This window comes from Proteus vulgaris, from assembly GCF_023100685.1.
Lineage (GTDB): Bacteria > Pseudomonadota > Gammaproteobacteria > Enterobacterales > Enterobacteriaceae > Proteus.
The window spans coordinates 807,401-922,743 of sequence record NZ_CP090064.1 but is presented as its reverse complement, the minus strand read 5'-3'; the positions used below and the strand labels follow the sequence as shown (position 1 = coordinate 922,743).

The window sequence follows — 115,343 nt, the reverse complement described above, 5'->3', positions numbered from 1 at the left end:
ATCAGGATGAAGATAGCGGAAACAAAAATCTTCTAATTCCCATTTTAATTGACCAATACCCAATCGGTTGGCTAATGGTGCATAAATATTAAAACACTCTTTAGCAGCCAGTACGCGCTCATCTTCAGTGGCATCTTTCACTTCTCGTAAATGGGCAATACGCTCTGAAAGTTTGATGACCACACAACGGAAATCTTCCACCATGGATAACAACATACGACGCACGTTATCCACCTGAACTGAGCTTGTTTCATTGGTATGTGTCGCTTTTAATTGGCGTATGGCGTCCATCTCCATAACACCACGCACTAAGCTCCAAATAGCATCACCAAAGTGTTCAGTTACGATTTCCTGATCAATAAGATTTTCTTCAACAAGCGGGAAAAGAAGCGCTGCCCTCATGCTGTCTTTATCCATGCTTAGTGTCGAAAGAAGCTCAACCATTTCAACACCACGCCATAATAACAGTTCGGCATCTTCACGCCCTTGAACAGTACGATGGCAGTATTCCCAGGTTTGCATGATTTCACTACCTGCATTGACATGGGTTAAGTTCAAGCTGTTGACCCATTTATCAACAGCAAACTCTCCTGCAGGTGTTAAGTGAGCACTTCTTACTGCAACCATATTCTCTCCCTACACGGTATAAATCTTATTTGCGACTTATTTACTGGCTAACTGTTCATTTTCAAATAAATTTACTTTCGACTAAACAGTGCCATTGATTCCAGATGACCTGTTTGTGGAAACATATCCAACATTTTTAAACCGGTTAACTGATATCCAGAATCTAATAATATCTTACTATCTCTGGCTAACGTGGTCGGATTACAGGAGACATACACGATTTTTTCTGCGGATAACTTCACAATATGTGACATTACCTCCAAAGCCCCTGCTCTTGCAGGATCTAACAACACTTTGTTAAATCCTTCTTTCGACCACGACATCGCAGAAAAATCGGCCGATAAATCTGCATGCCAAAAATGAGCATTACCTAATTGGTTTAGTTCTGCATTCTTTTTCGCCATTTCAACCAGCGCAGGTACACCTTCAATACCCACCACTTCACTGACACGTTTTGCGATAGGTAAAGTGAAGTTTCCCATACCACAAAACAGATCTAACACGCGATCTTCTGGTGATAAATCAAGCCATTCAATAGCTTGAGCAACCATCTTAGGATTTATTTCATCGTTTACTTGAATAAAATCAGTAGGTGCAAAACGTAAATTTAGACCTTCTATTTGATAGAAGGGTTCCTTCTCAATTGAAGTTAATCGTGCTATCTCGCTATTATCACCTGCAAGATACATCGTAACTTGATGAGTTTGAGAGAAATCACGCAAACTCTGTTTATCACTCTCTGGCAATGGTGATAAATGACGTAAAATCACCAACGGCCCATTATCAGCCAGCACCATTTCAACATGTCCTAAATCACGTACTGATGCTAATTGTTTAAGACATGCCCAAAGAGGAGACAATAAATCATTTAACTGAGGTTTTAATACTGGGCATTTTTTTATCATAACCAAATCATTAGAGCGTTCTTGGCGAAAGCCCATTACCAAGCCCTTTTCAGGCTGATAACGCAAACCCAATCTTGCCCTACGACGATAACCATATTCAGCGCCCGCAATAACAGGCTCTGCTGAAATCACCACCCCCGTTTCACGTTTAATAAGATGCGATAACACACCTGCTTTTGTTGTACGTTGTAGCGCAATAGGTACATGTTGCTGCTGGCACCCACCACAACGCTCATAATATTCACAATGAGGCGTTATACGCTGTTCACTGGTAGTTAAACGCTTAATAACTTCGCCTTTAGCAAACTGGCGCTTTTCTTCTGTTAAACGAATACGAGCAGTTTCTTGTGGGAGTAATCCTTTTACAAAAATCGTTTTGCCCTCAGCATGAGCAATACCTTGACCATTTGCATCCAATGCACTGGCGGTCACTTCCAGAGTTGTCGCCTGTTTTTTCGCAGGACGTTTTTTAGGGGAATAAAACTGCACCATAGTATTAAATTAAGTATCAATGACGGATTAACAGTGAAATGACATCGTTTTAGAATACGCTGTATGTTTTTCAGCGTTACATGAATGACTATGCATTTCAGAAGAAAACATGGGAAGAGTATAACATCGAACAAGTTATTTACTTAACTGATATAAGCAATATTTTTGTTAAATTGAGAAAACTTTTAATGATAACAACCTAAGACACTCGTTTTATGGATTTTATATTGTTCTATAACTAACAAATATTATATATAACTTTTATATTGAATATATTTACAATTAATAACATTAATTTTCTGTTATTTTAATAAATCTTTATTATCTCTAAGAAAAGTCTAAAAATTATCACCAATCAATTAGATAGCATTTTTCTTAATGATTACAAATTAATCACAAACCATTAATTTTCTATATTCTTCATAAGCATAATGATCAGTCATTCCACTGATATAATCTTGAATTAATCTGGTACGATAATAAAACTCTAAAATTTTTCCTCTTTCAGTATTTATATCATTTAGCTTTTCTAACATTTCGTTATAAGCCAGTTTATGTTTAACAGAAAGCTTATGATATAAACGCGTCTCAATGACATATTTAGGATGTTCGTTATATTTATGCAATCTTAAAAAATCTTCAGTTGATAATAAAAGCAAGGGCTTATAGATATCGAGTAATCCACTGATCACGCGATATCCTTTCATTTCAAGCTCTTCAACTTCAGGATGGCTAAACACCCATTTTTTAGCAACACTTTTTAAGGTTGTTAATAAACGATGCTCAGCACTATTCCCTTCCAATAAAGCATGGTTAAAACTTCCTTCATAAACTTGAGGAAGATTTTTTATAAATCGATATGCCGTATAAGGGACTAATTTCCCTGTAATATAAACTCGTAAATACATAAAGAATTGATCTTGCATACTGCGTTTGGCTTCATTTTGATCGACTTTTTTATAAGCACGATTCACAGTAATATCGAATAAATCACCTTCAGTCACATCACCATTTTCACGCCATGCATCTCGTAAAAGTTGAACAAGACGGTTGATATCAAAAATCCCCTTTTCTACCGCATCATCTAAATCCGCAATGCAATACGAGATATCGTCGGCAGCTTCCATAATATATGTGAGAGGAAAGCGACAAAATTCCCCCATATCTAATTTTTCTTGTACTTCTTTTACGAATGCTAATTCGGACCAGTAATACCCCGGTTTCTTCATTAAATAGCTATATTCTTTAGGGACTTCACCTTGCCAATAAGCGGGACGGGTATATTTTAATACACAGCCAATTTGAGCATAAGTTAAATTCAATTTAAGAAGATGATGCGCCATTCGAATAGCTTGAGCATTACCCTCAAATTGACATAAATCTTGGCGTAAAGTTTGTCGCAATTCATTTAATTGCACTTTAGCTGAATACTGCATAGGGATAAACGGACAACTATCAAATTCGGCTGTCGCCTCTGGTGATAATACTTTTTGAAACCAATGCTTAATCGCAGCCTCACCAAAATGACCAAAAGGGGGATTACCAATATCGTGCATTAAGCACGCCATCTCAATTAAACTTTCAAGGCTATCGATGCGATCAATTAAGCCATACACTTCAAGCTTATTTTGTTTTTTTAATTCACCGATAATTTGTTTAGCGATATAACGACCAATTTGCTGAACTTCAAGAGAATGAGTAAGACGGCTACGTACTGCGGAATTTTGCTCTAAAGGAAAGACTTGTGTTTTCTGTTGTAAACGCCGAATAGCTGCTGAGTTAATAATACGGCCACGATCACTTTCAAATTGACGAGAAACCTGTATTTCATCGTTAATATCGATATCACTGCTGTTATATTTGCGTTGATAATTTAACTTCAGCTTAAAATCGATCATTTCTGTCCTCTTTCTGGTTTCGATGAAACGAATTCTCTATTCTTTGTGTTATATCGTGTTTTTCCGATAGATGCTAAACTCTATTTAAATTTCTATTTATTATTAACCTACAAGTGAGTATGACACAATGAGAGTTGGCGTAATAGGTGCAATGGAGCAAGAAGTCACACTTCTACGTGAGAAAATTGAAGATTGCCAAATCTTATCTCGTGGCGGTTGTGAAATTTATACAGGCACAATCAATGGTGTTGATGTTGCATTATTAAAATCAGGTATTGGTAAAGTTGCGGCTGCGATTGGTACAACCTTATTGCTTGAGCATTTTCGCCCTGATGTCGTTATCAATACTGGCTCTGCGGGTGGTTTAGACTCAAGATTAAATGTCGGTGATATCGTTGTTTCAACAGAAGTTCGCTATCACGATGCAGATGTGACTGCGTTTGGTTATGAACCAGGTCAAATGGCACAATGCCCTCCTGCTTTTATTGCAGATCCTAAACTTATTAGCATTGCAGAAGAGTGTATTGAATCGCTAAAATTAAATGCTGTTCGTGGTTTAATTTGTAGTGGTGATGCATTTATTAATGGTGCAGAGCCTTTAGCGCGCATTCGTCGTACATTCCCAGATGTTGCTGCCGTAGAAATGGAATCCACTGCGATTGGTCATGTTTGCCATCAATTCAGCACACCATTCGTTGTGGTTCGTGCTATTTCTGATGTAGCTGATAAAGAATCGCATTTAAGCTTTGATGAGTTTTTATCTGTTGCTGCAGAACAATCAAGCTTAATGGTGACAGCGATGTTGGATAAATTAAAAGACTAATTAAGTCGAGATAATCCTAATATCGTTTTATCAAAACCCCACCTTTATTTTTTGTTTATTCTAAGATAAAAAATAGGTGGGTATTTTTTATTATCGGAAAAGTAATGCGTTTATTTATCAATCTTGGATTATTACTCTGTTCATTATTTTGGCTAAACTTTGCTATTGCTACCACGCCTGCTGATCGTGTTATTACGTTATCGCCATCAGCCACTGAAATGGCTTACGCCGCAGGTATGGGTGATAATATTGTCGGAGTTAGTGCTTACTCTGATTATCCAGAGGCTGCTAAAAATATTGAACAAGTCGCTAATTGGCAGGGTATTAATATCGAACGCATTCTATTATTAAAACCTGATTTAGTGATTGCATGGCAAGGCGGTAATCCACAACGCCCATTAGATCAGTTAAAAGCTTTGGGTATTCCTATCATTTATTCTGATCCACAAAGTATTGAGGAAATCGCAGACGATCTCGTTACTCTTTCCAGCTATAGCCATCATCCTGATATTGCGATAAGAAATGCACAACAATTACGCCAGCAATATCAAATATTACAGCAACAATATGCATCAACTATATCGAATCAACCCAACAAAAAAGTGTTTATTCAATTTGGGATGCAGCCGTTATTTACTACATCAAACAGTACATTACAAAGCCATATTACCGAACTTTGTGGCGGTGAAAATATCTTCGCTAATAGCCCTGTGGCATGGCCTCAAGTAAGTCGTGAGCAAGTACTTACAAAGCAACCTGATTTAATTATATTCAGTGGTAAAGCAGATCAAATACCTACAGTACGAGCATTTTGGCAACCTCAGCTTACTGTACCGATTATTGCTATTGATGAAGACAGTTTTAGCCGACCTGCACCGCGTATTATTAATGCGGCACAGCAAATTTGTGAAGCAATAGCAACGAACCATTAGCAAAATAATTAATTACTCAATAGCCACTAATACACAACCCTTTAAACAACCGCATTGCACTTTATGCCCTTCTAATGCGACGGGGGTAGTGTTTATTTTCATCATGGAATCCCCCTCAATAATTTTGCCTTTTTGCTGACAAGCAGGGCAATAAACTTCGCCATCAAAAATATTCAAATAATCTTTATTTATTTAATAAACTTACTTTTTAAATATTTACTCATTCCTTTCTCTATTAATTTTAATGGTATTTCATAATGAATAATATATCCATCATCATTAAATTGGATCACTTTATTTTTATCAATTAAAATAAAGAAAACATTTCCATTAAAAAATGCTATATTTCTTCTTCAGCAATAAAGAATCTTTAATATAATATTTTTTATTTTATCACCTTTAATTAATTTAACCTTTCACTTTAAAGTATAAATTATTCTTTCTAAAAAAATACTCGATATGTTTAGTTAAATTAACTAAATCATTATAAGCGATTGGACCAAATTGAGGCATATTCTCAGCTATATATTGATCCACAGAGTAAGTTGTTTTATTTATTTTTTTCATTTTCTCTTTTTTATCTTGTACATACTTAGTTAAAATACAGTAGTTTATGCCTTTACAATATTCTCTTTTTTTTGAAATTAAAACCCAATCGACATCGCCTTGATAACTACTTATAGCTTGAGTTAACATTTCTATAATTTTTGGATTTTTATTTTTAAATCTAAAACTTGTAAACGGAGGATAAGATGAATGATCTATTATTTCGAGTTTATTACTTATTAATATATATGGATATCTGTGTTGATATTTCTTCCATTCAAGCTCATCCAGTTTAGATATAAATTTTAATAATATTGATCCATCATTGACACCCTTTATATTTTTGTTTTCCTTTAACAACATACTTAAATAAAAATATTAATATAGTTTATTTATATTACAATAATCCAACACTAATTTAAGCTCATCTTCAAGGAACTCTATTGCTTCCATATAGAATTCCTGAAGAATATTGTCCTTAATTATCTGTTTGCTTTTTGCCGTCAGTATCATTTTATAACAAAAGCCTTAGTTTAATTTTAATCAAGATTAAAATAATGTATGAATGACTTTTAGCTCTGGGTTTATTTTAATTAAATCATCTGTAATTTGATGATAAATTTCAGGCATAGTCTCTAACCAACCCACCATATCAGGACGATGATCGATAGCCATCGGTGTTTTTAATAATGGATGATCGATTATAGGGGTATTTAAGCCATGACGAGCACGAAAATTTTTCACGGCTTGATATTCAAAAGGCCAAGCAATGAGTATTTCCATATCAACTTCATAACCTGTTGCACTTTGCTCATTTTCATTATTTCGAAATAATGCTGACCACTGAATATGCTTGTCGCATAATTCTATTAACCATGGGATTAGAATTTCATCATTTTCACAATAGAGAGCCTCTTGGCAAAAGCGTTGATAAAAAGGATCAATCGGAATGCCCGCACTTTCCCAATCAATAGTTTCTTTCTTTTCACTGGCTAACATTTCAATCGCTAATACGCCTAATTTTTGAGGTCGCGTATACATAGGAAGTGAGTTTGCCATTTTACCTGATTGAATATTTTCTATTATTTTATCGTAACAAATTTCACTGGACTTAAAATAATTACAAGCAAAATTCATTAATAAGATTTCACCTTGTTCTGCAAGATTTAAAAAATTTCTCTTTCTATTAAAACAATTAAAATAATCCAAAATAAAATATATATTTTTATGATAAAAAAATCGCTCAAAAGAACATGGTACTTTATTTGTATTTTTATATATTTGATATATATATATAATAGAAATAGCACTGGATTCAATTTTTAAAATTGTCATATACCTTATATATTTATCCTTGTGAGAACTATTATCATTTTGCAGTTTCAAAACATTATCAATAATCTCTTCATTAATTAACTCTTCAATATCAGAGACATCTCTAATTGTTTTATTAACTACTTCTTTTTCAATGTATTTTAAAACTTTATTGACTCTAACCATTTTCAATCCCTTCTATATATTTATTATTTTTCTTTAGTCAAATGTGCTACGCATTTTTTACTTTCTTTTTATCAATTTCGGCTAAAATACAACTTATTTGTTGCTCAAAATCAGTAGGGAGTGGGTTTTTATTAAACCAAACAAGCGGTTTTCTTCGACTATAATTAGTCTGGCTAATTGCATCTCGACCTTCTTTCATAAACGTATTAATAAAAGTCACAAAATGCTTATTTTCAGCCGTTCTACTCACTAAAAGACCTGTTGAGTATGAAATATTGGGTTTAAAATAACCTTCTATTAATTTTCCTGTTTTTTTATCAAGACAATAAAGTTTTAAGAACATTAATGTACCTGCATAACCAAATTCAGCATTACAATAACGTGTCACTAATAACTGTCTGGAATTCCAGACATAAAGAATTTGCCGTTTTCTATCTACTTTTAATACCACCCAAGGCATATAAAAAATAATCAGCCCCATTAGTATCATTCCAATTAATGGCATAGAAAATAATGCAAGCTCTTGATAAATTGCATTTTTTGTTCCTTGATAAAAATTACCAGAATAATACGCTTTTAAGTAATCCCAATAAGTGACTTTTTGGTTAAAATATGGCTTGTATGCATCATATATTTCTTTCCAACTATTGCTAACTACAGAATATTCTTTATCATAATCTTTCTCATATATTTTCACACTTTCTTCAAATCTTATTGTTCCATAATAAATTCGTTCACATTTATCATGTAATAAATAAACAAAACTAAAAAAAAGCACAATAAAAATGGGAATAGCCATATTCTTGATAATATTTCTATTAGGAGAATCAATTTCACATTTATCTTCAGCTAACTCATTTAAAAAATCAAAGTCTTTTAACTTAACACTTGAGTTATAGTTATCATTATCTTCCTTAAAAAAATTCATTTCTATTTTATGAGGATGATTTGTACCACTAAATAAACTTGCCATTATCTTTCCATAAAAATGATTAATTACTCAATAGCTACTAATACACAACCCTTTAAACAGCCGCATTGCACTTTATGCCCCTCTAACGCGACAGGGATATTGTTTATTTTCATCATGGTATCCCCCTCAATAATTTTGCCTTTTTGCTGACAAGCAGGGCAATAGACTTCATCACCTAAACAGGCTATTTCATGTGTTTGTTTTGCTAATAAAGAACCGCTTAATACGGTTCCTTTAGTATTGGTGGTATCATTTTTTAAAATGATTTTTCGTCCTTGAATTGTGCTACGCATGTTTATATATCCTTTTATAAACTATTAACAGTAAACTTAGCTAAAAAATCTAAATAGAATGCTTAATTGCTTCCGATAATTTATCTTCGATTTCTTTACAAGGTGGCAGCTCTTTATCAACCAGAACAACTTGTTGTTCTATTTGTTTATCAAGATCTTTGGGAATAGGCGCTTCTCTAAAAATAGAATATTTTTTTCTTGTGTACTTACCTTCAATCAAAGGTGCTAATCCATAAAATAAATATTTGGTAATATATCCTAATCCCCATGCTTTATCATTACTACTTCCACCGCCTAAAAAACTAAACATCGTTAAGTTTGGATAATATTTATGTTCTATCAACTTATTATTTTCATCAACTCGATATAAAATAACTGCTAATGTTGGTTTCATATCTGAAAAATTGATTTGAGAATATTTAGCAACATAAACATTCATTTTCATATCCCAAGTATAAAATAATTGTTTTTCTCGGTCACATATTAGATAAGGTCGATTTCTTGCAATAAATCCAAAATAGATCATTGGTAATGAACATAATAGAGGGGCTAAAGATAAGAATAATTCAAGAGCAATACTTTTTTTGTATAGAAAGTCATTGTTATAGTAATTATAATGCCAAAAATCAAAAAAAGAGAGGTGGCCATTTTTTATATAAATATCTTCATAAGACTCTTTTATTTCTCTTTTTTTTGAAATAAAAAACTGCTCGCTTATTAAACTTCTTTTATATTCTAAACTATTTAGAAATCTTTTTTCAGTTTGCTTCCAAGGTTCAATATAAATTATTTTAACGCCATAGCTGAAAGCCCAAAGTAAACCGATAACAAAAGGGATCGCTAACATAGTCCTGCCATTAGAAAAAGCATGGCGTATGACTAATCGTAAATTATCTATTTTTTCCACAAAATCAAGCGCACCAGCTTGATATTGAGTCATTTTTGATGTTTCTGTTTGTAATAGTGATTCACAGTGATCACTGAGTTTGTGTTTTTGTTCCATCGTGGATATCAATCTATATTAATTATCAATAAAGAACCGCTTAATACGGTTCCTTTAGTATTGGTGGTGTCATTTTTTAAGATGATTTTTCGTCCTTGAATTGTGCTACGCATTTTAACCTATATTTTAAAATAGAAATAATTACTTAATTAATGAGAGTAATTTTTGGTAATTAGGATTAGATTCATTAGTTATTTCTTGTGTACCATCAGAGTAGTAAAATGTTCGTTGGATACCTTTTGTTTTACGTTCTGCAGGATATTCCGAGTAAACGACCGCATCGGTATGTATAATTGGATTCCAAGTAATCTCTTTAGCATCACGTGATTTATAGAAAAGATAGAGTTCCTTCCCATATAACCATAAAGTTTTCCCTTTATTATCTTTATATAAATGATTAACCCAAGGAAAATAATGTTCAGATATATTAAAATCACCATTCTTACTAATAACACTTCCAATTGTTCTTTGTGCTTTATTATTATCAAAAATAATAATTATTCCAGAGCCTATACTCTCAGATATATTTTCATCAAAGTGGTTATTGATTTTTAAATCTAAACCTAGTGTGATATTACTTAATTTCCAATCACATTTTCCGCCACCATTAATAGGTAATTCAATACTATAAAGAGAATCCACATTTTCTTTTTTTAAAGTATCTGTATAATAATTAGCTCCTAAAGTAGGGTATTTTTCTCTACTACCATTTATCTTAGTTGACAAACAAAGATTTGAACGATACATAATTTCAATTGGTGAAAGCTCAGCGACATCGGGTACATCGATGGTAATTTTTACTGTTCTACCATTTTCAGGAGGGGAGAATGTCCTGTCTATTTGGGGCGTTAATATATTGCATCCAGTTAAAAGTAAACCCATCACCGCGATAGATAAAAGAAATAGCTTATCGATAACGTATTTATTCATTATTCTATTGCCACTAATACACAGCCATTTAAACAACCGCATTGCACTTTATGCCCCTCTAACGCGACGGGAGTATTGTTTATTTTCATCATAGTATCCCCCTCGATTATTTTGCCTTTTTGCTGACAAGCAGGGCAATAGACTTCATCACCTAAACAGGCAATTTCATATGTTTGCTTTGCTAATAAAGAACCGTTTAACACGGTTCCTTTAGTATTAGTAGTATCATTTTTTAAAATGATTTTTCGTCCTTGAATTGTGCTACGCATGTTTATATATCCTTTTATAAACTATTAACAGTAAACTTAGCTAAAAAATCTAAATAGAATGCTTAATTGCTTCCGATAATTTATCTTCGATTTCTTTACAAGGTGGCAGCTCTTTATCAACCAAAACAACTTGTTGTTCTATTTGTTTATCAAGATCTTTGGGAATAGGCGCTTCTCTAAAAATAGAATATTTTTTTCTTGTGTACTTGCCTTCAATCAAAGGTGCTAATCCATAAAATAAATATTTGGTAATATATCCTAATCCCCATGCTTTATCATTACTACTTCCGCCTCCTAAAAAACTAAACACCGTTAAGTTTGGATAATATTTATGTTCTATCAACTTATTATTTTCATCAACTCGATATAAAATAAGTGCTAATGTTGGTTTCATATCTGCAAAATTAATTTGAGAATACTTAGCAACATAAACATTCATTTTCATGTCCCAAGTATAAAATAATTGTTTTTCTCGATCGCATATTAGATAAGGTCTATTTCTAGCAATAAAACCAAAATAGATCATTGGTAAAGAACATAATAATGGAGCTAATAGTAAAAACAAATCTAAAATAATGCTTTTCTCTCTTATAAATGAATTGCTATAGTAATAATAGTCCCAATAATTTATAAAAGAAAGTTTTCCATTCTGAATATATTTTTTTTCTAATTCATCATTATCCCTATGCTGGGGTAATATAAATATATTATTCTTATTATCTTTCTTATCTAATATTCTAAGGAAAAGAGATTCTGTATTTTTCCAAGGATCAATATAAATTGTTTTAACACCATAGCTAAAAGCCCAAAGTAAGCCGATAACAAAAGGGATCGCTAACATAGTCCTGCCATTAGAAAAAGCATGGCGTATTACCAAACGTAAATTGTCTATTTTTTCCACAAAATCAAGTGCACCTGCTTGATATTGAGTCATTTTTGGTGTTTCTGTTTGTAGTAGTGATTCACAATGATCACTGAGTTTGTGTTTTTGTTCCATCGTGGATATCAATCTATATTAATTATCAATAAAGAACCGCTTAATATGGTTCCTTTAGTATTGGTGGTATCATTTTTTAAAATGATTTTTCGTCCTTGGATTGTGCTACGCATTTTTAGTTTTCTTTTTATTATTAATTAATTCCCTGAGATTATTCCAAACTGCCAAGGAATTAGTTCTGGAAAATCTAATTTTCCATACCACTTTGGCCGTAATATATCTTGAAAACAACCTAATTCATCAATATATTGAGCTACTATACATAGATAAGTAATAGCACTTTTATTTATAGATAAAGGTTGAATATTTTTAATAGCATTATTAATAAATAATTTTTTTTCCTTTTGCAGTTCTTTAAATCGACAAAGAGGATCTTTAAAAATAAACTTATCAATCTCTTTTTCTAATGTTGATTGTCCGGTATTGATATAAAAGTAACTGTTTTTAACATCCTCAATAAAATAATCAGTATTTTCTTTTACTATTAAATCTTTTTTAAGTCTGATTTTTTCTTGTAACCAAGATTGACTTTCTTTATTTTTATAAGTGATAACGTTGTTCATGTTTATTTCTAATTCTTTATAAAAAAAAGACTTTTTATAAAACTGACCAAAATAAATCATTAATACAGTTTGAAAAACACATAAGTATTGGCTTGTACGATGTTGTTTATCAAAATAGTGATAATTTTTTTTCAAAATTTCTAATAGTACTTTTTGTTTAATATTATAATAATCCAACACTAATTTATGCTCATCTTCAAGGAATTCTATTGCTTCCATATAGAATTCCTGAAGAATATTGTCCTTAATTATCTGTTTGCTTTTTGCTGTCAATATCATTTTATAACAAAAGCCTTAGTTTAATTTTAATCAAGACTAAAATAATGTATGAATGACTTTTAGCTCTGGGTTTATTTTAATTAAATCATCTGTAATTTGATGATAAATTTCAGGCATAGTCTCTAACCAACCCACCATATCAGGACGATGATCGATAGCCATCGGTGTTTTTAATAATGGATGATCGATTATAGGGGTACTTAAGCCATGACGAGCACGAAAATTTTTCACGGCTTGATATTCAAAAGGCCAAGCAATGAGTATTTCCATATCAACTTCATAACCTGTTGCACTTTGCTCATTTTCATTATTTCGAAATAATGCTGACCACTGAATATGCTTGTCGCATAATTCTATTAACCATGGGATTAAAATTTCATCATTTTCACAATAGAGAGCCTCTTGGCAAAAGCGTTGATAAAAAGGATCAATCGGAATACCCACACTTTCCCAATCAATAGTTTCCTTTTTTTCACTGGCTAACATTTCAATCGCTAATACGCCTAATTTTTGAGGGCGCGTATACATAGGAAGTGAGTTTGCCATTTTACCTGATTGAATATTTTCTATTATTTTATCGTAACAAATTTCACTGGACTTAAAATAATTACAGGCAAAATTAATTAATAAGATTTCACCTTGTTCTGCAAGATCAAAAAAATTCTTATCTCTTTCAAATTGATCAAAATAATCTGATACAAAGCATAGATTTTTATGATATAGAAAACGTTCTAGAGAATAAGAAATCTCATTTTTCCTTCTATAAGTTTGAATGATGTAAATAAGGGCAATACCCGATGAATTAAAGTTAATAGTAGATATATAATCAATATACCTATCTTTATTATTTGAATCTAACTCACTAATAATTTCATAAAAGTCTTCATTAATAAGGTTGTTAATACCAATCACATCACGAATAGTTTCACTGACTATTTTTTCAACATATTTTATAGCTTTATTAGCTCTATTCATTTTAAATCCTTCTATATATTTATCATTTTTCTTTAGTCAAATGTGCTACGCATTTTTTACTTTCTTTTTATCGATCTCAGCTAAAATACGACTTATTTGTTGCTCAAAATCAGTAGGGAGTGGGTTTTTATTAAACCAAACAAGCGGTTTTCTTCGACTATAATTAGTCTGGCTAATTGCATCTCGACCTTCTTTCATAAACGTATTAATAAAAGTCACAAAATGCTTATTTTCAGCCGTTCTACTCACTAAAAGACCTGTTGAGTATGAAATATTGGGTTTAAAATAGCCTTCTATTAATTTTCCTGTTTTTTTATCAAGACAATAAAGTTTTAAGAACATTAATGTACCCGCATAACCAAATTCAGCATCACAATAACGTGTCACTAATAACTGTCTGGAATTCCAGACATAAATAATTTGCCGTTTTCCATCTACTTTTAATACTACCCAAGGCATATAAAAAATAATTAGCCCCATTAATATCATTCCAATTAATGGCATAGAAAATAATGCGAGCTCTTGATAAATAGCATTTTTTGTTCCTTGATAAAAATCACCAGAATAATAAGCTTTTAGGTAATCCCAATAAGTAACTTCTTGATTAAAATAAGGATAAATTTTATCATAAACTTTTTTCCATTCTTCACTGATATTTGAATATTCTTTTTTGTAATCCTTTTTAAAAACATCTACCATTTGCTGAAAATCTTCTTTTCCGTAGTAAATACTTTCAATTTTAATCAAGACTAAAATAATGTATGAATGACTTTTAGCTCTGGGTTTATTTTAATTAAATTATCTGTAATGTGATGATAAATTTCAGGCATAGTCTCTAACCAACCCACCATATCAGGACGATGGTCGATAGCCATCGGTGTTTTTAGTAATGGATGATCGATTATAGGGGTACTTAAGCCATGACGAGCACGAAAATTTTTCACGGCTTGATATTCAAAAGGCCAAGCAATCAATATTTCCATATCAACTTCATAACCTGTTGTACTTTTCTCATCAACATCATCACCAAATAATGCTGACCACTGAATATGCTTATCGCATAATTCCATTAACCACGGGATTAGAATTTCATCATTTTCACAATAGAGCGCTTCTTGGCAAAAGCGTTGATAGAAAGGATCAATCGGAATGCCCGCACTTTCCCAATCAATAGTTTCCTTTTTTTCACTGGCTAACATTTCAATCGCTAATACGCCTAATTTTTGAGGTCGCGTATACATAGGAAGTGAGTTTGCCATTTTACCTGATTGAATATTTTCTATTATTCTATCGTAACAAAGTTGGCTAGACTTAAAATAATTACAAGCAAAATTCATTAATAAGATTTCACCTTGTTCTGCAAGATTTAAAAAATTTCTCTTTCTATTAAAACAATTAAAATAATCCAAAATAAAATATATATTTTTATGATAAAAAAATCGCTCAAAAGAACATGGTACTTTATTTGTATTTTTATATATTTGATATATATATATAATAGAAATAGTACTGGATTCAATTTTTAAAATTGTCATATACCTTATATATTTATCCTTGTGAGAACTATTATCATTTTGCAGTTTCAAAACATTATCAATAATCTCTTCATTAATTAACTCTTCAATATCAGAGACATCTCTAATTGTTTTATTAACTACTTCTTTTTCAATGTATTTTAAAACTTTATTGACTCTAACCATTTTCAATCCCTTCTATATATTTATTATTTTTCTTTAGTCAAATGTGCTACGCATTTTTTACTTTCTCTTTATTATTAATTAATTCCCTGAGATTATTCCAAACTGCCAAGGAATTAGTTCTGGAAAATCTAATTTTCCATACCACTTTGGCCGTAATATATCTTGAAAACAACCTAACTCATCAATATATTGAGCTACTATACATAGATAAGTAATAGCACTTTGATTTATAGATAAAGGTTGAATATTTTTAATAGCATTATTAATAAATAGTTTTTTTTCCTTTTGCAGTTCTTTAAATCGACAAAGAGGATCTTTAAAAATAAATTTATCAATCTCTTTCTCTAATGTTGATTGTCCGGTACTGATATAAAAGTAACTGTTTTTAACATCCTCAATAAAATAATCAGTATTTTCTTTTGCTATGAAATCTTTTTTAAGGTTTATTTTTTCTTGTAACCAAGATTGACTTTCTTTATTTCTATGAAAAATAACGTTATTCATATTTATTTCTAATTCTTTATGAAAAAAAGTTTTTTTATAAAACTGACCAAAATAAATCATTAATATATTTTGAAAAACACATAAGTATTGGCTTGTACGATGTTGTTTATCAAAATAGTGATAATTTTTTTTCAAAATTTCTATTAGTGCTTTTTGTTTAATATTATAATAATCCAACACTAATTTATGCTCATCTTCAAGGAATTCTATTGCTTCCATATAGAATTCCTGAAGAATATTGTCCTTAATTATCTGTTTGCTTTTTGCTGTCAATATCATTTTATAACAAAAGCCTTCGTTTAATTTTAATTAAGACTAAAATAATGTATGAATGACTTTTAGCTCTGGGTTTATTTTAATTAAATCATCTGTAATGTGATGATAAATTTCCGGCATAGTCTCTAACCAACCCACCATATCAGGACGATGGTCGATAGCCATCGGTGTTTTTAGTAATGGATGATCGATTATAGGGGTACTCAAGCCATGGCGAGCACGAAAATTTTTCACGGCTTGATATTCAAAAGGCCAAGCAATGAGTATTTCCATATCAACTTCATAACCTGTTGCACTTTGTTCATTTTCATTATTTCGAAATAATGCTGACCACTGAATATGCTTATCGCATAATTCCATCAGCCATGGGATTAGAATTTCATCATTTTCACAATAGAGAGCCTCTTGGCAAAAGCGTTGATAAAAAGGATCAATCGGAATGCCCGCACTTTCCCAATCAATAGTTTCCTTTTTTTCACTGGCTAACATTTCAATCGCCAATACGCCTAATTTTTGAGGTCGCGTATACATAGGAAGTGAGTTTGCCATTTTACCTGATTGAATATTTTCTATTATTTTATCGTAACAAATTTCACTGGGCTTAAAATAATTACAGGCAAAATTCATTAATAAGATTTCACCTTGCGAAGCAGGATTTAAAAAACTTTTTTTCCTATTAAAACAATTAAAATAATCCAGAATAAAACATATATTCTTATGATAAAAAAATCTCTCAAAAGAATATGGTACTTTATTTATATTTTTATACAATTGATATATATATATATTGGATATAGTTTCAGAATCGAAGTTTAAAGCTGACATATAATCAATATATTTATCTTCATTATTTTTATTTGATTTTAATTTTTCAATATTTACATTAAGATCTTCATTAATTAACTCTTCAATATCAGAGACATCTCTAATTGTTTTACTAACAATCTTTTCAATATATTTTATAACTTTACTAGCTCTATTCACCGTTAAGCCTCTCTATTATATAGAATTGATTATACTTAGAAACATTAAATTTATTATCAATACCGACCGTCAATTTAAACCCAACTAAATTTACTTTATTAATATCTTTATATATATCAAGTAAAATATCTCTTTCTTTTTTTCCTAAATTATACTCATTATCACCGTGTTTAAAAGAGTTTTGAGCTAATAAAGAATGTTTACTTATATTACCTATATAGTCTTTTGGGAAATCACTAGCTTTTCCTCCTGTGGGCGTTGAATTAGCACCAAATTTCTCTTTCATCACTGTTTTGATTTCAAAAGTCACCCAATCTGGCGGAGGTGGAGTCGGTTCTATCTTACAAATCAGATCTATTCCTTGTCCTTTTTTATTTTGTAATGCTATCATTTTTTCAGGATCAAAGCTTTTACCATATAAAAGGTTTGATATATCTGTATTGCCATTTTTAATCCTAGATTCTTTGTTAGCAAGTGGTGCCTTCCCACTTCTGGTTTTTAAAAATAGCTTATCAAATAAGGTTCCCTTTTTAATCTCATTAATAACGTGGCTTTCACCTACATACCCAACAAAGTGAGCCAACTTTAATGATGCGACGCCATCATAAAAAAGATTGGACTGTAATATCTTATTAAGATCATGATGTGATTTTAAATTAATACTAAAATAATGTATGAATGACTTTTAGCTCTGGGTTTATTTTAATTAAATTATCTGTAATTTGATGATAAATTTCAGGCATAGTCTCTAACCAACCCACCATATCAGGACGATGGTCGATAGCCATCGGTGTTTTTAGTAATGGATGATCGATTATAGGGGTACTTAAGCCATGACGAGCACGAAAATTTTTCACGGCTTGATATTCAAAAGGCCAAGCAATCAATATTTCCATATCAACTTCATAACCTGTTGTACTTTTCTCATCAACATCATCACCAAATAATGCTGACCACTGAATATGCTTATCGCATAATTCCATTAACCACGGGATTAGAATTTCATCATTTTCACAATAGAGCGCTTCTTGGCAAAAGCGTTGATAGAAAGGATCAATCGGAATGCCCGCACTTTCCCAATCAATAGTTTCCTTTTTTTCACTGGCTAACATTTCAATCGCTAATACGCCTAATTTTTGAGGTCGCGTATACATAGGAAGTGAGTTTGCCATTTTACCTGATTGAATATTTTCTATTATTCTATCGTAACAAAGTTGGCTAGACTTAAAATAATTACAAGCAAAATTCATTAATAAGATTTCACCTTGTTCTGCAAGATTTAAAAAATTTCTCTTTCTATTAAAACAATTAAAATAATCCAAAATAAAATATATATTTTTATGATAAAAAAATCGCTCAAAAGAACATGGTACTTTATTTGTATTTTTATATATTTGATATATATATATAATAGAAATAGTACTGGATTCAATTTTTAAAATTGTCATATACCTTATATATTTATCCTTGTGAGAACTATTATCATTTTGCAGTTTCAAAACATTATCAATAATCTCTTCATTAATTAACTCTTCAATATCAGAGACATCTCTAATTGTTTTATTAACTACTTCTTTTTCAATGTATTTTAAAACTTTATTGACTCTAACCATTTTCAATCCCTTCTATATATTTATTATTTTTCTTTAGTCAAATGTGCTACGCATTTTTTACTTTCTTTTTATCGATCTCGGCTAAAATACAGCTTACTTGTTGCTCAAAATCAGCAGGGAGTGGGTTTTTATTAAACCAAACAAGCGGTTTTCTTCGACTATAATTAGTCTGGCTAATTGCATCTCGACCTTCTTTCATAAACGTATTAATAAAAGTCACAAAATGCTTATTTTCAGCCGTTCTACTCACTAAAAGACCTGTTGAGTATGAAATATTGGGTTTAAAATAACCTTCTATTAATTTTCCTGTTTTTTTATCAAGACAATAAAGTTTTAAGAACATTAATGTACCCGCATAACCAAATTCAGCATCACAATAACGTGTCACCAATAACTGTCTGGAATTCCAGACATAAATAATTTGCCGTTTTCTATCTACTTTTAATACCACCCAAGGCATATAGAAAATAATCAGCCCCATTAATATCATTCCAATTAATGGCATAGAAAATAATGCGATATCTTGATAGATGGCATTTTTAGTTCCTTGATAAAAATCACCAGAATAATACGCTTTTAGGTAATCCCAATAAGTAATTTTTTGGTTAAAATATGGCTTGTATTTATTAAATACAATTACCCAATCTTCACTTAATTCTAAGTTATTCTTATTATATTTATTCTCAACCAAAATAACATCATCAATAAACCCCCTCTTCCCATAATAAATTTTTTCATATTTATCATGTAATAAATAAATAAGAGTAAAAAAAAGCACAATAAAAATAGGAATAGCTATATTCTTGATAAGATTTCTATTAGGTGAATCAATTTCACATTTATCTTCAGTCAATTCGTTTAAAAACTCAAAGTCTTTTAATTTAATATTGGAATTATAATTATCATTATCTTCCTTAAAAAGATTCATTTCTATTTTATGAGGATGATTTGTACCACTAAATAAATTTGTCATTATATTCCCATAAAAATAATTAGTTATTCAATAGCCACCAATATACAACCCGTTAAACAGCCGCATTGCACTTTATGCCCTTCTAACGCGACTGGAATATTGCTTATTTTCATCATGGAATCCCCTTCAATTATCTTGCCTTTTTGCTGACAAGCAGGGCAATAGACTTCATCGCCTAAACAGGCAATTTCATGTGTTTGTTTTGCTAATAAAGAACCGCTTAATACGGTTCCTTTAGTATTGGTAGTATCATTTTTTAAAATGATTTTTCGTCCTTGAATTGTGCTACGCATGTTTTCAACATTTTAATTTATAGAATCATGATTGAATTAGAGATAATAACTTTTTATAATTTGGTTTTGACTCATTATTAACTTCTTTTGTACTATCAGAGTAATAAAATGTTCGTTGGATACCTTTTGTTTTACGCTCTGCAGGATATTCAGAATAAACGGTCACATCAGTATATATAATTGGTCTCCAAGTAATTTCTTTAGCACCACGTGATTTATAATAAAAATATAGTTTTTCTCCATATAGCCACAAAATATTTCCTTTATCATTTTCATATTGTTTATTGACCCAAGGAAAATAATGAGAAGAAATATAAAAATCACCTTCTTTATTAATAGGTTTTTCGCCTATTCTTTGAGGCTGATTATTATCAAATATAATAATAACTCCAGCACCTACTACATCAATGATACTATTAGAAAAATATTCATTGTTTTTTAAATTTAGATTTAAAGTAATGTTACTTAATTGCCAATCACATTTCCCACCTCCTCTATAAGGGATTACTGCACTATATAATGAACTATTACCTTCTTTTTCTAACAAAACCATTTCACTATTAAAACCAGAAACAGTATATGTAGGTACTTCATTATTATTATATGTTTTTCGGCAAAGGTTTGAACGATACATAACCTTCATTGGTGAAAGCTCAGCGACATCGGGTACGTCGACGGTAATTTTTACTGTTCTACCATTTTCAGGAGGGGAGAATGTCCTGTCTATTCGGGGTGTTAATATATTACAGCCAGTTAAAAGTAACCCCATCACCGCGATAGATAAAAGAAATAGCTTATCGATAACGTATTTATTCATTATTCTATTGCCACTAATACACAACCCTTTAAACAACCACATTGCACTTTATGCCCCTCTAATGCGACGGGAATAGTGTTTATTTTCATCATAGTATCCCCTTCTATTATTTTGCCTTTTTGCTGACAAGCAGGGCAATAGACTTCATCACCAAGGCAAGCTATTTCATAAAGTTGTTTCACTAATAAAGAACCGCTTAATACGGTTCCTTTTGTATTGTTGGTATCATTTTTTAATATAATTTTTCGTCCTTGAATTATGCTACGCATGTTTATATATCCTTTTATAAACTATTAACAGTAAACTTAGCTAAAAAATCTAAATAGAATGCTTAATTGCTTCCGATAATTTATCTTCTATTTCTTTACAAGGTGGCAGCTCTTTATCAACCAAAACAACTTGTTGTTCTATTTGTTTATCAAGATCTTTGGGAATAGGCGCTTCTCTAAAAATAGAATATTTTTTTCTTGTGTACTTGCCTTCAATCAAAGGAGCTAATCCATAAAATAAATATTTGGTAATATATCCTAATCCCCATGCTTTATCATTACTACTTCCTTCTCCTAAAAAACTAAACATCGTTAAGTTTGGATAATATTTATGTTCTATCAACTTATTATTTTCATCAACTCGATATAAAATAAATGCTAATGTTGGTTTCATATCTGAAAAATTAATTTGAGAATATTTAGCAACATAAACATTCATTTTCATATCCCAAGTATAAAATAATTGTTTTTCTCGATCACATATTAGATAAGGTCGATTTCTTGCAATAAATCCAAAATAGATCATTGGTAATGAACATAATAGAGGGGCTAAAGATAAGAATAATTCAAGAGCAATACTTTTTTTGTATAGAAAGTCATTGTTATAGTAATTATAATGCCAAAAATCAAAAAAAGAGAGGTGGCCATTTTTTATATAAATATCTTCATAAGACTCTTTTATTTCTCTTTTTTTTGAAATAAAAAACTGCTCGCTTATTAAACTTCTTTTATATTCTAAACTATTTAGAAATCTTTTTTCAGTTTGCTTCCAAGGTTCAATATAAATTGTTTTAACGCCATAGCTGAAAGCCCAAAGTAAACCGATAACAAAAGGGATCGCTAACATAGTCCTGCCATTAGAAAAAGCATGGCGTATGACTAATCGTAAATTATCTATTTTTTCCACAAAATCAAGCGCACCAGCTTGATATTGAGTCATTTTTGGTGTTTCTGTTTGTAATAGTGATTCACAATGATCACTGAGTTTATGTTTTTGTTCCATCGGGATATCAATCTATATTAATTATCAATAAAGAACCGCTTAATACGGTTCCTTTAGTATTGGTAGTATCATTTTTTAAAATGATTTTTCGTCCTTGAATTGTGCTACGCATGTTTTCAACATTTTAATTTATAGAATCATGATTGAATTAGAGATAATAACTTTTTATAATTTGGTTTTGACTCATTATTAACTTCTTTTGTACTATCAGAGTAATAAAATGTTCGTTGGATACCTTTTGTTTTACGCTCTGCAGGATATTCAGAATAAACGGTCACATCAGTATGTATAATTGGCCTCCAAGTAATTTCTTTAGCACCACGTGATTTATAATAAAAATATAGTTTTTCTCCATATAGCCACAAAATATTTCCTTTATCATTTTCATATTGTTTATTGACCCAAGGAAAATAATGAGAAGAAATATAAAAATCACCTTCTTTATTAATAGGTTTTTCGCCTATTCTTTGAGGCTGATTATTATCAAATATAATAATAACTCCAGCACCTACTACATCAATGATACTATTAGAAAAATATTCATTGTTTTTTAAATTTAGATTTAAAGTAATGTTACTTAATTGCCAATCACATTTCCCACCTCCTCTATAAGGGATTACTGCACTATATAATGAACTATTACCTTCTTTTTCTAACAAAACCATTTCACTATTAAAACCAGAAACAGTATATGTAGGCACTTCATTATTATTATATGTTTTTCGGCAAAGATTTGAACGGTACATAACCTTCATCGGTGAAAGTTCCGCAACATCGGGTACGTCGACGGTAATTTTTACTGTTCTACCATTTTCAGGAGGGGAGAATGTCCTGTCTATTTGGGGTGTTAATATATTACAGCCAGTTAAAAGTAACCCCATCACCGCGATAGATAAAAGAAATAGCTTATCGATAACGTATTTATTCATTATTCTATTGCCACTAATACACAACCCTTTAAACAGCCGCATTGCACTTTATACCCCTCTAACGCGACGGGAATAGTGTTTATTTTCATCATGGTATCCCCCTCAATAATTTTGCCTTTTTGCTGACAAGCAGGGCAATAGACTTCATCGCCTAAACAGGCAATTTCATGCGTTTGCTTTGCTAATAAAGAACCGCTTAATACGGTTCCTTTAGTATTGGTGGTATCATTTTTTAAAATGATTTTTCGTCCTTGGATTGTGCTACGCATTTTTTACTTTCTTTTTATCGATTTCGGCTAAAATACGACTTATTTGTTGTTCAAAATCAGCAGGGAGTGGGTTTTTATTAAACCAAAATAGCGGTTTTCTTCGACTATAATTAGTCTGGCTAATTGCATCTCGACCTTCTTTCATGAACGTATTAATAAAAGTCACAAAATGCTTATTTTCAGCCGTTCTACTCACTAAAAGACCTGTTGAGTATGAAATATTGGGTTTAAAATAGCCTTCTATTAATTTTCCTGTTTTTTTATCAAGACAATAAAGTTTTAAGAACATTAATGTACCCGCATAACCAAATTCCGCATCACAATAACGCGTTACTAATAACTGTTTGGAATTCCAGACATAAAGAATTTGCCGTTTTCTATCTACTTTTAATACCACCCAAGGCATATAGAAAATAATCAGCCCCATTAATATCATTCCAATTAATGGCATAGAAAATAATGCAAGATCTTGATAGATGGCATTTTTTGTTCCTTGATAAAAATCACCAGAATAATACGCTTTTAGGTAATCCCAATAAGTAACTTTTTGGTTAAAATATGGCTTGTATGCATCATATATTTCTTTCCAACTATTGCTAACTACTGAATATTCTTTATCATAATCTTTCTCATATATTTTCACACTTTCTTCAAATCTTATTGTTCCATAATAAATTCGTTCACATTTATCATGTAATAAGTAAATAAAACTAAAAAAAAGTACAATAAAAATGGGAATAGCCATATTCTTGATAATATTTCTATTAGGAGAATCAATTTCACATTCATCTTCATTCAATTCATTTAAAAAATCAAAGTCTTTTAACTTAACACTTGAGTTATAATTATCATTATCTTCCTTAAAAAGATTCATTTCTATCTTATGAGGATTATTTGTACCACTAAATAAACTTGCCATTATCTTTCCATAAAAATGATTAATTACTCAATAGCTACTAATACACAACCCTTTAAACAACCGCATTGCACTTTATGTCCTTCTAACGCGACAGGGATATTGTTTATTTTCATCATAGTATCCCCTTCTATTATTTTGCCTTTTTGCTGACAAGCAGGGCAATAGACTTCATCACCTAAACAGGCAATTTCATGTGTTTGCTTTGCTAATAAAGAACCGCTTAATACGGTTCCTTTTGTATTGTTGGTATCATTTTTTAATATAATTTTTCGTCCTTGAATTATGCTACATATTTTTTCTATTTTTAATTTTAAAAATTATTCTTTAATTAAGGAAAGTAATTTTTTATAATCTGGCTTTCCATCTCTATTTGATTTTTTTGTGCCATCTGGATAAGAATATATTGTACTTATGCCTTCAGTTCTACGCTCTGCTGGGTATTCAGAGTAAACGACTATATCGCTATGAATGATGGGTTTCCAGGTGATTTTCTGAGCATCGCGAGATTTATAATAAAGATAAAGCTCTTCGCCATATAACCATAAGCTAATGTTCTTATCATTTTTAAAAGGTGTATCAATCCAAGGAAAATAATCAGATATAATATCAAAATCACCTTTTTTATTAACAGGTTTCTTTCCTATTCGTTGAGGTTGATTATTATCAAAAATGATAATAACACCACTTCCTACTATCTTGTTAATATCTTTATAAAAATTATCATTATGTTTTAATGCCATTCTTAACGTGACATTACTTAATTGCCAATCACATTTCCCACCTCCTCTATAAGGGATTTCTGCACTATATAATGAGCTATTACCTTCTTTTCCTAACAAAACTATCTCACTATTAAAACCAGAAACAGTATATGTAGGCACTTCATTATTATTATATGTTTTTCGGCAAAGATTTGAACGGTACATAACCTTCATCGGTGAAAGTTCCGCAACATCGGGTACGTCGACGGTAATTTTTACTGTTCTACCATTTTCAGGAGGGGAGAATGTCCTGTCTATTTGGGGTGTTAATATATTACAACTAGTTAAAAATAGTACTGCAACGCCAAAGATAAAAATAGGATATTTATTGATTAAATATTTCATGTGTTTGTTCCTTAAATTGCATTAGCATATCCATTTCTTTAGGATTTGATTGCATTGGAATAAGAGAATTATTCATACTTTGTTGTAAATCTAAAAAATATAAATTACGCTGCCTATCTATTTCTAAAGTTCGCTTTTTATAAGGGTTAGGATTGATAATATCAACCTTTTTATCTAAAGCAATTTTAAATAATTCTCGTGATTGTAAACGTTGTGGTGTTTTAGCACTATCTACTAATTCTAAAAGTTGATCATGCAAGAAAGGTAAATAACCTCTTCCCATATAATGATCTGTTACACTGGTTCCACCATTACTTTCTGGATTTTTTTGTTCAGGGAAAAGATTATTTTTATCATTTTCATTTAAGTTACTCATAAATTCTTGTTGTAGATTCATTGAGTCATTCAGTGCCAATTTATCTATCTCAGGAACAATATAAAGCTTGGTACTATTATTTTTAGAATAACTGAATCGCCATGTATTTGTAGCAGTAGGTACCTTTTCTTCATAATTTTCAATTAAGTTATATGCTTCATAAAAAAGAATGGGATTACCATGATGTAAATAATATTCTCCATATTGAGTGATAGCTTTCTGTCCCAATAAATCAATAATTGATGTAATACCACCTATGATATTGCCCAAATACCCATAGATATTAAATAACCAATTATCTAGACTTGCCTCTGGTGGTACCCTAGGCACAATATCGTTATTATTAATATGGCGATAATGAGTAAACTTAGGTAACTGCTCAAGCGCAGAAATCGTAAATAATCTAGGAGCACCATAAGTATAAAGTAACGGTGTATTTTTATGTAATTCAGTGGCATGAGCTAAAGCTAATGCTCCCCCTAAACTGTGACCACAGATAAATAATCTTTTTCCTTTTGATTTTTTCTTCATTTCATCAAAATCACTAGGAAAGAAATTTTTCCCTAATTGATAAGCGTCTAAAAAACCTTTATGCATTTTGCCATTTAGATTAAATTCTGGAGCGTGGGTTTTAATATCTTTCGCTCGATAGGTAAAATCATCAACCCAATCAGTTCCCTCCTGAGATCCTCTCCAAGCAACAATGAATTGTTCTTTATTTTGAACATAAAACAGTTGGGTACTTCCTTCGGCTTTAGAACCATGCTTTATTTTATCTTCAGTATCTAAAAAAACCACTTTGTCATAACGTTCTTCAAAAGGCACATCGATAACAATAGCGGGGTATTGAGCATTAATTTCTTTCTCCCTGACGACAGGATAACGACTTAAATCCAAGCATTGTCGTTCAAAAAAACAACTTATTGAGTTAGCATTACCAATATTATTATCTTTATAGGAAAGTTGGCTTAAAATTCCTAAATTATAAGCATTAATCATAGAATATTGTTCAGTATGATGAAGAATCAAAGACCAAGCCCTAAATGGGCAAATTTCAATTACTGTTGTGGTATTAAACTTAGAAATCGGGATCCCTTGAAAAGCTTCATCTTTAGGAAAATGATAAAAAGGATATTCATCCTGATACCCTTTATTATCAATATCAATTTGATCTCTGCATAAAGCACCAATTGTTGTATAGCGGTAAGTATATTTTTTTGCCTCTGCTTCCGCTTTAATAATGGAATTATTTTCTCCTCTAAGTAGCCTTAATTTTCGTGTGCTCATTTCCTTTATTAAAGCTTGAGTATCTAACTTTAAGATAATAGGGAAACCAGCCAATTCCTCTTCCCTAATGATCCCATTCGCTTTTACTATTCCTTTTCTTGGTTTTTTCATCGGACCAAAAGCCTGATATAATTCATATTCGATATTCAATATGGGGTTATTAAGCTCATCCACAAGATGAATTTCAATCCATTTTTCCCCACAGGCAATACAATCCGTTTTATCCGTCATTTATAGTTCTTCCTTGTTAATTAATTTTATATTTAATAAATGATTTAATAAATTTTTATCAGTCAAATAAGCGATGTCTGTATTTTTTAACTTCTCATTAGAAACCCATTTGTAGATAATGTCCCTTATATTATTCTCTCTCGAAAAAAGTGAATAAGCGAGATCACCATTTTCCTCCCAAAAATCAAGAATAAGGTTCTCAACAACTAAATTAGTTGCATATAGTGAATTACGCCAAGCCTCTAGTAAATAGAAAGGAAGTATGTATTTTAATGGGAAATCGTGTTTTTTGCTTTTTAATATATCGTTAGGACATTCAAAAAATAAGCTCTCTTTATTAACTGGAATAAAGATATCATTAATGGGATACATTAATGATAGCCAATCTTCTTTTTTTAGGTTAGGTAAGAATATTTCAGCAATACGAGGATCAAAGATCCTTAAATGCACCAACTCATTATCTACTGTAACCATTTGATAATATTGCCAATGCTTAATTTGTTCTTTCCAATTTAAGTGACTGTGATATGCCCATCCCCAGTATTTATCTTCTAATGGGCATTCATCTAACTCTTTTGCTAAATGATAAAGGGATATTGATTTAATTTTAATTAACCAAGGACTTATTTCCGTTAAATGATCAAGTCCAGTACCTCGATATAAAGGAATAGCTTCATCTACCCAATTATGACTATAAAACCGTTTAATAGAATCAGATGTAGGTGATGTATTAATAAAGAAATATATATCTCCCTTTGAAATATTACTCACCCACTGTGTCCATGTTAAGGATGTCATTATTCTTCTTCCTTTGGTGGTTTTATGAATAAACTACCTGCTTCGTTCGCAGTTAAAGCACAATACTTCTTAATTGCATAAGGGGGTTGTTCAAAAGGTATAACGCCATCTGGAAGCTGAATAATTGGAGATTGTCCCGTACCTGGGCCACTAGAGCCGATATCTAAATTACCAGAAGTAAAAATTGCATTTGGTGTAAGACGAATAAAACTACTTCCTACTTTTAGGGTAATTTCTGTTCCGGCTTCAAGAATAATTTTTCCACCACTTTTAAAACTGGTTTCCATACCACTTTCGACAATTAATTCATCATCAATTTTGCTATGTTTTGCGCCTTTAATTTGTAATGAAACATCACCTTCAATTAAGGATTTTTGTGTTCCTTTCATAATAAGGTGATCGTCACCGGCAATTTCAGTAAAACGTTGGTTATCGATACGGTGCTTGAAATTATGCTGTGTATGCCAATGACTATCATGTTGCACATGAATATTTAAATCCCTCTGCGCATGTAAATACACTTCTTCGCGTCCGCCTGCATCCTCAAATCGCAGTTCATTAAATCCTGTGCCTTTATGCGTCTTGGTACGAAATGTAGTTCGGGTTTTTTCTTTGGGTAAATCAAGTGGGGGAGCATTACGACCGTTATAGGTGCAACCGGTGATAATTGGTCTATCAATATCGCCATTTAAATAAGACACAATCACCTCTTGTCCAATGCGAGGGATCGCCATAAATCCGAAGCCATCACCATTCCAACCCTGTGCCACTCGCAACCAACACGAGCCACTATGATCAGGCTTTCCGCGTCTATCCCAATGAAAATAAACTTTTACCGCACCTTGTTCATTGGTGTAAATCTCCTCACCTTCAGGGCCAACGACTGTCGCCAACTCATCACCATCCGCCAGCGGTTTATAATGAAAAGGCGGTCGCCATTCCTGCGTACCGGGAATAAAAGTGACATTATTTGAAAGTTGAGTTCCCTCACCGCCACCGTTATCCGCAGAGGGCTGTACGCCATGATGCGAAACGCTGATCACCTGCCAACGCGAATTCATACGCGCACTTGGGTGATGGGTTAAGGTAAACACTTTGCCCGGCATTAACGCAAAACAGTTAGTGCTTGCTGAGCCTGTTTGACGATAATTTTGAGATTGCTCATAGCGCAATTGATTTAGCGGCTGCGCTTCTGCCTCTTCTTGAAAACGGCCATAGCTTTCAAAAACAGGGTGTTGTTGATGGACGTCACCCGTTGTGTTTTGTGATAACGGGTAAGAAGGACGTATTGGGTTATAATCTTTGTCAATACGCACATCACTGCATAAACGTTCGGTATAGCGCCATGTGGTGGCAGTGGTATCCGTAATATCGGTTTCTGCTTGTGGGTTATACGTCAGCGTGATCCCCGCCGTCATACCTAAATGATTGTCGCTATAAAACAGTTTTGGCCCTTCTTCAAACCAAAAATTGATCCCTTCTTCAAACGCTAAACGACACCAGAAGGCATAAGCGGATTCGCGCTTTTGCGTGATATAGCGGCGAGTTTGATGCAGTTCAGGTTGATAAAATTGGTTGTCATATTTGATATGCGCTTCATCTAGCAATTGCTGAAGAATTTGAGGTACCGTTTTATGTTGGAAAATACGGCTATCTTGATTAAGCGTCATCACCCACATTTCAGGGCGAATAACAAATTGATACCACGTTTTAACGCCGTCGGTGTTGCCTTGTTCAGCACTCGCCAGTAAGCCTTGAACCGTGCGGATTGTTTTACCGTCACGACTGACAGTTAATGATGAAGCCACACCTAATTGGTTGGCAAAATCAATATCACGTTGCTCACTCACCGCGTGTATCGAAAGCGTGAAAAGCTCTGATAATCCTTCGTTTAAATCAAACTGAGTGACTTGAAAAGTGCTTTTAGGTAAATCGCCAATTTGGCAAGTAAACACTAACCCTGTATGAAGTAATCCCTTTCCTAGGGTGTCGAGTAATTCGCTGTATTTTTTAATGCGAGCTTGCTGTTCAGAGAATGTCATCCCTATTTCAAAAGGGCGAGATGATGCCGGATCATCTAATACCAAACGAGGTTTAGGGGTATTGTTAGCGTCATTCGTTGACATAAAAGCTCCCATTTAAATGTGACAAACACGCAATAAAAAAGACAAAAAATGCAGAGAACAATGGGCTCATGACAGAGCCCATAAATAAAGTGTGAAGAATTAACCTTCGAGTGGCGCACGCCAGTCGTCAGAGCCTGATGTCCCTGCAACGGTGTGTTCCCAATCAATTTTGCGATAAGAAAGAGACACTTCGATCAGTTGAGTGAAGTCAGACTTAGTCGGATCTTGGCAATGTGGCATTTGGCAATCGATATTCACGATGGTGGCATCAGTTAATGTGGTGGTGAAGAAATGCTCTTGCTTCCCTTCAACCGAGGTGCGATACCATTTTAATGTGATTTTTGGCAACATTTCGCCCGAGGCTAATGCGTTATACAGCAGAGGAACCGCTTTGTTTAACGCCACCGTAAAACGGAAAGGTTTATGCGCACGTTGACCTGAAGGCTGACCTGATTGTGGGTCAGTGGGCACAGTCACTACATGAGAGAATGCTTGCACCAGCATTTCATCTTCGTGGCCTTGAACATAAATATTTCCTACTGATTCAGCCGTAAATGCACCCGCAGTAATATTGCCTTGGGTTTTTCCTTCAATGGAGATATAGCAGGGAGTTGGCATGGCAAGTCCTTAATTAACTATCAGTTATTGTTTCTCAACAAAACTATTATTGTTGATGTCCTTTTCAAAAAATCAGCCAGTGCGCACCGCGATTTGATTAGAGTAGCTTAAGTAATTTTAAGGGGAAGTAAAGGGGGTGACGGAAAAGAAGGACGTTGTATCCTCGTAGGATAAGTGACTTAGCGTAAAATAATTGTTCACACGTTATTTACTGCTTTCGTTTCTTAAAATAAGTGTATTTACTTATACAATTACCTTTCGTAAATGTCCGAAATCTCGCTAAAGCCAGTCAGTTCTAATGTACATGGATTTTTAATATGTAACAAAGTGTGTATTTTGTTTCAATTTGTAACAATGTTGATTTATAAGGAAAAAATAACCCTATTTTCAAAATAATAAGCAAACTACGATTTTTATTCTCAAAGGACAAAAAATCCGCACCTAAAATTTAGCGTATCGCAGAAGATATATTTAAATAGAGGAAAAAATATCACCCATAGAGTGATTTTATGAAATAAGCTCAGAAAGAATAAATAACGAAAAGAAGAGAAGAGAAGAGAAGAGAAGAGAAGAGAAGATAAGAAAAGAGTAACCAATAAACTCTCACAAACAAAAGTCGTGAGCGAGCAAGCAGTGCAACAAGGCAGACAGCGCACAGTAAGCGGAGCATACATTAGTATGTGAGCATTACGAGCACTGCTCTAACGCCGTGGCACTACTGCACAGCCACGACGCCAAAGAAGGATCAGATACTGAAAGAGGAACCGCAACCACACGTACTCTTAGCATTAGGATTCGTCACAATAAAACGCGACCCCTCCAATCCCTCAGTATAATCCACACAGCCGCCCACTAAATACTGCAAACTCATCGGATCAACCACTAAGGCAACGCCTTGTTTTTCTATGGTCATATCACCTTCATTCATTGCATCATCAAAGGTAAAACCATACTGGAATCCGCTACAACCGCCGCCCGTGATATAAACACGTAAACGCAGATTTGGATTTTCTTCATCCGCAATCAAATCTTTTACTTTATTTGCAGCCGCGTCAGTAAATTGTAACGGCAGAGCCATATCATCACTCATTGTTCACTCCAGACTGGGTATTCCAGCAAAAAAACAGCCAGCAAAAATTTATATTTCTTGCTGATATAATGTGATGATTATCTAATACCTGCTCATAACCTTCAAGTTTGTTGTGGACAAAATACACTTTTTGCTACCTATCGCTTTTTACGATAAATCACGCACCCACAATAACAGTGATAAATCAAAATGTTGTTGTCGTGTATTTGGCTTCATCTGCGTGGTGCTTTAGAATACGCCTTAATCTTACGCTCACCCATCATTAGGAGTCTGACATGAGCAAGTCTGAAACGCTTTATAATCTCGCACAACAAGTGATCCCCGGCGGTGTCAACTCACCTGTTAGAGCATTTAACGGTGTAGGTGGAACCCCTCTTTTTATTGAACGTGCTAATGGTGCGTATATTTATGATGTTGATGGACGAGCTTACCTTGACTATGTCGGCTCATGGGGACCGATGGTTTTAGGTCACAACCACCCTTCCATTCGTCATGCTGTTACTGACGCGGTACAAAAAGGCCTAAGCTTTGGCGCACCAACGGCTGCTGAAGTTGAAATGGCAAACCTAGTCACTGAACTGGTACCTTCTATGGACATGGTTCGCATGGTGAACTCAGGTACAGAAGCGACAATGAGCGCTATTCGCCTTGCTCGTGGTTACACGGGTCGTGACAAAATCATTAAATTTGAAGGTTGCTACCACGGTCATGCAGATTGCCTATTAGTTAAAGCGGGCTCTGGCGCGCTAACGATGGGACAACCAAATTCACCAGGTGTACCCGCTGATTTTGTAAAACACACCTTAACCTGTACTTACAACGATTTAAATTCTGTACGCCAAGCATTTGAAAATTACCCTGAAGAAGTCGCTTGTATCATTGTTGAGCCTGTTGCGGGCAATATGAACTGCGTACCACCAAAAGCAGACTTCTTACCGGGCTTACGTGCATTATGTGATGAGTTTGGTGCATTGCTGATTATTGATGAAGTTATGACTGGCTTTCGCGTGGCATTAGGTGGCGCACAAGCTTATTACGATGTTGATCCTGATTTAACATGCTTAGGTAAAATCATTGGTGGCGGTATGCCAGTGGGTGCATTTGGTGGACATATGGAAGTGATGTCTAAACTCGCACCAATTGGTCCTGTTTATCAAGCAGGTACTTTATCAGGCAACCCAATTGCAATGGCAGCAGGTCTTGCGTGTTTACACGAAGTATCACAACCCGGTGTTCATCAAACATTAAATGAACTAACAACAATGCTGGCTGATGGTTTACTTGAAAAAGCACAACAAGCGGGCATTCCAATGGTTATAAACCATGTTGGCGGGATGTTTGGTCTGTTCTTTACGGATGCAAAAGAAGTCACTTGCTATCAAGATGTGATGAACTGCGATGTTGAACGCTTTAAACAATTCTTCCATTTAATGCTAGAAAAACGTGTCTACCTTGCACCTTCTGCATTTGAAGCAGGCTTTATGTCTATTGCTCACACTAAAGAAGATATTCAACGCACTATTGATGCAGCGGAATATGCTTTTGCTCAGATGAAGGGCTAATATTCGATTCGTTTTTTAATAAAAATAAGATGCGAATAAACAAAAAACGGCACTTATGTGCCGTTTTTATTTTAGCTAATCTATGTGATTACTTACTCAGAAAACAAATCTTGTAACCATTTCGGGGCGCCACTTTCATCAGTATCTTGCTGAACAGGTGTGCACAATCCATCTGGATTTGCTGTCCATACAGGTAGTGTACGAACACCACCACCATAACAAGCAAAGTTACCTTGAGCATCAACAGACATCTCTGCGATATCTTCTGGCACTGGTGGATTTAATTTCAGCGGTGCTTGATTCTCTAAATAATTACGATACAGCAACAATGCCCCTGTTGAACCCGTTAAGTTTGTTGGGCCATTATTATCACGCCCCATCCATGCGATGGTGACTTCTTTGCCATCAATTCCCGCAAACCAGCTATCACGCAAATCGTTAGTGGTACCGGTTTTACCTGCAAGGTTGTAATTACCAAATTTTGGTTTTAATACGCGCCATGCTGTCCCTGAATTAACCACTTGTTGCATACCAAATAACGTCATATAAGCCGCTTGAGGCGAAACCGTCGTTTCAGCTTGAGGATAACTTTGGTAAAGCACAGTACCATCTTGAGTAATAACCGAACGTAATGACGATATTTTTGCTCTGTTACCTAAACTACCAATTGTTTGGAAAGTTTGAGCGACTTCCATTGGTGTTAAGTTTAACGCCCCAAGAAGCATCGCTGGTACTTTTTCCAGATTCTCCGCAGGTGCTCCCAAGTTAATCCATGTTTTGATCACATGGTCTAATCCCACTTCTAAACCAAGATTTACTGTAGGTATATTACGTGAGGTTGCTAACGCATCCACCAGCATTAATTTGCCTTTATAACCACGATCGTAGTTACGAGGTTGCCAAGGTTTGCCTCCTGGAATAGGCACAGAAATAGGTTCATCCGCAAGCCATGTATTTAAGCGAAAACGTTCTGGCTCACTTAATGCCGTTAAGTAGGTAGCAGGTTTAGCTAAAGAACCAATTGAACGACGAGCTGATAATGCACGGTTAAAGCCTGCATATTGTGGTTGAGATCCCCCCACTAAAGCTCGAACTTCACCACTTAAGCGATCCACAACAACCATCGCCCCTTCAAGATCGTCAATTTTACGAACTTTACGGATATCCGCGACACCCACTTCAACCGCTTTTTCAGCCGCATCTTGTGAGACTGGATCTAATGTGGTGAAAATTTTTGTACCTGATAAATCTTTTACTTTATCGCCTAAAGTTGTTTGTAACTCTTGGCGAACCAGTTGCATAAATGCAGGTTGAGGTGTTAACGCTTCACTGCGAGGTTTTACACCTAAAGGACGTGCACTTAATACGTTATAAAGCTCTTGGTCGATTATTTCTTGGGTTTGCAGTAGTTTTAATACCACATTACGACGCTCTAATGCTGCCTTTGGATTACGCCATGGATTATAAGCAGATGCACCTTTTACCATACCCACTAAAAGTGCTTGCTGATCAAGGCTTAATTCATCAACGGGGCGACCAAAATAGTAGAGGCTAGCTAAAGGAAAACCTCTAATTTGTTCATCACCACTTTGTCCTAAAAAGACTTCATTAAGATACAGCTCAAGAATGCGATCTTTGCTATAACTCGCATCCATAATAATTGCCATATAGGCTTCATTTAGCTTTCTTTTTAACGTTCTTTCGTTAGTCAAAAACAGGTTTTTCACTAGCTGTTGCGTTAAAGTACTACCGCCTTGAACCGCTTTACCTGCCGTAAAGTTTGCTAATACCGCACGGCCAATAGAATAAAAGCTGATACCGTCATGCTCATAGAAACGACGATCTTCTGTTGCAATTAATGTATCCACTAATAATTGTGGGAATTTATCTCTTGCTAAGAATAAACGTTGTTCACCATTGGCAGATTGCATCATGGTAATTAATTTAGGATCGAGACGGAAAAAACCAAACTGACGCTGATTTCCCATATTTGTAATGCTAACGAGAGAATTTTGCTCAAAAGTCAACTTAGCCAAAATTTGCTCTTCACGGCCATCAGGGAAATCAAAAGGTCGGCGCAACATCTCAATCGTGTTGCCTCTTACTACAAATTCGCCGGGACGTGTGATTTTGTTGACATTACGATATTGCATGCCTTCAAGTAAGCTCACCATCTCTTTTTGGCTATAATTCATGCCCGGTTCTAAGTTAACGGTACGTCCGTAAACAGCCGCTGGCAATTCCCAAACATTGCCATCAAGGCGCTCTTTGATTTGAGAATGTAAATAAACACCATAAATGCCCATTAAAACCGCAACTACAACCGCAATTTTGACAAATAACCAAAACCAAAAACGACCTCTTTTGGCTTGTTTTGCTGGTCTTTTCTTTCTACTCATGAACTGTATCTCTCATTAAAACCCCTTTATCACGGGATAAAGAAGCCTAACATTGTCGCTATTTTTCTGTGTGATCACACAAGAAAGCTCTCAAATATAAATAACACTAGGGTAAAACTTACATTTATTTATTGGCTATATTTTTTTACTCGCCGTGTAGGTGCAGTATTCGCGGGTGAATCAGGCCACAAATGTTTTGGATAACGCCCTTTCATCTCTTTTTGCACCTCTTTATAACTTCCAACCCAAAACGTTGCTAAGTCTTGTGTTTTTTGAATAGGTCGATGAGCTGGCGATAATAACTCCATTACAACGGGTAACTGGCCATTCGCTACAATAGGGCTTTGTTTCTCACCATAAACTTCTTGAATGCGGATAGCGATCACCGGTGGTAACTCTAAATCATATTGGATCGCCACTTTTGTACCAGTTGGCGCTAAATAATGCGTTGGAAATAAACTTTGTAGCAACTGATTTTCATGCCACGTTAATTGGTTTTTAATAATTGTATTAATATCAATTTGTTGTAATGCTTTTAATGTCTGAATTTCACCCAACTCGGGCAATAGCCATGTATCTAAAGTTTCAAGTAATACAGATCCATCTAAATCAGGTAATAAGGCTTCTGGACACCATTTTTTCGCTAAAGAAAGCCGTATAAAAAGCTGTTGAGTCTCTTCATTAAGTGCCAAAGCATTTAAACCGTTATCTCTCAGCCAATTCAATAATGCTTGTTGCATTTGTTGTTTATTGGGTTTGTCTAATTGACGCTGGCTTAAGGTTAGTCGCCCTAATTGACGTTGTTGCCAAGTGATTAACGTACCGCGTTTTTCATCCCATTCAACCGTGGTATTCTCTTCAATAAGTTCAGAAAAGGTCGTTGATATTTCATCGATATCAATCGGTAGTGCTAATAAAATACGCACATCGGCATAATGCGCATTTTGTAGTAATAATGGTGCTAAGATCCACGGTGTATCACTCATTGAGTGCGAATGTTCCATCATGGCACCTTGCCCATTTGCTAAACGAAAACGACCTTTATTATCACGATTTTTAGCAATCCTATCAGGAAATCCAACCGCTAATAATAAACCTAACAATTCAGGGCAAAACGTCCCTTTCCGGTGTTGAGAAAGCTGTTTTTCACGTCGTGTCCAGAAGGTGTTTTTTTGTTGAGCAATCCACTCCAGATTAATTTCTTGTCCTCGGGGCGGCTCTTCTAAGATTGCACATAAGCGTGCTGCCGTCGCAAGATGATTGTCACTTTGCTCACTTGCATAATCTAAGATCGCAGCGAGTCGAGGCTCTATGCCCCATTGAGCCATGCGCAAACCACGCGGTGTTAATCCATCATACTTATCAATGGCGCCTAAACGATACAATAAATCTTTAGCTGCATTCAATGCTTGTGACGAAGGTGTATCTAGCCAGTTCAACTGGTTAATATCGCGACATCCCCATTGCAATACGGAAAGCCATAATGAGGATAAATCGCTACTTAAAATTTCGGGTACTTGATGAGAGGCAATTCGTTGTGATTGTTCTTGGCTCATTAAATGCCAGCAAATTCCAGTTTCAAGGCGACCCGCACGCCCTGCTCTTTGTGTTTGTGATGATTGACTAATTCGCTGGCGTAGCAAGCTGGTGACACCACTTTTTAAATCAAACTGAGCGCGTTTCTCAATCGTACTATCCAATACAAGGCGAATACCTTCAATTGTTAAGCTGGTTTCTGCGATATTGGTCGCAAGTACCACTTTTCGATAACCTCTTTCTGTAGGTTCAATCGCTTTTTGCTGCTCTGCTAATGACAACGCCCCATACAGTGGAAATAGCAGCACATGTTTATCCACTTTATCTTTTAGTATTTCAGTAACACGCATAATCTCTGCGCTACCCGGCAAGAATATCAACATGGAGCCAGTTTCTTGCGCCAATAACCGCAAAGCCATGGTGGCAATTTCTTGTTCAAAAGGTTGATGCGTATTGATAGGAGAATAAACTCTTTCGACTGGGTAACTGCGCCCTTGAGCGCTGATCATTGGTGCTTTAGGTAATAATGTCGTGAGTTTTTGATTATCTAAGGTTGCTGACATAATCAAAACACGCAAATCATCGCGTAATCCCATTTGAACATCGAGTAATAGAGCTAGAGCTAAATCAGCCTGTAAACTGCGTTCATGAAACTCATCTAATATCACAAGGCTTACGCCTGTCAGTTCTGGATCTTGCTGTAACATGCGGTTTAATACACCTTCTGTTACCACTTCAAGTCGAGTGTGCTGGCTCACCTTGCTTTCTGCTTTCATACGATAACCTATCGTATGACCCACATCTTCATTAAGCTGACTTGCTAAACGATAAGCAATGCTTTTAGCGGCAATTCGTCTTGGCTCTAATAAAATTATTTTGCCGTCAAAAAAATTTTGCTCAAGTAAATAGAGAGGAAGCGCTGTTGATTTACCTGCACCTGTTGGCGCATGAAGTAAGACTTGTGGGAATTGTTTTAACGCAGTAACGATATTTTCCGTTACCTCAAAGATTGGCAATAAATGCACACAGGCTCCATGACTCATTAACTTTCTCGGCTTGGCATTGTAGCATTAGCGCTTTATTAAAGATCGTATTTTCATCGGAGTTGTCATGAAATTTGAGCAACCGCTACAATCTGCCACTTTACTAAAACGGTATAAGCGTTTTTTAGCAGACGTTGTTACCCCAAATGGGGAAGAATTCACGCTTCATTGCGCCAACACAGGAGCAATGACAGGATGTGCGACTCCCGGTGATACGGTTTGGTATTCCACATCTTCAAATGCAAAAAGAAAATACCCCCACAGTTGGGAGCTTACACAGACTCAAACTGATGATTGGATTTGTGTAAATACATTAAGAGCGAACGGTATTGTTGCAGATGCCATTGAAGCGGGTGATATTCCAGAATTATCTGAATATGAAGAGATAAAACGAGAAGTCAAATATGGGAATGAGAATAGCCGTATTGACATTTTACTTAAATCAAATCATAAAGTTGACTGCTATATTGAAGTGAAGTCAGTCACATTGTTAGATAACGGAATGGGTTATTTTCCTGATGCAAAAACTCAACGCGGCCAGAAACATCTTCGAGAGTTGACGGCTATCGCAAAATTGGGTTTAAGGGCTGTCTTATTCTACGCAGTTCCCCATACTGGCATTACGGAAGTGACTGTTGCTAAAGAGATTGACCCTGACTATGCTTCATTGCTAAAAGAAGCGCATGACGCAGGGGTTGAAATCTTGTGTTATCGCATCAATATTAGTGAATACAATTTAACAATTGGACAGCAATTACCTTTTATTTCAAATGGTTAATTGATTTTCATGGCTTTAGTTAATCATTTTTTAACTAAAAAGGGACATTTACTTGCGTGCCTTCACACCATGAGAAAACTTATTAAAGGAATAATTGCTATCCTCGCGGGCATCTGCTATTTATAGCGCCCTATTTTTTCCCCTTCCTGTTTTGAAGGTGGGGATTATTCAGAAATGCGTATGTAGGAGAAGCATTATGCAAGAAGGGCAAAAGCGTAAAACATCGTCCATGAGCATTCTCGCTATTGCTGGCGTTGAGCCATATCAGGAAAAAGCGGGCGAAGAGTACATGAACGAAGCCCAATTAGCGCATTTTAAGCTAATACTTGAATCTTGGCGCAATCAGCTCAGGGATGAAGTCAACCGCACCGTTACTCATATGCAAGATGAGGCGGCAAACTTCCCCGATCCCGTTGACCGTGCTGCACAAGAAGAAGAATTCAGTCTTGAGCTGCGTAACCGTGATCGTGAACGTAAACTCATTAAGAAAATCGAGAAAACACTGAAAAAAGTTGAAGATGATGACTTCGGCTTCTGTGAATCTTGTGGCGTTGAAATCGGCATCCGCCGTTTAGAAGCTCGCCCTACCGCCGATTTATGTATCGACTGTAAAACATTAGCTGAAATCCGTGAAAAGCAGATGGCTGGCTAATTGATGAGCCAACGCCTCAACCTGATACGTTGAGGCGTTTATCTGAATCTTTCGATGCACGAGATTACAGACTATATTGGGCGTTTTGCGCCATCACCAACGGGTCAACTTCATTTTGGCTCATTGGTTACTGCACTTGGTAGTTATCTTCAAGCTCGCGCACACCACGGGCGTTGGCTCCTTCGCATCGATGATATTGACCCTCTTAGAGAACCCCCCGGCACGGCATCCTTAATTATTCGCACATTAGAGCGTTATGGATTGTTTTGGGATGGTGATATCCTTTATCAATCACAACGCCATGATGCTTATCATGAAATACTGTCTGCACTTTGGCGAGAAGGTGTCTGCTACCACTGCCAGTGTAGCCGCCATCGTTTACATGATTTGGGTGGTGTATATGATAATCATTGTCGTCACCACGCTCCATTAGCGAATAGCGATACACCTTTTGATAAAAACAGTGCATGGCGATTGATCCAGCAACACCCTGTTTATCATTTTGAAGATATGATCCAAGGTACTTATTATTCTAAAAGTACATCTATCGTACTAGAAGATATGATTATTCACAGAAAAAATAACTTATTTGCGTATAATCTAGTGACGGTGATTGATGATAGTTATCAAGGTGTGACCGAAGTGGTGAGAGGTGCTGATCTACTTGATCCCACATTGCGACAAATCAGTTTACATAAACAACTGAATTTACCTATTCCGCGTTATGCTCATTTGCCTTTAGCAATAAATCATGACGGTAATAAATTATCGAAGCAAAATCACGCGCATGCGTTGCCAGATTCGGATCCAAGGCCCGTCATTATCGATGCTTTACAATTTCTTAATCAGCCGATTATTGCTGGCTGGCAGGATTATTCGTTAGCATCATTGTTAGAGATTGCGACTGCACAGTGGTCACCTTCTGAGATTTTAAAACAAAATCATCAGCAACAAGGATACGAATAAACCACACAAAGCATTCTCAAAAAATGTTCAGTAGGCTATGATTAGCCGCTTAATTTTTTTAATTATTAGAATTTATTATTCGAGGTGTCATATTTTTAATCGAGTAGCACATTTCTGCCGTAATCTGCTAGGGCGACAAACAACGTCATCAGACACACAACCGGTAGCAAGTGAAAGGCCAGTCACAACTGCATCTGACCGACCAATACAAGAAACACAGAAACCTGTGCGTCGGCGTCCTGCTATATCCGCAGACCGTCCCCGTAAGAAAAAGAGTAATAAAGAAAAGGCGAACGGGAGTGATTTGCCAATGACAGTGATCCCAAGAGATCAACACCCAATTTCACGTAAAGACATCAGTGACAATGCATTAAAAGTGCTTTATCGCCTAAATAATTCTGGTTTTCAAGCTTATTTAGTCGGTGGTGGTGTCCGTGACTTATTACTGGGAAAAAAACCAAAAGATTTTGATATTGCCACAAATGCAACCCCTGAGGATGTACGTCGATTATTCCGCAACAGTCGTTTAGTCGGTCGTCGTTTCCGCCTTGCACATATCATGTTTGGCCCTGAAGTGATTGAAGTGGCTACTTTCCGTGGCTCTCATGAAGATCATGAAATTTCAGACAACAACCAATCACAGCAAGCACAAAGCGGCATGTTACTGCGCGACAATATTTTTGGCTCCATTGAAGAAGATGCCATTCGTCGTGACTTTACATTAAACAGCCTTTATTACGGTGTTGATGATTTTGCTGTACGTGATTACGTTGGCGGTTTAGCGGATCTTAAAGCAGGCATTATTCGTTTAATTGGCGATCCTGAAACGCGTTATCGCGAAGATCCCGTTAGAATGTTAAGAGCCATTCGCTTTGCCAGCAAATTGGATATGCAAATTGCACCTGAAACAGCAGAACCAATTAGCAGACTCGCCCCTTTATTACGTAATATTCCATCGGCTCGCCTTTTTGAAGAGTCACTAAAATTATTACAAACAGGGCAAGGCTATAAAACATACAAACTCATGTGTCGCCATCAGTTGCTTGAGCCGTTGTTCCCGTTAGTAGCATCAAAAATGACAGAACAACATGATACGCCGATGGAGAGAATGCTGGATCAAGTTCTCAAAAATACAGACTATCGTATTAATAAAGATATGCGTGTTAATCCGGCATTCTTATTTGCGGCAATGTTGTGGTATCCATTAATCGAACATGCAGAGAAATTAGTCCAAGAAAGTGGTCTTTCTTACTATGATTCTTTCGCTATGGCGATGAATGATATTTTAGATGAACAATGTCGTACGATTGCAATTCCAAAACGTATTACCACCATGATGCGTGATATCTGGCAATTACAGCAACGTTTACCTAAACGCCAAGGTCGTCGTGCCAATAAACTGCTTGAGCACCCTAAATTCCGTGCAGCGTTCGACTTACTGGAATTACGTGCCAATGTACAACGTAATCCAGAACTTGAAGCGTTAGCGAGTTGGTGGGCAGATTTCCAAGCCTCTAACAATACACAACAACGCTCAATGGTCTCAGAATTAGGTCAAGCACCGGTTCGTAGACGCCCTCGTCCACGTAAGCGTCCTCGCCACCCAAGTGCAAAGCCAGCATCAAGACAAGAGAACAATAATGAGTAAACAGACAAAACGTGTTTATATCATTTTAGGTAGCAATTTGAATTCACCTGAAGATCAGGTAAATTCAGCAATTAAAGCAATCAGTGAGATCCCACAAACCACACTGATTGCTCAATCTTCCTGGTATCGTACTCGCCCTATGGGGCCACAAGATCAACCAGATTTTCTTAATGTTGCCGTTGCTGTCGATACAACTTTGGCGCCAGAAACCTTGCTTGATAACACTCAATCGATTGAATTAGCACAAGGTCGAGTTAGAAAAGAAGGTAACCGCTGGGGCCCTAGAACGCTAGATCTCGATATCATGTTATTTGGTGATGACGTGATCCAAACTGAGCGTTTAACCGTGCCTCATTACGGGCTAAAAGTCCGTGAATTTATGCTCTACCCATTAGCTGAATTAGCACCAGACCTTCGCTTTCCTGATGGTGAGTTATTAGCAGATAGATTAGCTTTAGTGCCTGAAAATGGCATGGAAAAGTGGTGATACCACGTAAATCCTCTATTAAAGCTAAAGGTTGATACTGTAAAAAATAAACACGGTATCAGCCTCTATCTCACGGCTACACATTCACTGTATTATAACCCCATCTTTATGACCTCCTCGCTATTTGAGTGATTGTCGCTTTATCCCTACCAATAACCAATTGATATATATAACTTTATCTTATTAATTGTTCTTTTTTATTGCTCACTTAATTACTTTTTCTTCGTTTTTAGCCCTTAAATGCTACAATCGAAAGCGGCTTTATATTGATGATTTAAAAATCTTCTTAATAAACAAATAATTATGTGAAGCATTTTATTTTATCTGCACACAAAAAACCAACAATGATGGAGTTTGTTATAATGAAACCCACAACGCTTTCAACACTAAATCGCTATAAGCAAGAAAAGAAAAAATTCGCTACGATCACCGCTTATGATGCAAGTTTTGCTCGCCTTTTCGCACAAGAGGGTATTCAGGCCATGCTTATTGGTGATTCATTGGGAATGACGCTACAAGGCCATAGCAGTACATTACCGGTTACGGTTGAACAAATCGCTTATCACACACGTTGTGTTAGAGCTGGTGCGCCGAACGCTTTTTTAATTGCTGATATGCCATTTATGTCTTATTCAACCCCAGAACAAGCTTGCCTTACTGCTGGTATTTTGATGCAAGCAGGTGCGAATATGATAAAAATCGAAGGAGGAAGTTGGCTAATTCCTACTGTTAAAATGCTGACAGAACGTGCAGTTCCCGTCTGTGTTCATTTAGGATTAACACCTCAATCTGTTAACGTATTTGGTGGCTATAAAGTTCAGGGAAGAGAGAGCGATGCGGCAGAGCAATTAAAGCAAGATGCTATCGCCCTTGAAGAGGCTGGTGCGCAACTGACTGTATTAGAATGTGTTCCAGTGGCTCTCGCAAAAGCGATTACAGACGCGCTAACGATGCCAGTTATTGGTATCGGTGCTGGGAATGTTACTGATGGACAAATTCTTGTTATGCATGATTTATTAGGCCTGACACCTCAAGCACCTAAGTTCTCAAAAGATTTTTTACAAGAGGCCGGCTCACTAAAAGGAGCTGTTAGCCTTTATGTTCAGCAAGTAGAACAAGGCCTATTTCCACAAGAACAACATTCATTTAACTGATTTATCATTTCAATTTATAAACATCGTTTAAAGGAGTCACGCCGTGCTAATTATTGAAACTACGCTTATCTTACGCAGAGAAATCAAGCGATTAAAGCAAGAAGGTAAACGCATTGCATTGGTTCCAACAATGGGTAATCTTCATGAAGGCCACCTGAAATTAATTGAAGAAGCCCGTCTTCATGCAGATGTGGTTATCACATCTATTTTTGTTAACCCACTTCAATTTGATAGAGAAGCGGACTTAGCAAATTATCCTCGCACCTTACAAGAAGATTGCGAATTACTCCGCGATAAAAATGTCGATATTATTTTCGCTCCTTCAGCGAAAGAGATGTATCCACATGGCATGGAAAACCAAACAACGGTTGATGTGCCTGTACTTTCTACAGTATTGGAGGGTGCAAGCCGTCCTGGTCATTTCCGTGGTGTTACAACGGTTGTTAGTAAGCTCTTTAATCTTGTACAACCTGATATTGCGATGTTTGGTGAAAAAGATTTCCAACAACTGCAAATTATCAAGAAGATGGTAAGTGATTTATGTATGGATATCAGCATCGTTCCTGTTGCTATTGTACGTGACAAAAATGGGTTAGCGCTAAGTTCACGTAATCGCCTATTATCTGACAAAGAAAAACAGCAAGCCCCTGCACTTTATCAAGCAATGCAAGAAATTGCTGAACAATTAAAGTCAGGCAACCATGATGTTAATCAGCTACTTCAAAATGCAAAAAATACCTTAGAGCAACAAGGTTTTCGTGCTGATGAGTGTTTTATTTGTGATGCAGATACACTCACGCCATTAACGGAAGAAAGTCGCCACGCGGTTATTTTAATGGCTGTATGGCTAGGTAATACTCGCCTTATTGATAACCAGCAGGTTAATCTTATTTAATACTCATCATTAGAAAAATAGGAAACACAACAATGCTACGCACTATGTTACAAGGCAAACTTCATCGCGTAAAAGTGACACAAGCCGATCTTCATTATGAAGGCTCTTGCGCGATTGATCAGGATTTTATGGATGCCGCTGGTATTCTGGAAAATGAAGCGATTGATATTTATAACGTAGATAATGGTGAACGCTTTTCAACTTACGCAATTTGTGCGGAAAGAGGCTCACGAATTATTTCAGTCAATGGTGCAGCTGCGCGTAAAGCCGCCGTTGGCGATCGCTTAATTATTTGCTCTTATGTGCAAATTCCTGATAGTGATGCGCGTAGCCATAAACCCAATATTGCGTATTTTGAAGACAACAATGAAATGAAGCGCATAGCCAAAGCTGTACCGGTTCAAGTTGCTTAATTAATAAAATATTACCCATTTCCCATAGGCAGAGGTTCCCTGCTTATGGGAAACAAGAACAATAAACAACCTATTGTTATTATCTGCTTGTCACGATTCACCTTGTGAAAAACGAGATATAAGATTCAAAACCGGGTTTCTTCTCCGTTTTTCCTCGCTTATCTTCCTGTAGCTTGTTATAAATCAGATAAGTATTATCTGACTACTCTCTGACTAATAAAAAATTATGATAAAAGTTGCTTTAGTAGATGATCACATTGTTGTGCGCTCTGGTTTTGCACAACTCCTCATGCTAGAACCCGATATTCACATTGTGGGTGAGTATTCTAATGGGCAAGAAGCATGGCCTTATTTAGCGCATGATGATATTGATGTTGCCGTCATGGATCTCTCTATGCCGGGTGAAAGTGGTTTACAACTACAGAGCCGTTTAAAACAAAAACGTCCAGATTTTCGCACGATCATTTTAAGTATTTATGATACCCCAGCCTTTGTTCAAAGCGCACTTGATTCAGGTGCTCGTGGTTATTTAACAAAGCGTTGTGGCCCTGAAGAATTAGTGCAAGCAGTACGCGCTGTACATCAAGGTGGCTGTTATCTTTGCTCTGATGCTATGAAAGCATTACGACATACCCCTGAGAAAGAAGATGCTTTGCATACATTAACGCCCCGTGAAAGAGAAATTTTCAACCTTTTAGTCCAAGGCGTTAATGTCAAAACAATTGCTGTACAACTTAATCTTAGCCATAAAACTGTACACGTTCATCGTGCTAATGTACTGGGTAAATTAGACTGTGAAACAACCATCGATTTAGTCCACTTCGCCTTAAAAAATCAGTTGATCACAGGATCGCTGTAACATGAAAAGAGGACTGCGTTTTCTTCTTCAATCCCTCTTTTTATTACTCACCTACTCTTTACTTTGGCTATCACTTTGGGTGATTGGTTTCTATTTAAGTAAAAATGGGCAACAAGCTGCCCTTTTCTTACCTCAAGGTCTGCGATTAGCCTTGATTATTTTACTTTGGCGGCGCTTTTGGCTACCGATGTTATTCGCCGAATGGGGGCTTTATTACTGGCTAACGCAAGAGCAATTAATTACCCATGCTATTATTTATCTTTCTCCATTATTAAGCCTAATTATCGCCTTAGAAGTTCAACGTATTTGGTGGCGGTATCCACTCTACTGGCAACGCTTAACCTTGTTAATTGGCGCTGTTGGCTTTAATAGTCTGTTACAAGCCTTTATTCTTGGCTTTTTTATTAATACCACCAGCGGAATTTTTCTGACCTCAGTCACCGGTGGCATATTACTCGCACCTTTTGTTTTTTTACTTTATGAATATCTTCGTGAATTACAAAGTCGAGCGTTAATCTCTGATGGAACACCTGATCCTCCGTTAAGAACATCATTATTAATGTGGGGATTTCTATTTTGCCTTATTGGATTAAGCGCACAGTTTTTTTTAACACCAGAAATAGAGCGCTTATTAGTTATTCTCGTTTTTATTCCTAACGTCTTTATGGCCTACCGTTATGGTTGGCAAGGTGGCGTATTATCGGCATTACTCGGAAGTTTAATTATTACCTTTGCTCGCCAAGTAAACGGCGCATTTAATGACTTACGTGAATTAGAAATGTTCTTAACCACTCAAGCTATTATTGGTATTGGTTTAGGGATAGCAATAAGTCGCCAACAGCAATTAGCCCATAATTTACGTCATTATCGATTACGCCTAGAGCAAGAACTTCAAGCCAGACGTGAATTGATGGAGCAATTGGTTCATACCGAAGAAGATGTGAAAAAAGCGATTGCACGCGAGTTACATGATGAAATTGGACAAAATATTACCGCAATCCAAATTCAATCAATGCTAATGAAGAAAACAGCCAATAACGATAAAACGCGACAAACTGGTGAACAAATAGAACGTCTGGCATTACAAATTCATCAATCTACACGTCAACTACTCCGGCAATTGCGCCCCCCTGTTTTAGAAGAAATGTCTCTTGAAAAAGCCCTGCACCATTTAATCAACGAATTTGCCTTCAATGACAATGGCATCACCTGTAATTTTAATTATTCATTAGATAAAGAGCCTGAAAACGAAACTATAATTTTTACCCTTTATCGTTTGGTACAAGAGTTATTAAATAATATTAGTAAACATGCCAATGCAACCTATATTGAAGTTTCGTTAACCCAAAGCAAAAACCGTCTACGACTGATCATTAGCGATAATGGCATTGGTATGCTCCCCACATCATTATCAACACAACAAAGTAGCGGTTTTGGATTACGTGGCATTGAAGAACGCATTCGCGCTTTAGGCGGAGAATGGGAAGTGATAAATCATCATGGTACGAAAATAATTGTTAACTTACCCACAAATTCAAAAGAAAACAGTGAAAACTAAGAATAAGTCTTAGTCATCTACAACCTTATCTCATTCTTTTTCGCGACATTTTTTTTACATTTGCAACATCAAAGAGGATGTTATGTCAGGTAAAAATTCGGCATCAATAAATAAGACCTATAACTTTTGGCGCAAAAACTTAATGCTGTCGATGATTATCGGTTATGCCACTTTCTATCTCACACGTAAAAGCGTCAACTTTGTTATGCCCGTTATGCAGGTTGAATTGAATTTAGATAAAGGAGATATCGGTTGGATAGCCAGCCTTTTTTATCTCACTTACGGCTTATCTAAATTTGTTTCCGGTATTTTCCATGATAAATGGGGATACCGCTGGTTTATGGGTGTGGGATTAGTGATGACAGGCATTATGAATATTATTTTTGCCTATTGCCTTTCGTTTCCTGCACTGCTTTTGGTCTGGGCACTAAATGGTTTCTTTCAAGGATTTGGCTGGCCTCCTTGTGCAAGGTTATTAACACACTGGTATTCACGCAATGAACGTGGTTTCTGGTGGGGATTATGGAATATCTCAATCAACCTTGGCGGGATGAGTCTTCCTATTTTAACTGCGTGGCTAGCGACGCATTATAGTTGGCAAGTCGCACTGCTTGTTCCCGGTATTATCGGCATTATCATCGGATTGTGGCTGTGTGTGCGATTAAAAGGTACTCCTGCAGAAGAAGGGCTTCCTACAGTGGGCGTGTGGCGACGAGATGTTTTTGAATTACGTCAAGAGCAGGCTTCTCCCCCTAAACCCATGCTAACTATTTTGAAAGAGAGCATTTTATTTAACCGAATGATTTGGTTACTGGGTTTTTCCTATATTTTGGTTTATCTCATACGTATGGCGATAAACGATTGGGGAAATATCTGGTTATCAGAAACACATGGCGCCAACTTATTGAGTGCTAATGCCATCCTCTCTTTATTTGAAGTGGGGGGGTTATTAGGGGCGCTATGTTCAGGTTGGGGCTCGGATCTCTTATTCCGAGGCCAACGAGCACCAATGATATTGCTGTTTTCACTCGGACTTTTTACCGCAGTGGCAGCGCTTTGGTTAATTCCAATTCATCATTATGCACTACTCGCAGCCTGTTTTTTTAGTATCGGTTTCTTCGTGTTCGGACCACAGATGTTAATCGGGCTTGCTGCAACAGAATATTGCCATAAAAACGCAGCAGGCACGGTAACTGGCTACTTGGGATTGTATGCTTACTTAGGGGCTGCAATGGCAGGTTGGCCATTAAGTCAGGTCATGGCGCATTATGGTTGGACTGGGATGTTTGCATTATTAACCAGTGCTGCGGCCTTAATGGGACTACTGCTAATGCCATTGTTGATTGCTGATGTCAGCAAACAAGAGCATTTAGTAGGCCCTCTTTCATTTTCCGATGACGACACATTTAAAAGGTTCTGAACATGAAATTGAAAACCCTCTCTACACTTGTTGCTGCAGGTCTGGCACTTTCTGCTGTTAGCTTATCAACCCACGCTGCAGGTCGCTTAGTGGTTTACTGTAGTGCGACAAATGCAATGTGTGAAGCTGAAACAAAAGCCTTTGCCGAAAAATATGATGTTAAAACAACTTTCGTTCGTAATGGTTCGGGAAGTACTTTAGCTAAAATTGAAGCTGAAAAACGTAACCCACAAGCTGATGTTTGGTATGGTGGAACGATGGACCCTCACTCTCAAGCAGGTGAAATGGATCTGTTAGAACCTTATGTTTCACCAAATCTTGATCAGATAATGCCACAGTTTCGTGATCCAGCTAAACGCAAAGGTAACTACTCTTCTGCAGTTTATGTCGGTATCTTAGGCTTCGGCGTGAATAAAGATCGTTTAAAAGAAAAAGGGATTGCTATTCCAACTTGTTGGAAAGATTTAATCAAACCTGAGTATAAAGGTGAAATTCAAATCGCCGATCCACAAAGTTCAGGAACTGCTTATACCGCACTGGCAACCTTTGACCAGTTATGGGGCACTGAACAAGCCTTTGATTATCTGAAGAAAATCAATACTAATATCTCTCAATACACCAAATCAGGTATTGCCCCAGCGCGAAATGCAGCTCGTGGTGAAGCCGCCATTGGTATTGGTTTCTTACATGATTACTCATTAGAAGTTGAAAATGGTGCACCGCTTGAATTGATTTCACCTTGTGAAGGTACAGGCTATGAAATCGGAGGTGTCAGTATCATCAAAAATGCCCGTAATATGGATAATGCTAAATTATTCGTAGATTGGACACTCTCAAAAGAAGCGCAAGAAATTAGTTGGAAAGAAGGTAAATCTTACCAAATCCTAACCAATACCTCTGCAGAGTCTTCACCAATGGCACTGAAATTATCAGACTTAAAACTCATCAACTACGACATGGATAAATATGGCGATAGTGAAGTGCGTAAAGAGTTGATTAATAAGTGGGTAACCGAAGTAAAAATGGGTAAATAGCTCATTAACAGAGCGAGATAATCTCTCGCTCTCTTTTTCACATAATAATAAATACATTTACTCTCGGGGGATTTATGTCTCACACACTCGCTTTACCTGAAAAAAAGAGGCGGGATCCCATATTTTTATGGATCCTAATTGCTTGGATGGCTTTTGCGTTACTGCCGTCATGGAGCCTTGATTACGGTCTTTTAGATTCTACAGCAGATGAATTAATCACCTCTTACGGTTGGAGTAGTATCAATATCAGTTGGCTCTGGTTTGTATTACCAAGTTTACTGCTCTTTCGTTCATTAAACGAACCTAAGCGTGAGGTTCGTTCTCGCCACTATTTTGATGCAAGTTTTGCCTTACTTTGTGCTGTTATTACGATAGTTAGTGCAACGCTTGAAGGACGAGGTTTAGGTTACTCTGCGATCATCCTCTTTATTTCTCTGGGAATGATCATGAAAACCGCCTTAACACGCTTGGAATGGCTTGGTGGTGATAGCTTTGTTATTGGTTCTTTGATAGCCGTTGTTGCACTGATTGGCGCTTTTATTATCTTTCCTAGTATCGCTATTTTTATTCCGATGTTTAAAGATAGCGCAGGCAATTTCGCTCCATTTGAATTTATTGCTATCTTAAGCCAAGCTCATATTGTACAAGTGATGCTCAACTCCATAATGCTCTCTATTGCTGTGGGGATAGGTTGTACTTTCTTTGGTTTAATTCTAGCAATTTATACATCTCGTATTGCGGTGCGATCAGCCATTATTGGTCGAGTCTTTTCTATCTTACCTATCGTAACACCTCCTTTTGTTGTCGGTTTAGGGGTCACACTTATGATGGGGCGCTCTGGTTATGTGACAGAGTTTCTTGCCACTTATGCAGGGCTTGAAAATACCAACTGGTTATACGGCTTTACAGGGATTTGGTTGGCCCAAGTTCTCGCCTTTACCCCAATGTCGTTTATGATTTTAGACGGTGCCATTAAAACTATTCATCCTTCATTAGAAGAAGCGTCTTACACCTTAAGAGCCAACCGTTATCAAACCTTCTTTAACGTCTTTATGCCGTTACTTAAGCCCGCGTTAGCCAATGCATTTTTAATTGTGATTGTGCAATCTCTTGCTGACTTCAGTAACCCATTGGTTTTAGGGGGTAACTTTGACGTTATCGCCACACAGATTTATTTCTATATCACAGGTTCTCAATTAGATTATCAATCAGCCAGTACATTAGGTGCGTCACTGTTAGTTTTCTCACTATTAGTGTTCTGCGTACAGTATATGTGGATTGGTAAACGCTCTTACGTCACCGTATCAGGAAAATCCTATCGTGGTGATGTTCAACCTTTGCCATCGTCTTTGATTGCATTTGTAACAACTGTTCTTGGCATTTGGGTTGTGTTTAATATCTTCTTATATGGCAGTATTTTCTACGGTAGCTTTACCGTTAACTGGGGTGTTGATTACACCTTAACCCTTGATAACTTTATCAAGTTATTTGGTCAAGGAATGAGTGACGGTGCATGGCCTTCATTGTTGGATACCTTGTTATATGCAGGTATTGCTGCGCCTATTACAGCCATTCTTGGATTGTTAATCGCCTATATCGTCGTGCGCCAAGACTTTAAAGGTAAGAAAAGTATTGAGTTCACAACAATGCTTTGTTTCGCTGTACCAGGGACTGTTGCGGGTGTCTCTTATATTCTTGCGTTTAACGACTCACCGTTCTATTTAACAGGTACTGCGGCGATTGTGATTATCTCTATGACAATGCGTAATGTGCCAGTAGGGATACGTGCAGGTATTGCGGGATTAGGCCAAATTGATAAATCGCTGGATGAAGCCTCTTTAAGCTTAAGAGCAAATTCAATGAGAACGATTTTCTATGTGCTATTACCGTTATTGCGCCCAGCTATTTTGTCTGCGCTGATTTATAGCTTTGTGCGTGCAATTACCACAGTCAGTGCCATTGTTTTCCTTGTTACACCAGATACACGTGTTGCAACTGCTTATATTTTAAACCGTGTTGAAGATGGTGAATACGGTGTCGCAATTGCCTACGGCTCGATTTTAATCGTCGTCATGTTGGCAATTATTTTCTTATTTGACTATTTGATTGGCGAAGCCCGTGTTTCACGCTCTAAAGCCAAAAATGCACAGTAATACGGAGTATAAATCATGACACAACAACATTTCGTTGAACTGAAAAATGTTATTAAGCGTTTTGGCTCTAACACAGTTATTGAAGATCTCAGCTTGTCTATTCCACAAGGAAAAATGGTTTCATTATTAGGACCTTCTGGCTGTGGTAAAACAACCGTTTTACGTTTAGTTGCTGGGTTAGAAAAACCGACAGAAGGTAAGATCTTTATTGATGGTGAAGATGTCACTGAACGCTCAATTCAACAACGTGATATCTGTATGGTGTTTCAGTCTTATGCCCTTTTCCCTCATATGTCATTAGGGGAAAACATTGGTTATGGCTTAAAAATGCTTGGGCGCCCTAAAGCAGAAATAAAACAACGAGTGACTGAAGCCTTAGAGCTGGTGGATTTAGCCGGCTTTGAAGATCGTTTTGTTGACCAAATTTCAGGCGGCCAACAACAACGAGTTGCATTAGCTCGCGCCTTAATTTTAAAACCGAAAGTACTGCTTTTTGATGAACCTCTGAGTAACCTTGATGCTAATTTACGTCGTAGCATGAGAGAGAAAATTCGTGAATTACAACAACAGTTTAATATCACTTCTCTTTACGTAACCCATGATCAAAGTGAAGCATTTGCGGTTTCTGATATGGTATTGGTGATGAATAAAGGCAAGATAATGCAATTAGGCTCACCACAAACTCTTTATCGCCAACCGGCTTCTGAATTTATGGCCAGCTTTATGGGAGATGCAAACTTATTCCCAGCAACATTAGGCCCTGATTATGTTGATATCTTCCAATATCGTCTACCAAAGCCAGATACATTTAACACCACTAAAACAGACGTTAGAGTTGGAGTTAGACCAGAGGCTATCACCTTATCTCAACAAGGCGATGCCTGCCAGCAATGTAAAATCGTGCATGTGGCTTATATGGGGCCTCAGTATGAGGTAACCGTCGAATGGCAAAATCAGACTTTGCTATTACAAGTCAATGCCACACAGCTTCAACCAAATGTCGGTGATAGTTATTACCTCCAAATTCATCCTTATGGCATGTTTATTTTAGAATAAACATAATATTGAATAGCATAAAAATAAGCGAGGCACCCAATGGGTGCCTCTTTTTTTATGATTATAATACTACGACATTTTCCCCTGGTGTGACATCCTGGTGTGAATGTTTGATGTAACACTTGGTTTAATCCATTGTTACTATATTATTGTTTTATATAATAATTATTGGATACTCGCACTACTCCCTTTTATTTTATATGGAACGATAAAAAACAAACCTTATCGTCCCGGATCTACGCTCTATTTTCCTTGAGCGAGATATTTTTGCATTTCATCTGCAGGAACCATACCACCACCTGTAGCCCATACTAAATGCGTTGCATTTTGCATTTTTTGACTGTCTAGTGATAAACCTTGCAGATAATCTTTAGCTTGAGTGACATGTACAGCTCCTGCCATTCCAGCTAATGCCGAAGGTTCTAACTTAATTCCTTCTTCTTTATTTAACAGACTTAGCAAGTCATAAAGCTCTTGATCATCAATAGTGTAATAACCATCAATTAAGCGCTCCATTGCACGCCCCACGAAGCCTGATGCGCGACCAACAGCCAGACCATCAGCAGCAGTCACGTTGTCGATACCAATTTCTTGTACTGAAATACCTTCATGTAACTGGGTATAAACCCCCAATAACATACAAGGTGAATGTGTTGGCTCAGCAAATAAACAGTGCACAGCATCACCAAATGCCAGCTTTAGCCCAAACGCAACACCACCAGGACCACCACCAACACCACAAGGCAGATAAACAAACAGAGGATGTTCACTATCAACACGAACACCTTGTTCTTCAAATTGACGTTTCAAACGTAATCCGGCAACGGCATAACCCAAGAATAAGGTTTTTGAGTTTTCATCATCAATAAAGAAACAGTTAGGATCTTTTTCTGCTTGTTTACGACCTTCTTCTACAGCAATACTGTAATCTTGTTCATATTCAACAACATTAACGCCATGGGAACGTAATTTGTCTTTTTTCCACTGACGTGCATCAGCAGACATATGAACGCTTACACTAAAGCCTAATTTCGCACTCATGATCCCAATAGACATACCTAAGTTGCCTGTTGAACCAACTGCGATACTGTATTGGCTAAAGAATTTACGGAATTCATCAGAGAATAATTTTTCATAATTATCATCTGTACTCAGTAATCCTGCGTTTATTGCCAATTTCTCCGCGTGCGTTAATACTTCATAAATTCCACCTCGCGCTTTAATTGAACCTGAAATCGGTAAATGGCTATCCTTTTTCAAACGCAACTGACCGCTAATGGTTGTGTTATAACGCTTTTCAAGAGCAACTTTCATCTTAGGAATATCAACCACTTCTGATTCGATAATTCCTTGAGTAACCGCTGTTTCTGGAAATGCTTTAGCTAAATAAGGTGCAAAACGTTGTAACCGTGCTTGTGCATCAATTACGTCATCTTGCGTTAAACCAACATATGGAAGTCCCTGGTCAGTGGTGGTCACTTTTGGGTTAAACCAAACCACTTCTTTTAAGTCCACTAAGTCACGAACTAGTGGAAAATTACTTATTAGTTTATTTATATCTATATGGCTCATAGTCGTTCTCTTTTATATGACAAAAGAAAGCATAAATGTACCGCCTAATGCGACAAAGGAGGCAATAAAGGTCGCGACACTGTAAAAACGAAAAGTTTCACTTAAAGTTGCATTACAATACTGTTTCACTAACCAAAACAGTGAGTCTGTGACGATGGTACAACCAATAGCACCTGAACCAATCGCTAAGGTAATAATTTCAGGGCTAATGTCTGGGTATAAAGGCATTAATGGTGCAACAATTGCAGTAGCCCCCATCATTGCAACCGTTGCAGAACCAACAGCAGCATGAAGAATAATGGCGACCAACCAAGCCAATAAAATAGGATGCATGTCCAAGTTAGAAAGAATTAATGCTAAAGATTCACTTAAACCACTGCCTTTTAGGATGCCATTAAAAGCACCACCAGCACCAATGATTAATAAGATATTGGCAATAGAGCTAAAACTATCTTCTGTTTTCTTCAATAAGATATTCATGCCCATATTACGGCGAATACCTAAAACATAATAAGCGACAAAAGCAGCAATAAACATCGCAGTAATTGGGTTACCAATAAACTGTAATGCAGTATAAAGCGAAGTACCTTTTGTCATATTTAATTCTGCAGCTGTTTTTATCAGCATCAGAACAATTGGCAATAATACTGTAAAAAGAGTAGCGCCGAGTGAAGGTAAATCTTTTTCTTCACGAACTTCCATATCTGAAAATTCTTCAGGTACGGTTTTAAACGGCAAACGCTCACCTAATACTTTTAAGAATAACGGGCCACCGACTAATGAAGCAGCTAAACCAACAGCAAGACCTGCAACAATCACGGTTCCCATATCTGCGCCCAATTCATTAGTAACAAACAGTGCGGCTGGATGAGGAGGAACAATGCAATGAACAGCCATTAATGCTGTACATAAAGGGATGGCTAATTTTAATAATGATGTATTTGTTTTTTTCGCAATAGAGAAAGCAAGTGGAATAAGCAATACCACACCAACTTCAACAAAAAGTGTAATACCACAAATAAGACCAACTAATACCATAATAACGTCTGGAGATAACCAACGACACTTTTGCAATGTAATACCGATGCGTTCTGCGGCACCTGATATTTCCATCATTTTACCAAGAATAGTACCTAAACCGATAATTGCTGCTAAAAATCCGAGTGTACCGCCAATACCATTTTCAATCGCATTCACCATTTCTAAAGGGTTCATCTTCATTGCAGTACCGACAAAGAAGCTGGCCAACAGTAAGGCTAGAAACGGGTGAAACTTAAGTTTTATTATAGTAAAAACAATGAGCAAGATACTAATTATAAGAGTACCTAGTACCCATAATGTTGAATCCATATATCCATCCCAAATCTTTTATTTATTGTTAAACATATTGAATATTAATCATTCGGCACTTACAAATGATGAAAATTTACACTAAGATGAATTCAATTAACTCAAATAAGTGATCTCAAGCACAAATAATCACATTTTGATGAGTGATAGCATGGTATTTCATCTTAACATTACCTTGATTGTTAACTAACGTTACTATCAACAATAAAATGAGAATAAAAGAATGTTTGAATCTTCTAGCGTGATTTTAAGAAATAAACGATTATCCAGTTATCAATTAGCCAGACTTCACACTTTTGAAGCAACCGGTCGTCACCTTTCATTTGCTTTAGCAGCAGAGGAGCTGTCATTAACTCCCAGTGCTATTAGCCATCGTATTAATACACTAGAAGAAGAATTAGGTATTAAGCTATTTGACCGCTTTCATCGCCGAATTGAACTAACAGAAGAAGGTGAACGCATTTATTGGGCACTTAAAAAAACGTTAGAAGACATTAACCAAGAAATTTTAGATATCCATAACCAAGAAATATCTGGTGTGCTTACCGTTTATTCACGTCCTTCCATTGCTCAATGTTGGTTAGTTCCTCGTATTTCAGATTTTACTGAACGTTACCCATCCATTGAATTAAATCTGCTCACAGGAAATGATGATATTAATTTTCGAGGCTATGGTATTGATCTCGCAATCTATTTTGATGATAAACAACTACAAAATCTTTATTGCGAAGACTTAATTTCAGAATCGATTATTCCGGTATGCAGTCCTGAATACGCCAAAAAACATGAGCTTATAAACAATATTCATCATCTCTCTAATTGCACATTGCTACATGATAGACAAGCATGGAGTAACAACTCTGATTTTGATGAATGGCGAGCTTGGAGCGAATATATGGGGCTTTCACTTTTCCCTAATCGCAGTAATATCTGTTTTGACCGTTCTGATCTTGCTGTGATTGCTGCCGTTAATCACTCGGGTGTCGCAATGGGAAGAAAGCGTTTAGTGCAGAAACAGCTGGCCAATAAAGAATTAATTATCCCTTTTGATAATAGCGAACTTTTTTGTGCTCAGCGTTATTACCTTGTCACTCGAAATGAAAAGAATAATGCCAAAGTACAGCTTTTCATTCAGTGGTTGAAAAAACAGATCAAGGAAAGCATGTAATTTCTTAAGGAGAACCCAATGAAAGAGATGACATTTTCAACACAACAGATAGTCGCTATTGCAGAATATGCTGGTTTAACCATCTTAAATAAAGAACAACTCACTGAGAATAAACGTTATATCTTAGTTGACTTATTGGATGTGAAAACAGATGAAGGGCTTTATTACGGTGCTGCAGTACTAGATTTTAGTGACGTTTATCGCAAAGCACGTATTTTAGAATTTGGCAACGAAGGCTATCAACGAGCTCAAACTCGAGAAAAACAAATCCAAGACTATAAAAATAATCGAAAAGCCCAAGAGCCAGATACCTATCAGCCCCCTATTCATCGTTATAGTCACTACACCGATTTTCAAATAAACCTAACGGCTATCTATCGTCGTTATGGTTATGAAATCGAATTTGATACAGAAACCGAAAAAGTTTGGAGCTCTTTAGATCCCGATGGCGCACTATTTGATTTACTCAAAAATGCTGATGATACACTCTCTTTATTAGAAGATTGCGAAATGTCATGCACTTATCACAAAGAGAACAAAGTGTGGTCTGTCACTTCAGTAGAAAATGACACGGTTGAACACACATCACTCAATCGAGCTATTGCTGAGTGTTTTTTATTAATGACAGATCATTATGCTGATGATTGGCCTAACATCGAAAACATTCTTTATTAAAGAAATTACAAATAAAATCATTAGTTATCAATATATTATAGCTAATTATTTAATCTTTATTGCTAATAAGCAACATCTAACTCAAACACCGAAAAGCATCATACTCACGATAATAGTTAATTTCTTCAATGATCCACTGTAAGGTTTTTTGTTCAACTTGTTGAGTTTGATAAAATAATGCCAAATCACAAATCACCATCCAGCCACGTAAATTTTTATCTTCAACAGCTTTTGGCATTTCCATTTTTTCGTCATCAAGATAAATCTCATCATCCGGTAATTCTTGGATGTAATCCCAAGGAATATAATAAAAAACGGCCTGTTCTGGATGACTATTCCACATTGAAATCTCAGTATATATCCATTCATTTGACTCAAGTGTTGAAAGTGATGCCAATAACTCATCAAGGGTTAAGAATGTTTTCATCATTTTTATTATTCACCTCAACATCGACTGCTATTTAAAACAAACCCGCCAATAAGGCGGGCTATTATTAATACCAAGGTATTGTTGTCTTATTTTACTAAAAAGTGTTTATCTTCAATCACGATCAACGGTTCTATATCACTCTCTTTTTTAATTACCAGCGTAGGATCAGAACGTAAGCAACAACCGCCGTAATGACCACCAACAGTAAATGTGCAAACTTGAATATAACGATTTGCTACTTTTGGTAAACACCATAATTCCTGATAAATATTTTCTTGGTGATCAAATTGACCGTGGGTTTTATCTAACACATTTTCTTTATGATCAACTAGACCAATGTTACTGCCACAACGACCTGCTATCGGTTTAACTGCATAACCACTTTGTGCAAGATGAGGAGTCACTTTAAAATCCGTATCTAGTAAATAAGGATTATCAGGGAACAGTTGCCATAAAACTGGTAAAATTGCTTTATTACTAGGAATAAGTGTCCAAAGAGGCTCAAAAACCGTAATTTCAGGACGCAAAAGTACATCGACTAAACGTACTTCTCCTTCAGGATGTCCTGTACGTATAGGAATAAGTGCTTGTTGTTCACTCTCTTCTCTGAGTTGATCTAAAGCCGTTTCCCAAGCCCATGTTTTCCAGACACATTCAACAACACGTTTATCTGCATCAATTAATTGACCACGATTATTCCAATGAAGTTCATCTAATCCACGTAGAATTTTGCTCTCATAACCGGCTTGGGTCAGTGATTGTTGCATAAAGAGTGCATGGTAATCTTCTTCACTATCATCATCTTGAAGAATATGCACAAAAGGTTTCGCATCACTGTGTTTCCAAGCATCAGCTAATGCATCAAGTAAGCGCTCACCAGGATTAAAACCTTCTTTAATTCCACTTTGTTGCGCCCATTTTTCAATAATTAAGCCTGCTTCTGTGTGGCAAGAGGCGGAGTCCGCATTATATTCATATACTTTGACACCACGTTCATCCATACAAAAATCTAATCGTCCCGTGATCATTTGATGGCGCCTGTTTTGCCATGACAAACGAATACGAGGCCATAACACGTCAGGGATATCGAACAAACGTAATAAATTATCGTCTTTTAATACTTTTTCGGTCGCATGCAAATACATCAAATGCATCTCATTGCTTGCTCGAATAAGTTCTTGTTCGGCGCTTTCTGAAATGGTGAAGTATTCGTAGCTGTTTTGATTGATGATATGACCGTGTTGCGCTAGAACATAGGCTTTTTCTAGAGGTGAGTTTTCATCTAACCATTTCCCATCGAATTGACCTTTATTTTCAAGTTTTTCAGCATGAATATTTAACAGTTTAGGTGTGATTTTAGGCTGAGGAAGACTATAAGCATTAGGTTCCGTTTGGATCATCCAACCTAAAAGCGTTGTGTTATCAAAAGTATCTTGAACAAAGTAGCCGTTATCACTGATGAGAAGCGGTAATTCTCGTGTCCATTGCTGGCCTGCGGGTAATCTAGTATGGATAACGTTTTGTTCTGCAATACGGATTTTATCTTCAAGCACTTCGGTGATCACAGCAACATGACCGGTCACTTTAAACTCACCACCTTCTTGCCAAATCAGTAAGGCACCAACCGCTGGTGCCTGCTTACCACCATTAGCAAATGCTTGGAGAGGTAATATATCGTCATCAATGGTTTTACGTAAAAAACGCAATGAGAAAATCTCATAAGCCATTCCTACATCAGTAAATACAGCGCCGTAATGCAGATAAAGGAAACGACGAGCAAACTCAACACACTGCCACTTGTGCCCCATATATTCATTGCCAATATAGCTACGGAATGAATCATTAGCGGCATAGTCTTCTTTATCGATACTACTGTAATCTGAAGAGTAAATCGCGACACCGCCAGGCGCATAACCTAGCAATGTTCCAAATGGTTCATGACGAATGATATCTTTTACATTCATAATCTCGACCTTGACGATAAATAGATAATTACCAGTAATACTCATAATCTACCTAAGTATTATAGATAACAATCTTAACGCCATAGAGTATTGGAAGTGAATGTAATTTTATTAATTTCAATAAAGTAAAAAGAGGTACGTAGCTTTAGTGCTATTTAAAAAGGAAAATTTGGTTCAAATAAAAAAAAACTCAAAAATAACCCATCATAAAAAATATAAATGGTATTTTCGAGTATAAACACAGTCAAAGAGGGCTTTATCATTTTTGTTATAGCCTCATTATTTACTCTTTATTAATCATAAATGCGAGTGCAAATAATGGATAAAATGGTGTTTAGGCAATATATAGCACTGTTTATCAAATTTTTCTCGATTATCCTGCTAGAAAAAAGAAGGATATCAAAATAGTTTAATAAAAATTAATATCATCTTATAGCCTGACGGGTATAAATAATTCATCCCATTAACCGATAACACTATAGAATGGATTTTACTCATTCAAGCCGGAGTGCTTGTTTACTTTGAAGATCCATCTCAGAAACTTGATATTCGAATTATTGAATATTATTGGTGGTTGATAGGAAGAATGAGGTCACTAATGTCAAAGATTTATCCCATTTCTCAAATTATTGGGCATAAAATTCGTAAACAACGCCAGCAACTTCGCTTATCAGCAAAGATTGTCGCTGAACGAGTGGGTATTAGCCAACAACAATTTTCACGATATGAGAATGGGCTATGTAAAATTGATGTTGATATGCTCTTTCATATTGCTCAAGAGCTAAAAGTGACACCTGCATTTTTTTTACCCCCTAATGAAGAGCAAGTTTCTGCTATCGCGCTGACACAGTCCAAACAATTTTGGAGTGCTCAAAGCCAAATTTAATATTCTTGGTATGGAAATCTTCTGTTTATCTTCTTATTAAGATAAATAAGGTTTCCATTTATCACTCTTAATTTGATGTTCCTCATAGGCATTATCACTTAGAATTATCAATTCTATTTACCCTTTCTCTTTAAACCAACAAATTTTTTTCTTTTATAAAAGAAAATGTTAATACATTTTTCACTGTTTCTTTCGTAAACTTAAGCGATATTTTTCGTATAGATTATCTCCTATTTCTAATACAAATTGTGTTAACCTAATTAAGAATAATAACAATTATCATTTGAAATAAGGGTTAAACATGAAATATCGCTATGCACTCTCTCTTACTGCATTATCATTTCTCTCAACCTCGGCTTTTGCTCTAGAGTACCCTGTAGGCCATCCTATTATTAAAAATGGCATGGAAATTCAGGGGGTTTACCTTCAACCTATCACTATGGATACCGAAGAAGGTCATCATGCGATGAACCATCTTGCAGCTGATAAAGCCGATATCCATTTAGAAGCCGATATCCATGCTACAGAAGATAATCCTAATGGCTTCGCGGAAGGTGACTGGATCCCTTACCTCACTGTTGAATACACCGTGACAAAATCAGATGCGCCAGCGAAAAAACAACAAGGCATTTTTATGGCAATGGTGGCTAATGATGGCCCTCACTATGGCGAGAATCTGAAACTCGATGGTAATGGTCAATATAATGTCACTTATAAGATTTACCCACCTTCATACAATAAAGATATTACATTTGGTCGCCATATCGACAAAGAAACGGGTGTTGCGCCTTGGTTTGAACCCTTTGAAGTTTCATGGGATTTCACCTATAGCGGCACAGGTCGTAAAGGTAGTTATTAATTAGCTTGATAACGGATAAGCCCAACAATATTGGGTTTATCCTTTTTCTCTTTTTTAAGTGAAACGCTGATGATGAAACATCTCTATAAATACACGTTATTACTGCTATTAATGATAACAAGCTCTGTTTTTGCTGCAGAGAAATACACCGTTGAATTAGAAATGAAAGATGGTGAACTTATTCCTCAAGTGCTCGAAGTACCTGCCAAAACCCCCATTAGAATAAAAATCCGTAATACAGGCACCAGCCCTGTTGAATTTGAAAGTACACAGTTACGTAAAGAAAAAGTATTAGCACCTGGCGCTAATTCTGTCGTTGTGATAGCACCACTAAAACCGGGTCGTTACACCTTCTTTGATGATTTTCATCTTTCTCACCCTCAAGGTGAAATTGTTGCAACTGAAAAGGCAGAGTAAATATGGGACAAGTTCTGTTTGTTGTTTGGCGAGAAAGTTTTGAAGCATTACTGGTAATTGGCATTATTTATGCTTGGATAAAACGCTCTCCAGCGCCAAAACAAGGTATGAAATACTTGTGGAGTGGCGTTATATTTGGACTATTTCTTGCTGTTATCTTGGCTCTGAGCATTTATGGTGTATTTAGTTCACTCGAAGATATGTGGCAATCTCTATTTATGATCGCAATGGAGATCCTCGCCTGTATACTTATTGTTCAAATGGTTTATTGGATGAATGGGCAAGGAAAGTCATTAAAAACCAACATAGAAAATGAACTCACACAAAAAACACAACAACAAAGTGCATGGGGTATTTTACTAATTATTGCCATTGCAATTGCCAGAGAAGGTAGTGAAGTCGTTGTCTTCCTCTCTAGCCATATTATGGCTCTCAATGCACAAACAGCACTGCCTTTCTTTATCGAAGTCTTTATTGGCTTACTTGTCGCAGCATTCACTCTATGGTTATTTTTACTGACGTCAAAAGTTATTTCATGGCGTTATTTCTTTACTGTAACGGGATTTTTACTGCTATTCCTTGCCGTTTCTTTGCTCTTAAAAGCCGTAGAAGAAATTGCAAATCTACTCATTGAAATGGATTTTGAATTCCCTGATTTCTTGATATATCCGCTTTGGGATATCAGCCATATTCTGGATGACTCAAGTGTCTTTGGTAATTTCTTAGTCTCATTCTTCGCTTATCGCTCTCAACCCATTGGTTTAAGTGTGGTGACATTTATTATCTATTGGGTGATTGTTGCACTGTTATTTAAGCGAGGTACTCAGCATGCGAAATAACACAAAATTTAAAAGTAAAAATATTGCTATTTTTTTCTTTATTTTGCTGTTTTCTCTGCCTATTTATGCTGAAAAAATCATTCAAGGAATTATTCAGGATAGCGAGAATATCATCGTTGCAAAAGGGGATATTCCTACCCCTGAAAAATTTAAAACGGATATTTTAAAGTACCGAGAAAAGGCCGTTGAGCAATTAACCCAAGTTGAAAAAGCACTCAATAAATTAATCATTAATAGCGAAAAAATCAGCTTATTAATGCTCAAAATGCATATCAACAAGCACATTATCACTATGAAGTTATTCGCCCTATTATTGCACTTTTTGGATCAAGCGAACGTTTATTAAATAACCGAGCTGATTTCTTTCTTGAAAGAGAAAACTCACCTCGTTTTTCAGGGTTTCATTTAGTTGAATATCAACTCTTTAAATTAAAAGATACGCAAAAAGCGACAGAGTCCGCAAAAGTGCTATTAAGAGGCATTAGTGATCTAAAAAAACGTTTAGCTATTGAAGATATCCCCATTCCTAAATTAGTCCAATCTGCGGGTGATAGCTTGGAGTTTATTTTAACGGACAAATTAGCAGGGATTGAAAACCGATATTCAAATAGCGATCTAGGTGATAGTTATGCAAATTTATCTGGATCACGCTTAATTGTGGAGATCTTATCCGAGCATATTCCCCCTACTGAATATCAATCTCTGATCAAGCAATATAATGATATTGGTGCTCTGCTTTTAAAATATCAGCGTGATGAAGGTTTATTCCAACCTTTAAATGCGCTTCCTGAAACAGAAAAAAGCTGGCTTTTCTCTCAAGTAACACAATTAGCAGAGCAAGTGGCGAATTTACGTAGCACGCTCGATATTGATGTTTACTATCACTATAAAGAAGCACGTGATGAAAAATAAAACTCTCTTTAAACCGTTATTAAAAAGCCCTGTTAACCTTGATAAACGTACAACGTTAAAATGGTTAGGTGGGAGCTTATTACTCGCCAGTATAGGGGCTAATGCACAACCAAAACAAAGTGCTTCATCTGTGCCTCGTTATCAACGTGCAATTGCTTATTTAGGCAAACACCAAGCAGGTGTTATTACTCCAGAACAAAAACACGCCTCATTTATTGCTCTTAATCTAACTGTCACTACTGTTGATGAAGTGAAAAAAATATTCGCAACTCTGACACAACGAATTGCGTTTTTAACACAACCTCGTGAACTAGAGCAGAGAGCAAACCCACATCTTCCTCCTGCTGAATCTGGTATTCTGGGCACTCAATTACACCCAGATGAATTAACCGTCACTGTCGCATTAGGTGATAGCTTTTTTGATAATCGTTTTGGTTTCCAACCTAAAAAACCCAAACGCTTAGAACCTATGAAGCCCTTTCCTAATGACCGATTAGATCCAAAATGGTGTGGTGGCGATGTTCTACTCCAGTTTTGTGCTAATAGCCAAGAAAGCATCATTTATGCGTTAAGAGATATTTTAAAATATCTTTCTGGTCAAGTTTATGCTGTGTGGAAAATTGATGGTTTTCTTCCTGCTCGCGATATTGATAATCACCAAACACCGATTAACCTTTTTGGCTTTAAAGATGGTTCAGGCAACGCGCCTTCATCTGATAATAGCCTGATGGACTCGCTAGTCTGGATCACGCAAGAACAAAAAGAGCCACAATGGTGTTTAGGTGGAAGCTATCAAGCAGTGCGTCTAATTCGGTTTGCATTGGAATTTTGGGATAGAACACCTCTTGAAGATCAAGAGAATAACTTTGGTCGTCATCGATCAACAGGTGCCCCAATAGGTATGAAGCAAGAGATGGACGATCCACAGTTTGAAAAAGATCCTCATGGCGACCGAGTGCTGTTTGATTCTCATATGCGAAGAGCTGAACCAAGAAATCCAGAGCGTTACAGTGCAAAACTACGCCGACGCAGTTACAGCTATTCATTAGGTTTAACACCTTCTGGTCAACTAGATATGGGACTGATTTTTATCTCGTTTCAAAATAACCTTAAAAAAGGCTTTATTGATACCCAAAAACGCTTAGACGGTGAACCCTTAGAGCGCTATATCAAGCCTTTTGGCGGTGGATACTACTTTGTATTACCCGGAATTTCACACCAAGGTGATACCCTTGCAAAAGGGCTATTTGATTAATTCTTCTCTGCATATTAGGCACTTTGGCAGGCAAAGCAAAGTGCCTAATAGCATGATTTTATTTAACTAATGTGAAAAAGATGTCATTTTTGCTTTTAATGCATTACCAAGTTCTATTTGCCTCTCAGGCTCAATAAAACCCATTGTTAATACCGCAGCGACCATATTTCCTTTTTTACTAAACACTGGGCATGAAATGGATTGTGCACCAGGAATACCTTCAGCTGGTTCATGACGAATAGCAAAACCTTGTTGGCGAATAGTATTCTTCTGTTTTTCTGATAAACCTGCATCTATCTCTAAATCACTAAAAACAGCAAAAATAGAGCCAGCCGCACTAATTTTATAAGGCACTGGTGTATCAGGTAAAAAATCAATATCCACATGTTTAAAACTACGATTATACCGTGTTAGAAAAAGCTGGTTACCTTGTGCAATCACCAATCCTGTGGACATATTATGTTCATCTCTAAACTCACATAATAATTGATTAATTTCGTCTACAAAGGATTGTGGCTTTGGTGTCGCCTGCGCTAAAAAGAGAATTTTACTCCCCAAGCAATACTGACTTCCGCCACTCTCTTGGTACAACATTTCAGAGCGACAAAGTGAAACTAAATACTTATGTAAGCGACTTTTTGAAAGTGAACAGGCTTTTGCAATATCTGACGATCGGGCGATACCTCCATTCGATGCAATAAATTCGAGAATGGTAATAGCGATATCAACCGAGTTAACTCCTTGAGAATTCTGCATTTATTTTTCCTACACCTATTCGTTATTTACTTTATTTTATGACGATATCCCATTATTCTTTTTTTGTCATTTTTACTAGTTTATTTCACTAAAACCTTATTTTAAATGTGACTTTTTAGCCATTTTCTGTCGATTATTTTCTTTGTCTATTTTTAGATGATCTACCTCAAGGTTAACCATATATGAATTGAGTTTATATATAGTTAACTTTTCTTGTGCGTGAGAATGTCTATGTCTAAAAATCAAAAGTGGGAATTAAATAGAAGAACGTTGTTAAAAGGAATGGGTGCCATTGGCGTGGCAGCTCTTTCTCCTAACGCGTTCAGTCTAGTTAATGAAAATAAACCCATATTTAACCAGAAACCACGGATAAAATTATCCGAATATAAAACCTTTCGTTCAACCTGTGCGATGGAATGTTTGCACTGTAACCTAACAGCTTTTACACATAAGGGGCAACTTATCAAAGTTGAAGCCACTGAAGGCTTTAATGTGAAATGCTGTTTACGAGGTATGAGTCGAACTAAGTGGGTATACCATAAAGATCGTTTAACCACACCTTTATTGCGTGTGGGTGAAAAAGGAAAAGCGGAGTTCAAACCTATTAGTTGGAATGAAGCGCTCGATCTCATTGAAAAGAATATTAGAGAAACCATTGATAAGTTTGGTAATGAGGGATTATTTATCTCCACTCATGCAGGCAATATGGACTCAATTAAAAATGATATGGGTAAAGCCTTTTTCGATTACTTAGGCGGTTCAACAAAACAAGCTGGCTCTCTTTGTTGCTCAGCGGTAACCGCGGCAATGATCCCAATGGTGGGTCTACGCTATGCCGATACTCGAGATACAGTAAAGGATAGTCGCTATATTCTCTGTTGGGGAAATAACCCCGCAGTTACTATGCAAGCGTATTTTAAAAACTACAACCAAGCTCGCCGAAATGGCGCCAGAATGGTGGTTATTGATCCTCGCTTCAATGAAACTGCAGCTAAAGCCGATGAGTGGATCCCTATCGTTCCCGGTACTGATACGGCACTTGCGTTAGGTATGATCAAAATTATCATTGAAGAAAATCTCACTGATAAGCCTTTTTTGCGTGCGCATACAGGTGCCGTTTACCTTGTTAACTCACAACAAAAACTATTACGCCAATCTGATGATGATAAAGATAGTTATCTAGTTTTTGATACTTTAAGCCAGCAACTGGTTCACCATGAGACTCCGAATATTGTTCCTGCGTTAACTCATGATGAACTACCTGCTAATGCTGATTATGTGACTGTCTTTGAGCAAATTTATCAACAAGCACAACCTTGGACTGTCGAAAAAACCAGCCAAGAAACGGATATCCCGAAAGAAACTATTATTCGTTTAGCGCGTGATTATGCCACCACCAAACCTGCTATGATTGTGCAAAATATGTCCGGCGCTCAACGCACTGAATTTGGTGCTTATGTTGCTGCTAGCCAATTTTATCTTGCATTATTAACTGGCAATATCGGTAAAAAAGGCGCTGGAATTTGTGATGCTGGTGGTGCTCGACAAATGGCGAAATTTAGTCCAATTATTCCACCAGCACCTAATGCAAAACCCATCAAACCTATCCCTGTTGCAAAAGTAGGTGATTGGATTGTCAATGAAAGGCCACACCCAATTAATTTCTGGTGGATCATGACCATGGGTGTGATGACGCAACTTCCTAATACTAATATGGTGCGTAATGCACTGAAAAAAGTACCTTTTGTGGTTGTCGCTGATAACTTGATGTCATCCACTGCTCTTTATGCCGATCTTGTACTCCCTGTTACCACTATTTTTGAAGATACCAGTTTAATGGCAGGTGTTCGTAGTCAATATGTACAATTAATGGAAAAAGCGGTTGAGCCACCAGGAGAAGCAAAACCTGATTATTGGATCTTTGCTCGTCTCGCTGAACGTTTTGGCTTTGGTGACGTGTTTAACCAACCTATTGAACACTATATTGATGCTTGTCTTAAAGGCTCCGGCATTACGCGTGAAATGTTAGAAAAAGGCCCAGTGCGTCCAGTTGAAGGCGACTGGATCCCCTTTAAAGATGGCATTTTCCGTACTTCAACGAAAAAAGCACACTTTTTTATTGAAGAGTGGCAGGATAAAAACTTCTCTCCTGTTGTCACCTATTATCCCGTAAAAGAATCGACAAAAGGCTCACCTGAACTTGCTAAAAAATACCCACTAATGGCAGTGCAACGCAAACTCGCTCGTAGTGTTCACTCTAGCCATGGTATGAATGAGTGGATCTTAGAAGTACAGCGTAATCAACCTAATATTCTTATCCATCCTAATGATGCCTTAGCCAGAGGAATCAAAGACGGTGAATGGGCTATTGCATTTAATGATCGAGGAGAGCACCGTGCGATTGCCGTTGTGACCACGCATATTAAGCAAGGAGTTGTTTCATTAGATAATGGATGGTGGGAACAACAAGGCGGAAGCAGTAGCCATGTCACCAATGATCACGTTGAACCTTTAGGTAATGGTCATTGCTGTAATAGCACCTTAGTTAACGTAAGACGGGAGGCATGATCATGGCGAAGAAACAGTATGGTTTTCTAATAAATACCAAAGATTGTTATGGTTGCCGAACTTGCTCGATGGCCTGTAAGTCTGAAAACGCCACACCTCCAGGTGTATTGTGGCGCCGAGTTCGTGAATTCAACGAAGACCAACCCAATGCACAAGCTTTCATTACCATGTCTTGTAACCATTGTGACGATCCACAGTGTCTAAAAGTTTGCCCTGCTGACACTTATACTAAACGTGAAGACGGCATTGTTGTGCAAGATCATGACAAATGTATCGGTTGTCAAATGTGCATCATGGCGTGTCCTTATAACGCTCCGGTTTACGATCCAGTAGAAGGAAAAACCAGTAAATGCAATATGTGTGCGGATAGACTTGATGAAGGCCTAAAACCCCGTTGTGTTGAATCTTGCCCTACTGGCGCTATTGAGTTTGGTGAAATTGAAGATCTGCGTAAAAAACACACGACAAATTGGGCTTTATTAGAAAAACGCTATGGTGTACCAGATCACACCATTAGTAATCCTAATATTGTCATTATTGGTATGGAGGATTAATCATGCATGATTATCAACTGCCGTTAGTCCTGTTTACGGTTATGAGTCAATGGGGGATAGGTGCTGTTTTGGCACTTTCACTGTATCAATGGCAAAACCAAACCCAAAACGGTGCGATGTTAAGCACCAAAGCATTACGAACAACCATTGCACTAATTTGGCTGATTGAAGTTGTAGGTTCATCAATGTCGATGGGGCACTTAGGTGATCCGCTAGGTGCTTATCGTTCTGTATTAGGTATTGCGCATTCTTGGTTAAGTCGCGAAGCGATTGCCTTTGTGATGCTAAATGGCTTAATTTCATTATGGGCGCTAGCCAGTTGGCTACAACCTCATGCTATTCGCCGTAATAGTCTGTTTGGGTTGTTTTGTGGCGTTATTGGTTTACCTGTTATTTTGATTACAGCACAAATCTATTACCAAATGCAGGCTCATCCTCTTTGGCATACACCAGCAACACAAATTAGTTTTATTGGCACAGCGTTATTGCTTGGTTTTGGCTCGATGATCCCTTGGTTACGCTTACAAGGTAAAACCATTAGTAATTCATTAAAAATAGGAACGTTAATCGGTGCATTATTAGTTCTCGTCGGCTTGGTTATGAGAACACAAGTGCTCGGTGCTGATGTTGCAAGCCTATTATTATGGTGGCAAGTGATTGCTAGTCTGATTATGGGTATCTGCATTATTACGTTGTCTCACAGCACGTCATTTACCAAAACTTCACTCTCTCTCATCGCTATTTTGATGTTATTTAGTGGTGAAATCACAGGAAGAATGCTGTTTTACGGCAATGTAATGGCGCAAGCACCTTGGTTCTAAATGTTTTACTTCTGAGTTAAATAGTCTCGTTAACACAATTATTTAACTCAGATTCATCCCCTATGTTTCACTTGATATTTTTATTTACCCTAGCATTACCTTTAATTTTGCCCCGAATTTATTCGGGGTATTTTTTTATCTCAACCAATATCATTAATTTTACTTTATTCATGTTCTTTTTGTTTTTGATGAAATAATCATCTAGCTATATTTATCAATAATAGGCAAAATTAACATTAAAGATTTAACACAATTTCCTGTTTACAATTAGAAAAGAGAGCACTTCACCATGACTGGATTAATTATTACCATCGCGTTATTGGGCCTTATTTTTTATTATTACAACCGTATTATTTCTATGCGTGAAGCTGTTATCTCAAGTGAAACCGAAATTTCAGTACAATTAGATCGTCGTGGTAAAGTCTTTGATAGCTTATTAGCCACAGTAAAAAAATATCTCAGCCATGAATCTGACGTATTTACTAAAATTACTGAATTAAGAACACAGACTCAAAGTGCCAATGGCAAAGAAGCCAAAGCAGCTGAAGACGAATTATCAAAAATTGTTTCAAGTGGTGCAATTAATGTTGCGGTTGAAAATTACCCTGAATTAAAATCCGACACCATTATGGCAAATTTACAAGAAGAGATTGTTTCAACAGAAAATAAACTCTCTTTTGCAAAACGCGGTTATAACCGTACTTTAGAACAATATCGCGCTTTTATTGCTTCTATTCCTGCGGTGTTTATTGTCAAGATTTTCCCAAGCTTAGTGATTGATAAAGAATACTGGCGTCTTGATGAAGGAACCATTAAAGCAGAAGAAGCGCGTCGCATTAATTTCGATTAATCTTTAGAGTAATAAAAAGATACTTATTCCTTCTTGATTGATAAAAACAGCACTTAGCGGTGCTGTTTGGAGTCACTAATGGATTTCAGAAATGTTCTACGAAAAAATGCTATTCGAACGCGTTTTGTTATAGCAACTTATTTACTTTTAATGCTGCTGATTGGTTTGCTGGTGGATACCGCTATTGGCGCAAATCCCTATTTAGATCTCACTGATAATATGTTGGCATTTCTGACTTTCCAATCTATCCCCATTGCGTCACTCATTATTTTAGCCATCTCGATTTTATTGCTTCTTTTTATTCATTTTAAAGGGCACAAAATCATGCTGACAGGAATGAATGCCAAATTAATTAGCCCAGATGAAACATTAAATGCACAAGAACGCCAACTGCTCAATATTGTGGAAGAACTGAGTTTAAGTGCCACGCTGGGCTATATTCCTAAGCTCTATATTCTTGATACACCTGAAGCTAATGCCTTTGCAGCCGGCTGGTCTGAGAAAAATGCCTTTATTGGTGTAACCACTGGCTTATTAAACCGCCTTAATCGCCAAGAAGTGCAAGCAGTATTAGCCCATGAAACAGGTCATATTATTCATGGTGATTCACGACTAACGTTATATGTTGGCATCTTAGCCAACGTTATTCTGACAGTAACAAATATCTTTGGTAGTCGCTTGTATATTGCCTCTGGTAATCGAGGCGGTAAAAGTAATGATGCTGCTAGCAAAGCGCGATTAATTTTAATTGTGTTAAACATTGTTTTACCGATTATTACGCAAGTGCTCTATTTCTATTTATCCCGCACTCGTGAATATATGGCGGATGCGGCGGCGGTTGATTTAACTCAAGATAATCAAGCAATGATTAATGCATTAAAGAAAATTTCAGCACAGCATGATACTGAAAATTTTGAAGATGGTTCAACGGGACGTGCTTATCGTAAAGCAGCCTTTATTTTCAATAAAGGAGACTCATTTTTCTCAACACATCCATCCATTGAAAATAGAATTGCAGTACTTGAAGGTAAAAAGACTTTTTGATCTGTATGATACAATGCAGTAAAAAGAAAAAAGCGTTTATACCGGTTTATTAAAACGGTTAAAACGCTTTTTTAATGCTTATTTCTTAACAACAATCCGATTAACGATGTTTTTCACCGTGATGGAAAATAGCTGTGCGTAAACGCTCTTGTTGCTCATAACGTAGTGGAAATTCAATCGTTTTATCTTTACCTAATTCCACTAAAAGTTCATTCATGGTTTCAATACTGGTTGTCGCAATAGCATCATCAACCTGTTTAACCACCTCATCATAATGAGACATTTTTTATCCCCTTGCTTCATAAAATTCTTAATCGCTATCATATTACAAGTAAGGGGATTTCTGTATTTTTAGTCACATAAAGTATGATTAAATTGAGTTAAGCGGTTTATTCTTTGTCTCTTTCCCCAATAACATCACTGCCAATATCCCAATAACAATTGAAAAACTGAAAATAAGAAATATGGAGCTTATTTCAAATTGATATTGGACTAAATATCCCACCATTAAAGGTCCCAATATTCCACCAATACGCCCTATTGCTGTTGCTGTTCCTGCACCTGTTGCTCGTATTCCATCTGGGTATTGTTCTGGCGTATAAGCATATAAAGCGCCCCAAGCCCCTAAATTAAAGAATGACAGTAACATGCCAAAAATAAGTAGCGTTGTCGTGGTATCAGCCACACTAAAATAATAGGCACTAATGGCGGTTCCTGCTAAATAAGTAACTAACACAAATTTTCGCCCATAACGCTCAATTAACCACGCAGCGGTAAAATAACCAGGTAGTTGTGCTAATGTCATAATAAGCACATATTGAAAGCTTTTTATTAAACTAAAACCTTTTAACATCGCCACACTTGGTAGCCATAAAAAAATGCCGTAATAAGAGAAAACGACACAGAACCATAAGATCCACAACATTAGCGTTGAACGACGATATTGAGGTGACCAAATTAATGCCATTGATTGGCGAATAGATAAACGTGTTTTTTTCTGTGAAATATGAGATGGCGTTGGTTCAGGTAATTTTGAACGTAAATAAAGAGCATATACTGCAGGTAATGCACTTAATAACATAGCCATACGCCAGCCATAATCAGGAATAATAAAATAAGCAATCAAAGCTGCAATTAACCAACCGACAGCCCAAAAACTCTCTAATAAAACAACAATTCGGCCTCGCTCATGAGTTTCAACACTTTCACTGACAAGTGTTGAAGCAACAGGTAATTCGCCACCTAATCCCATTCCAATAAAGAAACGTAAAACAAGAACCACCATCAAAGAACTTGCTAATGCAGTTAATCCGCAGCCTAAACTAAACAGCAGCAAAGTAAAGATAAAGACGGGTTTACGTCCTTTTCTATCTGCAATAATGCCAAATACAAAAGCACCAACAGCCATTCCAATTGAGTTTACACTACCAATCCAGCCTAATTGTGATGCAGTTAATCCCCAATCTTCTTTTAATGCGGTGAGCAAAAAAGCAAGTAGCCCGACATCCATTGCATCAAAAGTCCAGCCCATACCAGCGATACATAAAAGCTTGTTACGAGAGATTGCCTCAGGCGCTTTGCCTGTTTGGCTTGCCGTTGTCATTACATTTCCTTTCTATCCCCTATCAAAGTGTTTAGTATACTAAACAAGAAAAATCATTTTGTTAATAGCAAAGCGTCAATTTAAAGAAAAATTAACATTCATGCTAAAAAAACAGTTAAAAAAAATCGGTATCTCTAAATAAGATACCGATTTCAACTTTTATAACTTTCTATTTTACTTTTTTGATTAGCTTCTTAAACCTCTGCCTTTTTCAATCAAGTACCATGCAATAACATAAAACACGGCGATGAAAAGACACAAGACACTAATCGTTACGGTTAAAGAGACATCCGTAATACCCAGAAAACCGTAGCGGAAGCCACTAATCATATAAACGATTGGGTTAAGCTTGGATACGCCTTGCCAAAATTCAGGTAAAAGTGAAAGTGAATAAAACACACCACCTAAATAGGTTAATGGCGTTAAAACAAACGTTGGAATAATGCTGATATCATCAAAAGTTTTCGCAAAAATTGCATTTAACAACCCTGCAAGTGAAAACACAATGGAAGTCATCAGTAATGTCACCACGACCATTGTCCAAGAATGCATTTCTAAAGGCACAAAGAACAGCGAAACTAAAGTCACTAAGATACCGACACAAACACCTCGAGCCACACCACCACCAACAAAACCGGCAATAACAACATGTGTTGGCACAGGTGAAACTAATAACTCTTCGATACTACGCTGAAACTTGGCACCAAAAAATGAAGAAGAAACATTAGCATAAGAGTTTGTTATTACTGCCATCATAATCAGGCCAGGAACAATAAACTGCATATAATCAACACCGCCCATATCGCCAATTCGTTTACCAATTAGGTTACCGAAAATAACGAAATAGAGAGACATAGTTATTACAGGTGGAATTAATGTTTGTACCCAAATACGACCAAAACGGGTAACTTCTTTAATCCAAATTGTTTTGAGGGCTACCCAATACAGCTGAATCATTCCCTCTCTCCTTCTACTGTATGCTCTTCATTAACTAAATGAACAAATAATTCTTCAAGGCGATTGGCTTTATTTCTCATACTTAACACTTGAATACCTTGTGTATTAAGCTGGGCAAAAACACTATTTAAACCTTGTTCTCTTTTAACATCGACTTCTAATGTTGAAGTATCCATTAAACGATATTGATAATTCTGTAATTCAGGTAATGGACTTTTTGGTGCTAAATCTAAAATAAAGGTTTCAGACTCTAGTTTACTTAATAAGCCTTTCATACTGGTATTTTCGACCAATTCGCCACGCTGAATAATACCAATATTCCTACACAACATTTCTGCTTCTTCTAAATAGTGTGTCGTTAAAATAATGGTGGTGCCTTCGGCGTTTAATTGCTTTAAAAACGTCCACATTGAGCGACGTAATTCAATATCAACACCAGCTGTTGGTTCATCAAGAATAAGTAATTTCGGCTGATGCATTAATGCACGAGCAATCATTAGACGGCGCTTCATTCCCCCAGATAAAAAACGGGCTCTATCATCACGTTTTTCCCATAAATCTAACTGAGTTAAATAAGTTTCAGCACGTTCTAAAGCTAACTTACGAGGAACACCATAATAACCAGCTTGATTGAGGACAATTTGTAATACGGTTTCAAAAGGGTTGAAATTGAATTCTTGTGGCACTAATCCTAGTTGGCGCTTGGCATTAACCATATCGGTATCTGTGTCATAGCCAAAGACTTTAACTTTGCCACTACTCTTATTAACTAAAGAGCTGATAATACCAATAGTGGTCGATTTTCCTGCACCATTAGGGCCTAATAAAGCATAAAAATCTCCCGCTTCCACGGTGAGATTAATTCCTTTTAGCGCTTTTACGCCATTGTGATAAGTTTTCGTTAACTCCGTTAACTCCAATGCATACGTCATAAGTGGGAATTACCTTTTATCAACTGCATTATTCAGCATTGACTGAGCTGAAATCAGAAAATAGCTATTCAACTAAGCCTTACTAACGCTACGTATTGCTCACACGCCTCGAATTAGAAAATAAGCTTAGTTCAATAGGATCAAAATGGAATAAGGATATTCTAGAGAAAATAAGGTTGTAAATAAACCGTTTTAGGTCTCATGACACAAATGAATAAATAAATTTATTTTAACTATTACAGATAATAAGAATAAAACTTGATGTAAGAAAAAATCAGAGATGAAGATGCGATATACTGTTATTTCTTGCTTATATTCCTAATGTATTAATCAATTCATCCCTTGATGCAATCATTTAGCCTAACTGATAGCAATAAAATTATTGCCCTTGTTCCTCAATCTTACTGATTGATATTATCTCGTCATTTATTATCTCAATCAATGCTGACTATTGATTTTTATCATCCCCGCATTGACTTGTATTAAAAAGCAAAAAAACACATACATAAGATTTATTTATAATATATTTTAATAAATCTATTTCTGAATAGTACAATGGTAGCCTTAACAATCAGTTATCTTTTTACACATTTGATTTACATCAAAGAATGTATTGATAAATTCATTAAACAAATGCTATAAAAAGATCTATCTTATTTGAAAGCGAAAAAATACAGACAATTATCTGTCACTTGGCTTTAAAAAGCCCTCTGATTAATTCAAAAGTAATGGTATAAAAATACCCTTTCTTAGTGGATCTCTCGCATCCAACAATAACACAGTGCTATTTCGTGTTGGCGTACTGTCAGCGCAAATGGTGAGAAACCGAATTTACAGGCAGTCACGTCATGATGAGAAAAATTGAAGAGCTGTTAGCCAATAACAAGCAATGGTCAGAATCTGTTACTGAAGAAAATCCTCAGTTTTTTAAAGATCTCTGTAAAGGCCAAAAACCCCATTTTTTATGGATTGGTTGCTCTGACAGCCGCGTTCCAGCAGAAAAATTGATCAATGCTGCACCTGGCGACCTATTTGTTCACCGTAATGTAGCGAACTTAGTGATCCACACCGACTTAAACTGTCTTTCTGTTATTCAGTATGCCGTTGATGTATTGCAAGTTGAACATATTATTGTGTGTGGCCACTATGGTTGTGGTGGTATTGAAGCGGCTATTGAAGGAACTGAATTAGGACTTATTAATAACTGGTTATTGCATATTCGCGATATTTGGTACAAACACAGTTCAATGTTAGGCGAACTTGCTCCTCATGATAGATTAAACCTACTTTGTGAGCTAAACGTTATTGAGCAAGTATATAACCTAGGCCACTCAACTATTATGCAAGCAGCATGGAAACGTGGGCAAAAAGTGATGATCCACGGTTGGGTTTACGGTTTAAATAATGGTGAATTACACGATCTCGATGTTACCTCAGATAGCCGTGAGAAACTTGAGCTTTCTTATCGCCAAGCGATGGCAAAATTGAGTCATCCACGTTAATTTATTCATCATAGAAAATCATTTTAAGCCCTAATATTTAAAATAATATTAGGGCTTTTTGGTATATAGAAAACCCGCCTAAAGCGGGTTTTTTACTTCTATATTAAGTAAATAAATTACTCATCTAATAACGTTACATGCCCAATATAAGGCAGATGGCGATAACGCTGTGCGTAATCAATACCGTAACCAATAACGAATTTATCTTCAATGGAATAGCCAATCCACTCAACGGGGACATCCACTTCACGGCGTGATGGCTTATCCAATAAAGTACAGATAGAAATAGAAGCTGGCTCACGTAAGCTTAAAATCTCTTTAACGCGATTTAAGGTATTACCTGAGTCAATGATATCTTCAACGATCAGAACATCTTTACCACGGATATCTTCATCGAGATCTTTAATGATTTTAACGTCACGTGTTGACGTCATACCATTACCGTAACTTGATACAGTCATAAAATCGACTTCATGGTTCACGTCAATTTCACGGCATAAATCTGCCATAAAAATAAAAGAACCTTTTAACAAGCCGATTAAGACAAGATCATGTTGACCTTGGCGTGGGCGGTAATGTTCTGTGATTTCACGACCTAGCTCAGCAATACGCTGTTTGATCTCTTCTTCAGAGATCATGACATCAACAATATGTTTCATGATTAATTTCGATTGGGTTAACGGGGAAAGCAAACGATTGTACCAGAACTTCCCTCATCATGCGATGATCTGATTTAATGAAAATAAAGGCACAAAATATTAATCCTGTGCCCTTTATCAATTTATCTTACTGATATTAATGATTTTTATAGTGATAGATTATTTACTAACGGTAAATCCCGCCATCATGCCTGTATCTTCATGCTCTAATAAATGGCAGTGTGCCATAAATGGGTGCTCTTTTGTCGCTAAATGGTCGAATTTCACAAGAATTTCACTAAACTGTCCTTCAACTTTCACGATATCCTTCCAACCTTGGCGATGTTTCTCTGGTACTCGACCGTTTTCAGATAGAATACGGAACTGTGTACCGTGTACATGGAATGGATGTAGCATCATATCGCCACGACCTGATACAACCCATTTTTCATAAACACCTTGCTTCACATCAAATGCAGGTTCTGTCATTGAAAATGGAATACCATTGATACTATTAGCATTATAGATATCTAAATCACCATTTCCATGACCGCAATTCATCCCACCCCCCATCATGCCATTACCGTTACCTTGGCGCATATGACTCATCCCATGATGAATACCCGCTAATGCTTTATCACCATAACGTTCTGTTAATAGCATCATACCTTGCATATCTAAACGCATATCCATACGTAAATGTAATGTTCGCGTTGAAAGATTGCTGAGTGTTGGTAATGCAGGAATAAGCGCTAATTGCTCAGGTAATAAGCCTTGTCCTTTTTCTGCTGATGGTAATAAACGTAACACAGGGAGCACATTATCAAATGGCGCTAAAACCATTCCCATTTGGCGTACGGGTAAAGTAACAATATCAAAATCACGCCCATCAGATGTATCCACTAAAACTTCAAAGCGCTCCCCCATTAAAATTGGCAATTCAGTCACTTTCACAGGTTCTGCTAACAACCCTCCATCGCTAGCAATAACATACATTGGTCTGCCATCACTGGTGGCAAGGTTTAAACTTCGTGCATTACAACCATTTAAGAAGCGTAATCTGATCCAGCCTTTTGGCACAATATGTTGTGGTTGAATAGCACCGTTAGTTAACATCATGTCACCAAACCAACCTATTGCGGCACTCATTACATCAAGTTGATAATCTATCTGTCCATTACTGTCTAAACGTTTGTCTTGTAAAATCACGGGCAAGTCATCAATACCCCAACGATTAGGCAATTTACGGTTTGCGGTTTCATCATCTTCAATAATGACCAATCCACCTAATCCCATAGCAACTTGTTGTCCGGTAACTCCATGAGTATGAGGATGGAACCAACACGTTGACTCAGTTTGGTTTGGTGTAAAAGTCACTGTGCGAGATTTTCCTGGCTCAATCATGGCTTGTGGGCCACCATCTTCTTCACCACTAATCTCAAGACCATGCCAGTGAACCGTTGTAGCTTCAGGCAGTTGGTTATTGATATTAATAGTGACGGGTTGGCCACGTTTAAGCTTTAGTGCAGGGCCTAATAAACTACCGTTATAACCCCATGTGGTTGTGCTTGCCGTGGGAATAAATTGAGAAACACCTTGTTGAATATTAAGAACAATCTTTTGTTGAGCGTCTGGGGTAATTTGAGGTGGAATCGCCAATGAAGGCATGTTACTTTGGGCAAACGCAAAACGACTCCAGCTTGGTAATAATGTTACAGCACTTAATGTGGCGCCTAATTTTAAAAATTCACGACGTTGCATAATATATTCCTTTGAATAAAAACAAGTTATTCTGTCTTTATCGAAATAAGATGAGTAAAGAAGCCTTGTAAACTATTACCGATGCTAAAGTTTCCCCTTACTGGAAGGTCAATTTAAAACCCAACAAAATAGTGGGTCTTTGCAAAACTTTTAACTACATTAAGCCAAATAACAAAACTTGCTAAATCATCACATAAAGGAACAGCACACCTAATGAAAAAAATGTTCGCCTTGTTCTGCACGCTAACGCTTTCTTTTTCTATGCTCTTTTCTTCGGGTGCAAAAGCGTTAACCTACACGCAAGCAGAAGACTTGGCAGATTTAACCGCTATCTACCTTTTTTTGAATAAAGATTGTGGTTATGAGCAAATATCAAAATCTAAAATTGAAAGAGCCTTGATGGTCTTTTCTCGCTCGCAACAATGGGATGTTAGTAATTATTCAACATTACCGATGAGCCAATTAAATGAAGACAGTTACAATGATTTAAAAGGTATTGAAGTGTCACATAATAAGAAATGTCAGCTACTCGCGAATAAGTCATTAAGTTTATTAAATTATTAATATACCTACTGAGTAACATTAAGATAAATAGAAAAAGATAGCCTCTTGGAATAGATTGCTTATTAACAAGGACCATATAAAGCAACTAAATAGAGGTTATCAAAGAAAAGAAACTGACTTTTTTCTCCTACTCTTTATTCCTCTTTGTGCTGATTGTTTTTCTTCTGTCTATATTCATTCCAATACAGAGCCACTGAAGGAATACTTTGAATAATCAACATTCTAAAAATATGATTCGACATCACAAATGCGGCATCCACGTTCATTGTGATAGCGGCAAAAGTCATGGCTTCCATACTTCCCGGAGCCCATGCCAATACTAATGTTGCCCAAGGAACTCCCGTTAGATAAGCAGCCCCATATGCCACCATTACCGTTAAAACCACATTAATAATAACCACTTGAACAGAAGAAAATGCGTTTTTAATTAGTGAGGAAAATGGAAAAACAACAAAATGTGCCCCGATATTCATGCCAATTAGAACCATACTCAATTCATTAAGTAACATTGGAAAGGCAATAGGTTCACTGACAAAAGATTGAATAAGTATTGCACTACCTAATGAAGTCAACATAAAGGGTGCCGGAAATCGGATTTTCTGTAATAAAAGCCCAGTACCTAACCCTAAAGCCACAATCAATAATAACCACAATAATGAAACCAATGTCATTTCGGGTATAGCAAACTCAGGCATATTGGCTTTATCAGATCCTACAATAAAACCTGCCAGAATAATCAACACCATTAAACGAATGGTATGAGAAATAACAATTTTTTGTGGTGGTGTTTTAGTGTGATCAGTCAATGCCAAAATAGCAGCCATAGCGCCAGGCACAGCACCTAACATCGACTCTTCTTTCGTCCAACCAATATGGCGGTGGAACCAAAAATAACTCACAAAAAACTGAATAGCTAAACAAACAACAAGAGTCAGTAAAAGAATAATTAAATTATCAGCACTTCCTAAATGAACTTGATTAAACATCAAACCAACCGATGTTCCTAAGGCAAGCTGAATAAATGTTAATGTATGCTTAGGAACCGCAAGTTCCCATTTAAAACGATAAGCAATAATAACAACGATAATTGGCCCAAACATCAAAGCCATGGGTAAGCCGGAGAGAGTGAGAGCGCCACCAATTAAAGCACAGAACAAAATACCTGGTAGAGTTTTTAAAAACGACATGTTGTATTACTCAGCTTTTTTAATTATGGTTTATCCTAGCATTTATATAAATATTTAATAACCAAATAGTGGTAATGTAATTATTACTATTCTTAATATTAAGAGCAAATTATGTCGTTAAAAATCACCACTCATCCTACGCATGATGAGATCAATGAAATTTATGAAGGTTTATTAACGCATAACCTTCACTATATTCATATGGATCAATACACACCTCTTGCTGTCTTTAAAGAAGATAATGATAAAAAAATAGGTGGGATCACCGGTGATATTTTGGGAAATTGGTTACGTATTCGCTATTTATGGGTAGATAAAGCCCATCGTGGAAAAAATATTGGTACCGAATTACTCCATGCAATGGAAAATGCAGCCAAAGAGAAAGGGGCTAAATATGCAGAAGTCGATACATTCAGCTTTCAAGCCCTTCCTTTTTATCAAAAGCAGGGATTTGAAATATTTGGCACTCTAGAAAATTATCCAATTAGCGATAAGAAATATTATTTAAGGAAAGATTTATAATATTTTAAACTTAATCTTTATTAATCCAATTTTAGTGCATTTAGTTTTTTTTATTTACATTATTACTGAACTTAACTTTCTTAACGTTATTCGTTAATTTAAAATGCATACAATAGAAATCAATTAACTTCTTTTAAGAAAAGAGATTCTTAAATGTAAAAAAAGGAAATAAAAAAGATATCATTAAATGATATCTTTTTTATTTTATTTATTTATTGGCAATCTTTAAAAGGGTTAGCCTTTAAAGACAATTTAACTGTCGTTATCCAATGACTACTCTTTTAGATCGTTATACACAGTCGCTCTTGAAACACCAAGGTATTGTGCAGTAATTTCCATTGCCTTACGCAGTGAAAGATAACCTTCATCCTGTAAACATAGTAGTAATTCACGTCGCTGATGTGGTTTTAATGCTCTTGGTGTAACAGAATAAGTTGCCGAAAATTCGTCAATACGTTTTTTCAGCGAATCTTCTGTCACTGAGCTAAAGGTTTCAATAATGTCATTACCTTCTTCAAGGGTTGCAAATTGGTTAAGTACCATTTGCAATCCTTTGATCATTGATATATCAATATTTAAACATAATGCCGCAACATAATTTCCTTGTTTATCTTTAATGCCGATAGACGTACTTTTTGCGGTTCTACCATCAGGAAATTGATTTGGGTAATTAGCCACAATTTGTGGGAAGTCAGACGATTCAATACGCGCCATTCCCAATTCTGTTGCTCTATCCCCAACTTTTCTACCTGATAGATTATTTTCAATGACCATAATGGTATTTTCACTATCAGTTAGATCATGAAGTACAACCTCACAAAAAGGCGATAATGTTTTACCAATGCCTTGTGCAATAAATTGTAGTTGTTCTACCAGCCACTCTTGGTCTTCTGTTTTGTGTGACATAACGATCCCTGCAATAGCTAAAACGTAAATGATTTATACAATTTTAACCGATTTATTCAAATAATTAATCGTTATCTGCAGGATAATCAGATTTTGCCTGATTTAGAATAGCTTTTGCCATCCATTGAGTCATATCAATGACCTGTTGATCATCCATTTTCCAGATATCTTTCATTACCAAAAAGACTTCTGACCCATAAATTAAAGAGAACGATTTAATCACCTTATCCCACATTTCTTGAGGATAGTGTGCTTTTAAAGGTTCAATAACTTTGAGTAAAATCTCTTTACGGTGACCACGAATAAATCGTTTTTCTGCATATTCACTTGATTGTCTCTCTTTTGCCCATTGCTGTAATGAAACTTGCAAAGCACCACGCAGTGCGCCTTCATGTTTAAACATTTGTGGATAGGCAAGATTGAGCAATTCAGTAATGCGTTGTTGCGTATTATCTTCGGGAGTTGGTGTCCATGCAATGATCGGCGCTAAACTTGCATCAACCGTGGCACTAATTAAATCACTTTGTGTGGGAAAATAACGATATGCGGTTGCCCTCGAAACACCTGCATGTGCAGCTAATTCTGACACTGTCGGTAACATTCCTTGCTCAAAAAGCCCCAACGCTGTTGTTACCAATAATTGATAGGTTCTTTTTCGTGTACCGGACATGGCATCCGTTTCATCACTGTAACTCATAGAAAATCCTTCGTTATTCCTACACTTTGTATGTCTGGGCTTATCTTAAGCTAAATACTCACAATACTTAACGTTTACTTTAGGTGATTAATTACACCTTATCGACCTTTAATGTGCAAAAAATAAAAATAATGAGACAGGAGTCTCAAAATGGTGCTATGATAAATGAAACTCAAGTCTCATTATGATTATAATCTATCCGTCGATAATTATAAAAGGTATGGGAAGGCTTATGAAACAGTATGCTGGTTCTATTTATATTGCCACAACGCTTGATACTAAAAGTGCTGAGATTTTTTATGTCAGTGATTTAATTAAAAAAGCAGGCCTTCCTGTTAAGACCGTTGACTTGACAACCAAACCCACGACACTCGCACGAGAAGCGGATGTCACAGCAACCGAAGTTGCTCGTTTTCATCCAAATGGCCAAGAGGCTGTTTTCTGTGGTGATAGAGGGAAAGCAATAGAAGCGATGTCAGTCGCTTTTGAACACTATTTAACTCACTGTGATGATGTCTTAGCCATTCTTGGACTAGGCGGCTCAGGGGGGACGGCACTGATTACACCAGCAATGCAATCTCTGCCAATTGGTGTACCTAAATTGATGGTATCAACGATGGCGTCTGGCGATATCTCAGGCTATATCGGTGCAAGTGATATCTCAATGATGTATTCCGTTACAGATGTATCAGGCTTAAATCGTATTTCTCGTAAAGTTTTAAAAAATGCAGCGAATCAAATCGCTGGTGCTGTTTATTTTTACCAAGAAGAGCATGTTGTCGATAAGCCTGCGGTAGCACTGACCATGTTTGGTGTAACCACCCCTTGTGTACAACAACTCACACAAAAACTTGAAAATAATTATGACTGCCTTGTTTTTCATGCAACAGGAAGTGGCGGCAAAGCCATGGAAAAACTGGTAGACAGTCACCTACTTCATAGTGTGTTAGATCTTACAACAACAGAAGTATGTGATTACTTGTTTGACGGTGTACTTGCTTGTGATGAAGACCGTTTTGGTGCAATCGCCCGTACCAAAACCCCTTATATAGGTTCTTGTGGCGCATTAGATATGGTGAACTTTGGTCGCCCTTCTAGTGTTCCTGAGAAATATAAAGGGCGTCAATTTTATCATCACAATGCGCAAGTCACCTTAATGCGCACAACACCAGAGGAAAATCGTCAATTAGGTATCTGGATCGCTGAGAAACTCAATCAGTGTGAAGGCCCATTGCGGTTTGTATTACCACAGGGCGGTTTTTCAGCTCTAGACATTGAAGAAGGCCCTTTCTGGGATCCTCAAGCAAACCAAGCTTTCTTCGATGCATTTATAACAACATTTAAAGAGACAGAGACTCGTCAGTTAGTCATCAGTCCTTATCACATAAACTCCGCTGAGTTTGCTCAGCAAATTTATGATTTACACCAGGAACTTATTTGTTAACCACGGAGAAAGAAGAATGACTCATTCACGTGAAATGTTACTAAAAAAATTCAACGAAATGATTGCACGCCATGAACCGATTATTGGTGGTGGTGCAGGTACTGGCCTGTCCGCTAAATGTGAAGAAGCGGGTGGTATCGACCTTATTGTTATTTATAATTCAGGTCGTTACCGTATGGCTGGTCGAGGATCTTTAGCGGGTTTGTTAGCTTATGGTAATGCTAATGAAATCGTTATGGATATGGCAAAAGAAGTATTACCTGTTGTTAAACAGACACCTGTACTAGCTGGCGTTAACGGCACTGATCCTTTCTGTAACTTCGATAAATTCTTAGATGAAGTAAAAGCAACAGGTTTTGCTGGCGTACAAAATTTCCCAACTGTTGGCTTAATTGATGGTAATTTCCGCGCTAATTTAGAAGAAACAGGTATGGGTTATGGGCTTGAAGTGGATATGATCCGCAAAGCGCATGAAAAAGGTTTATTAACCACACCTTATGTCTTTAGCCGTGAAGATGCGATTGCAATGACTGAAGCTGGTGCAGATATTATTGTGCCACATATGGGATTAACAACTGGCGGTAATATTGGTGCTGAAACAGCATTAACATTAGCGGACTGTGTTCCTTTAATTAATGACTGGGCAAAAGCAGCGAAAGCAGTACGTGCAGATGTTATTGTGCTTTGTCATGGTGGTCCGATTGCAACACCTGAAGATGCACAATATATCTTAGATAATTGTCCTGATTGTCATGGCTTCTATGGTGCAAGTTCTATGGAACGTTTACCAACAGAAGTGGCATTAACCGCAACAACAAAAGAATTTAAAAGTATTAAACGCTAATTCAAAATCATCAAGTTTGCCTAAGCGTTAATCCATATTGCCCACGTTATGTGGGCAATATTTTATACAAAGAGCCCTAATTCAAATTAGACTAATTTGGCAATTAATGTATTTAGATCACCCGCTAAAAAATCAACAGGTGGAATTTCAATAACGGTATAAGCACCTGCACGTTGTTTCATACTGGCTCTTGCCGCTGAAACCATAAATTGAGACGTCAATGCAGGATTGTTAATACGCATTGAATATTCAAATAATTGATTATGGGTTTTACCCGAAACACCTTTATGGGTCATATGAACGCCATGCCCAACATCTTTTAAGCTATCAACACAATCGACTTGCTTCACATGGGTTTCATCCGAAGAGAAATAGCTATCTGCTTTAATAGCTTGCTCTACTTGATTAAAATTAGCCCCTGCTTCTAATTCGACATAAACCATACGACGGTGAACACCCGTGCCTAGTGGAATGGTCATTGAAAGTGCATCTTTAACGCCATCAATGCTTTTAGCCGCAACACTGTGCCCCATACTCATACCTGGCCCAAAATTAGTATAAGTAATGCCTTTTGGTGCCATGGCTAACATTAATGTACGCACAATAGAATCAGAACCGGGATCCCAACCCGCTGAAATAACAGCAACACGATCATGTTTTTTAGCGACTTCATCTAATTCTGTTTTTAATGACACAATTTCACTGTGAACATCAAAACTATCTACTGTATTAATGCCTAAGCTTAAAATAGATTTGGCTAACTCTTTAATTGCACGAGTTGGTGAACATAAGAGAGCAACATCAACATTACCTAATGTTTTAATATCGTTAGTTACGGTAATATTTTGCAGTTCTTCTGGAATGTTGTTTATATCACGGCGAACAACCCCTATTAATTCAAAATCTTGAGCAGCTTGAACAGCTTCTAATGCAAATCGACCAATATTGCCATAGCCTACAATAGCCACTTTTATTTTAGTATTCATTAATTCCCCTGACTTTAACGTTAATCATCTCTTAATGATAATAGTGATTAGTTATCAATGAATAAACCATATAAATATCTTTTTTGCCAGATAAACATTATTTGCGCTATTACCTTATAAATAAACCTTGTAGAATCCCCCATCTTCCGACACGTTTATTTTAATAAATCGATTTCACTCTGTTTTTAAGAAGGTTTTCAATGCATCAGTCTGATGTAGCGGATCGCTCGCTTTTTTCTCTTAGTTGGCCAATATTTATAGATATTTTCCTACATCTAGCCACACTATTAATTAATACTTACATGGTAAGCCACGTTTCCACCGCTTACTTAGCCGCGATGGGCGTCGGTAACCAAGTTTTTGATCTTTTCATCACCATTTTTAGTTTTATTAGTGTGGGATGTAGCGTCGTTATTGCCCAATATTTAGGTGCAGGTAAAAAAGAAAAAGCCAGTCAGGCGATCCATATCTCCATTGCATTTAACTCATTACTGGGGATAAGTAGTGCGGTAATTATTCTCTTTTTTGGCTACAACATTCTTAATTTAATGAATACACCATCTCACTTGGTTCAAGATGGTTATAATTACTTGCATATTATTGGTATTTGTCTTATTCCTGAGGCAATTTCAATTATTCTTGCTGCATGTTTAAGAGTTTATGGCAAATCAAAAGCTGCCATGTATGTCACATTGATCGCTAACATTGTTACCGTTATTGGTAATATGATCGTACTTTATGGCTTCTTTGGTTTACCACAATACGGATTAGTCGGTGTTGCTTGGTCTACTGTTGTTGGTCGTATTATTGCCGTTATTTTATTATGTGGGTTGTTGTTCTACGGCTTACGCATTAAATTTCAAGCAAGACAACTCTTTATCTGGTCTAAAAATATGTTAGGGAAAATCCTACATATTGGTTTACCAGCTGCTGGTGAAAATCTAGTTTGGATCTTACATTACATGACTGCATCTGCCTTTATTGGTTTAATGGGTGAAGTCCCTCTTGCAGCACAAACACTTTATTTCCAATTGTCATTATTTTTAATGCTCTTTGGTATTGCAATTAGTATTGGTAATGAAATTCTTGTGGGACATTTAGTTGGCGCTAAACGCTTTGATGATGCCTTTAATCGTGGTTGGAAAAGTTTAAAAACTGGTGTGATATTCACAATTGGGGTAGTTATTATTTATTGGTTTATGCGCGATCCTATTTTGTATTCCATTACAGAAGACCAGCGCATTATCGACCAATTGATCCCACTGTTTATTTTGTCTGTCTTTTTAGAGCCAGGTCGTACTTTTAATATCGTAATGGTAAATGCCTTACGTGCCGCAGGCGATGCTAAATTTCCTCTTATGACAGCAATTTGCTTTATGTGGGGTGTCGCTATTCCTGTGGGTTATTTCCTCGGTATTAAGATGGAAATGGGTCTAATTGGTATCTGGATTGGCTTTCTTTGTGATGAGTGGTTACGCGGATTAACTAATGCATGGCGTTGGCGCTCTCGTAGATGGCAAGCTAAGCGTTTGGATATATAATATTTAACGGCCTGATAATATTACTATCAGGCTGTTAAATCGATATTTTGCTAAAAGTCAAATAATCCCTTCTTTATCATATTGTGCTAACACCAAACTAATTATTGAGTTTGATATGTCATTAATTTTTTCTATATCTTTAATTTTAGATAAATTAATTCTCTTATTATATTCTTTTGCTAACTTAGAAAAAAGAGTCGTTAAATAATAGTCACCCCTACTTTCTTTACTGATTAATTCATTCAATGTAATTTTATTTGTTTCTAACAAAAGTCTATTTTTAAAATTAGGATGTTTAATTAATTCTGATAATTTTATTACTATTTTTGTTTTTATTTTTAAAAAATCAATTTTAAATTCATTTTTTAATGTATTAATTTCTTTATTAATAAGCTCTTTTATTTTTGGAGAATTAGTTTTATTTAATAATTTAACTAAAGACAAATATCTATTAGTTTTACTTTCATTTATATGACCTAATCCTTTATGCATAACATCATTTGTTATTTTCTCACGTCCTGTTATCTCATCCATAATTAATTCATTAATTATTATTTCTTTTGTTGACAAATTATCTTTATTACTGATTTTATATTGATACTCAAATAATGTCATTATTTTATTATTTTCTATATCATTACTCTCATTATTTATCTTAGAAGAACTATAATATTCATAGTTCGAATCTAAACTATCAATATCCTCATAATCATGGTCTGAATAAATATCATCAATGTCTTTTTCCAAAGAATTAATTTTGCCTCCCATTTCCATATAAACAGATTCTTCTCTATTTTCTGAATTTTCTGAATTTCCTGAGTGAATTTTCGGATTTGTATGGCTGATAAAATTATTTTCTGAGTTTCTTATTAATAAGATTGGATTATATTCCACATAGATATCTGTATCCACTGAACTAGTTGATAAAACAGAAGAAACCATTTGTGATTGAGTACTTATACTTGCAGGACACATCATTATTATCCTATTTATTTAACATGATCATATTCTATAATTTATCATTTTATCTACTATCATTTATCTACCATTTATAAATTTAATTATTATCATCAATAGATAAGAACCAATATTTTTATATAGCTCTATGTACTTTTAATTATTCCATAAGTTTAAAACAATAGTTTATCGTCATTCTTTGTTAAGAATCGGTATCCTTTTTTAAATTTAACTTTTATTAAAACCGTAAGAAAATAATTAATATAATATAATTATTATAGATATTGAATCATTAAAATAAGTAATGAGTTTATTTACTCTCTTAAAAAAACATTATTTTTAATATATCTTTTTTATGATTGCGATCACAGAAAACCATCTCAAAAAGGTAAGTAAAAATAACCTCACCCACAAAAAACACTAATTTTTTTAATAAAGAAAAAACCAAAAATTAAATATTAATCAACATTAAACTTTTCTTGCAAAAATAATTATTTTTCTCTAATTCCCTATTGTTTTTTTTATGATACAAGTAGGTGTTAGTCTTTTCTAATAAATGAAATAAGTAAGTATTAGTACAAATAATACAATTAAAAACACAATGGAGTCTTGTCATGAATCTCGTTGAACGGTTTATTTCTTATACAAAAGTTAACACCACCACAAATAGGGAAAATGGCGCTGCGGGCATTATGCCTTCTTCAGAAGGTCAGCGAGTCCTAGCATTACAATTAGTTGAAGAACTCAAGGCTTTAGGTGTTGAGGATATTAAGATCCGCGATACTGCGATTGTTACCGCAACACTACCTTCCAACCTTGATTATGAAGTGCCTACTGTTGCTTTCTTTGGTCATTTAGATACCAGTGCTGAGCAAACTAATGATACCAAAGCGCAAATCTTACCTTATAAAGGTGGTGATCTTTGCTTAAACAAAGAGCTTGATATTTATCTACGTCAAAGTGAATTCCCAGAATTAGAAAACTATATTGGTGACGATATTATCGTGACGGATGGCACCAGTTTATTAGGCGCTGATGACAAAGCCGCAATTGCTTCAATTATGGATATGTTGCAATACTTTAAACAACATCCTGAAGTTAAACACGGTACAGTGAAAATTGGTTTTGTGCCGGATGAAGAGCAAGGTTTACGTGGTGCAAAAGTCTTTGATACTAAAGAATTTGGTGCTGATTTTGCTTATACTTTAGATTGCTGTGGTATTGGCGAGTTAGTGTATGAAAACTGGAATGCCGGGGATGTGGAAATTACCTTTACTGGTGCTTCTGCCCATCCAATGTCTGCGAAAGGTAAATTAAAGAATTCGCTGTTAATGGCACATAAATTTGTTGCTATGTTACCGGGTGGTGAAGCACCTGAATATACTGAAGGCCGTGAAGGTTATTATTGGGTAAAACAATTAGCCGGAAATAGTGCACGTACCGTATTAAAAATGGATGTACGTGATTTCACCGAAAAAGGTTATGCCCACCGTATGGCATTTTTAAAACAACTTTCAGATTATTGTGAAGGTTTATGGGGCGAAGGCTCTGTTACTTGTAAACTCGCTGACCGTTATGCCAACGTCTTTAATAGCCTACAAGGTGATAATCGCTACCCTATCGATATTGCGGTTGCCGCTTATGAAGCTAATGGCATTACCCCTCGCCCAATTCCAATGCGTGGTGGTTATGATGGTGCAGCCCTTTCTCAAAATGGCTTACCTTGTCCAAATATCTTTACTGGTGCTCATAATTTTCATTCTATTTATGAATATCTGCCTGTTAAATCCCTTTATGCTGCCAGTGATGTCTTAAAGTCTGTCGTGAAGATCACTGCAGAACGCTTTGCGCCTGGAGCTAAAGCATGATCCAAATTCTTGCGGTCTTAGTCGTCGTTGTTATTGTCGCTAGGATGATCTTGAAAGGATATAAAGCAGAACCTGTTTTGTTAGTCGCTGGTCTAGCCTTAATGGCGCTAACCATGATGTTTGGTTGGGGAGATATTCTTCCTAAAAATGTCAAAACAACAGGTATTGGCTGGTTAGATCCCTTTGAAGTCATGCGTGATCTCTTTAGTAGTCGTGCCGCTGACCTTGGTTTAATGATCATGGCACTGATGGGATTTGCGCATTATATGGATCATATTGGTGCCAATGAGGCCGTTGTACGAGTTGCAACTCGCCCATTGAAAAATATGCGTTCACCTTATGTGTTGCTATTTTTCTCTTTTCTACTCGCAAGTATTTTGCAACTTGCTATTCCTTCAGCAACGGGATTGGCTGTTCTATTAATGGGTACGATGTTCCCGATTATGATAGGACTTGGTTTATCTCCAGCATCGGCCGCGGGTGTAATTGCAACTTCATTAGGAGTGGCTTACACCCCAACGGCTATTGACGCCATTCGAGGTGCAAAAGCGGTTGACTTAGGTGTTGTTGAATATGTGCTTTATTACCAAGGGCCTGCGGCAATTGCAACCGTGCTAGCTGTTGGTATTACACATATCTTCTGGCAACGCCATTGTGACCGTAGAGCCGGATTTGTTCCTCAATTAGGCAAAATGTCTGAAGAAGCAAAGAGTGATAAAAACGTACCCGGCTTTTATGCCTTACTACCAATGTTACCGATTATTATGGCAGTAGGTTCATCAAGCCTATTTGTTGAAGGAATTCACCTTGATGTGGTCACTATTGTATTGATTTCAATGGCAATTTGTATGCTAATTGAAACATTACGCTTACGTGATTTTAAATCAGTGTGTGCGGGCTTCCAGCATTTCTTAAAGGGGATGGGCTCTGCATTTAGTAACGTTGTAGGGTTATTAGTCGCCGCAGGTGTCTTTGCTCATGGTATTAAAGTTAGTGGTGCAATAGATAGCCTGATTGTGATGGCGGAATCTGTGGGCTTGCCGCCATTTGCTATGGCATTGGTCTTCGCAGTCGTGACATTAGCTGCTGCAATTATTATGGGTTCAGGTAATGCTCCCTTCCTTGCATTCGTTGAACTTATTCCACAAATTGCACATAGCATGGGTGTCAACCCAATTGCGATGATTTTACCAATGCAACAAGCGTCACATATGGGACGAGGTATGTCTCCTGTCGCAGGAGTTATTATTGCAGTATCTAGTGGTGCTAAATTGCAACCGTTTGATGTTGTAAAAAGGACGGCGATCCCACTTATGGTCGGCTTTGTATTCCATAGTGCTATTATTGCTATCTTCTATTATTAATAAATATACCTGAAGTAATATTTCTTACTTCAGGTTATTTTCAAATAATAAACATTATATTTTCTCAATAATCTGAATTTATATTCAAAAAAAACAACAATTAATATAAACATAAAAAATTAACAAAATAACAGAAAGTTATTTTTATACTCCAAAAAATAAAGAGCCTACTATTTTCATTGTTAAAATAATAGTGTGATATTTAATTACTATTCATTACTCTTTATTTTAACTATTCAGAGTTAGCCCACTTTAAGTATGATAGTTATACTAGCAATAGGATCGTGTATTCATTCTATTGCTTTTTTATTTAATTTTATATTTATAAAATTAATTTATTTAATTCACTTATTATTTCATTGGTTCATTTTAAACCAATGAGCAACTGACTCTTTTTTTTCATGTAAATTAATACAATGACAAAGTGAATTTATGTGTTTTTCTCTAAAGTAGAAAAAATTACCAACACTAAAGACAAAGAAGGTAATATTTTCTCAAATTTTATTCAATGTTAGTAAATTCAGAAAAAACTTTCTCTCATAAATTCAGTATGATGAAGAGAATAAAAATAGAATAACCTATTGAATTTTCATACTGTTTATTGGGTGCATGCAATGAAAGAACAATTATCTTCTCGTTGGAAAATATTGATAGCGGCAGTAAAACAACAAGTTAAACCTGCTTTAGGTTGTACAGAGCCTATCTCACTTGCATTAGCGGCTGCTACCGCAGCAAGTTATCTTCAACACGCTATCACTCGCATTAGCGCTGAAGTTTCCCCGAACTTAATGAAAAATGGTATGGGCGTTACCGTACCAGGAACTGGAATGGTGGGGCTATCTATTGCTGCTAGCTTAGGGGCTGTTGGCGGTGATAGTAAAGCGGGTTTAGAAGTATTAAAAAATGCCACACCAGAACATGTAAAACAAAGCAAAGCGCTGCTAGCTTCTGGTATTGTTAATGTTTCTATTAAAAAAGCGTGCCAAGAAGTTCTTTATAGTGAAGTCACTATTGAAGATGGTGAAAACAGTGCAACTGTCATTATTGCAGGCAATCACACCAATATCGTTAAAATCATTCATAATGGTGATGTTGTTCTTGATAACACTTGTGATAGTGCAGAACAATCAGCATCGCCTTGCGAAATAAAAGAAACACTAACCCAAACAAATACCCAAGAAATTTATCAATTTGTTACTCAGGTACCCGTAGAAGAAATTTCTTTTATTCTTGAATCAGCACATTTAAATGATGCGCTATCAAAAGAAGGTTTGAACAATAGTTATGGTTTACATATTGGACAAACTTTACAACGCCAGCAACAACGAGGCCTATTAGCAAAAGATCTATTATCAGAGATCATGATCCGTACATCTGCTGCATCTGATGCTCGTATGGGCGGTGCAGTCTTGCCCGCCATGAGTAACTCAGGCTCAGGCAATCAAGGTATTGCCGCAACAATGCCGGTTGTGGTCGTTGCTGAATATTTACAAGTTGACGAAGAGAAAATGGCAAGAGCATTAATGCTTTCCCATTTACTGGCTATCTATATTCACCATAAATTCCCCGCATTATCTGCATTATGTGCAGCCACAACAGCATCAATGGGCGCTGCAGGTGCAATTGCATGGCTAATGGATGAACGCTATGAATCCATGGCAATGGCGATTAGTAGCATGATTGGTGATATTAGTGGTGTAATTTGTGATGGTGCTTCAAATAGCTGCGCTATGAAAGTTTCAACCGGTGCAAGTGCCGCTTATAAAGCTGTATTAATGGCTCTTGATAATACATTTGTGACAGGTAATGACGGTATTGTGGCACATGATGTTGACTCAACGATTGAAAACTTATGTGCGTTAGCAAGCCGAGCAATGCAACATACCGATATTCAAATTATTGAGATTATGGAATATAAAGCCGTTGCTAATGGCTAATTCCAGTGATTAAAAAAAGCACCCCATAATAGTTATTATTATGGGGTGAAACATAAGATCCTAGGAACAGGATCCTCCTCAAGTCAGGAGCTTATCAATATTCGTTACTGCTATTTACGGCTATACTACGGTTACTTCGACTACTTACTTCGTACTACTTTCTAACACTCACTACAGGGTATTGGGTTAATGTGCATTTTCTTGTGTACTTGGCATTAATGCATCAAAACTAGCTCTTATCTCATCTTCTGGTAATTGAATACCAATAAAAACCAATGTGCTTTCGCGAATTTCATCTTCATGCCATGCTCTGTCCCAATCAGCACTATAGAGGCGTTGCACACCTTGGAATAACAAGCGATTAGGTTGATCTTTAATATTTAATATCCCTTTATAACGTAAAAGATTATCAGCAAAGCTTAATAATAATTTTTCCATTACATCGGAGACTTTTTGTAGCTCAACGGGATAATCAAATTTCAGTACAATAGAATGGATATCATCTTGTTTTTCTGGCTGAAAGCGGAAAAGAGGCTGTTTTACTTGAAGGTTATCATTCAACATAAAACCTTTTACATTAAACAATAAACCTAAATCAATTTGTCCATGAATAACGGTATTAACGGGTGCTCTTGCATTAATGCGTCTTAATCTAGCCATTAATTCGGGTGATGCTGGTGCAACATCAGTTTTTGTTAATAAGATGCGATCAGCATAACCAATTTGAGATTGTGCAATAGTAAATTGATCTAATTGTTGTTGAGCATGAATATTATCAACAAGAGTAATAATCCCATCTAACAAATAGCGTTGACAGATCACCTCATGAGAAAAAAATGTTTGGCTAATAGGGCCGGGATCAGCCATGCCTGTACATTCAATAACTAACCTATCAAACTCAATCTCACCACGATCAAGACTGTCACATAAGTCTAATAATGTGTCTTCTAATTCATTCGATTTGCTACAACAAATACAACCATTGGTAAGTGTTTTAATTTGAGTGGCTCTATCACCAATAATTTCGTCATCAATAGGCACTTCACCAAATTCATTTTCAATAACAGCGATTTTATAACCATGCTCTTCATTAAGCATATGACGCAAAAGCGTTGTTTTTCCTGATCCTAAAAAACCAGTCAATATCGTTACTGCAATAGGTTCCATTATGTGTCTCCTTTACAGATTATTAGCAACAGCGAAAACCGCCTTTACCATCACCACCACCATAACGGGCTTCCTGACGTTCACGGAAAAACTCGTTATAGGTCATAACTGGCTTATCAGGATGGTTATCTTTCATGTGCTGTACATAGTTATCATAATCGGGAATACCTATCAGCATACGAGCGGCTTGCCCTAGATATTTTCCAGCTTGTCCTAAATTGCCAAACATAAGTTTCTCCTAAACCCCGTACCAGCTAAACCAGTACGGGGTTAAACTATTTACCTAATATTAGTGACCTGAGGACACTTTAACGTCTTTTGGCATAGGAACATATGGTGTTTCTTGTGCTGTTTCTTCTGGGTTTTTACGCGCTTTCATTGCGGTACGGAAACCGTAGAAAATGATGCTGTAAACAACCACTAAGAACAGAATACTTAAGCCCGCATTGGTGTAGTTGTTAATTACAATATGATTCATATTGGTAATTTCAGCCGCAGTTAAATCGGCACCACCTGCTAAGATCTTCGCTTTGTATTCATTTGCTAAGTAGAAGAAACCTTCCATTTGTGGGTCATCACTGAGAAGTTTCAGACCTAATGCCCATGTTGTACAAATTAATAGCCATACCGCAGGAACCACAGTTACCCAAATATATTTAGTGCGTTTCATCTTAATTAAGATAACCGTACCTAATACCAGTGCAACAGCTGCTAACATTTGGTTTGAGATACCAAATAATGGCCATAAGCTCTTAACACCGCCTAATGGGTCAACAACACCTTGGTATAACAGATATCCCCATAAGCCTACACAACCCGCTGTACCAATAACACCTGGAATGAACGAATTTGTTTTCTTCAAGTAAGGAATAAAGTTACCTAATAAGTCTTGAAGCATGAAGCGACCAGAACGTGTACCTGCGTCTAACGCGGTTAAAATAAAGAGCGCTTCAAACAAGATCCCAAAGTGATACCAGAAGCCCATATCCGCAGCAGGAATGATTTTATGGAATACCATCGCGATACCAACCGCTAAGGTAGGCGCACCACCAGCACGGTTTAATACAGAAGGTTCACCAATATCTTTCGCTGTTTGTAAGATTTCTTCTGGAGAGATAACAAAGCCCCATGAACTGACTGTTGCAGCTGCATGTACGGTAACTTCTTTTAACTGCCCCATGATAACAGCTGTATTTTCACCACCTAATTCATGTAGATTCGGCATCGTAATACCTAAACCTGATGGTGGGGTATTCATTGCAAAATACAGACCTGGTTCAATGATAGATGCGGCGACTAATGCCATGATCGCAACGAATGATTCCATTAACATTGCACCATAACCAATAAAACGAGCATCCATTTCATTTGCGATAAGCTTAGGTGTTGTACCTGAAGCTATTAGGGCGTGGAAACCAGAAACGGCACCACAGGCGATAGTGATAAATAAGAATGGGAATAAAGCCCCTTTCCACAATGGTCCAGTACCATCAATGTATTGAGTAACAGCTGGCATTTTCAGTTCAGGGTTTAAAATCACAATCCCCACAGCTAAACCAACGATAACACCAATTTTCAGGAAAGTTGCTAAATAGTCACGTGGTGCAAGAATTAACCATACTGGTAATAATGCAGACACGAAGGCATAACCAATAAGACCAAAAGTAATTGTTGTATCTTTAAAGGTTAACGCTGGGCCCCAGAATGGGTCGTGAGCAATAACACCACCAAACCAAATCGCCGCAATCAGTAAAACAATACCAATAACTGACACTTCACCCACACGACCTGGGCGAATATAGCGCATGTAAATACCCATAAATAAGGCGATTGGTACTGTTGAACAAACAGTGAACACACCCCATGGGCTTTCAGCTAAAGCTTTAACAACAATAAGGGCAAGCACAGCAAGAATGATGATCATGATAAGGAAACAGCCGAATAAAGCGATAGTACCCGGAATTGGCCCCATCTCTTTCTTTATCATCTCACCAAGTGAGTTACCATTACGGCGTGTAGAAATAAACAACACCATAAAGTCTTGTACTGCACCCGCTAACACAACCCCTGCTAATAGCCAAAGCGTACCGGGTAAGTACCCCATTTGAGCAGCAAGAACAGGACCAACTAAAGGACCAGCCCCAGCGATAGCTGCAAAGTGGTGACCAAATAAGACATAACGGTTGGTCGGAACATAGTTCAAACCATCATTGTTAATAACAGAAGGTGTCGCTCTCGTTGGGTCAAGCTTCATCACTTTTTGAGCGATATACAGACTGTAATAACGATAAGCAACTAAGTAGACGGCAACAGAAGCGACAACTATCCATAGCGCACTAACGTGTTCACCACGGCGAAGTGCAACCACTGAAAGACAAAAAGCACCGATAATCCCGAGGATCACCCAAGGTACGTGCTTTAAAAATGCATTTTTGTTCATGAGACACCTTTTTTTCAGGCAAGACCGAACAGCCAAAGAGTAATGCGGGACAGCAAAGAATGATTTGAGCGAATCTGAGAGATAACTGCCCGCAGCTACATAATAAGAATTTTGACTCAGGAATGGTGTGACTAAATCGCTTAGCGGTTGTATACCGAATTAAGCGGTCTGTTTTCTCAGTTAAGTGGTTTTGCTGTTTTCAAAAGACGTTTTTTTTGTGATCAAGATAACAATTTTATGTCTTTCAATAAGTTAGAGAATAAGGAAAGATAAAAAAAACGCCTCAAGATCAACAAAAAAGGCGTTTTTTTATAACATTATTTAAACAAAGTGAGATTATTGGCCAAATTGAACAGATATCAAAAGCACATTACCTTTTCGAGAAGGTGAGCCATTAAATCGCCACTGATAAGCAACATCAATCACTGCATTGTCAATATTCATATCACCACTACTGGTTTTTAGCATTACCACAGTAGGAACACCTTGAGGATCAACATCAAGTTGTAAAATCATATCGCCCGTTTTAGGTGCAGTAATTGGAGCATTTACTTTCGGTAATAACTGAGTGCTATCTTTGATATTTGCCGATGCAAAATCGACACTAAAGGTACGGTTTGATTGCTCAGTTTTGTCTGTATTTAAAGGCAAGTGAACCACTTTGCTATTCGGATCTGATGCTGGTATCGCACGTTGAGCCAATTGGATTTGCGTTAAGTCATCGCTGAGATAATCATCTGAAGGTTTAGCTTCAACACCTTCTGGCAAATAGCGCATATCCATTCTTGCTCTCAAAGTTTGGTAACGTTCTAAACGAGCACCCTCAAGAGTATTTATCACCATCCTCATTTCCAGCATTTGCATGACAGAACTAATGCTTTCTTGTGACTTTTGCTGTGCTGCTTTCGCAAATGCGCCCGCTGCAATTTCAGGATCTTCATCTAGCCACGTTATTCCCCAACCTAACCAAACGTCTTCACGATTTGGATTTAGTGCAATAGCTTGCCCAAAATGGCTACGTGCTTGTGATAACAAGGTTTGCCAATACTCTTTATTTTGTGGGTAAATATCAGGAGATTGAGATAAATTATTTGTTCCCACATTGTAATATTGCAATTCAAAGCGGACTACCATTCTTACAACATCTTCATTATCTTGATGAAGTGCCAATTTTTCGTTTAAGAAACGTAGACTATTATCCCAACTTTCGTGGTTATTTTTTCCATTAGGTAATGTCTGGATCTCTTTTAAAATATTTTGTAATACCGCCCGTTCTTCTTGTTGTTGTGCACGTTTTGAATAAATAGAAGAATAGGGATCATAGGTAGAATGCGATGACGATTTACTCGACTCTTTTTCTGGTGCCTGCTTTTGTAAACCTATGAACGCATTTTCAGCATTCGAAATACCTTTAATGCTTTGCCTTGCATAAGCTTTCGCCAATGCAATTAATGTAGGTTGTTGTTTAATAGTGTAGTCATTCCAACCAAGACGTGTACTTTGAAAACGAACGGTAACACGTTGATGATACCCCTCTTTTGTTGGCATAAAACGCCAGCCACGAGCATCACTTAATGCTTTCGTATCAAACACATTGTATCCACTACTTTTTTGTACCCAAAGACTTAAAACGTGTCCTTGAGGATCAACATCAACGGATAAAATCGTTTCTGCAATAGGAATATATTGCCCAACAGACGGGTAATGCATTTCCGTCCAGTTCTGTATTTTATTTGGTGAATCAACAAGAACGATCCCAGGATATTCCCTATCATTCATCATTGATTTCCATTCGACATAAGTCTCATTGTTATTCGCTATTGCATAAGTGACTGGCAGTACTTTTCCTGCCAGCTTAGCCACCGCTTCAGGAACTGCATTCTTTTGTCGATATAAACGGTCTTCTATCACTCGTGCTTGAAGGATCTGATAAATCTGACGTTGATTTTCTGTCAATTCAGAAATCGCTTTTTCAATAAGCGGTTGTAATGAAGGATCCTGATGCCCCAATTTGTCATATTTTAGCGTATCAGAAACCATTAATGCAGCCATTGCTTTTTCTATCTGCATATTGGGTGGCGTATGAGCAATATAGGTTAATGCTAACGTTTGCCATGCTTCCGGTACTAATGGTGCAGTAGTAATAGCGTTAATACCTGATTGCACTAATCTTTCATTACTACTTGTAAGAAGCGATGATAATGCTTGAGCAATAATAATTTCGGGTTGATTCAGCAACCAGTCACCATAAAAAGAGAGCGTTTTAATTGCCTCTTTTTGTTCTGGTGTTCCTTTTGTATGAATCAGATACGCCTCTTTAGCTTGCATTGCGGAAGTTACATCATCCGTTAAATAAACAAGTCCCGGTAATTCGATGCGTTTCTTTTCAAGATCTTTGAGATACCCCAGTGTTTTAGGCTGATTCACAACTATCGTTTTAATGATGTTATCTTCAGCATTAATCACGCTATAACGAAAATCACTCCACTGCGATTGTTCTATATTTTGTAAAACAAAGCGGCGACGATCTTCTAATTCACTATGAGGAATGATTGAAAATGAAAGACTAAATGTCGTTAGAACAACAAAAACTCCCCCAAAAAAATAGAAGATATTTTTAGCGCGCCACGATTGCAATAACATGACAATCGTCATAATGGCAGAACCTAACCATAATCCCAGCAAGAAATTACGCTCATCGAAACGAACTGATGAGGGAAGGATCTTGATACTCACACTGTCAATAGTACTAATGATTGAAACTAATAATGCAGGTAACCAAAAAGGAAATAAGAGTGTGGCGATCCCAACAATAATAAGGATCGGTTTAATTGTTTTATTCATATGAACTCCCTCTCATTAAGGTTTTCTTTTCAAAATACGTAATGAAGGGAGAATAAAAATGATGAGTATAATAATGGCTATCATCATTAAAAAAATCACACTTAACATTGTTATTAGTAACTGCTCAATATAATTCGCTTTTATTAAGTCAGTTATCCAAGTAAAACCTAAATCCCCACTTGTTCCTTGAGGAATAAAATACATCAACAGTAATCCGAAAATAATCGGCGCTATGATGGCAATAGCGGTGTGAAAAATAACAGATGGAACTTTACTTATTGCTTGTTTTAACGCGATAAAAATAGCGGGTGGCTGTATTGGTTTAGCTGGAACCGTATGTGTAGGTACATGTCTAATATTGGCATTTTTGACGCTATTTTGGCGTATTTGCTCTCGTTGTATTTGACTTTGCTTTTGAGTAATAGCCACTTGCTGTAGTTGGGTTTGCCTTGCACATGCTGCACAGGCTTTACCCGCAAAATATTGGTGGTTTTTATCTTTCTGACATACCAACATTTGTTGCTTTTCAGGTTGTGCATACTCATACAGTGCCGTAGCCCATGTTTTCGCACTAGGTCTTAATGTTGGATTTCCTGAAAAAGCTTTATCAAATAATGTTCTCAGTTTATCGGGCAATTGTTTATGCCCACTAGCAACATTTGGGGTAATTAAATTATGCGTCTTTACGCCATAACCATAAAAACGACCAGCAATACGTCTAGGAATATCCGTAGGAACCGTGTCGTTTTTAGGACGACCACTAAAAGGATGGATACCAAAATTAAGCAGTTGAAAAATAATAACAGCTAAAGCAAATCGATCTTGTCTTTCTTCTTGATCTTGTAGAATAGTTTGTTTTGCTTGAAATTCTGGGGCTAAATATTCGACAGTAAATTGCCCTGCGGGATAGCGTATGTTTTCCCCTTGAATACTAAAACCATCACAATCAAGAAGAGACATATACAAACTTGATTTATAAAATCGCAGGTTTAATGGCTTCATATCAATAATACGATGCCCTTGTTGATGCAATGCATCAATCAACGAACAAAGATTATAAGCAAGGCTAACTTTAGCGCCCATTCCTGTGGGTAAATTATGGGCTTTAGCTTGACGCTCTTGAAGAATATATTCCAACTCTATGGTATTTTTCACATCAAGTTCGGGCATCACAAAGCCAACAAATTGCTTTTGGCTATTGTATAAACGTGCTTGAGGCCATGCGAGTTGAATTATTGGAATATCATTGACAGAAACAGCCTTTAATGAAGGCTCTAGTTTCTGCATTGCAGTAATTTTTTTCAGGTAATAGGCTTTATCAATTTTATCATGATAAACTTTTGATACTTGGAAAGGTGCATTATTAATGTGACTAACACTTCCTGCTCCCCCACTTTTTATCAAATCGCCAATCTGATAAATCTTGCCATTTTCATCTTGCAGTTGTGTTGTCCCAGATATCGCCGTCCCTTTTTTTCTCGCTTTTACCACAACTCTTCATCCCTGATACAAATCACTAAGGTCTTATCGTCACCCGTAATTGAGTGTGTACGAGGATCTGCCAATGTTCCCGCGAGTGCTTCACTTCCACTGTCTTCAGATACTGTTTTTAAATAACGGATCACTGGAGTGATAAACGGTTCATAAAGAGCATCACACGCTTTATTCATGGCAAAAGGCTGTACACCATCAGACATCAAAATAACTTGTTTTACTGGTTTATTGAGAGGAATAACGCGTAAATGCGCCTCCCAATTTTCTGATGTCACAAACCAAGTTTGATTTGCATATTCTCCGTTTTCTGGCTGTGATACATAACTTGTGCCATCGCAGTATTCCACCACAGCAATACCATCACCCAAATGGAATAAATAGCCACTATCATCACCAACCCAACATGCAACCAATGTTGATGCATATTCATTAAGTGCGCACTGTTTTATTTCTGCATATTCAGCCAGTTGGAGGCGAATATCTTCAATGAGCTGTTTTGCCCCTTGTGTTATCTGTTTTTCGGTTAACAAATCGATATTTGGCCACTCTGTGATACGCAGCGTAAATAACCGAGCAACAAGTTGAGCACCTTGCTCACTATAACGAGAGGAGCCTGCACCATCACAAACAGCAGCGATAAGATACTCACCTTTACGGCGAATAAAATAAGCATCTTGACAAGGAATTTGACGTTCTTGATGGGCAATGCCTGTCACCGATGCCCCATAAGCTAACCAATCGTTCATCAAACAGGTACACTCGCCCAAGAATCTGTTGAAGGTAATTGTGCTGTGCCGCCCGGTGTTGACTGAGAAACCACTTGCATACTGGCACTTAACCACAAGAATAATTCTTTAAATTGCAGCCCTTTTAGCATTTTCACACCATTAACACCATTACGGCTAAAGCTTCCCATCACTTCTGCTGATGCTCCATCAACCATAATCGGAAATACTGCCGTTTTTTGGCTTTCCTCTGCTTGGCGACAAAGCTGTGCCGCTTGTTCCCATTGATCAGTTGGTACACCATCAGACATTAAAAATAGCCAAGGACGAGTATAAGCAACACCCGCTTGTTTAAAGCGCTGTTTTTCAGCTTCTATTTCTTCAAGCGCTAGCGTGATAGCTTGTCCCATAGGGGTTGTGCCATTTGCTTCTAAAACAGGAGCCGTAAAATCCATAGCATCTTTCCAATCACCATGCACAGTACATTGGTCATATCCACCATATTCAATCACTAAAATACGCACGCGTTTTGCGGCAATCACATCATTTTTTAGTTCTTGTTCGAGTAGTTTAAGGCCTTCATTTAATTGTTGAATAGGCTGACCATACATACTACCGGAGCTATCTAACACTAAGATCAGAGGGGTACGTTGTTCACTGTTATCAACTAAGGCTACGTCAGGGATCATAAGATGCTCCATCATTCAGTTATTATTTTTCATGATAATGATTAATGTAACATAAAGATGCAAAATTCATCAGAAAGAAAAAAACGATAATTTGAAGATAAAGATATTTCTTAGAAAAAGTAGGTTTTAAGACTTAAAAATATTATTTTAAATTAGAATTGCGCTATTTTTCATAATATTAAATGAAAAAAGCACCTTGTTACATTAAGTAAAAGGTGCTTTTTAAATAAAATATTTATTTTATTAATAATGGATTTTTTGGCGTCCAGCAATAGAGTGTGAAAGTGTTGTACCATCAACCATTTCAAGCTCGCCCCCCACAGGAACCCCGTGAGCAATTCGGCTTGCCGTAATATCATACTGAGCGCAGATCTCAGCAATATAGTTGGCTGTCGCTTCACCTTCCACTGTCGGGTTTGTGGCCAAGATAACTTCTGAAATTGTTTCCTGGCTCAAACGCTCTTCAAGTCTATCTAAACCAATATCCATCGGTCCGATACCATCTAAAGGGGATAAATGTCCCATTAAAACAAAGTATCGACCCGCAAACTGCCCTGTCTGCTCGATTGCATGAATATCCGCAGGACTTTCGACAACACAAATTTGCCCATTTTGCTGACGACGAGCATTGGCACAAATAGTACAGCGCTCTTCTTCAGTAAAAGTTCGGCAATCACAGCAATGGCCGATTTCAGACATTGCACGCGTTAACGCTTGTGCAAGTCGCATACCACCGCTTCTATCGCGTTGAAGCAGTTGGAAAGCCATTCGTTGCGCTGATTTAGGCCCGACACCGGGTAAACAACGCAACGCTTCCATTAATGATTCAAGAAGTGGGCTAGTTTGCATTAGAATGGCATCTTAAAGCCTGGTGGTAATTGCATACCATTAGAGACAGAGGCCATTTTCTCTTTTTGCGTTTCATCAATACGACGCGCAGCATCATTAAAGGCGGCAGCAATCAGATCTTCTAGCATCTCTTTGTCATCTTCTAACAGACTAGGATCGATTTCAACACGACGGCAATTATGAGCACCATTGATAGTGATCTTGACTAAGCCAGCGCCAGATTCACCTGTCACTTCTAAGTTTGCGATCTCTTCTTGCATTTGTTGCATTTTGTCTTGCATTTGTTGGGCTTGCTTCATCAGATTGCCCAAACCACCTTTTCCGAACATAATTGTCTCTCTTTGTAAAAGCCACACAGTATGAAGTCATACAATATGTTGCGATTAAACAGGTCGGATACTCTCTTCATCCAATTCAGCATCAAAATATTGCTGTAATGTTTGAATTGTTTTATCCGTAATAATCGATTGACGCGATAACGCCAATTTTTCATCATAAATGGCTTGTCGCCACTCCAACGGCGTTTTTACCGCTGGATTATCATCTTCTATAATTGTGAGTGAAATTGCTTTTCCATGCAATTCACTTAATGCATTTGTGAGTGTGCGTAATGCATTTGCTGAATTTAAATGTTTCTGTCTAGTTCGTAAATGCAAAATCACGTTTTCTTCACTTACTGTCTCTTTATACGCATTTAATGCCAGTTGTTGCACCAATTTAGGTAATGGCATTTTTTCAATTTCAGCAGCCCACGCATCTCTTTCTTGTGATTCTTTCGCAATTTTGGCCGCTAACTCTGGCGTTTTTTCGTATTCGAGAACTTCTTTAATTTCTTTAGGCGAAGACACTGTCTCTTGTGTTGACATCAACTCAGGATTTTGTGGGCGCCATTGATATGCTTCTTTTTTCTTTTTTTCAGGTGCATTAGGATTAGGTTGACGTTTAGCAACTTGTTGACGTCTTTCACTCACGGCTGCTAGCCGTTCTAATGCACTAGCAGCCGGCTTAGCCTGATTTGGCGTCGCCGGTTCAGGCTTTTTTGGCGGGGTTTGTTGTTCAGTCCCCTTTATCGCCTGCCGTGCTCTTAAAAGTTGTGCCGCTGGACTATTACCTAACGAGGCATTGTTCATGGGCGAAGAAGAACGTGTATTTTGTGGCGAATGAGCCTGAGCCACTGGTTGCTCATGACTCACTGGCATTCGATTTGTTGTCGATGATGTAGAAGGCAAAGTTTGCGCTAATGGCGCAGAAGAAACCTCATCAATCACTGTTTTGGGATGAAAAGCTAACGCTCTTAATAACGTCATTTCAACGCCCATGCGTCTATCTGGTGCATAAGCCAGTTCTTTTCGTCCAACTAATAAAGTTTGATAATAGAGTTGTAAATCTTGTGGTGAAACAGATTTAGCCAATAGGCGTAAACGCTCTTGGGTAAATTGTTCTTGGGGATTATCCTCACTAGGCAATAATTGCAACATGGCAATTTGATGCAATAACGAAAGAGTCTCAACTAAGAAGTTTTCCCAATCAGTTCCTCTTGAAGCCACTTCATTGACCAGCGACATCACTTGTTGACCATCTGCTTTTACCAGTGCTTCAATCAGTGCTAAAGGCTGTGCATCATCAATAGTGCCAAGCATTTGACTTACAACGTCAGCGGTGACAACGCCTTCACCACTTGCTATAGCTTGATCTGTTAAACTTAAAGCGTCTCGCATACTACCATCGGCGGCACGAGCAATAAGCTGGCGTGCTCTTACATCATTTTCAATGTGTTCGGCAGTAAGCACTTTTTCGAGTTGTGTTGCAATTTGGTCAATATCCAATGCACGCAAATGAAATTGCAAACAACGCGATAAAATAGTGACAGGTAATTTTTGTGGATCGGTTGTCGCCAGTAGAAACTTAACGTGCTCTGGTGGTTCTTCTAATGTTTTTAATAGCGCATTAAAACTGTGGCGAGAAAGCATGTGAACTTCGTCAATCAAGTAGACCTTAAAACGTCCACGCGCTGGCGCATATTGCACATTATCAAGCAATTCACGGGTATCTTCTACCTTGGTACGCGATGCAGCATCGATTTCGATTAAATCGACAAAACGCCCCTGTTCTATTTCAAGGCAATTTGCACATTGACCACAAGGTTTACTCGTAATGCCTGTTTCACAATTAAGCCCTTTGGCAAATAATCGGGCAATAGTGGTTTTTCCGACACCTCGAGTACCAGAAAAAAGATAGGCATGATGAAGTCGCTGATGATCAAGACCATTAGCTAAAGCCGTCAACACATGACGTTGACCGACAACATCGTTAAAAGTTTGTGGGCGCCACTTACGGGCAAGTACCTGATAGCTCATTGATTCCGCTAAATTTGAACGAGATTTATCTCTATGCTAACACAGGGACGCCCCATTGAGCGAGATTTGTCAGAAACAAATGAGATATTGATGAAAGAACCGTCGAATATTTGAAATGTATCAGAGAGGAAAAACAATTGTGCGGGCCATAGATATTTATATATCACATCATAAATAACACAAAAGCACCCGCACTATTACTCATGTTTAAAATAATGACGTGTATCACCACATTTTAAACAGTGAAGAAATTAATGTCCTGGAAAATCAACCAGAGTAAAGCTATGAACGCCTTGTTTTTCTAAGCGTTCAATACCGCCTAAATCAGGTAAGCAGATAATAAATGCAGCTTCTGTTACAGTTCCACCTAAACGACGGATAAGACGGGCTGTTGCTTCAATGGTGCCGCCTGTTGCCAGTAAATCATCAACCATTAATACTTTGTCTTTATCCGTAATGCTGTCTTTGTGGATCTCTAAAGTATCTGTGCCATATTCCAAATCATAAGTTTCACTGAGCGTTTCGCGAGGCAATTTACCTTTTTTACGAACAGGAACGAAACCAACACCGAGGCGTAAAGCAACCGGAGCACCAAATAGGAAACCGCGAGCTTCGGTACCCACGACTTTAGTGATACCCTGACCTTGATAGTGCTCTACCAATAAATCAATGGTTGCCTGATATGCAGCAGGATTATCCAGTAATGTAGTGATATCACGAAATAATATCCCTTCTTTTGGATAATCAGGAATGGTTTCAATACTGTCTTTAATAAATTGCAGTTGTTGCGCGTTAGCAGTCATAATCAGTGCCATAATAAAAAACGAAACGATAGAATCTATGCAATATGCCGTTAAAATGCAACAGAAAGCCAGTTAACAACTCTTTTTTGTTGCTTTAAGTCAATTCATGTTTTTATCAAAACAGGAACAAGAACCCGATGAATAAACCTGATCCTTTAAGCTTGTTTAAAAAACAGATAGACAATCTTGCCGAAACACTGGCGCCTATTGCAAACAAAAAAATTGCAGCACCTTGCTTCGACACAGCACTGTTCCACCGCCGAAGTGATTCACTTGGCGGCTATATGCAACAGATCCGCGATAATTTTACCCAGTTAATCGCTTGTGTTGAGGCACAACGAAGCCAGCAGGTTAAATTTCTGGCCACTCAAATCCTACAACAAATAGAAGCATTAACTCGTGAATTATCGACACAAACACTAAGAAAGCAAGAGAACCAGCTTACTCAACGAAAAAAAAGTGTCGATTTATACCAAAAACTTGCCCAACATCAGGATTATGAGCGCAGATTACACGCCATGATCCAAGATAGAGAGCTTTCATTAACGCAAGCACAAAGTTTTATGCAACAACAAGAGTTGCAAAAAGAGATTGCTGCACTTGAAAATCGCCTAGCGCGTTGTAAAAACGCCCTTTTCTCTATTGAAAAGAGCATTGAAAAACAAGAAGATAAATTTTAAAGGCGATAATTATGAGTTTAAAAGAAGCACCAAAATCTGTTCAGTTGGCCGTTGATCTTATCTATTTACTTGAAAGTCACCATATTGATCCTAAAACAGCACTAGAAGCCCTTGAGATTGTGCGCCAAGATTATGAAAACAAATTGGCGACACAATCAACAAACACGCCCTTTAATTAAGCAAAAGGGGTATTGGCTTCAGGTGTCGAACCATCAAGAGGCCGTTTTACCTCTTGTACTTCATCACCTTGTTTATTATGCAAATAAACATCAAGTTGGTTAAATGCAATATTAATATCGTTTTCATTACAAAGCTTATCAATTGCACGATTCACTTCATCAATTGCAATACTTCTATCACCTAATGTTCTGACATAAAAACGTAAATCGTGGTTTAACGTACTGGCGCCAAATTCAGTAAATAACACGACTGGCTCAGGTTCAGTCATCACTCTGGTATTCTCTTTCGCTGCTTTCATTAAGATAGCTTTGACCTTATCTAGATCAGAACCATATGCCACCCCCACCTGAATAATAATGCGTGTGACAGTATCAGATAATGTCCAGTTAATAAGCCGTTCTGTTACAAAAGCTTTATTAGGAATAATTACTTCTTTGCGATCAAAATCTGTCACTGTTGTTGCTCTAATTCGAATTCGGCTAACTGTACCTGAATATGTTCCGATGGTGACGGTATCCCCAATCCTAACTGGTCTTTCAAACAAGATGATCAAACCAGACACAAAGTTTGCGAATATCTCTTGTAAACCAAACCCTAATCCTACCGTTAAAGCCGCCGCTAACCATTGTAATTTCTCCCATGCCACACCTAATATTCCCAGAGAGACAATGGTGCCTATTGCAATAATAACGTAGGTTAAAATAGTCGTAATAGCGTAAGAAGCGCCTTGTTGCAGTTTGATACGCGATAAGATTAATACCTCTAATAAACCTGGTAAATTTCGCGTCATAAACCAAGAGATTGCCATGATAGAAACAGACAATAAGAGATCTGCTACTGTGACGGCTTTAACCACATTTCCCAACTCTGTGGGTAATGTATAGCTCCAGAGTGTAATACCATCTAAATAGGTAAATACAGTAATAAAATCGGACCAAATCCCGTAGAAACTAGACGCAAAAATGATAAATAAAATCATTGTTGTCAGTCTTAATGATTGCTGATTGATTTGCTCCATATCCATTGGAGGCTCTTGAATAGGTTCAAGGCCATTATCTTCACCCTCTTTTTTTTCTTTTAACATTGCTTGTCGACGTTCAAGCGCTCGACGATAAGCAAGTCTTCTAGCAGCAACGGTTAATCCTCGTAAACTGGCATGATAAGCAGTGAACCACAACATAAGCAGATATAAGCTATCAATCCAACGATTTGCTAAACGCAACGCCGTATAGTAATAACCAAAAATTACTAATCCCATTAAAATTAAAGGCGAGAATGTTAATAGGGTGATCACAACCGTTCTAACAACATGATTCCCTTTTTCTTGCCACATTTCGCGACAAAACGGCAATGCACATAAACTAATGCAAAACAGTGAAATAATCGCAACCAACTGCCCAATAACATCCCCCACCAGTGATAATGGGTTATTAATACCGTAAGCAGAAAGCAAAATAATCGGTAACATAGGAAGAGAAAGACGCAATAAACGTTTACGGTTTTGCTGAACTCTCTCTACAGGAATTTTAAAATGTTTTACAGCAACGCCATTATCAGACATTAAACGATAAGACCATTCAAACATCAGCCAAAATACCGCAAATTGCCAAGCAAAAGACCAGATAAACTCTTGTTGCACGTTAAAACTATTTATTAGCCAATAGCCAATCGCTAAAACAAAACAAGAAAGTGGTAATGTTTTTAAGAAAACAATACCTAATGCCAGTGGTGTATGTAGCTGAGAATCTTTATTGAGCTTATTAATATCCCCATTAAGTTTTTCAAACTGAGTATCAAGTTTTTTACGTTGCCAAATCAGTATTAAACCAAACAGAATCAACGCAATAAGGACAGGAAGTGATTTCTTAGCCCCGATCAACAGATTTTCATTTGACCAATTCAATTTAAAACTTTGGAATTCTGCCACTGCTTGAGAAGGAAATGTTGAAAACCAATTGAGATTAATAGGTTTATTACTACTCACCCAGAAAATTTGTTGTGCTAATGTACTTTCTAAAGAGCTTACGACACTGCGTAATTGTTGCTGATCCATTTGCAGGTTAATCGAACCTGAAATTTGATTGCCTAATTGATTATTGAGTTTATCAAGCAACTCCCGACGTGCATCAACAAGTAATTCTAATGCACTACGTAACTCTTTTAGTACATTAGGGTCGGTGACTTCAGGATGAGTAATTTGGTATTCCTGCATCAACCGATCAATATAGATATTGGGTTGTATTATCTGATCACGTTGTTTATTAATTTCAAATTGCTCTAACCGCAAATCAGCGATTTTATCAGGCAAATTATTAATAAAAATACCATCCGGCAAATCAACTTGCTCTTCAAATAAAATTCGGGAAAGTAACAAACTTCCTTTTAATACATCAATTTGTTCTTTTAGGTTTCGTTCAGATTGAATGGCTCTATCTAAGCGGTTTTTCACCATTAAGCTATGGCGATTTAGTTCGTTATTATTTTGTGTTGTAACGATCAGTTTATCACTAAGATGCTTATTGATTTCTGTTTGCGCTAAATAGAATGGATCATTATTAATCGCTTGATTATCAAGTTCGGTGCTTTGTGCTTCTTTAGCTGTTTCTTCTGAACTATCTAGACGTTTATCGCTGATGGCATCTTGAAGCAGTTGTGCGCGTTCCTGTGAAAGGTCAATATACGCAGAGCTATAGTCACGTTGAAGTTGTAATAAGCTTTGTAATTGCACATTTGACTGTAATGTACGTTTTTGAAAATTATTTTGTTGTTGAAGATAATATTGCTCTAACTGTAATAACTGCACAGCAGAAGGCCGCATTTGTGCTTTATCTGCACTACTTTTATTCAGCAATGTCCTTATTTGTTGCAATCTATCTGAGTTATTAAATAAAACAGATTGCGCCCTTTCAGGTTGTGTCTGTAATACGATAAGTTCATTACTGTAATTAGCTAAATCATCTTGGGATTTTTGTAAGGATTGTAGAACACTTTCTAATTGCGATTCTAATGTTGCTAATGGTAATGCTTCCAATGATTTTTGGTAGTCATCTGCTTCTTTATTAGCGACTTTTTGTTTTAATTGATTAAGTTGATATTGCGTACTACGCAGCTTTTCAGGTAGTTGCTCTACCGTTTTATCATAATTTACTGATTTTTTTTCTAGCTGTTGAATATTATCGAGTAATAAAAGTGATTGTTCTAAATCCGCAATTGTTAATTTATCTTCTGCACTTAACTCACTACGTTTATTTAATAAATTAAGCTGATTTTGAATATTTTCTTGAGTCGGTAGATTACTTGAAACCGCGGCTAAAACCGAAGTAATAGAGAGGCACCAAAGAATAAAAATAATAGCAGTCGCGGCGACAATCGTCGTCATTCGATTATTAAATTGAGAAAAAAAAGTTTGTATCCGCATGGTTAAGCAACTTGTTCAATTAATATTGAAAAACTGTTTATTAGTATAATCCAATTACGTTCAATTGGCAGTGTAAACAGAACAAGTTGCTTGGGGTTGTTTCTCGGCTGAGAAAATGAAGCGACAATCAGAATGTTAGGATTTTATCCGCATCAAGCGTCCATTGTGCCAAATCAACTAATGTACCTAACTCTGCACCATCAACTAATGGTAACTCACTGATACCACGAGTATCTGTACATGTTTTGCATAATTTAACAGGAACATTTTGTGCCGTTAAAATTTCCAGCATTTGTTGTAAGTTATAACCTTCTTTAGGCTGTTGGCGAGCTAAAGCCCCTGTAACAGCATCTGACATTAAAAAGATATTTAATTGAGTTTCTGGGTGCTGTTCTTTTAATGTAATAGATAAACGCAGTGCGTTAAATAATGACTCATTACCATAAGCTGCACCATTAGCAATAACTAAGACCTTACTCATAGATGTCTTCCTTTTGTTTAATAATAAATTAAGAGGACGCAGATATTCTCATATTTGCACTGTGCTTTATCATATCAATAAAGCTATCAACCAAATATTGACTTTCATCTTTGATAGAAAAGCTTTCTGGTGAAAATAACCAATTTTCAGCAAGCCCAGTCATCATAGCTCTTAACATGATGGCCGCCCTTCTTAAATTAAGGTCGGATGGTAGTTGTTTTTTTTCAACACAACGAGATAAAGATTGTTCTATTCTAGAGTAATCAGCTGCACACAATTCTCTACGAATTTCAACAATTGGTGTCATTTCACCGACAAATTCGCATTTATGGAAATATATTTCTAAAAGTGCATTATGTTTAGGATCTTCGACAATCGATGTCAATATGTAAATAAGCAATTCTCTTAATACAAATAGTGGATCATCTGGGTATTTTGTTTGATACTCTATTTCTAAAGATTCTATTTTTAAGTCGGTGAGTTCGCACGCTTCAGTAAATAAATCCACTTTATTTTTAAAGTGCCAATATATTGCGCCACGGGTAACTCCTGCAGCGGCCGCAATATCTGAAAGTGATGTGGCAGAAACGCCTTGCACAGTAAATAGCCTAAGTGCAGCATCAATAATCTGCTGTCTTGTCTCTTGTGCCTGCCGTTTAGTTTTTCGTGCCATTAATCCTCGATTTTGACTGAAGTTAATTTACATACATTCATGTATGTTTGTACTATACATCGCAATCAATCATCAACTTAATTATTTTTATCCCGGGAAACAACGTTTGAATAGAGGTTTTCTTATGCGAAAAAACAGAGGGGTTTTGCCTCTGGCTCTGTTAGTGCTATCAGGCAGCTTGGTTCTTGCTGGATGTGACGACAAAGCTAAACAGTCTGCTGGGGGGCCTCCTCCTGCTCCGGCTGTAGGTGTTGTGACTTTAGGAGCGCAAGCTCTGACAATCACCACTGATTTACCAGGTCGTACATCAGCCTTCCGTATTGCTGAAGTTCGCCCTCAAGTTGGCGGCATTATTTTAAACCGCAATTACAAAGAAGGTAGCTATGTAGAAGCGGGTACATCTTTGTACCAAATCGACCCAGCTATTTTTGAAGCAACTTTAAATAGTGCGCAAGCTGAATTAGCGAAAGCTAAAGCTAATGCTGAAATAGCTCGTCTCACTGTGGAGCGTTATAAGCCTCTGCTAGGTACAAACTATGTCAGTAAACAAGATTTTGATACTGCAACATCTCAATATGCACAAGCTGTAGCTGCTGTTAAAGCAGGAGAAGCAGCTGTAACAACTGCAAAGATTAATCTTGAATATACAAAAGTAACAGCGCCAATTTCAGGCCGTTCAGGTAAATCTACTGTGACTGAAGGTGCACTTGTCGCTCCAGGTCAGCAAGTAGCACTAACTACAGTTCAGCAAATCGATCCGATTTACGTCAACGTGACACAATCGAGTGAAGATTATCTGAAACTTAAAAATGAAATTGAAAGTGGCGTTATTCGTCAAGAGCAAGGCAAACCTGTTGTTCATTTAACATTGACTAATGGGCAAGCTTACGCACAGAAAGGCCATTTAGAGTTTTCTGATGTCACTGTTGATGAAACAACCGGCTCAATTACTATGCGTGCTATCGTACCTAACCCTACTGGGGAACTATTACCAGGTATGTTTGTTCGTACTAAATTAGAAAATGGTATTCGTCAAAATGCAATTTTGATCCCACAGCAAGCTGTTATTCGTACTGCTCGTGGTGAAGCGACAGCAATGGTTGTCAATAAAGACAATGTTGTTGAAGTTCGTACCATTGATGTGTCACAAGCTGTTGGTAATAAATGGCTCGTTAATAGTGGTGTTCAGGCTGGTGAGCGCGTTATCGTTTCTGGATTGCAAAAAGCAAAACCAAAAATGACAGTAACGCCTCAAGAAGAAAATTTAGATGCTAAGCCATCACCTGAACAAACTGAGCCAGCTAAGAATCCTCAATAAGGAGTCGGTGATCCATGCCTAAGTTTTTTATAGATAGACCGATATTTGCGTGGGTAATTGCGATAATTACCATGCTCGCAGGTCTTCTGGCACTCATCAAACTGCCTGTTGCCCAGTATCCAACGATTGCACCGCCAGCGATTTCTATCTCTGCGGTTTATCCTGGTGCTGACGCCACCACTGTGCAAAATACAGTTACCCAAGTTATCGAACAGAATATGAATGGTATCGATAACATGGTGTATATGTCTGCGACCAGTGACTCAGCCGGTATGATGAATATCACTCTGACCTTT

The 115,343-nt window shown here is 36.7% G+C and carries 109 protein-coding genes and 2 pseudogenes (2 of these 111 running past the window's edge); 44 read left to right on the top strand and 67 right to left on the bottom strand.

Going from position 1 to position 115,343, the window contains the following annotated elements:
- From relA to dgt, 3 genes are all read right to left on the bottom strand, one after another.
- Window positions 1-627, bottom strand: partial view of a GTP diphosphokinase gene (relA, locus tag LW139_RS04355; protein WP_227336489.1) — the 5' portion only. It extends 1,611 nt beyond the left edge of the window; the window shows 627 of its 2,238 coding nt (coding positions 1-627); the start codon lies at window positions 625-627; its stop codon lies off the left edge, out of view.
- A gap of 71 nt (window positions 628-698) precedes the next feature.
- On the bottom strand, window positions 699-2,024 hold the full coding sequence (rlmD, locus tag LW139_RS04350; RefSeq protein ID WP_247850680.1) for a 23S rRNA (uracil(1939)-C(5))-methyltransferase RlmD: 1,326 nt from the start codon (window positions 2,022-2,024) through the stop codon (window positions 699-701).
- A 389-nt stretch (window positions 2,025-2,413) separates the two neighbouring features.
- Window positions 2,414-3,922 (bottom strand): dGTPase, encoded by a 1,509-nt coding sequence (dgt, locus tag LW139_RS04345; protein ID WP_166540227.1) that lies wholly within the window; start codon window positions 3,920-3,922, stop codon window positions 2,414-2,416.
- Window positions 3,923-4,049: 127 nt separating this feature from the next.
- On the opposite strand from dgt, the gene mtnN reads away from it, so the two are divergent.
- Complete coding sequence (gene mtnN, locus LW139_RS04340) at window positions 4,050-4,745, top strand: 5'-methylthioadenosine/S-adenosylhomocysteine nucleosidase (RefSeq protein WP_166540228.1); 696 nt, start codon at window positions 4,050-4,052, stop codon at window positions 4,743-4,745.
- 104 nt (window positions 4,746-4,849) lie between these two features.
- Complete coding sequence (btuF, locus tag LW139_RS04335) at window positions 4,850-5,677, top strand: vitamin B12 ABC transporter substrate-binding protein BtuF (protein WP_227336487.1); 828 nt, start codon at window positions 4,850-4,852, stop codon at window positions 5,675-5,677.
- Between the two features lie 12 nt (window positions 5,678-5,689).
- On the opposite strand, the pseudogene LW139_RS04330 reads toward btuF, so the two are convergent.
- The 32 genes and pseudogenes from LW139_RS04330 to erpA all read right to left on the bottom strand — a co-directional run.
- Window positions 5,690-5,833 (bottom strand): annotated as a pseudogene (locus LW139_RS04330) (PAAR domain-containing protein); the annotation flags it as partial.
- 252 nt (window positions 5,834-6,085) lie between these two features.
- Window positions 6,086-6,586, bottom strand: a complete 501-nt coding sequence (locus LW139_RS04325; protein WP_247850679.1) for a hypothetical protein — start codon at window positions 6,584-6,586, stop codon at window positions 6,086-6,088.
- A gap of 186 nt (window positions 6,587-6,772) precedes the next feature.
- Window positions 6,773-7,723, bottom strand: coding sequence for a hypothetical protein (locus LW139_RS04320; protein ID WP_247850678.1), 951 nt, complete (start codon window positions 7,721-7,723; stop codon window positions 6,773-6,775).
- Window positions 7,724-7,769: 46 nt separating this feature from the next.
- On the bottom strand, window positions 7,770-8,696 hold the full coding sequence (locus tag LW139_RS04315) for a hypothetical protein (RefSeq protein ID WP_247850676.1): 927 nt from the start codon (window positions 8,694-8,696) through the stop codon (window positions 7,770-7,772).
- Window positions 8,697-8,719: 23 nt separating this feature from the next.
- Window positions 8,720-8,989, bottom strand: coding sequence for a PAAR domain-containing protein (locus tag LW139_RS04310; protein WP_088493597.1), 270 nt, complete (start codon window positions 8,987-8,989; stop codon window positions 8,720-8,722).
- A gap of 49 nt (window positions 8,990-9,038) precedes the next feature.
- The gene (locus LW139_RS04305) at window positions 9,039-9,992 is read right to left on the bottom strand and encodes a hypothetical protein (protein WP_247850674.1); all 954 of its coding nucleotides are present in this window, start codon (window positions 9,990-9,992) and stop codon (window positions 9,039-9,041) included.
- A 141-nt stretch (window positions 9,993-10,133) separates the two neighbouring features.
- Window positions 10,134-10,922 (bottom strand): hypothetical protein, encoded by a 789-nt coding sequence (locus tag LW139_RS04300; RefSeq protein ID WP_247850673.1) that lies wholly within the window; start codon window positions 10,920-10,922, stop codon window positions 10,134-10,136.
- Window positions 10,922-11,191 carry a PAAR domain-containing protein gene (locus LW139_RS04295; RefSeq protein ID WP_247850672.1) on the bottom strand — a complete coding sequence of 90 codons (270 nt, stop codon included), beginning with the start codon at window positions 11,189-11,191 and terminating at the stop codon, window positions 10,922-10,924. Before LW139_RS04295 ends, LW139_RS04300 begins: the two co-directional genes overlap by 1 nt.
- Before the next feature lie 49 nt (window positions 11,192-11,240).
- Entirely contained in the window at window positions 11,241-12,188 is a 948-nt protein-coding gene (locus tag LW139_RS04290) for a hypothetical protein (protein WP_166539020.1), read from the bottom strand.
- 137 nt (window positions 12,189-12,325) lie between these two features.
- On the bottom strand, window positions 12,326-12,970 hold the full coding sequence (locus LW139_RS04285; RefSeq protein WP_247850670.1) for a hypothetical protein: 645 nt from the start codon (window positions 12,968-12,970) through the stop codon (window positions 12,326-12,328).
- Between the two features lie 96 nt (window positions 12,971-13,066).
- A complete protein-coding gene (locus LW139_RS04280) occupies window positions 13,067-14,005 on the bottom strand; it encodes a hypothetical protein (RefSeq protein ID WP_247850669.1) in 939 nt (312 codons plus the stop codon).
- 45 nt (window positions 14,006-14,050) lie between these two features.
- Window positions 14,051-14,704, bottom strand: a complete 654-nt coding sequence (locus LW139_RS04275) for a hypothetical protein (RefSeq protein WP_247850668.1) — start codon at window positions 14,702-14,704, stop codon at window positions 14,051-14,053.
- Window positions 14,705-14,754: 50 nt separating this feature from the next.
- Window positions 14,755-15,342 carry a hypothetical protein gene (locus LW139_RS20625; RefSeq protein WP_348983671.1) on the bottom strand — a complete coding sequence of 196 codons (588 nt, stop codon included), beginning with the start codon at window positions 15,340-15,342 and terminating at the stop codon, window positions 14,755-14,757.
- 441 nt (window positions 15,343-15,783) lie between these two features.
- A complete protein-coding gene (locus LW139_RS04265) occupies window positions 15,784-16,428 on the bottom strand; it encodes a hypothetical protein (protein WP_247850666.1) in 645 nt (214 codons plus the stop codon).
- Window positions 16,429-16,524: 96 nt separating this feature from the next.
- Window positions 16,525-17,469: a hypothetical protein gene (locus LW139_RS04260; RefSeq protein WP_247850665.1), complete on the bottom strand. Its 945-nt coding sequence runs from the start codon at window positions 17,467-17,469 to the stop codon at window positions 16,525-16,527.
- Complete coding sequence (locus LW139_RS04255; RefSeq protein ID WP_247850664.1) at window positions 17,462-18,052, bottom strand: hypothetical protein; 591 nt, start codon at window positions 18,050-18,052, stop codon at window positions 17,462-17,464. Before LW139_RS04255 ends, LW139_RS04260 begins: the two co-directional genes overlap by 8 nt.
- A 79-nt stretch (window positions 18,053-18,131) precedes the next feature.
- Window positions 18,132-18,719, bottom strand: a complete 588-nt coding sequence (locus LW139_RS20620) for a hypothetical protein (protein WP_348983670.1) — start codon at window positions 18,717-18,719, stop codon at window positions 18,132-18,134.
- Between the two features lie 409 nt (window positions 18,720-19,128).
- Window positions 19,129-20,055 carry a hypothetical protein gene (locus LW139_RS04245; protein WP_247850662.1) on the bottom strand — a complete coding sequence of 309 codons (927 nt, stop codon included), beginning with the start codon at window positions 20,053-20,055 and terminating at the stop codon, window positions 19,129-19,131.
- A gap of 23 nt (window positions 20,056-20,078) precedes the next feature.
- The gene (locus LW139_RS04240) at window positions 20,079-20,348 is read right to left on the bottom strand and encodes a PAAR domain-containing protein (protein WP_109407908.1); all 270 of its coding nucleotides are present in this window, start codon (window positions 20,346-20,348) and stop codon (window positions 20,079-20,081) included.
- A gap of 25 nt (window positions 20,349-20,373) precedes the next feature.
- Window positions 20,374-21,165, bottom strand: a complete 792-nt coding sequence (locus LW139_RS04235; RefSeq protein WP_247850661.1) for a hypothetical protein — start codon at window positions 21,163-21,165, stop codon at window positions 20,374-20,376.
- Window positions 21,165-21,434, bottom strand: a complete 270-nt coding sequence (locus LW139_RS04230; protein ID WP_247850660.1) for a PAAR domain-containing protein — start codon at window positions 21,432-21,434, stop codon at window positions 21,165-21,167. The genes LW139_RS04235 and LW139_RS04230 overlap by 1 nt, the downstream gene beginning before the upstream one ends.
- 49 nt (window positions 21,435-21,483) lie before the next feature.
- Window positions 21,484-22,437, bottom strand: a complete 954-nt coding sequence (locus LW139_RS04225) for a hypothetical protein (RefSeq protein WP_247850659.1) — start codon at window positions 22,435-22,437, stop codon at window positions 21,484-21,486.
- A 137-nt stretch (window positions 22,438-22,574) separates the two neighbouring features.
- Complete coding sequence (locus LW139_RS04220; protein WP_167395470.1) at window positions 22,575-23,366, bottom strand: hypothetical protein; 792 nt, start codon at window positions 23,364-23,366, stop codon at window positions 22,575-22,577.
- A complete protein-coding gene (locus LW139_RS04215; RefSeq protein ID WP_247850658.1) occupies window positions 23,366-23,635 on the bottom strand; it encodes a PAAR domain-containing protein in 270 nt (89 codons plus the stop codon). Before LW139_RS04215 ends, LW139_RS04220 begins: the two co-directional genes overlap by 1 nt.
- Entirely contained in the window at window positions 23,628-24,554 is a 927-nt protein-coding gene (locus tag LW139_RS04210) for a hypothetical protein (protein ID WP_247850657.1), read from the bottom strand. The genes LW139_RS04215 and LW139_RS04210 overlap by 8 nt, the downstream gene beginning before the upstream one ends.
- Window positions 24,555-24,577: 23 nt before the next feature.
- Complete coding sequence (locus LW139_RS04205) at window positions 24,578-24,847, bottom strand: PAAR domain-containing protein (protein ID WP_227336939.1); 270 nt, start codon at window positions 24,845-24,847, stop codon at window positions 24,578-24,580.
- Window positions 24,848-24,871: 24 nt separating this feature from the next.
- On the bottom strand, window positions 24,872-25,660 hold the full coding sequence (locus LW139_RS04200; RefSeq protein WP_166539544.1) for a hypothetical protein: 789 nt from the start codon (window positions 25,658-25,660) through the stop codon (window positions 24,872-24,874).
- The gene (locus LW139_RS04195; protein WP_247850655.1) at window positions 25,641-27,554 is read right to left on the bottom strand and encodes a lipase family protein; all 1,914 of its coding nucleotides are present in this window, start codon (window positions 27,552-27,554) and stop codon (window positions 25,641-25,643) included. The genes LW139_RS04200 and LW139_RS04195 overlap by 20 nt, the downstream gene beginning before the upstream one ends.
- Window positions 27,555-28,352: a DUF4123 domain-containing protein gene (locus tag LW139_RS04190; RefSeq protein WP_247850654.1), complete on the bottom strand. Its 798-nt coding sequence runs from the start codon at window positions 28,350-28,352 to the stop codon at window positions 27,555-27,557.
- Window positions 28,352-30,478 (bottom strand): type VI secretion system Vgr family protein, encoded by a 2,127-nt coding sequence (locus tag LW139_RS04185; protein WP_247850653.1) that lies wholly within the window; start codon window positions 30,476-30,478, stop codon window positions 28,352-28,354. Before LW139_RS04185 ends, LW139_RS04190 begins: the two co-directional genes overlap by 1 nt.
- A gap of 99 nt (window positions 30,479-30,577) precedes the next feature.
- Complete coding sequence (locus LW139_RS04180) at window positions 30,578-31,096, bottom strand: Hcp family type VI secretion system effector (RefSeq protein ID WP_036933014.1); 519 nt, start codon at window positions 31,094-31,096, stop codon at window positions 30,578-30,580.
- Window positions 31,097-31,841: 745 nt separating this feature from the next.
- Window positions 31,842-32,186, bottom strand: a complete 345-nt coding sequence (erpA, locus tag LW139_RS04175) for an iron-sulfur cluster insertion protein ErpA (RefSeq protein WP_006534944.1) — start codon at window positions 32,184-32,186, stop codon at window positions 31,842-31,844.
- A gap of 275 nt (window positions 32,187-32,461) precedes the next feature.
- On the opposite strand from erpA, the gene hemL reads away from it, so the two are divergent.
- Window positions 32,462-33,748 (top strand): glutamate-1-semialdehyde 2,1-aminomutase, encoded by a 1,287-nt coding sequence (hemL, locus tag LW139_RS04170; RefSeq protein WP_109407918.1) that lies wholly within the window; start codon window positions 32,462-32,464, stop codon window positions 33,746-33,748.
- Window positions 33,749-33,840: 92 nt separating this feature from the next.
- Here the strand turns inward: hemL and mrcB are convergent.
- Window positions 33,841-36,159, bottom strand: a pseudogene (mrcB, locus tag LW139_RS04165) (bifunctional glycosyl transferase/transpeptidase); the annotation flags it as partial.
- 116 nt (window positions 36,160-36,275) lie between these two features.
- The gene (hrpB, locus tag LW139_RS04160) at window positions 36,276-38,708 is read right to left on the bottom strand and encodes an ATP-dependent helicase HrpB (protein WP_247851202.1); all 2,433 of its coding nucleotides are present in this window, start codon (window positions 38,706-38,708) and stop codon (window positions 36,276-36,278) included.
- A gap of 85 nt (window positions 38,709-38,793) precedes the next feature.
- On the opposite strand from hrpB, the gene sfsA reads away from it, so the two are divergent.
- The 14 genes from sfsA (at window position 38,794) to fbpC (ending at window position 53,799) form a co-directional block, all read left to right on the top strand.
- A complete protein-coding gene (sfsA, locus tag LW139_RS04155) occupies window positions 38,794-39,504 on the top strand; it encodes a DNA/RNA nuclease SfsA (protein WP_247850650.1) in 711 nt (236 codons plus the stop codon).
- A 196-nt stretch (window positions 39,505-39,700) separates the two neighbouring features.
- Window positions 39,701-40,156, top strand: a complete 456-nt coding sequence (gene dksA, locus LW139_RS04150; RefSeq protein WP_023580786.1) for an RNA polymerase-binding protein DksA — start codon at window positions 39,701-39,703, stop codon at window positions 40,154-40,156.
- Between the two features lie 54 nt (window positions 40,157-40,210).
- Complete coding sequence (gluQRS, locus tag LW139_RS04145) at window positions 40,211-41,122, top strand: tRNA glutamyl-Q(34) synthetase GluQRS (RefSeq protein ID WP_227336467.1); 912 nt, start codon at window positions 40,211-40,213, stop codon at window positions 41,120-41,122.
- A 310-nt stretch (window positions 41,123-41,432) separates the two neighbouring features.
- A complete protein-coding gene (gene pcnB, locus LW139_RS04140) occupies window positions 41,433-42,770 on the top strand; it encodes a polynucleotide adenylyltransferase PcnB (RefSeq protein WP_241254075.1) in 1,338 nt (445 codons plus the stop codon).
- The gene (gene folK, locus LW139_RS04135; protein WP_247850649.1) at window positions 42,763-43,257 is read left to right on the top strand and encodes a 2-amino-4-hydroxy-6-hydroxymethyldihydropteridine diphosphokinase; all 495 of its coding nucleotides are present in this window, start codon (window positions 42,763-42,765) and stop codon (window positions 43,255-43,257) included. Before pcnB ends, folK begins: the two co-directional genes overlap by 8 nt.
- 362 nt (window positions 43,258-43,619) lie before the next feature.
- On the top strand, window positions 43,620-44,411 hold the full coding sequence (gene panB / locus LW139_RS04130) for a 3-methyl-2-oxobutanoate hydroxymethyltransferase (RefSeq protein ID WP_247850648.1): 792 nt from the start codon (window positions 43,620-43,622) through the stop codon (window positions 44,409-44,411).
- 43 nt (window positions 44,412-44,454) lie between these two features.
- Window positions 44,455-45,306: a pantoate--beta-alanine ligase gene (gene panC / locus LW139_RS04125; protein WP_166539534.1), complete on the top strand. Its 852-nt coding sequence runs from the start codon at window positions 44,455-44,457 to the stop codon at window positions 45,304-45,306.
- A gap of 32 nt (window positions 45,307-45,338) precedes the next feature.
- Window positions 45,339-45,719, top strand: coding sequence for an aspartate 1-decarboxylase (gene panD, locus LW139_RS04120; protein ID WP_036932765.1), 381 nt, complete (start codon window positions 45,339-45,341; stop codon window positions 45,717-45,719).
- Between the two features lie 226 nt (window positions 45,720-45,945).
- Entirely contained in the window at window positions 45,946-46,578 is a 633-nt protein-coding gene (locus LW139_RS04115) for a response regulator transcription factor (protein ID WP_166539533.1), read from the top strand.
- Between the two features lies 1 nt (window position 46,579).
- On the top strand, window positions 46,580-48,136 hold the full coding sequence (locus LW139_RS04110) for an MASE1 domain-containing sensor histidine kinase (RefSeq protein WP_166539532.1): 1,557 nt from the start codon (window positions 46,580-46,582) through the stop codon (window positions 48,134-48,136).
- Window positions 48,137-48,218: 82 nt separating this feature from the next.
- Complete coding sequence (uhpC, locus tag LW139_RS04105; RefSeq protein ID WP_166539531.1) at window positions 48,219-49,556, top strand: MFS transporter family glucose-6-phosphate receptor UhpC; 1,338 nt, start codon at window positions 48,219-48,221, stop codon at window positions 49,554-49,556.
- A gap of 2 nt (window positions 49,557-49,558) precedes the next feature.
- Window positions 49,559-50,590, top strand: a complete 1,032-nt coding sequence (locus LW139_RS04100) for an ABC transporter substrate-binding protein (RefSeq protein WP_109392034.1) — start codon at window positions 49,559-49,561, stop codon at window positions 50,588-50,590.
- 74 nt (window positions 50,591-50,664) lie between these two features.
- The gene (locus LW139_RS04095; protein WP_247850647.1) at window positions 50,665-52,743 is read left to right on the top strand and encodes an ABC transporter permease; all 2,079 of its coding nucleotides are present in this window, start codon (window positions 50,665-50,667) and stop codon (window positions 52,741-52,743) included.
- A gap of 15 nt (window positions 52,744-52,758) precedes the next feature.
- The gene (gene fbpC, locus LW139_RS04090; protein ID WP_166539529.1) at window positions 52,759-53,799 is read left to right on the top strand and encodes a ferric ABC transporter ATP-binding protein; all 1,041 of its coding nucleotides are present in this window, start codon (window positions 52,759-52,761) and stop codon (window positions 53,797-53,799) included.
- A 243-nt stretch (window positions 53,800-54,042) separates the two neighbouring features.
- Here the strand turns inward: fbpC and LW139_RS04085 are convergent, their stop codons facing one another.
- Both LW139_RS04085 and dsdX read right to left on the bottom strand, forming a co-directional pair.
- A complete protein-coding gene (locus tag LW139_RS04085; RefSeq protein ID WP_109407931.1) occupies window positions 54,043-55,371 on the bottom strand; it encodes a D-serine ammonia-lyase in 1,329 nt (442 codons plus the stop codon).
- Window positions 55,372-55,383: 12 nt separating this feature from the next.
- Window positions 55,384-56,721 (bottom strand): D-serine transporter DsdX, encoded by a 1,338-nt coding sequence (dsdX, locus tag LW139_RS04080; RefSeq protein WP_109407932.1) that lies wholly within the window; start codon window positions 56,719-56,721, stop codon window positions 55,384-55,386.
- 223 nt (window positions 56,722-56,944) lie between these two features.
- On the opposite strand from dsdX, the gene dsdC reads away from it, so the two are divergent.
- Both dsdC and LW139_RS04070 read left to right on the top strand, forming a co-directional pair.
- A complete protein-coding gene (gene dsdC / locus LW139_RS04075; RefSeq protein ID WP_109407933.1) occupies window positions 56,945-57,889 on the top strand; it encodes a DNA-binding transcriptional regulator DsdC in 945 nt (314 codons plus the stop codon).
- A gap of 18 nt (window positions 57,890-57,907) precedes the next feature.
- Window positions 57,908-58,564 (top strand): hypothetical protein, encoded by a 657-nt coding sequence (locus LW139_RS04070; RefSeq protein ID WP_166539527.1) that lies wholly within the window; start codon window positions 57,908-57,910, stop codon window positions 58,562-58,564.
- Window positions 58,565-58,640: 76 nt separating this feature from the next.
- On the opposite strand, the gene LW139_RS04065 is transcribed toward LW139_RS04070, so the two are convergent.
- Together LW139_RS04065 and gss are read right to left on the bottom strand one after the other, a co-directional pair.
- The gene (locus LW139_RS04065) at window positions 58,641-58,994 is read right to left on the bottom strand and encodes a hypothetical protein (protein ID WP_166539526.1); all 354 of its coding nucleotides are present in this window, start codon (window positions 58,992-58,994) and stop codon (window positions 58,641-58,643) included.
- 86 nt (window positions 58,995-59,080) lie between these two features.
- Window positions 59,081-60,958, bottom strand: a complete 1,878-nt coding sequence (gss, locus tag LW139_RS04060; protein WP_166539525.1) for a bifunctional glutathionylspermidine amidase/synthase — start codon at window positions 60,956-60,958, stop codon at window positions 59,081-59,083.
- A 598-nt stretch (window positions 60,959-61,556) separates the two neighbouring features.
- Between gss and LW139_RS04055 the strand changes: the two genes are divergently transcribed.
- From LW139_RS04055 to efeB, 7 genes are all read left to right on the top strand, one after another.
- Complete coding sequence (locus tag LW139_RS04055) at window positions 61,557-61,844, top strand: helix-turn-helix domain-containing protein (protein WP_247850646.1); 288 nt, start codon at window positions 61,557-61,559, stop codon at window positions 61,842-61,844.
- A gap of 301 nt (window positions 61,845-62,145) precedes the next feature.
- On the top strand, window positions 62,146-62,703 hold the full coding sequence (locus LW139_RS04050; protein WP_247850645.1) for an iron transporter: 558 nt from the start codon (window positions 62,146-62,148) through the stop codon (window positions 62,701-62,703).
- 69 nt (window positions 62,704-62,772) lie between these two features.
- The gene (locus tag LW139_RS04045; protein ID WP_109407937.1) at window positions 62,773-63,120 is read left to right on the top strand and encodes a cupredoxin domain-containing protein; all 348 of its coding nucleotides are present in this window, start codon (window positions 62,773-62,775) and stop codon (window positions 63,118-63,120) included.
- Between the two features lie 2 nt (window positions 63,121-63,122).
- On the top strand, window positions 63,123-63,959 hold the full coding sequence (locus LW139_RS04040) for an FTR1 family iron permease (RefSeq protein ID WP_247850644.1): 837 nt from the start codon (window positions 63,123-63,125) through the stop codon (window positions 63,957-63,959).
- Window positions 63,949-64,305, top strand: coding sequence for a hypothetical protein (locus LW139_RS04035; protein WP_247850643.1), 357 nt, complete (start codon window positions 63,949-63,951; stop codon window positions 64,303-64,305). The genes LW139_RS04040 and LW139_RS04035 overlap by 11 nt, the downstream gene beginning before the upstream one ends.
- Complete coding sequence (locus LW139_RS04030) at window positions 64,212-64,871, top strand: EfeM/EfeO family lipoprotein (protein ID WP_348983686.1); 660 nt, start codon at window positions 64,212-64,214, stop codon at window positions 64,869-64,871. The genes LW139_RS04035 and LW139_RS04030 overlap by 94 nt, the downstream gene beginning before the upstream one ends.
- Window positions 64,861-66,126, top strand: coding sequence for an iron uptake transporter deferrochelatase/peroxidase subunit (efeB, locus tag LW139_RS04025; protein WP_227336459.1), 1,266 nt, complete (start codon window positions 64,861-64,863; stop codon window positions 66,124-66,126). The genes LW139_RS04030 and efeB overlap by 11 nt, the downstream gene beginning before the upstream one ends.
- A gap of 66 nt (window positions 66,127-66,192) precedes the next feature.
- On the opposite strand, the gene LW139_RS04020 is transcribed toward efeB, so the two are convergent.
- Window positions 66,193-66,882 carry an IclR family transcriptional regulator gene (locus LW139_RS04020; RefSeq protein ID WP_166539521.1) on the bottom strand — a complete coding sequence of 230 codons (690 nt, stop codon included), beginning with the start codon at window positions 66,880-66,882 and terminating at the stop codon, window positions 66,193-66,195.
- A 231-nt stretch (window positions 66,883-67,113) separates the two neighbouring features.
- Between LW139_RS04020 and LW139_RS04015 the strand changes: the two genes are divergently transcribed.
- From LW139_RS04015 to htpX, 5 genes are all read left to right on the top strand, one after another.
- Window positions 67,114-69,450 carry a molybdopterin-containing oxidoreductase family protein gene (locus tag LW139_RS04015; RefSeq protein WP_166539520.1) on the top strand — a complete coding sequence of 779 codons (2,337 nt, stop codon included), beginning with the start codon at window positions 67,114-67,116 and terminating at the stop codon, window positions 69,448-69,450.
- Window positions 69,451-69,452: 2 nt separating this feature from the next.
- The gene (locus tag LW139_RS04010; RefSeq protein ID WP_166539519.1) at window positions 69,453-70,004 is read left to right on the top strand and encodes a 4Fe-4S dicluster domain-containing protein; all 552 of its coding nucleotides are present in this window, start codon (window positions 69,453-69,455) and stop codon (window positions 70,002-70,004) included.
- Between the two features lie 2 nt (window positions 70,005-70,006).
- Window positions 70,007-70,825, top strand: a complete 819-nt coding sequence (locus LW139_RS04005; RefSeq protein ID WP_247850641.1) for a dimethyl sulfoxide reductase anchor subunit family protein — start codon at window positions 70,007-70,009, stop codon at window positions 70,823-70,825.
- A gap of 289 nt (window positions 70,826-71,114) precedes the next feature.
- Window positions 71,115-71,675, top strand: coding sequence for a LemA family protein (locus LW139_RS04000; protein WP_109407944.1), 561 nt, complete (start codon window positions 71,115-71,117; stop codon window positions 71,673-71,675).
- A 78-nt stretch (window positions 71,676-71,753) separates the two neighbouring features.
- Entirely contained in the window at window positions 71,754-72,719 is a 966-nt protein-coding gene (gene htpX, locus LW139_RS03995) for a zinc metalloprotease HtpX (RefSeq protein ID WP_247850640.1), read from the top strand.
- 100 nt (window positions 72,720-72,819) lie between these two features.
- Here the strand turns inward: htpX and LW139_RS03990 are convergent, their stop codons facing one another.
- The 4 genes from LW139_RS03990 to LW139_RS03975 form a co-directional block, all read right to left on the bottom strand.
- Window positions 72,820-73,002 (bottom strand): DUF2526 family protein, encoded by a 183-nt coding sequence (locus LW139_RS03990; RefSeq protein WP_109407946.1) that lies wholly within the window; start codon window positions 73,000-73,002, stop codon window positions 72,820-72,822.
- 87 nt (window positions 73,003-73,089) lie between these two features.
- Window positions 73,090-74,322, bottom strand: coding sequence for an MFS transporter (locus LW139_RS03985; RefSeq protein ID WP_072070986.1), 1,233 nt, complete (start codon window positions 74,320-74,322; stop codon window positions 73,090-73,092).
- A gap of 186 nt (window positions 74,323-74,508) precedes the next feature.
- Window positions 74,509-75,279 carry an ABC transporter permease gene (locus LW139_RS03980; RefSeq protein ID WP_109407947.1) on the bottom strand — a complete coding sequence of 257 codons (771 nt, stop codon included), beginning with the start codon at window positions 75,277-75,279 and terminating at the stop codon, window positions 74,509-74,511.
- The gene (locus LW139_RS03975) at window positions 75,276-76,211 is read right to left on the bottom strand and encodes an ABC transporter ATP-binding protein (RefSeq protein ID WP_109407948.1); all 936 of its coding nucleotides are present in this window, start codon (window positions 76,209-76,211) and stop codon (window positions 75,276-75,278) included. The genes LW139_RS03980 and LW139_RS03975 overlap by 4 nt, the downstream gene beginning before the upstream one ends.
- Window positions 76,212-77,059: 848 nt before the next feature.
- Between LW139_RS03975 and can the strand changes: the two genes are divergently transcribed.
- A complete protein-coding gene (gene can, locus LW139_RS03970; RefSeq protein WP_072070989.1) occupies window positions 77,060-77,713 on the top strand; it encodes a carbonate dehydratase in 654 nt (217 codons plus the stop codon).
- A 116-nt stretch (window positions 77,714-77,829) separates the two neighbouring features.
- Here can and hpt read toward each other — a convergent pair whose 3' ends face one another.
- A complete protein-coding gene (gene hpt / locus LW139_RS03965) occupies window positions 77,830-78,372 on the bottom strand; it encodes a hypoxanthine phosphoribosyltransferase (RefSeq protein ID WP_036932823.1) in 543 nt (180 codons plus the stop codon).
- Window positions 78,373-78,531: 159 nt separating this feature from the next.
- Window positions 78,532-80,112 (bottom strand): multicopper oxidase CueO, encoded by a 1,581-nt coding sequence (gene cueO / locus LW139_RS03960; RefSeq protein WP_247850639.1) that lies wholly within the window; start codon window positions 80,110-80,112, stop codon window positions 78,532-78,534.
- 213 nt (window positions 80,113-80,325) lie between these two features.
- Here cueO and LW139_RS03955 point away from each other — a divergent pair, with 213 nt between their 5' ends.
- The gene (locus LW139_RS03955) at window positions 80,326-80,676 is read left to right on the top strand and encodes a YacC family pilotin-like protein (RefSeq protein WP_072070992.1); all 351 of its coding nucleotides are present in this window, start codon (window positions 80,326-80,328) and stop codon (window positions 80,674-80,676) included.
- A gap of 134 nt (window positions 80,677-80,810) precedes the next feature.
- On the opposite strand, the gene LW139_RS03950 is transcribed toward LW139_RS03955, so the two are convergent.
- Complete coding sequence (locus LW139_RS03950; RefSeq protein ID WP_247850638.1) at window positions 80,811-81,863, bottom strand: AbrB family transcriptional regulator; 1,053 nt, start codon at window positions 81,861-81,863, stop codon at window positions 80,811-80,813.
- 111 nt (window positions 81,864-81,974) lie between these two features.
- On the opposite strand from LW139_RS03950, the gene LW139_RS03945 reads away from it, so the two are divergent.
- Window positions 81,975-82,385, top strand: coding sequence for a GNAT family N-acetyltransferase (locus LW139_RS03945; RefSeq protein ID WP_109407951.1), 411 nt, complete (start codon window positions 81,975-81,977; stop codon window positions 82,383-82,385).
- Window positions 82,386-82,658: 273 nt separating this feature from the next.
- Here LW139_RS03945 and LW139_RS03940 read toward each other — a convergent pair whose 3' ends face one another.
- Together LW139_RS03940 and LW139_RS03935 are read right to left on the bottom strand one after the other, a co-directional pair.
- On the bottom strand, window positions 82,659-83,291 hold the full coding sequence (locus LW139_RS03940) for a helix-turn-helix transcriptional regulator (protein WP_006535016.1): 633 nt from the start codon (window positions 83,289-83,291) through the stop codon (window positions 82,659-82,661).
- A 64-nt stretch (window positions 83,292-83,355) separates the two neighbouring features.
- Window positions 83,356-83,988 carry a TetR/AcrR family transcriptional regulator gene (locus LW139_RS03935; protein WP_072069348.1) on the bottom strand — a complete coding sequence of 211 codons (633 nt, stop codon included), beginning with the start codon at window positions 83,986-83,988 and terminating at the stop codon, window positions 83,356-83,358.
- A 232-nt stretch (window positions 83,989-84,220) separates the two neighbouring features.
- Between LW139_RS03935 and LW139_RS03930 the strand changes: the two genes are divergently transcribed.
- Window positions 84,221-85,432, top strand: coding sequence for a Tm-1-like ATP-binding domain-containing protein (locus tag LW139_RS03930; protein WP_166539514.1), 1,212 nt, complete (start codon window positions 84,221-84,223; stop codon window positions 85,430-85,432).
- A 16-nt stretch (window positions 85,433-85,448) separates the two neighbouring features.
- Window positions 85,449-86,276 (top strand): phosphoenolpyruvate hydrolase family protein, encoded by an 828-nt coding sequence (locus LW139_RS03925; RefSeq protein ID WP_166539513.1) that lies wholly within the window; start codon window positions 85,449-85,451, stop codon window positions 86,274-86,276.
- An 86-nt stretch (window positions 86,277-86,362) separates the two neighbouring features.
- Here the strand turns inward: LW139_RS03925 and LW139_RS03920 are convergent, their stop codons facing one another.
- A complete protein-coding gene (locus LW139_RS03920) occupies window positions 86,363-87,262 on the bottom strand; it encodes a diaminopimelate dehydrogenase (protein ID WP_166539512.1) in 900 nt (299 codons plus the stop codon).
- 200 nt (window positions 87,263-87,462) lie between these two features.
- Here LW139_RS03920 and LW139_RS03915 point away from each other — a divergent pair, with 200 nt between their 5' ends.
- On the top strand, window positions 87,463-88,803 hold the full coding sequence (locus tag LW139_RS03915) for an MATE family efflux transporter (RefSeq protein WP_109407955.1): 1,341 nt from the start codon (window positions 87,463-87,465) through the stop codon (window positions 88,801-88,803).
- Window positions 88,804-88,860: 57 nt separating this feature from the next.
- On the opposite strand, the gene LW139_RS03910 is transcribed toward LW139_RS03915, so the two are convergent.
- Window positions 88,861-89,778, bottom strand: a complete 918-nt coding sequence (locus LW139_RS03910; protein ID WP_247850637.1) for a hypothetical protein — start codon at window positions 89,776-89,778, stop codon at window positions 88,861-88,863.
- A gap of 596 nt (window positions 89,779-90,374) precedes the next feature.
- Between LW139_RS03910 and pepT the strand changes: the two genes are divergently transcribed.
- The 3 genes from pepT (at window position 90,375) to LW139_RS03895 (ending at window position 94,929) form a co-directional block, all read left to right on the top strand.
- Window positions 90,375-91,628: a peptidase T gene (pepT, locus tag LW139_RS03905; RefSeq protein WP_109407957.1), complete on the top strand. Its 1,254-nt coding sequence runs from the start codon at window positions 90,375-90,377 to the stop codon at window positions 91,626-91,628.
- Window positions 91,625-92,992: a C4-dicarboxylate transporter DcuC gene (gene dcuC, locus LW139_RS03900; RefSeq protein WP_227336453.1), complete on the top strand. Its 1,368-nt coding sequence runs from the start codon at window positions 91,625-91,627 to the stop codon at window positions 92,990-92,992. Before pepT ends, dcuC begins: the two co-directional genes overlap by 4 nt.
- Window positions 92,993-93,606: 614 nt before the next feature.
- Window positions 93,607-94,929 (top strand): serine dehydratase subunit alpha family protein, encoded by a 1,323-nt coding sequence (locus tag LW139_RS03895; RefSeq protein ID WP_166539509.1) that lies wholly within the window; start codon window positions 93,607-93,609, stop codon window positions 94,927-94,929.
- 186 nt (window positions 94,930-95,115) lie between these two features.
- On the opposite strand, the gene yjiA is transcribed toward LW139_RS03895, so the two are convergent.
- From yjiA to apt, 11 genes are all read right to left on the bottom strand, one after another.
- Window positions 95,116-96,096: a GTPase gene (gene yjiA, locus LW139_RS03890; RefSeq protein ID WP_166539508.1), complete on the bottom strand. Its 981-nt coding sequence runs from the start codon at window positions 96,094-96,096 to the stop codon at window positions 95,116-95,118.
- 22 nt (window positions 96,097-96,118) lie between these two features.
- Window positions 96,119-96,325 carry a YbdD/YjiX family protein gene (locus LW139_RS03885; RefSeq protein WP_004245057.1) on the bottom strand — a complete coding sequence of 69 codons (207 nt, stop codon included), beginning with the start codon at window positions 96,323-96,325 and terminating at the stop codon, window positions 96,119-96,121.
- A gap of 60 nt (window positions 96,326-96,385) precedes the next feature.
- On the bottom strand, window positions 96,386-98,536 hold the full coding sequence (locus tag LW139_RS03880) for a carbon starvation CstA family protein (RefSeq protein WP_109407961.1): 2,151 nt from the start codon (window positions 98,534-98,536) through the stop codon (window positions 96,386-96,388).
- Window positions 98,537-98,872: 336 nt separating this feature from the next.
- On the bottom strand, window positions 98,873-101,380 hold the full coding sequence (locus tag LW139_RS03875) for an energy transducer TonB family protein (protein ID WP_247850636.1): 2,508 nt from the start codon (window positions 101,378-101,380) through the stop codon (window positions 98,873-98,875).
- Between the two features lie 15 nt (window positions 101,381-101,395).
- The gene (locus LW139_RS03870; RefSeq protein WP_166539506.1) at window positions 101,396-102,871 is read right to left on the bottom strand and encodes a DNA-binding protein; all 1,476 of its coding nucleotides are present in this window, start codon (window positions 102,869-102,871) and stop codon (window positions 101,396-101,398) included.
- The gene (locus tag LW139_RS03865) at window positions 102,865-103,620 is read right to left on the bottom strand and encodes a PP2C family serine/threonine-protein phosphatase (protein ID WP_109407964.1); all 756 of its coding nucleotides are present in this window, start codon (window positions 103,618-103,620) and stop codon (window positions 102,865-102,867) included. The genes LW139_RS03870 and LW139_RS03865 overlap by 7 nt, the downstream gene beginning before the upstream one ends.
- Window positions 103,620-104,288, bottom strand: a complete 669-nt coding sequence (locus LW139_RS03860) for a vWA domain-containing protein (protein ID WP_227336451.1) — start codon at window positions 104,286-104,288, stop codon at window positions 103,620-103,622. The genes LW139_RS03865 and LW139_RS03860 overlap by 1 nt, the downstream gene beginning before the upstream one ends.
- A 243-nt stretch (window positions 104,289-104,531) precedes the next feature.
- Complete coding sequence (recR, locus tag LW139_RS03855) at window positions 104,532-105,137, bottom strand: recombination mediator RecR (protein ID WP_072069364.1); 606 nt, start codon at window positions 105,135-105,137, stop codon at window positions 104,532-104,534.
- Window positions 105,137-105,466, bottom strand: coding sequence for a YbaB/EbfC family nucleoid-associated protein (locus tag LW139_RS03850; protein ID WP_036932854.1), 330 nt, complete (start codon window positions 105,464-105,466; stop codon window positions 105,137-105,139). Before LW139_RS03850 ends, recR begins: the two co-directional genes overlap by 1 nt.
- 54 nt (window positions 105,467-105,520) lie before the next feature.
- Entirely contained in the window at window positions 105,521-107,494 is a 1,974-nt protein-coding gene (gene dnaX, locus LW139_RS03845; protein ID WP_166539504.1) for a DNA polymerase III subunit gamma/tau, read from the bottom strand.
- A 251-nt stretch (window positions 107,495-107,745) separates the two neighbouring features.
- The gene (gene apt / locus LW139_RS03840) at window positions 107,746-108,297 is read right to left on the bottom strand and encodes an adenine phosphoribosyltransferase (protein WP_036932856.1); all 552 of its coding nucleotides are present in this window, start codon (window positions 108,295-108,297) and stop codon (window positions 107,746-107,748) included.
- A gap of 137 nt (window positions 108,298-108,434) precedes the next feature.
- Between apt and priC the strand changes: the two genes are divergently transcribed.
- Window positions 108,435-108,977 carry a primosomal replication protein PriC gene (gene priC / locus LW139_RS03835; RefSeq protein ID WP_109407966.1) on the top strand — a complete coding sequence of 181 codons (543 nt, stop codon included), beginning with the start codon at window positions 108,435-108,437 and terminating at the stop codon, window positions 108,975-108,977.
- An 11-nt stretch (window positions 108,978-108,988) separates the two neighbouring features.
- A complete protein-coding gene (gene rsmS / locus LW139_RS03830) occupies window positions 108,989-109,156 on the top strand; it encodes a pleiotropic regulatory protein RsmS (protein WP_166539503.1) in 168 nt (55 codons plus the stop codon).
- Here the strand turns inward: rsmS and mscK are convergent.
- The 3 genes from mscK to acrR all read right to left on the bottom strand — a co-directional run bounded on the left by mscK (window position 109,153) and on the right by acrR (window position 113,729).
- Window positions 109,153-112,536 carry a mechanosensitive channel MscK gene (mscK, locus tag LW139_RS03825; RefSeq protein ID WP_413685685.1) on the bottom strand — a complete coding sequence of 1,128 codons (3,384 nt, stop codon included), beginning with the start codon at window positions 112,534-112,536 and terminating at the stop codon, window positions 109,153-109,155. The two genes, rsmS and mscK, sit on opposite strands and share 4 nt — an antisense overlap.
- Before the next feature lie 166 nt (window positions 112,537-112,702).
- On the bottom strand, window positions 112,703-113,056 hold the full coding sequence (locus tag LW139_RS03820; RefSeq protein WP_196553558.1) for a DsrE/DsrF/TusD sulfur relay family protein: 354 nt from the start codon (window positions 113,054-113,056) through the stop codon (window positions 112,703-112,705).
- 28 nt (window positions 113,057-113,084) lie between these two features.
- Entirely contained in the window at window positions 113,085-113,729 is a 645-nt protein-coding gene (acrR, locus tag LW139_RS03815) for a multidrug efflux transporter transcriptional repressor AcrR (RefSeq protein ID WP_166539500.1), read from the bottom strand.
- 124 nt (window positions 113,730-113,853) lie between these two features.
- Between acrR and LW139_RS03810 the strand changes: the two genes are divergently transcribed.
- A complete protein-coding gene (locus tag LW139_RS03810; RefSeq protein ID WP_109407969.1) occupies window positions 113,854-115,047 on the top strand; it encodes an efflux RND transporter periplasmic adaptor subunit in 1,194 nt (397 codons plus the stop codon).
- Window positions 115,048-115,061: 14 nt separating this feature from the next.
- Window positions 115,062-115,343 carry the start of an efflux RND transporter permease subunit gene (locus tag LW139_RS03805; RefSeq protein WP_166539499.1) on the top strand. Its footprint extends 2,868 nt past the window's final position, so the window shows 282 of its 3,150 coding nt (coding positions 1-282); the start codon lies at window positions 115,062-115,064; its stop codon lies off the right edge, out of view.

Bases quoted from the DNA above. Each gene is read 5' to 3' on its own strand.
- rlmD (WP_247850680.1), bottom strand. From the start codon at position 2,024: ATGGTGCAGTTTTATTCCCCTAAAAAACGTCCTGCGAAAAAACAGGCG.
- dgt (WP_166540227.1), bottom strand. From the start codon at position 3,922: ATGATCGATTTTAAGCTGAAGTTAAATTATCAACGCAAATATAACAGC.
- mtnN (WP_166540228.1), top strand. From the start codon at position 4,050: ATGAGAGTTGGCGTAATAGGTGCAATGGAGCAAGAAGTCACACTTCTA.
- btuF (WP_227336487.1), top strand. From the start codon at position 4,850: ATGCGTTTATTTATCAATCTTGGATTATTACTCTGTTCATTATTTTGG.
- LW139_RS04325 (WP_247850679.1), bottom strand. From the start codon at position 6,586: ATGTTGTTAAAGGAAAACAAAAATATAAAGGGTGTCAATGATGGATCA.
- LW139_RS04320 (WP_247850678.1), bottom strand. From the start codon at position 7,723: ATGGTTAGAGTCAATAAAGTTTTAAAATACATTGAAAAAGAAGTAGTT.
- LW139_RS04315 (WP_247850676.1), bottom strand. From the start codon at position 8,696: ATGGCAAGTTTATTTAGTGGTACAAATCATCCTCATAAAATAGAAATG.
- LW139_RS04310 (WP_088493597.1), bottom strand. From the start codon at position 8,989: ATGCGTAGCACAATTCAAGGACGAAAAATCATTTTAAAAAATGATACC.
- LW139_RS04305 (WP_247850674.1), bottom strand. From the start codon at position 9,992: ATGGAACAAAAACACAAACTCAGTGATCACTGTGAATCACTATTACAA.
- LW139_RS04300 (WP_247850673.1), bottom strand. From the start codon at position 10,922: ATGAATAAATACGTTATCGATAAGCTATTTCTTTTATCTATCGCGGTG.
- LW139_RS04295 (WP_247850672.1), bottom strand. From the start codon at position 11,191: ATGCGTAGCACAATTCAAGGACGAAAAATCATTTTAAAAAATGATACT.
- LW139_RS04290 (WP_166539020.1), bottom strand. From the start codon at position 12,188: ATGGAACAAAAACACAAACTCAGTGATCATTGTGAATCACTACTACAA.
- LW139_RS04285 (WP_247850670.1), bottom strand. From the start codon at position 12,970: ATGGAAGCAATAGAATTCCTTGAAGATGAGCATAAATTAGTGTTGGAT.
- LW139_RS04280 (WP_247850669.1), bottom strand. From the start codon at position 14,005: ATGAATAGAGCTAATAAAGCTATAAAATATGTTGAAAAAATAGTCAGT.
- LW139_RS04275 (WP_247850668.1), bottom strand. From the start codon at position 14,704: ATGGTAGATGTTTTTAAAAAGGATTACAAAAAAGAATATTCAAATATC.
- LW139_RS20625 (WP_348983671.1), bottom strand. From the start codon at position 15,342: ATGAATTTTGCTTGTAATTATTTTAAGTCTAGCCAACTTTGTTACGAT.
- LW139_RS04265 (WP_247850666.1), bottom strand. From the start codon at position 16,428: ATGGAAGCAATAGAATTCCTTGAAGATGAGCATAAATTAGTGTTGGAT.
- LW139_RS20620 (WP_348983670.1), bottom strand. From the start codon at position 18,719: ATGAATTTTGCTTGTAATTATTTTAAGTCTAGCCAACTTTGTTACGAT.
- LW139_RS04245 (WP_247850662.1), bottom strand. From the start codon at position 20,055: ATGACAAATTTATTTAGTGGTACAAATCATCCTCATAAAATAGAAATG.
- LW139_RS04240 (WP_109407908.1), bottom strand. From the start codon at position 20,348: ATGCGTAGCACAATTCAAGGACGAAAAATCATTTTAAAAAATGATACT.
- LW139_RS04235 (WP_247850661.1), bottom strand. From the start codon at position 21,165: ATGAATAAATACGTTATCGATAAGCTATTTCTTTTATCTATCGCGGTG.
- LW139_RS04230 (WP_247850660.1), bottom strand. From the start codon at position 21,434: ATGCGTAGCATAATTCAAGGACGAAAAATTATATTAAAAAATGATACC.
- LW139_RS04225 (WP_247850659.1), bottom strand. From the start codon at position 22,437: ATGGAACAAAAACATAAACTCAGTGATCATTGTGAATCACTATTACAA.
- LW139_RS04220 (WP_167395470.1), bottom strand. From the start codon at position 23,366: ATGAATAAATACGTTATCGATAAGCTATTTCTTTTATCTATCGCGGTG.
- LW139_RS04215 (WP_247850658.1), bottom strand. From the start codon at position 23,635: ATGCGTAGCACAATCCAAGGACGAAAAATCATTTTAAAAAATGATACC.
- LW139_RS04210 (WP_247850657.1), bottom strand. From the start codon at position 24,554: ATGGCAAGTTTATTTAGTGGTACAAATAATCCTCATAAGATAGAAATG.
- LW139_RS04200 (WP_166539544.1), bottom strand. From the start codon at position 25,660: ATGAAATATTTAATCAATAAATATCCTATTTTTATCTTTGGCGTTGCA.
- LW139_RS04195 (WP_247850655.1), bottom strand. From the start codon at position 27,554: ATGACGGATAAAACGGATTGTATTGCCTGTGGGGAAAAATGGATTGAA.
- LW139_RS04190 (WP_247850654.1), bottom strand. From the start codon at position 28,352: ATGACATCCTTAACATGGACACAGTGGGTGAGTAATATTTCAAAGGGA.
- LW139_RS04185 (WP_247850653.1), bottom strand. From the start codon at position 30,478: ATGTCAACGAATGACGCTAACAATACCCCTAAACCTCGTTTGGTATTA.
- LW139_RS04180 (WP_036933014.1), bottom strand. From the start codon at position 31,096: ATGCCAACTCCCTGCTATATCTCCATTGAAGGAAAAACCCAAGGCAAT.
- erpA (WP_006534944.1), bottom strand. From the start codon at position 32,186: ATGAGTGATGATATGGCTCTGCCGTTACAATTTACTGACGCGGCTGCA.
- hemL (WP_109407918.1), top strand. From the start codon at position 32,462: ATGAGCAAGTCTGAAACGCTTTATAATCTCGCACAACAAGTGATCCCC.
- sfsA (WP_247850650.1), top strand. From the start codon at position 38,794: ATGAAATTTGAGCAACCGCTACAATCTGCCACTTTACTAAAACGGTAT.
- dksA (WP_023580786.1), top strand. From the start codon at position 39,701: ATGCAAGAAGGGCAAAAGCGTAAAACATCGTCCATGAGCATTCTCGCT.
- gluQRS (WP_227336467.1), top strand. From the start codon at position 40,211: ATGCACGAGATTACAGACTATATTGGGCGTTTTGCGCCATCACCAACG.
- pcnB (WP_241254075.1), top strand. From the start codon at position 41,433: ATGACAGTGATCCCAAGAGATCAACACCCAATTTCACGTAAAGACATC.
- folK (WP_247850649.1), top strand. From the start codon at position 42,763: ATGAGTAAACAGACAAAACGTGTTTATATCATTTTAGGTAGCAATTTG.
- panB (WP_247850648.1), top strand. From the start codon at position 43,620: ATGAAACCCACAACGCTTTCAACACTAAATCGCTATAAGCAAGAAAAG.
- panD (WP_036932765.1), top strand. From the start codon at position 45,339: ATGCTACGCACTATGTTACAAGGCAAACTTCATCGCGTAAAAGTGACA.
- LW139_RS04115 (WP_166539533.1), top strand. From the start codon at position 45,946: ATGATAAAAGTTGCTTTAGTAGATGATCACATTGTTGTGCGCTCTGGT.
- LW139_RS04110 (WP_166539532.1), top strand. From the start codon at position 46,580: ATGAAAAGAGGACTGCGTTTTCTTCTTCAATCCCTCTTTTTATTACTC.
- uhpC (WP_166539531.1), top strand. From the start codon at position 48,219: ATGTCAGGTAAAAATTCGGCATCAATAAATAAGACCTATAACTTTTGG.
- LW139_RS04100 (WP_109392034.1), top strand. From the start codon at position 49,559: ATGAAATTGAAAACCCTCTCTACACTTGTTGCTGCAGGTCTGGCACTT.
- LW139_RS04095 (WP_247850647.1), top strand. From the start codon at position 50,665: ATGTCTCACACACTCGCTTTACCTGAAAAAAAGAGGCGGGATCCCATA.
- fbpC (WP_166539529.1), top strand. From the start codon at position 52,759: ATGACACAACAACATTTCGTTGAACTGAAAAATGTTATTAAGCGTTTT.
- LW139_RS04085 (WP_109407931.1), bottom strand. From the start codon at position 55,371: ATGAGCCATATAGATATAAATAAACTAATAAGTAATTTTCCACTAGTT.
- dsdX (WP_109407932.1), bottom strand. From the start codon at position 56,721: ATGGATTCAACATTATGGGTACTAGGTACTCTTATAATTAGTATCTTG.
- dsdC (WP_109407933.1), top strand. From the start codon at position 56,945: ATGTTTGAATCTTCTAGCGTGATTTTAAGAAATAAACGATTATCCAGT.
- LW139_RS04070 (WP_166539527.1), top strand. From the start codon at position 57,908: ATGAAAGAGATGACATTTTCAACACAACAGATAGTCGCTATTGCAGAA.
- LW139_RS04065 (WP_166539526.1), bottom strand. From the start codon at position 58,994: ATGATGAAAACATTCTTAACCCTTGATGAGTTATTGGCATCACTTTCA.
- gss (WP_166539525.1), bottom strand. From the start codon at position 60,958: ATGAATGTAAAAGATATCATTCGTCATGAACCATTTGGAACATTGCTA.
- LW139_RS04055 (WP_247850646.1), top strand. From the start codon at position 61,557: ATGTCAAAGATTTATCCCATTTCTCAAATTATTGGGCATAAAATTCGT.
- LW139_RS04050 (WP_247850645.1), top strand. From the start codon at position 62,146: ATGAAATATCGCTATGCACTCTCTCTTACTGCATTATCATTTCTCTCA.
- LW139_RS04045 (WP_109407937.1), top strand. From the start codon at position 62,773: ATGATGAAACATCTCTATAAATACACGTTATTACTGCTATTAATGATA.
- LW139_RS04040 (WP_247850644.1), top strand. From the start codon at position 63,123: ATGGGACAAGTTCTGTTTGTTGTTTGGCGAGAAAGTTTTGAAGCATTA.
- LW139_RS04035 (WP_247850643.1), top strand. From the start codon at position 63,949: ATGCGAAATAACACAAAATTTAAAAGTAAAAATATTGCTATTTTTTTC.
- efeB (WP_227336459.1), top strand. From the start codon at position 64,861: ATGAAAAATAAAACTCTCTTTAAACCGTTATTAAAAAGCCCTGTTAAC.
- LW139_RS04020 (WP_166539521.1), bottom strand. From the start codon at position 66,882: ATGCAGAATTCTCAAGGAGTTAACTCGGTTGATATCGCTATTACCATT.
- LW139_RS04015 (WP_166539520.1), top strand. From the start codon at position 67,114: ATGTCTAAAAATCAAAAGTGGGAATTAAATAGAAGAACGTTGTTAAAA.
- LW139_RS04010 (WP_166539519.1), top strand. From the start codon at position 69,453: ATGGCGAAGAAACAGTATGGTTTTCTAATAAATACCAAAGATTGTTAT.
- LW139_RS04005 (WP_247850641.1), top strand. From the start codon at position 70,007: ATGCATGATTATCAACTGCCGTTAGTCCTGTTTACGGTTATGAGTCAA.
- LW139_RS04000 (WP_109407944.1), top strand. From the start codon at position 71,115: ATGACTGGATTAATTATTACCATCGCGTTATTGGGCCTTATTTTTTAT.
- htpX (WP_247850640.1), top strand. From the start codon at position 71,754: ATGGATTTCAGAAATGTTCTACGAAAAAATGCTATTCGAACGCGTTTT.
- LW139_RS03990 (WP_109407946.1), bottom strand. From the start codon at position 73,002: ATGTCTCATTATGATGAGGTGGTTAAACAGGTTGATGATGCTATTGCG.
- LW139_RS03985 (WP_072070986.1), bottom strand. From the start codon at position 74,322: ATGACAACGGCAAGCCAAACAGGCAAAGCGCCTGAGGCAATCTCTCGT.
- LW139_RS03980 (WP_109407947.1), bottom strand. From the start codon at position 75,279: ATGATTCAGCTGTATTGGGTAGCCCTCAAAACAATTTGGATTAAAGAA.
- LW139_RS03975 (WP_109407948.1), bottom strand. From the start codon at position 76,211: ATGACGTATGCATTGGAGTTAACGGAGTTAACGAAAACTTATCACAAT.
- can (WP_072070989.1), top strand. From the start codon at position 77,060: ATGATGAGAAAAATTGAAGAGCTGTTAGCCAATAACAAGCAATGGTCA.
- hpt (WP_036932823.1), bottom strand. From the start codon at position 78,372: ATGAAACATATTGTTGATGTCATGATCTCTGAAGAAGAGATCAAACAG.
- cueO (WP_247850639.1), bottom strand. From the start codon at position 80,112: ATGCAACGTCGTGAATTTTTAAAATTAGGCGCCACATTAAGTGCTGTA.
- LW139_RS03955 (WP_072070992.1), top strand. From the start codon at position 80,326: ATGAAAAAAATGTTCGCCTTGTTCTGCACGCTAACGCTTTCTTTTTCT.
- LW139_RS03950 (WP_247850638.1), bottom strand. From the start codon at position 81,863: ATGTCGTTTTTAAAAACTCTACCAGGTATTTTGTTCTGTGCTTTAATT.
- LW139_RS03945 (WP_109407951.1), top strand. From the start codon at position 81,975: ATGTCGTTAAAAATCACCACTCATCCTACGCATGATGAGATCAATGAA.
- LW139_RS03940 (WP_006535016.1), bottom strand. From the start codon at position 83,291: ATGTCACACAAAACAGAAGACCAAGAGTGGCTGGTAGAACAACTACAA.
- LW139_RS03935 (WP_072069348.1), bottom strand. From the start codon at position 83,988: ATGAGTTACAGTGATGAAACGGATGCCATGTCCGGTACACGAAAAAGA.
- LW139_RS03930 (WP_166539514.1), top strand. From the start codon at position 84,221: ATGAAACAGTATGCTGGTTCTATTTATATTGCCACAACGCTTGATACT.
- LW139_RS03925 (WP_166539513.1), top strand. From the start codon at position 85,449: ATGACTCATTCACGTGAAATGTTACTAAAAAAATTCAACGAAATGATT.
- LW139_RS03920 (WP_166539512.1), bottom strand. From the start codon at position 87,262: ATGAATACTAAAATAAAAGTGGCTATTGTAGGCTATGGCAATATTGGT.
- LW139_RS03915 (WP_109407955.1), top strand. From the start codon at position 87,463: ATGCATCAGTCTGATGTAGCGGATCGCTCGCTTTTTTCTCTTAGTTGG.
- LW139_RS03910 (WP_247850637.1), bottom strand. From the start codon at position 89,778: ATGTGTCCTGCAAGTATAAGTACTCAATCACAAATGGTTTCTTCTGTT.
- pepT (WP_109407957.1), top strand. From the start codon at position 90,375: ATGAATCTCGTTGAACGGTTTATTTCTTATACAAAAGTTAACACCACC.
- dcuC (WP_227336453.1), top strand. From the start codon at position 91,625: ATGATCCAAATTCTTGCGGTCTTAGTCGTCGTTGTTATTGTCGCTAGG.
- LW139_RS03895 (WP_166539509.1), top strand. From the start codon at position 93,607: ATGAAAGAACAATTATCTTCTCGTTGGAAAATATTGATAGCGGCAGTA.
- yjiA (WP_166539508.1), bottom strand. From the start codon at position 96,096: ATGGAACCTATTGCAGTAACGATATTGACTGGTTTTTTAGGATCAGGA.
- LW139_RS03885 (WP_004245057.1), bottom strand. From the start codon at position 96,325: ATGTTTGGCAATTTAGGACAAGCTGGAAAATATCTAGGGCAAGCCGCT.
- LW139_RS03880 (WP_109407961.1), bottom strand. From the start codon at position 98,536: ATGAACAAAAATGCATTTTTAAAGCACGTACCTTGGGTGATCCTCGGG.
- LW139_RS03875 (WP_247850636.1), bottom strand. From the start codon at position 101,380: ATGAATAAAACAATTAAACCGATCCTTATTATTGTTGGGATCGCCACA.
- LW139_RS03865 (WP_109407964.1), bottom strand. From the start codon at position 103,620: ATGAACGATTGGTTAGCTTATGGGGCATCGGTGACAGGCATTGCCCAT.
- LW139_RS03860 (WP_227336451.1), bottom strand. From the start codon at position 104,288: ATGATCCCTGACGTAGCCTTAGTTGATAACAGTGAACAACGTACCCCT.
- recR (WP_072069364.1), bottom strand. From the start codon at position 105,137: ATGCAAACTAGCCCACTTCTTGAATCATTAATGGAAGCGTTGCGTTGT.
- LW139_RS03850 (WP_036932854.1), bottom strand. From the start codon at position 105,466: ATGTTCGGAAAAGGTGGTTTGGGCAATCTGATGAAGCAAGCCCAACAA.
- dnaX (WP_166539504.1), bottom strand. From the start codon at position 107,494: ATGAGCTATCAGGTACTTGCCCGTAAGTGGCGCCCACAAACTTTTAAC.
- apt (WP_036932856.1), bottom strand. From the start codon at position 108,297: ATGACTGCTAACGCGCAACAACTGCAATTTATTAAAGACAGTATTGAA.
- priC (WP_109407966.1), top strand. From the start codon at position 108,435: ATGAATAAACCTGATCCTTTAAGCTTGTTTAAAAAACAGATAGACAAT.
- rsmS (WP_166539503.1), top strand. From the start codon at position 108,989: ATGAGTTTAAAAGAAGCACCAAAATCTGTTCAGTTGGCCGTTGATCTT.
- mscK (WP_413685685.1), bottom strand. From the start codon at position 112,536: ATGACGACGATTGTCGCCGCGACTGCTATTATTTTTATTCTTTGGTGC.
- LW139_RS03820 (WP_196553558.1), bottom strand. From the start codon at position 113,056: ATGAGTAAGGTCTTAGTTATTGCTAATGGTGCAGCTTATGGTAATGAG.
- acrR (WP_166539500.1), bottom strand. From the start codon at position 113,729: ATGGCACGAAAAACTAAACGGCAGGCACAAGAGACAAGACAGCAGATT.
- LW139_RS03810 (WP_109407969.1), top strand. From the start codon at position 113,854: ATGCGAAAAAACAGAGGGGTTTTGCCTCTGGCTCTGTTAGTGCTATCA.